At 64.1% G+C, this 112,803-nt stretch carries 111 protein-coding genes and 3 tRNA genes (2 of these 114 cut by a window edge); 71 read left to right on the top strand and 43 right to left on the bottom strand.

The annotated features are described in order from the left end of the window. From OZN62_RS03570 to OZN62_RS03560, 3 genes are all read left to right on the top strand, one after another. Positions 1-22, top strand: the 3' portion of a protein-coding gene (locus OZN62_RS03570; RefSeq protein ID WP_269101377.1) for an energy transducer TonB. The gene continues 899 nt to the left of window position 1, outside the view; 22 of the gene's 921 nt are visible here — the last part of the coding sequence; its start codon lies off the left edge, out of view; its stop codon occupies positions 20-22. 249 nt (positions 23-271) lie between these two features. Next, a complete protein-coding gene (lon, locus tag OZN62_RS03565; RefSeq protein ID WP_269101376.1) occupies positions 272-2,668 on the top strand; it encodes an endopeptidase La in 2,397 nt (798 codons plus the stop codon). A 228-nt stretch (positions 2,669-2,896) separates the two neighbouring features. Continuing rightward, positions 2,897-3,169 carry an HU family DNA-binding protein gene (locus OZN62_RS03560; protein WP_120075658.1) on the top strand — a complete coding sequence of 91 codons (273 nt, stop codon included), beginning with the start codon at positions 2,897-2,899 and terminating at the stop codon, positions 3,167-3,169. A gap of 77 nt (positions 3,170-3,246) precedes the next feature. On the opposite strand, the gene OZN62_RS03555 is transcribed toward OZN62_RS03560, so the two are convergent. Both OZN62_RS03555 and rlmB read right to left on the bottom strand, forming a co-directional pair. Further along, positions 3,247-4,068: a hypothetical protein gene (locus OZN62_RS03555; RefSeq protein ID WP_269101375.1), complete on the bottom strand. Its 822-nt coding sequence runs from the start codon at positions 4,066-4,068 to the stop codon at positions 3,247-3,249. Between the two features lie 5 nt (positions 4,069-4,073). Continuing rightward, positions 4,074-4,874: a 23S rRNA (guanosine(2251)-2'-O)-methyltransferase RlmB gene (rlmB, locus tag OZN62_RS03550; RefSeq protein ID WP_269101374.1), complete on the bottom strand. Its 801-nt coding sequence runs from the start codon at positions 4,872-4,874 to the stop codon at positions 4,074-4,076. A 151-nt stretch (positions 4,875-5,025) separates the two neighbouring features. On the opposite strand from rlmB, the gene OZN62_RS03545 reads away from it, so the two are divergent. Next, positions 5,026-5,111 (top strand) — tRNA-Tyr (locus tag OZN62_RS03545). Between the two features lie 191 nt (positions 5,112-5,302). Here OZN62_RS03545 and OZN62_RS03540 read toward each other — a convergent pair. The 3 genes from OZN62_RS03540 to OZN62_RS03530 are packed head-to-tail and all read right to left on the bottom strand — an operon-like array spanning position 5,303 to position 9,252. After that, positions 5,303-7,471, bottom strand: coding sequence for a malate synthase G (locus tag OZN62_RS03540; RefSeq protein ID WP_269101373.1), 2,169 nt, complete (start codon positions 7,469-7,471; stop codon positions 5,303-5,305). Then, positions 7,468-7,623 (bottom strand): hypothetical protein, encoded by a 156-nt coding sequence (locus OZN62_RS03535; RefSeq protein ID WP_269101372.1) that lies wholly within the window; start codon positions 7,621-7,623, stop codon positions 7,468-7,470. Before OZN62_RS03535 ends, OZN62_RS03540 begins: the two co-directional genes overlap by 4 nt. A gap of 33 nt (positions 7,624-7,656) precedes the next feature. Beyond that, positions 7,657-9,252 (bottom strand): isocitrate lyase, encoded by a 1,596-nt coding sequence (locus OZN62_RS03530; protein WP_269101371.1) that lies wholly within the window; start codon positions 9,250-9,252, stop codon positions 7,657-7,659. A 145-nt stretch (positions 9,253-9,397) separates the two neighbouring features. On the opposite strand from OZN62_RS03530, the gene OZN62_RS03525 reads away from it, so the two are divergent. Further along, positions 9,398-10,795, top strand: a complete 1,398-nt coding sequence (locus OZN62_RS03525; RefSeq protein WP_269101370.1) for a helix-turn-helix domain-containing protein — start codon at positions 9,398-9,400, stop codon at positions 10,793-10,795. On the opposite strand, the gene OZN62_RS03520 is transcribed toward OZN62_RS03525, so the two are convergent. Further along, positions 10,792-11,643, bottom strand: a complete 852-nt coding sequence (locus OZN62_RS03520) for a TauD/TfdA dioxygenase family protein (RefSeq protein WP_269101369.1) — start codon at positions 11,641-11,643, stop codon at positions 10,792-10,794. The genes OZN62_RS03525 and OZN62_RS03520 overlap by 4 nt on opposite strands. 99 nt (positions 11,644-11,742) lie before the next feature. On the opposite strand from OZN62_RS03520, the gene OZN62_RS03515 reads away from it, so the two are divergent. After that, positions 11,743-12,495 (top strand): phosphatidylserine decarboxylase, encoded by a 753-nt coding sequence (locus OZN62_RS03515; RefSeq protein ID WP_269101368.1) that lies wholly within the window; start codon positions 11,743-11,745, stop codon positions 12,493-12,495. Beyond that, on the top strand, positions 12,492-13,349 hold the full coding sequence (pssA, locus tag OZN62_RS03510) for a CDP-diacylglycerol--serine O-phosphatidyltransferase (protein WP_442864388.1): 858 nt from the start codon (positions 12,492-12,494) through the stop codon (positions 13,347-13,349). The genes OZN62_RS03515 and pssA overlap by 4 nt, the downstream gene beginning before the upstream one ends. A 1-nt stretch (position 13,350) precedes the next feature. Here pssA and OZN62_RS03505 read toward each other — a convergent pair whose 3' ends face one another. After that, positions 13,351-13,551 carry a hypothetical protein gene (locus tag OZN62_RS03505; RefSeq protein ID WP_269101367.1) on the bottom strand — a complete coding sequence of 67 codons (201 nt, stop codon included), beginning with the start codon at positions 13,549-13,551 and terminating at the stop codon, positions 13,351-13,353. Between the two features lie 338 nt (positions 13,552-13,889). Between OZN62_RS03505 and rpsB the strand changes: the two genes are divergently transcribed. From rpsB to rpmE, 12 genes are all read left to right on the top strand, one after another. After that, positions 13,890-14,675 (top strand): 30S ribosomal protein S2, encoded by a 786-nt coding sequence (gene rpsB, locus OZN62_RS03500; RefSeq protein WP_269101366.1) that lies wholly within the window; start codon positions 13,890-13,892, stop codon positions 14,673-14,675. A 121-nt stretch (positions 14,676-14,796) separates the two neighbouring features. Then, positions 14,797-15,723, top strand: a complete 927-nt coding sequence (gene tsf, locus OZN62_RS03495) for a translation elongation factor Ts (RefSeq protein WP_269101365.1) — start codon at positions 14,797-14,799, stop codon at positions 15,721-15,723. Between the two features lie 157 nt (positions 15,724-15,880). Then, positions 15,881-16,600, top strand: a complete 720-nt coding sequence (gene pyrH, locus OZN62_RS03490; protein ID WP_269101364.1) for a UMP kinase — start codon at positions 15,881-15,883, stop codon at positions 16,598-16,600. A gap of 4 nt (positions 16,601-16,604) precedes the next feature. Beyond that, positions 16,605-17,162 carry a ribosome recycling factor gene (gene frr / locus OZN62_RS03485; RefSeq protein ID WP_269101363.1) on the top strand — a complete coding sequence of 186 codons (558 nt, stop codon included), beginning with the start codon at positions 16,605-16,607 and terminating at the stop codon, positions 17,160-17,162. A gap of 22 nt (positions 17,163-17,184) precedes the next feature. Then, positions 17,185-17,865, top strand: coding sequence for a polyprenyl diphosphate synthase (gene uppS, locus OZN62_RS03480; RefSeq protein ID WP_269101362.1), 681 nt, complete (start codon positions 17,185-17,187; stop codon positions 17,863-17,865). Positions 17,866-17,926: 61 nt separating this feature from the next. After that, entirely contained in the window at positions 17,927-18,586 is a 660-nt protein-coding gene (locus OZN62_RS03475) for a phosphatidate cytidylyltransferase (protein ID WP_269101361.1), read from the top strand. Next, positions 18,583-19,737, top strand: a complete 1,155-nt coding sequence (gene dxr, locus OZN62_RS03470; protein ID WP_269101360.1) for a 1-deoxy-D-xylulose-5-phosphate reductoisomerase — start codon at positions 18,583-18,585, stop codon at positions 19,735-19,737. Before OZN62_RS03475 ends, dxr begins: the two co-directional genes overlap by 4 nt. A gap of 1 nt (position 19,738) precedes the next feature. After that, on the top strand, positions 19,739-20,842 hold the full coding sequence (rseP, locus tag OZN62_RS03465; protein ID WP_330848758.1) for an RIP metalloprotease RseP: 1,104 nt from the start codon (positions 19,739-19,741) through the stop codon (positions 20,840-20,842). Between the two features lie 189 nt (positions 20,843-21,031). After that, on the top strand, positions 21,032-23,731 hold the full coding sequence (gene bamA / locus OZN62_RS03460) for an outer membrane protein assembly factor BamA (protein WP_269101359.1): 2,700 nt from the start codon (positions 21,032-21,034) through the stop codon (positions 23,729-23,731). Beyond that, positions 23,731-24,420 carry an OmpH family outer membrane protein gene (locus OZN62_RS03455; protein ID WP_269101358.1) on the top strand — a complete coding sequence of 230 codons (690 nt, stop codon included), beginning with the start codon at positions 23,731-23,733 and terminating at the stop codon, positions 24,418-24,420. The genes bamA and OZN62_RS03455 overlap by 1 nt, the downstream gene beginning before the upstream one ends. A 23-nt stretch (positions 24,421-24,443) precedes the next feature. Next, a complete protein-coding gene (gene fabZ, locus OZN62_RS03450) occupies positions 24,444-24,893 on the top strand; it encodes a 3-hydroxyacyl-ACP dehydratase FabZ (RefSeq protein WP_269101357.1) in 450 nt (149 codons plus the stop codon). Positions 24,894-24,994: 101 nt separating this feature from the next. Next, the gene (gene rpmE / locus OZN62_RS03445) at positions 24,995-25,222 is read left to right on the top strand and encodes a 50S ribosomal protein L31 (RefSeq protein ID WP_269101356.1); all 228 of its coding nucleotides are present in this window, start codon (positions 24,995-24,997) and stop codon (positions 25,220-25,222) included. Between the two features lie 71 nt (positions 25,223-25,293). Here rpmE and OZN62_RS03440 read toward each other — a convergent pair whose 3' ends face one another. The 3 genes from OZN62_RS03440 to OZN62_RS03430 all read right to left on the bottom strand — a co-directional run bounded on the left by OZN62_RS03440 (position 25,294) and on the right by OZN62_RS03430 (position 26,923). Next, entirely contained in the window at positions 25,294-25,773 is a 480-nt protein-coding gene (locus tag OZN62_RS03440; protein ID WP_269101355.1) for a DUF2165 family protein, read from the bottom strand. A gap of 74 nt (positions 25,774-25,847) precedes the next feature. Further along, complete coding sequence (locus OZN62_RS03435) at positions 25,848-26,288, bottom strand: GFA family protein (RefSeq protein ID WP_269101354.1); 441 nt, start codon at positions 26,286-26,288, stop codon at positions 25,848-25,850. Positions 26,289-26,290: 2 nt separating this feature from the next. Further along, on the bottom strand, positions 26,291-26,923 hold the full coding sequence (locus tag OZN62_RS03430) for a prolyl hydroxylase family protein (protein WP_269101353.1): 633 nt from the start codon (positions 26,921-26,923) through the stop codon (positions 26,291-26,293). Between the two features lie 193 nt (positions 26,924-27,116). On the opposite strand from OZN62_RS03430, the gene OZN62_RS03425 reads away from it, so the two are divergent. The 11 genes from OZN62_RS03425 to OZN62_RS03375 all read left to right on the top strand — a co-directional run bounded on the left by OZN62_RS03425 (position 27,117) and on the right by OZN62_RS03375 (position 35,604). Next, positions 27,117-27,193 (top strand) — tRNA-His (locus OZN62_RS03425). Between the two features lie 47 nt (positions 27,194-27,240). Further along, positions 27,241-28,308, top strand: coding sequence for a Glu/Leu/Phe/Val family dehydrogenase (locus OZN62_RS03420; protein WP_269102217.1), 1,068 nt, complete (start codon positions 27,241-27,243; stop codon positions 28,306-28,308). A 98-nt stretch (positions 28,309-28,406) separates the two neighbouring features. Further along, positions 28,407-29,153 (top strand): heme ABC transporter permease CcmC, encoded by a 747-nt coding sequence (gene ccmC, locus OZN62_RS03415; protein WP_269101352.1) that lies wholly within the window; start codon positions 28,407-28,409, stop codon positions 29,151-29,153. After that, on the top strand, positions 29,150-29,290 hold the full coding sequence (locus OZN62_RS03410; RefSeq protein WP_269101351.1) for a hypothetical protein: 141 nt from the start codon (positions 29,150-29,152) through the stop codon (positions 29,288-29,290). The genes ccmC and OZN62_RS03410 overlap by 4 nt, the downstream gene beginning before the upstream one ends. Continuing rightward, positions 29,287-29,748: a cytochrome c maturation protein CcmE gene (gene ccmE, locus OZN62_RS03405; RefSeq protein WP_269101350.1), complete on the top strand. Its 462-nt coding sequence runs from the start codon at positions 29,287-29,289 to the stop codon at positions 29,746-29,748. Before OZN62_RS03410 ends, ccmE begins: the two co-directional genes overlap by 4 nt. Continuing rightward, positions 29,745-31,700: a heme lyase CcmF/NrfE family subunit gene (locus tag OZN62_RS03400; RefSeq protein WP_269101349.1), complete on the top strand. Its 1,956-nt coding sequence runs from the start codon at positions 29,745-29,747 to the stop codon at positions 31,698-31,700. The genes ccmE and OZN62_RS03400 overlap by 4 nt, the downstream gene beginning before the upstream one ends. Next, complete coding sequence (locus OZN62_RS03395) at positions 31,697-32,233, top strand: redoxin family protein (RefSeq protein WP_269101348.1); 537 nt, start codon at positions 31,697-31,699, stop codon at positions 32,231-32,233. Before OZN62_RS03400 ends, OZN62_RS03395 begins: the two co-directional genes overlap by 4 nt. Next, positions 32,230-32,652: a cytochrome c-type biogenesis protein gene (locus tag OZN62_RS03390; protein ID WP_269101347.1), complete on the top strand. Its 423-nt coding sequence runs from the start codon at positions 32,230-32,232 to the stop codon at positions 32,650-32,652. The genes OZN62_RS03395 and OZN62_RS03390 overlap by 4 nt, the downstream gene beginning before the upstream one ends. Next, a complete protein-coding gene (locus OZN62_RS03385; protein ID WP_269101346.1) occupies positions 32,649-33,323 on the top strand; it encodes a tetratricopeptide repeat protein in 675 nt (224 codons plus the stop codon). Before OZN62_RS03390 ends, OZN62_RS03385 begins: the two co-directional genes overlap by 4 nt. A 92-nt stretch (positions 33,324-33,415) precedes the next feature. After that, a complete protein-coding gene (locus tag OZN62_RS03380) occupies positions 33,416-35,308 on the top strand; it encodes a potassium transporter Kup (protein ID WP_269101345.1) in 1,893 nt (630 codons plus the stop codon). Positions 35,309-35,319: 11 nt separating this feature from the next. Next, entirely contained in the window at positions 35,320-35,604 is a 285-nt protein-coding gene (locus OZN62_RS03375) for a hypothetical protein (protein ID WP_269101344.1), read from the top strand. 4 nt (positions 35,605-35,608) lie between these two features. Here the strand turns inward: OZN62_RS03375 and OZN62_RS03370 are convergent, their stop codons facing one another. From OZN62_RS03370 to OZN62_RS03345, 6 genes are read right to left on the bottom strand one after another with little or no spacing between them, the layout of a single operon-like run. Further along, on the bottom strand, positions 35,609-36,010 hold the full coding sequence (locus tag OZN62_RS03370; RefSeq protein ID WP_269101343.1) for a hypothetical protein: 402 nt from the start codon (positions 36,008-36,010) through the stop codon (positions 35,609-35,611). 4 nt (positions 36,011-36,014) lie between these two features. Beyond that, complete coding sequence (locus tag OZN62_RS03365; protein WP_269101342.1) at positions 36,015-36,680, bottom strand: inner membrane-spanning protein YciB; 666 nt, start codon at positions 36,678-36,680, stop codon at positions 36,015-36,017. Continuing rightward, complete coding sequence (gene ftsY, locus OZN62_RS03360) at positions 36,680-37,768, bottom strand: signal recognition particle-docking protein FtsY (protein ID WP_442864387.1); 1,089 nt, start codon at positions 37,766-37,768, stop codon at positions 36,680-36,682. The genes OZN62_RS03365 and ftsY overlap by 1 nt, the downstream gene beginning before the upstream one ends. After that, complete coding sequence (locus OZN62_RS03355) at positions 37,765-38,958, bottom strand: MiaB/RimO family radical SAM methylthiotransferase (RefSeq protein ID WP_269101341.1); 1,194 nt, start codon at positions 38,956-38,958, stop codon at positions 37,765-37,767. Before OZN62_RS03355 ends, ftsY begins: the two co-directional genes overlap by 4 nt. Next, positions 38,940-39,749 carry a diaminopimelate epimerase gene (gene dapF / locus OZN62_RS03350; protein ID WP_269101340.1) on the bottom strand — a complete coding sequence of 270 codons (810 nt, stop codon included), beginning with the start codon at positions 39,747-39,749 and terminating at the stop codon, positions 38,940-38,942. The genes OZN62_RS03355 and dapF overlap by 19 nt, the downstream gene beginning before the upstream one ends. A gap of 52 nt (positions 39,750-39,801) precedes the next feature. Beyond that, entirely contained in the window at positions 39,802-41,451 is a 1,650-nt protein-coding gene (locus OZN62_RS03345; protein WP_269101339.1) for a putative bifunctional diguanylate cyclase/phosphodiesterase, read from the bottom strand. Positions 41,452-41,576: 125 nt separating this feature from the next. On the opposite strand from OZN62_RS03345, the gene OZN62_RS03340 reads away from it, so the two are divergent. Then, positions 41,577-41,987: an EVE domain-containing protein gene (locus OZN62_RS03340; protein WP_269101338.1), complete on the top strand. Its 411-nt coding sequence runs from the start codon at positions 41,577-41,579 to the stop codon at positions 41,985-41,987. Positions 41,988-41,990: 3 nt separating this feature from the next. Here the strand turns inward: OZN62_RS03340 and OZN62_RS03335 are convergent, their stop codons facing one another. Then, entirely contained in the window at positions 41,991-43,646 is a 1,656-nt protein-coding gene (locus OZN62_RS03335) for a thiamine pyrophosphate-binding protein (RefSeq protein WP_269101337.1), read from the bottom strand. Between the two features lie 124 nt (positions 43,647-43,770). Between OZN62_RS03335 and OZN62_RS03330 the strand changes: the two genes are divergently transcribed. Next, positions 43,771-43,980, top strand: coding sequence for a hypothetical protein (locus OZN62_RS03330; RefSeq protein ID WP_269101336.1), 210 nt, complete (start codon positions 43,771-43,773; stop codon positions 43,978-43,980). 2 nt (positions 43,981-43,982) lie between these two features. On the opposite strand, the gene OZN62_RS03325 is transcribed toward OZN62_RS03330, so the two are convergent. Next, positions 43,983-45,311: an MFS transporter gene (locus OZN62_RS03325; RefSeq protein WP_269101335.1), complete on the bottom strand. Its 1,329-nt coding sequence runs from the start codon at positions 45,309-45,311 to the stop codon at positions 43,983-43,985. A 119-nt stretch (positions 45,312-45,430) separates the two neighbouring features. Here OZN62_RS03325 and pgsA point away from each other — a divergent pair, with 119 nt between their 5' ends. Next, complete coding sequence (gene pgsA, locus OZN62_RS03320; protein WP_269101334.1) at positions 45,431-46,024, top strand: CDP-diacylglycerol--glycerol-3-phosphate 3-phosphatidyltransferase; 594 nt, start codon at positions 45,431-45,433, stop codon at positions 46,022-46,024. 9 nt (positions 46,025-46,033) lie between these two features. On the opposite strand, the gene OZN62_RS03315 is transcribed toward pgsA, so the two are convergent. Next, positions 46,034-46,930: a hydrogen peroxide-inducible genes activator gene (locus tag OZN62_RS03315; protein WP_269101333.1), complete on the bottom strand. Its 897-nt coding sequence runs from the start codon at positions 46,928-46,930 to the stop codon at positions 46,034-46,036. Beyond that, positions 46,927-48,159, bottom strand: a complete 1,233-nt coding sequence (gene rnd, locus OZN62_RS03310; RefSeq protein ID WP_269101332.1) for a ribonuclease D — start codon at positions 48,157-48,159, stop codon at positions 46,927-46,929. Before rnd ends, OZN62_RS03315 begins: the two co-directional genes overlap by 4 nt. Positions 48,160-48,334: 175 nt before the next feature. Here rnd and aspS point away from each other — a divergent pair, with 175 nt between their 5' ends. The 8 genes from aspS (at position 48,335) to OZN62_RS03270 (ending at position 55,680) form a co-directional block, all read left to right on the top strand. Next, complete coding sequence (gene aspS / locus OZN62_RS03305) at positions 48,335-50,134, top strand: aspartate--tRNA ligase (RefSeq protein ID WP_269101331.1); 1,800 nt, start codon at positions 48,335-48,337, stop codon at positions 50,132-50,134. A gap of 100 nt (positions 50,135-50,234) precedes the next feature. Next, complete coding sequence (locus OZN62_RS03300) at positions 50,235-50,471, top strand: acyl carrier protein (RefSeq protein ID WP_269101330.1); 237 nt, start codon at positions 50,235-50,237, stop codon at positions 50,469-50,471. Positions 50,472-50,570: 99 nt separating this feature from the next. After that, on the top strand, positions 50,571-51,830 hold the full coding sequence (gene fabF, locus OZN62_RS03295) for a beta-ketoacyl-ACP synthase II (protein ID WP_269101329.1): 1,260 nt from the start codon (positions 50,571-50,573) through the stop codon (positions 51,828-51,830). A 15-nt stretch (positions 51,831-51,845) separates the two neighbouring features. Continuing rightward, a complete protein-coding gene (mltG, locus tag OZN62_RS03290) occupies positions 51,846-52,817 on the top strand; it encodes an endolytic transglycosylase MltG (protein WP_269101328.1) in 972 nt (323 codons plus the stop codon). Continuing rightward, positions 52,814-53,344 (top strand): 2'-5' RNA ligase family protein, encoded by a 531-nt coding sequence (locus tag OZN62_RS03285; protein ID WP_269101327.1) that lies wholly within the window; start codon positions 52,814-52,816, stop codon positions 53,342-53,344. The genes mltG and OZN62_RS03285 overlap by 4 nt, the downstream gene beginning before the upstream one ends. 30 nt (positions 53,345-53,374) lie before the next feature. Beyond that, complete coding sequence (locus OZN62_RS03280; RefSeq protein ID WP_269101326.1) at positions 53,375-54,049, top strand: Crp/Fnr family transcriptional regulator; 675 nt, start codon at positions 53,375-53,377, stop codon at positions 54,047-54,049. Positions 54,050-54,154: 105 nt separating this feature from the next. Next, a tRNA-Met gene (locus OZN62_RS03275) sits at positions 54,155-54,231 on the top strand. A gap of 138 nt (positions 54,232-54,369) precedes the next feature. Then, positions 54,370-55,680 (top strand): hypothetical protein, encoded by a 1,311-nt coding sequence (locus OZN62_RS03270; protein WP_269101325.1) that lies wholly within the window; start codon positions 54,370-54,372, stop codon positions 55,678-55,680. 138 nt (positions 55,681-55,818) lie between these two features. Here OZN62_RS03270 and OZN62_RS03265 read toward each other — a convergent pair whose 3' ends face one another. From OZN62_RS03265 to OZN62_RS03240, 6 genes are read right to left on the bottom strand one after another with little or no spacing between them, the layout of a single operon-like run. Continuing rightward, entirely contained in the window at positions 55,819-56,790 is a 972-nt protein-coding gene (locus OZN62_RS03265; RefSeq protein ID WP_269101324.1) for a fumarylacetoacetate hydrolase family protein, read from the bottom strand. Beyond that, complete coding sequence (locus OZN62_RS03260) at positions 56,787-57,353, bottom strand: cupin domain-containing protein (RefSeq protein ID WP_269101323.1); 567 nt, start codon at positions 57,351-57,353, stop codon at positions 56,787-56,789. The genes OZN62_RS03265 and OZN62_RS03260 overlap by 4 nt, the downstream gene beginning before the upstream one ends. Further along, a complete protein-coding gene (locus OZN62_RS03255; RefSeq protein WP_269101322.1) occupies positions 57,350-58,039 on the bottom strand; it encodes a glutathione S-transferase family protein in 690 nt (229 codons plus the stop codon). Before OZN62_RS03255 ends, OZN62_RS03260 begins: the two co-directional genes overlap by 4 nt. After that, entirely contained in the window at positions 58,033-59,190 is a 1,158-nt protein-coding gene (locus OZN62_RS03250) for an alpha/beta hydrolase family protein (RefSeq protein ID WP_269101321.1), read from the bottom strand. The genes OZN62_RS03255 and OZN62_RS03250 overlap by 7 nt, the downstream gene beginning before the upstream one ends. A gap of 6 nt (positions 59,191-59,196) precedes the next feature. Beyond that, positions 59,197-60,099: a VOC family protein gene (locus tag OZN62_RS03245; RefSeq protein ID WP_269101320.1), complete on the bottom strand. Its 903-nt coding sequence runs from the start codon at positions 60,097-60,099 to the stop codon at positions 59,197-59,199. A 10-nt stretch (positions 60,100-60,109) separates the two neighbouring features. Further along, the gene (locus OZN62_RS03240; RefSeq protein WP_269101319.1) at positions 60,110-61,225 is read right to left on the bottom strand and encodes an FAD-dependent oxidoreductase; all 1,116 of its coding nucleotides are present in this window, start codon (positions 61,223-61,225) and stop codon (positions 60,110-60,112) included. Between the two features lie 81 nt (positions 61,226-61,306). Here OZN62_RS03240 and OZN62_RS03235 point away from each other — a divergent pair, with 81 nt between their 5' ends. The 5 genes from OZN62_RS03235 (at position 61,307) to OZN62_RS03215 (ending at position 69,473) form a co-directional block, all read left to right on the top strand. Further along, positions 61,307-62,209 (top strand): LysR family transcriptional regulator, encoded by a 903-nt coding sequence (locus OZN62_RS03235; protein ID WP_269101318.1) that lies wholly within the window; start codon positions 61,307-61,309, stop codon positions 62,207-62,209. Between the two features lie 211 nt (positions 62,210-62,420). After that, positions 62,421-63,131, top strand: a complete 711-nt coding sequence (locus tag OZN62_RS03230) for an ABC transporter ATP-binding protein (protein ID WP_269101317.1) — start codon at positions 62,421-62,423, stop codon at positions 63,129-63,131. After that, positions 63,128-65,491 carry an ABC transporter permease gene (locus OZN62_RS03225; RefSeq protein WP_269101316.1) on the top strand — a complete coding sequence of 788 codons (2,364 nt, stop codon included), beginning with the start codon at positions 63,128-63,130 and terminating at the stop codon, positions 65,489-65,491. The genes OZN62_RS03230 and OZN62_RS03225 overlap by 4 nt, the downstream gene beginning before the upstream one ends. Continuing rightward, entirely contained in the window at positions 65,488-66,648 is a 1,161-nt protein-coding gene (locus tag OZN62_RS03220) for an efflux RND transporter periplasmic adaptor subunit (RefSeq protein ID WP_269101315.1), read from the top strand. The genes OZN62_RS03225 and OZN62_RS03220 overlap by 4 nt, the downstream gene beginning before the upstream one ends. Positions 66,649-67,040: 392 nt before the next feature. Further along, a complete protein-coding gene (locus tag OZN62_RS03215) occupies positions 67,041-69,473 on the top strand; it encodes a TonB-dependent receptor (RefSeq protein ID WP_269101314.1) in 2,433 nt (810 codons plus the stop codon). Positions 69,474-69,538: 65 nt separating this feature from the next. Here the strand turns inward: OZN62_RS03215 and OZN62_RS03210 are convergent, their stop codons facing one another. After that, positions 69,539-70,426 (bottom strand): helix-turn-helix domain-containing protein, encoded by an 888-nt coding sequence (locus OZN62_RS03210; RefSeq protein ID WP_269101313.1) that lies wholly within the window; start codon positions 70,424-70,426, stop codon positions 69,539-69,541. 113 nt (positions 70,427-70,539) lie between these two features. Between OZN62_RS03210 and pobA the strand changes: the two genes are divergently transcribed. Genes pobA through OZN62_RS03190 form a run of 4 tightly spaced genes read left to right on the top strand, consistent with a single transcriptional unit; the run spans position 70,540 to position 75,693 of the window. After that, entirely contained in the window at positions 70,540-71,709 is a 1,170-nt protein-coding gene (gene pobA, locus OZN62_RS03205) for a 4-hydroxybenzoate 3-monooxygenase (RefSeq protein ID WP_269101311.1), read from the top strand. 43 nt (positions 71,710-71,752) lie between these two features. Beyond that, positions 71,753-72,487: a trehalose-phosphatase gene (gene otsB / locus OZN62_RS03200; RefSeq protein ID WP_269101310.1), complete on the top strand. Its 735-nt coding sequence runs from the start codon at positions 71,753-71,755 to the stop codon at positions 72,485-72,487. Then, positions 72,484-74,283: a glycoside hydrolase family 15 protein gene (locus OZN62_RS03195; RefSeq protein WP_269101309.1), complete on the top strand. Its 1,800-nt coding sequence runs from the start codon at positions 72,484-72,486 to the stop codon at positions 74,281-74,283. Before otsB ends, OZN62_RS03195 begins: the two co-directional genes overlap by 4 nt. Before the next feature lie 9 nt (positions 74,284-74,292). Further along, positions 74,293-75,693: an alpha,alpha-trehalose-phosphate synthase (UDP-forming) gene (locus OZN62_RS03190; RefSeq protein WP_269101308.1), complete on the top strand. Its 1,401-nt coding sequence runs from the start codon at positions 74,293-74,295 to the stop codon at positions 75,691-75,693. Positions 75,694-75,700: 7 nt separating this feature from the next. Here OZN62_RS03190 and OZN62_RS03185 read toward each other — a convergent pair whose 3' ends face one another. The 4 genes from OZN62_RS03185 to OZN62_RS03170 all read right to left on the bottom strand — a co-directional run bounded on the left by OZN62_RS03185 (position 75,701) and on the right by OZN62_RS03170 (position 78,153). Then, the gene (locus tag OZN62_RS03185) at positions 75,701-76,165 is read right to left on the bottom strand and encodes a response regulator transcription factor (RefSeq protein ID WP_269101307.1); all 465 of its coding nucleotides are present in this window, start codon (positions 76,163-76,165) and stop codon (positions 75,701-75,703) included. 92 nt (positions 76,166-76,257) lie between these two features. Continuing rightward, positions 76,258-76,677, bottom strand: a complete 420-nt coding sequence (locus OZN62_RS03180; protein ID WP_269101306.1) for an MAPEG family protein — start codon at positions 76,675-76,677, stop codon at positions 76,258-76,260. Positions 76,678-76,689: 12 nt separating this feature from the next. Next, positions 76,690-77,112, bottom strand: a complete 423-nt coding sequence (locus OZN62_RS03175) for an MAPEG family protein (RefSeq protein ID WP_269101305.1) — start codon at positions 77,110-77,112, stop codon at positions 76,690-76,692. A gap of 66 nt (positions 77,113-77,178) precedes the next feature. Beyond that, on the bottom strand, positions 77,179-78,153 hold the full coding sequence (locus OZN62_RS03170; RefSeq protein WP_269101304.1) for a threonine ammonia-lyase: 975 nt from the start codon (positions 78,151-78,153) through the stop codon (positions 77,179-77,181). Between the two features lie 123 nt (positions 78,154-78,276). Here OZN62_RS03170 and OZN62_RS03165 point away from each other — a divergent pair, with 123 nt between their 5' ends. Next, on the top strand, positions 78,277-79,332 hold the full coding sequence (locus OZN62_RS03165; RefSeq protein ID WP_269101303.1) for a 1,9-bis(guanidino)-5-aza-nonane synthase: 1,056 nt from the start codon (positions 78,277-78,279) through the stop codon (positions 79,330-79,332). A gap of 3 nt (positions 79,333-79,335) precedes the next feature. Here the strand turns inward: OZN62_RS03165 and OZN62_RS03160 are convergent, their stop codons facing one another. Continuing rightward, positions 79,336-80,274, bottom strand: a complete 939-nt coding sequence (locus OZN62_RS03160) for a DUF3137 domain-containing protein (RefSeq protein WP_269101302.1) — start codon at positions 80,272-80,274, stop codon at positions 79,336-79,338. A gap of 80 nt (positions 80,275-80,354) precedes the next feature. Here OZN62_RS03160 and OZN62_RS03155 point away from each other — a divergent pair, with 80 nt between their 5' ends. The 3 genes from OZN62_RS03155 to OZN62_RS03145 all read left to right on the top strand — a co-directional run bounded on the left by OZN62_RS03155 (position 80,355) and on the right by OZN62_RS03145 (position 83,167). Continuing rightward, complete coding sequence (locus OZN62_RS03155; RefSeq protein WP_269101301.1) at positions 80,355-80,906, top strand: LemA family protein; 552 nt, start codon at positions 80,355-80,357, stop codon at positions 80,904-80,906. Between the two features lie 132 nt (positions 80,907-81,038). Then, positions 81,039-82,244, top strand: coding sequence for a type III PLP-dependent enzyme (locus OZN62_RS03150; RefSeq protein WP_269101300.1), 1,206 nt, complete (start codon positions 81,039-81,041; stop codon positions 82,242-82,244). A gap of 89 nt (positions 82,245-82,333) precedes the next feature. Continuing rightward, positions 82,334-83,167, top strand: a complete 834-nt coding sequence (locus OZN62_RS03145; RefSeq protein WP_269101299.1) for a DUF5694 domain-containing protein — start codon at positions 82,334-82,336, stop codon at positions 83,165-83,167. A gap of 30 nt (positions 83,168-83,197) precedes the next feature. Here OZN62_RS03145 and OZN62_RS03140 read toward each other — a convergent pair whose 3' ends face one another. From OZN62_RS03140 to murI, 4 genes are all read right to left on the bottom strand, one after another. Next, positions 83,198-83,740 carry a hypothetical protein gene (locus OZN62_RS03140; RefSeq protein ID WP_269101298.1) on the bottom strand — a complete coding sequence of 181 codons (543 nt, stop codon included), beginning with the start codon at positions 83,738-83,740 and terminating at the stop codon, positions 83,198-83,200. A gap of 87 nt (positions 83,741-83,827) precedes the next feature. Then, on the bottom strand, positions 83,828-85,927 hold the full coding sequence (locus OZN62_RS03135; RefSeq protein WP_269101297.1) for a putative bifunctional diguanylate cyclase/phosphodiesterase: 2,100 nt from the start codon (positions 85,925-85,927) through the stop codon (positions 83,828-83,830). A 165-nt stretch (positions 85,928-86,092) separates the two neighbouring features. Further along, complete coding sequence (gene hemA, locus OZN62_RS03130; RefSeq protein ID WP_269102214.1) at positions 86,093-87,313, bottom strand: 5-aminolevulinate synthase; 1,221 nt, start codon at positions 87,311-87,313, stop codon at positions 86,093-86,095. A gap of 108 nt (positions 87,314-87,421) precedes the next feature. Next, positions 87,422-88,216 (bottom strand): glutamate racemase, encoded by a 795-nt coding sequence (gene murI / locus OZN62_RS03125; protein ID WP_269101296.1) that lies wholly within the window; start codon positions 88,214-88,216, stop codon positions 87,422-87,424. A gap of 83 nt (positions 88,217-88,299) precedes the next feature. On the opposite strand from murI, the gene plsY reads away from it, so the two are divergent. The 9 genes from plsY to OZN62_RS13930 all read left to right on the top strand — a co-directional run bounded on the left by plsY (position 88,300) and on the right by OZN62_RS13930 (position 96,021). Continuing rightward, positions 88,300-88,911, top strand: a complete 612-nt coding sequence (gene plsY / locus OZN62_RS03120) for a glycerol-3-phosphate 1-O-acyltransferase PlsY (protein ID WP_442864386.1) — start codon at positions 88,300-88,302, stop codon at positions 88,909-88,911. Continuing rightward, positions 88,908-90,005, top strand: coding sequence for a DNA-processing protein DprA (dprA, locus tag OZN62_RS03115; protein ID WP_269101294.1), 1,098 nt, complete (start codon positions 88,908-88,910; stop codon positions 90,003-90,005). Before plsY ends, dprA begins: the two co-directional genes overlap by 4 nt. A gap of 19 nt (positions 90,006-90,024) precedes the next feature. Continuing rightward, positions 90,025-90,693 carry a hypothetical protein gene (locus OZN62_RS03110; RefSeq protein WP_269101293.1) on the top strand — a complete coding sequence of 223 codons (669 nt, stop codon included), beginning with the start codon at positions 90,025-90,027 and terminating at the stop codon, positions 90,691-90,693. Beyond that, positions 90,690-91,064: a hypothetical protein gene (locus OZN62_RS03105; protein WP_269101292.1), complete on the top strand. Its 375-nt coding sequence runs from the start codon at positions 90,690-90,692 to the stop codon at positions 91,062-91,064. The genes OZN62_RS03110 and OZN62_RS03105 overlap by 4 nt, the downstream gene beginning before the upstream one ends. Positions 91,065-91,109: 45 nt before the next feature. After that, positions 91,110-91,787, top strand: coding sequence for a glycerophosphoryl diester phosphodiesterase membrane domain-containing protein (locus OZN62_RS03100; RefSeq protein ID WP_269101291.1), 678 nt, complete (start codon positions 91,110-91,112; stop codon positions 91,785-91,787). A gap of 80 nt (positions 91,788-91,867) precedes the next feature. Then, entirely contained in the window at positions 91,868-94,399 is a 2,532-nt protein-coding gene (topA, locus tag OZN62_RS03095) for a type I DNA topoisomerase (protein WP_269101290.1), read from the top strand. 12 nt (positions 94,400-94,411) lie between these two features. Continuing rightward, complete coding sequence (locus tag OZN62_RS03090) at positions 94,412-95,002, top strand: hypothetical protein (protein ID WP_269101289.1); 591 nt, start codon at positions 94,412-94,414, stop codon at positions 95,000-95,002. A gap of 94 nt (positions 95,003-95,096) precedes the next feature. Continuing rightward, positions 95,097-95,336, top strand: coding sequence for a hypothetical protein (locus tag OZN62_RS03085; protein ID WP_269101288.1), 240 nt, complete (start codon positions 95,097-95,099; stop codon positions 95,334-95,336). Positions 95,337-95,358: 22 nt separating this feature from the next. Continuing rightward, entirely contained in the window at positions 95,359-96,021 is a 663-nt protein-coding gene (locus OZN62_RS13930; protein ID WP_330848757.1) for a response regulator, read from the top strand. 12 nt (positions 96,022-96,033) lie between these two features. Here the strand turns inward: OZN62_RS13930 and era are convergent, their stop codons facing one another. The 3 genes from era to lepB are packed head-to-tail and all read right to left on the bottom strand — an operon-like array spanning position 96,034 to position 98,440. Next, positions 96,034-96,939 carry a GTPase Era gene (gene era, locus OZN62_RS03075; RefSeq protein WP_269101287.1) on the bottom strand — a complete coding sequence of 302 codons (906 nt, stop codon included), beginning with the start codon at positions 96,937-96,939 and terminating at the stop codon, positions 96,034-96,036. After that, entirely contained in the window at positions 96,936-97,607 is a 672-nt protein-coding gene (rnc, locus tag OZN62_RS03070; protein ID WP_269101286.1) for a ribonuclease III, read from the bottom strand. Before rnc ends, era begins: the two co-directional genes overlap by 4 nt. Further along, positions 97,604-98,440, bottom strand: a complete 837-nt coding sequence (gene lepB / locus OZN62_RS03065; protein ID WP_269101285.1) for a signal peptidase I — start codon at positions 98,438-98,440, stop codon at positions 97,604-97,606. Before lepB ends, rnc begins: the two co-directional genes overlap by 4 nt. Positions 98,441-98,670: 230 nt before the next feature. Here lepB and pgi point away from each other — a divergent pair, with 230 nt between their 5' ends. Then, positions 98,671-100,185, top strand: a complete 1,515-nt coding sequence (pgi, locus tag OZN62_RS03060; protein ID WP_269101284.1) for a glucose-6-phosphate isomerase — start codon at positions 98,671-98,673, stop codon at positions 100,183-100,185. After that, complete coding sequence (locus OZN62_RS03055) at positions 100,182-101,312, top strand: oxidoreductase (RefSeq protein ID WP_269101283.1); 1,131 nt, start codon at positions 100,182-100,184, stop codon at positions 101,310-101,312. Before pgi ends, OZN62_RS03055 begins: the two co-directional genes overlap by 4 nt. Here the strand turns inward: OZN62_RS03055 and OZN62_RS03050 are convergent. Both OZN62_RS03050 and OZN62_RS03045 read right to left on the bottom strand, forming a co-directional pair. Next, positions 101,309-102,529, bottom strand: a complete 1,221-nt coding sequence (locus OZN62_RS03050; RefSeq protein ID WP_269101282.1) for an MFS transporter — start codon at positions 102,527-102,529, stop codon at positions 101,309-101,311. The two genes, OZN62_RS03055 and OZN62_RS03050, sit on opposite strands and share 4 nt — an antisense overlap. Positions 102,530-102,540: 11 nt before the next feature. Then, positions 102,541-103,764: a hypothetical protein gene (locus tag OZN62_RS03045; protein ID WP_269101281.1), complete on the bottom strand. Its 1,224-nt coding sequence runs from the start codon at positions 103,762-103,764 to the stop codon at positions 102,541-102,543. A gap of 307 nt (positions 103,765-104,071) precedes the next feature. On the opposite strand from OZN62_RS03045, the gene OZN62_RS03040 reads away from it, so the two are divergent. From OZN62_RS03040 to OZN62_RS03015, 6 genes are all read left to right on the top strand, one after another. Further along, positions 104,072-105,460 carry a DEAD/DEAH box helicase gene (locus OZN62_RS03040; RefSeq protein ID WP_269101280.1) on the top strand — a complete coding sequence of 463 codons (1,389 nt, stop codon included), beginning with the start codon at positions 104,072-104,074 and terminating at the stop codon, positions 105,458-105,460. A 93-nt stretch (positions 105,461-105,553) separates the two neighbouring features. After that, positions 105,554-106,570 (top strand): hypothetical protein, encoded by a 1,017-nt coding sequence (locus tag OZN62_RS03035; RefSeq protein ID WP_269101279.1) that lies wholly within the window; start codon positions 105,554-105,556, stop codon positions 106,568-106,570. A gap of 95 nt (positions 106,571-106,665) precedes the next feature. Continuing rightward, positions 106,666-108,015 (top strand): glutathione-disulfide reductase, encoded by a 1,350-nt coding sequence (gene gorA, locus OZN62_RS03030; RefSeq protein WP_269101278.1) that lies wholly within the window; start codon positions 106,666-106,668, stop codon positions 108,013-108,015. Between the two features lie 78 nt (positions 108,016-108,093). Then, positions 108,094-109,626, top strand: a complete 1,533-nt coding sequence (locus tag OZN62_RS03025; protein ID WP_269101277.1) for an acyl-CoA carboxylase subunit beta — start codon at positions 108,094-108,096, stop codon at positions 109,624-109,626. 8 nt (positions 109,627-109,634) lie between these two features. Then, positions 109,635-109,940, top strand: a complete 306-nt coding sequence (locus OZN62_RS03020) for a hypothetical protein (protein WP_269101276.1) — start codon at positions 109,635-109,637, stop codon at positions 109,938-109,940. After that, the gene (locus tag OZN62_RS03015) at positions 109,930-110,730 is read left to right on the top strand and encodes an enoyl-CoA hydratase-related protein (protein WP_269101275.1); all 801 of its coding nucleotides are present in this window, start codon (positions 109,930-109,932) and stop codon (positions 110,728-110,730) included. Before OZN62_RS03020 ends, OZN62_RS03015 begins: the two co-directional genes overlap by 11 nt. 3 nt (positions 110,731-110,733) lie before the next feature. Here OZN62_RS03015 and OZN62_RS03010 read toward each other — a convergent pair whose 3' ends face one another. After that, positions 110,734-112,134 carry a peptide MFS transporter gene (locus OZN62_RS03010; protein WP_269101274.1) on the bottom strand — a complete coding sequence of 467 codons (1,401 nt, stop codon included), beginning with the start codon at positions 112,132-112,134 and terminating at the stop codon, positions 110,734-110,736. 75 nt (positions 112,135-112,209) lie between these two features. Continuing rightward, on the bottom strand, positions 112,210-112,803 hold the 3' portion of the coding sequence (gene aroB / locus OZN62_RS03005) for a 3-dehydroquinate synthase (protein WP_269101273.1). It continues 513 nt past the right edge of the window; the window shows 594 of its 1,107 coding nt (coding positions 514-1,107); the start codon falls outside the window, past its right edge — the gene reads right to left on this strand; its stop codon occupies positions 112,210-112,212.

The raw sequence follows: 112,803 nt of genomic DNA, 5'->3' as shown, positions 1-112,803 counted from the left end.
CGTCATCTATTCGATCGGCTGAGGCCACAACCGGGTAGCCGACCCTCTGTCCTACTGCGGGAATCCGTTGTCATTCAGGCGCGATGGTTGCTGCATCACTCACCCATCCGCGCCGGTTTGCCACCCCGGCAATAGTCCCGGAAAACTTCCTCTCCAGGACAGTGTTCCATGTGTTCCACATTAGCTTTCCACCCCTTAGCCCTAAGCCGACGTTGCAGGCGGGCGGGGTCGTGCCCATATTCGGCCTCAAGCTAGAGACACGGATTTACACATGACTGCATTCCCCCTCCTTCCCCTGCGCGACATCGTCGTCTTTCCCGGCATGGTCGTCCCGCTGTTCGTAGGCCGCGACAAGTCCGTGGCGGCGCTGGAAGCGGCCATGGAGAACGGCAACAAGGACATCTTCCTCGTCGCCCAGCTCGATCCCGCCTGCGACGATCCGGAGGCGGACGACCTCTACGATCTGGGCGTGGTGGCGCAGGTGCTGCAGATGCTGAAGCTGCCCGACGGCACGGTGCGCGTGCTGGTGGAAGGCCAGGTGCGCGCCAAGATGACCGAGATGCGCGTCGCCGATGGCTATGTCATGGCGCAGACCGAGGAAGTTCCGCAGACCACTGCCAGCGGCAGCGAAGTGACGGCCATGATGCGCAGCGCGCTCGGCCAGTTCATGGAATATGCCAAGTCCAACAAGAAGGACTCCGACGAACTGGAGGGTGAACTCTCGCAGATCGACGATGCCGGCGCGCTGGCCGATGCCATCGCCGCCAACCTTGCCGCCAAGGTGGAAACCAAGCAGCAGCTGCTCGCCGAGAGCGATGCGCTGAAGCGGCTGGAAATGGTCTATTCGGTGATGGAGGGCGAGCTTTCCGTCCTGCAGGTCGAAAAGAAGATCCGCGGCCGCGTGAAGCGGCAGATGGAGAAGACCCAGCGCGAATACTACCTCAACGAACAGCTCAAGGCGATCCAGACCGAGCTGGGCGGCGGTGACGGTGAAGACGGCGACGAGATCGCCGAACTGACCAAGAAGATCGAGGAAACCAAGCTCTCCAAGGAAGCCAAGGCCAAGGCCGAAAGCGAGCTGAAGAAGCTGAAGGGCATGCAGCCGATGAGCGCCGAGGCGACCGTCGTGCGCAACTACCTCGACGTGCTGCTGGGCCTGCCGTGGGGCAAGAAGAGCAAGCTGAAGAAGGACATCGCCAAGGCGCAGCAGATCCTCGATGCGGATCACTACGCGCTGGAAAAGGTGAAGGACCGGATCATCGAGTACCTCGCCGTGCAGGCGCGCACCAACAAGTTGAAGGGGCCGATCCTGTGCCTCGTTGGCCCGCCGGGCGTCGGCAAGACTTCGCTGGGCAAGTCCATCGCCAAGGCGACCGGGCGCGAGTTCATTCGCCAGTCGCTGGGCGGCGTGCGTGACGAGGCCGAGATTCGCGGCCACCGCCGCACCTATATCGGCTCCCTGCCGGGCAAGATCGTGTCGAACCTGAAGAAGGCCGGCACCAGCAACCCGCTGTTCCTGCTCGACGAGATCGACAAGCTTGGCCAGGACTTCCGCGGCGATCCGGCATCGGCGCTGCTCGAGGTGCTCGACCCCGAACAGAACGACAAGTTCCAGGACCACTACCTGGAGCTGGATATCGACCTGTCGGACATCATGTTCGTCACCACGGCCAACAGCCTCGACCTGCCGCAGCCGCTACTCGACCGCATGGAGATCATCCGGCTGGAGGGCTACACCGAGGACGAGAAGGTGGAGATCGCCAAGCGTCACCTGATCGACAAGCAGGTGCGCGACCACGGCCTTAAGGAAGGCGAGTTCGAGCTGACCGAAGAGGGCCTGCGCGACCTGATCCGCTACTACACCCGCGAGGCGGGCGTGCGTACGCTGGAACGCGAGATCGCCAACCTCGCGCGCAAGAGCCTGCGCAAGATCCTGGAGAAGGAAGTCGAGAGCGTGAAAATCACGCCCGAGAACCTTTCCGACTTCGCCGGCGTGCGCAAGTTCAAGCACGGCGTGTCCGAGGAAGAGCCGCAGGTGGGCGCCGTGACCGGCCTCGCCTGGACTTCGGTGGGCGGCGAACTGCTGACCATCGAAAGCGTCACCACGCCGGGCAAGGGCGAGATCAAGACGACCGGCAAGCTGGGCGAGGTGATGAACGAATCTGTCGCCGCCGCCTTCAGCTTCGTGAAGGCGCGGGCACCTGCCTATGGCATCAAGCCGAGCATCTTCCAGCGCAAGAACGTCCACATCCACCTGCCCGAAGGCGCGGTGCCGAAGGACGGTCCGAGCGCGGGCATCGGCATGGTCACCTCGATCGTCTCGACGCTGACCGGCGTGACCGTGCGTCCCGACGTGGCGATGACCGGGGAGGTCACCCTGCGCGGACGCGTGCTGGCGATCGGCGGTCTGAAGGAGAAGCTGCTTGCGGCGCTGCGCGGCGGCATCAAGACCGTGCTGATCCCGGAAGAGAACGAGAAGGACCTCGCCGAGATTCCGGCGAACGTGAAGGAAGGCCTGGAGATCGTGCCGGTCAGTCATGTCGACCAGGTGCTGGAGCTGGCGCTGACCAGCCTGCCGGCGCCGATCGAGTGGACCGAGGCCGACGACCTTGCCAGCCAGCCGCAGGGTCATCCGGGCTCCGAACCGCCGACCACCACCGCGCATTGAGTCGCGGACGTCGCGGTCGGAGCTACCGGCAGGATCGGGGCCGCCCTGGCCGGCGCGGCGAAACATTCGTGTGCTGTCACGCGATAAAGCTTCGTCCTGTCTCAAAAAACCCGCCAGTTGAGCGGCTTTGCCTTTGACACCGTCAGCAAAACTCGCTCAATTCGCGCAATCGCTGAGCGATTCATAAAAGAAGTCTCAGAAAATCTGAATGAGGGGGTTCTCCTAGAAATGAACAAGAATGAACTGATCGGCGCGGTCGCGGACTCGAGTGGCCTTTCCCGCAACGACGCGACCAAGGCGGTTGAGGCCGTGTTCGACACGATCACCGGCACGCTGTCGAAGGGCGACGAAGTGCGCCTCGTCGGTTTCGGTACTTTCTCGGTGGCCAAGCGCAAGGCGTCCACCGGTCGCAACCCGCGCACCGGCGAACCGATGACGATCAAGGCATCGACGCAGCCGAAGTTCAAGGCCGGCAAGGGCCTGAAGGACGCGGTCAACTAAGCCGACGCGTTACCCCCGATGGATGGAGGGGGAGGGAGAAAAAAGGGTCGTCCCGCGGGGCGGCCCTTTTCCTTTGCCTAGCGGGCGAATTCGATCAGGGCCGCCGGCGCCGCGACGGTCGAGGGGCCGATCTCCCAGGTCAGCACCTGACCTGCCGTCGTGGCGCTGGGGCCTTCGTCGGTGTTGTTGGTCAGGATGCGGCCATCGGTGACAATGCGGAAGGTGCCTTCGGGCGGGCGAATGTCGGGCAGGGCGTTTTCGCCACCCTCTTCGCCCATCTCGGACATAGCTCCGAACATGCCCATCATCATGGCGCCCAGCGGATTGCCTGCCGAGGGCGCGAAGCCGGGCGCTTCGATCCGTGCGCGATTGCCGTCGCGCAGGCGCACCTGCACGAAGGAATTGGACATCGGCATGTTTTCGAAGGTCGGGAAGTCGAAGTCGTGGCCCAGTGTGCTGGTGATCGAGAAGTCGACCACGAAGGTGCCGTCGCCGACGAATTCCACGCTGTTCCAGCCAGCCTGCCGCTCCAGCATCTCGGTCATTTCCGCCATCGCTTCGGGATCGGACATGTCGACACCGCCGACCATGCTCTCCATCATCGCGCGGCCCATCTCGTCATCGCGGGCGCGTTCGGCCAGTTCCTCTTCGGTGCAGGGCCGTTCCTTGCTGCCTTCCTCGTTGTAGCAAGGTTCCTCACCCTCGGCCTCGGCTGCCATCTCGGCCAGCTGGGTGAGGCCCGCCATCACGATTTCGCCCTGGTATTCGAAGGCGAATTGCCGGTCTGACTGGATGTGCAGCGTGGCATCGAAAGTGCCCGGCTGGAACAGGCAGCCGGACAGGATTGCGGTCGATGCCAGCAGGGCGGCGGCGCGCAGCTTGCGCAGCGGAACGGTCATGACGGTTACTCTCCCGTGTCGCGTGTCGCCACCGCATATAGCGCAATGGCTCCGGCATTGGACACGTTGAGGCTTTCCATCGCGTTACTGATGGGCAGCCGGGCCAAGGCATCGCAATGCTGCGCAACGTTGTGGCGCATGCCTTCGCCTTCAGCGCCCAGCACCAGCGCGACCGGCCCGGCGGGCAGGGCTTCGGCCAGCGTGGCTTCGGCTTCGCCGGTCAGGCCGATGCGCCAGTATCCGGCCTCGGCCATGTCCTCCAGCGCGCGCGAAAGGTTTACCACGCGCACCCAGGGCACCACTTCCAGCGCGCCGGATGCGGACTTGCCGATCACGCCGCCCTCAGGCGGGGCATGGCGATCCTGCGTCACGATGGCAGCGGCGTTGAAGGCGGCGGCAGAGCGCAGCAGGGCGCCGACATTGTGCGGGTCGGTCACCTGGTCGAGCACGATGATCGGGCTGGTCGGGTCGCCGGACAGCACCTCGTCGAGGTGCAGGTCTTCCAGTGGTTCGCATTCCAGCACCAGTCCCTGGTGCGGTGCATCCTTGGCCACCAGCCGGGCGAGGTCGGAGACGTCCGCATATTCGACCGGGAAATCGGGTGGCAGTTCACCGTCGAGCGATTCGATGCCTTCGCGCGTCGCCCACAGCTTGCGATGCTGGCGGCGCGGGTTCTTCAAAGCGGCTTCCACCGCATGGCGGCCCCAGAGGCGCGTATGCCCCTTGGTGGCGCGGCCGGAGCCGCGTCCACCCTGCATCCTTCCGGCGCGTCCGCGCAGGTTCTTGCCGCCTTTTCCCTTGGCCATAATGCCTCGCCTTTCCGAAACTTTGGCGCCTCCTGCCAGCAGGCCCATTGACAGGCAAGCGGTGCTTCGCCATTGGGGCGCCTCTCGGCTGGAAAGTGCCCCTTGTGGGCGCTCACCAATGCGGGTCAGAACCCGCCTCCGGCAACGGTGTGGACAGGTGGCCGAGTGGTTAAAGGCAGCAGACTGTAAATCTGCCCGCGCAAGCGTACGCTGGTTCGAATCCAGCCCTGTCCACCACCGCCGCAGCCTACATGGATACCCTCGCAAGAACGGAGCCGGCCTGGTCGACCAGGGCGGTGGCGGACCAGACCGGCTCGGCGGCGCCATGCCCCCTGGTAAAGACGCCGCATCCGAACAGCGCCAATCGTGCGGGGCGCCGCGTCGGATGGCCAACATGGCACTTTGTCACGCCAGGTCATTGATATCCATCAAGGCTCCCGAGACCAGGTCATTAGCGCTTTCGCCCGGGCACGTGCCTTGTGCAGTACCGGCTCGGTATAGCCCGAGGGCTGGCACGTGCCGGTGATGATCAGCTCGCGCGCGGCATTGAGGGCGATCGACTGGCGTTCGTTACCGGCCATCGGCCGATAGTCCGGTTCGCCCGCGTTCTGCGCATCGACCTTGGCCGCCATGCGGTGCAGCGCCTCGTCGATCATCAGCCGATCGACCACGCCATGCAGCAGCCAGTTGGCGATGTGCTGGCTGGAGATGCGCAAGGTCGCGCGGTCTTCCATCAGGCCGACATCGTGGATGTCGGGCACCTTGGAGCAGCCAATCCCGGCATCGATCCAGCGTACCATGTAGCCAAGGATGCCCTGCACGTTGTTGTCGAGCTCCACCGCGATTTCCCCGGCCGACCAGCTGGCGTTTTCCGCCAGTGGCACGGTCAGCAGTTTCTCGACCGGCACGACAGGTTCGGCCAGGCGGTCTTGCTGGCGCTGCTCGACATTACAGCGGTGATAATGCGTGGCGTGCAGCGTGGCGGCAGTCGGCGAGGGCACCCAGGCGGTGCTGGCTCCGCTCATCGGGTGGCCGATCTTCTGGGCCAGCATGTCATGCATGGCATCGGGAGCGGCCCACATGCCCTTGCCGATCTGCGCCCGGCCGGCAAAGCCGCAGGCAAGACCTATCCGGACATTGCGATCCTCGTAGGCGGCAATCCATTCCGCCTGCTTGATGTCGCCCTTGCGCTGCATCGGTCCGGCCAGCATCGAGGTGTGAATCTCGTCGCCGGTACGATCGAGGAAGCCGGTGTTGATGAAGAACACCCGGTCGCGCACGGCGTGGATGCAGGCGGCGAGGTTGGCGCTGGTACGCCGTTCCTCGTCCATCACGCCGACCTTGATCGTGTTGCGCGGCAGACCGAGCATGTCCTCGACGGCTGCAAACAGGTCATCGGCAAAGGCGCATTCATCGGGGCCGTGCATCTTGGGTTTGACCACGTAGATCGACCCCTTGCGGCTGTTCTGCAGGCGACCAAGGCGCTTGAGGTCGTGCAGGCCGATCAGCGCTGTTACGGCGGCGTCCAACAGCCCTTCGAATATCTCGCTGCCATCGGACAGGCGCAGCGCAGGGGTCGTCATCAGGTGGCCGACATTGCGCACCAACAGCAGGCTGCGTGTGCGCAGCGCGTGTTGCTGGCCATGGGCATCGGTGTAGGTACGATCCGGGTTGGCGGTGCGAACGACCTTGCTGTCACCCTTGGTGAAGCTGGCGACCATGTCCCCGCGCAGGGCGCCGAGCCAGTTGCGATAGGCGGCGACCTTGTCCTCGCCATCCACCGCCGCCACCGAGTCTTCGAGGTCGACGATGGTTGAGAGCGCGGATTCGAGGCGAATGTCCGCAATCTGCGCGGGGTCATTGCTGCCGATGGGGTGGTCGGCGTCGATGACGACCTCGATCTTCAGGCCGTGGTTCTCCAGCAGCAGGTTGCCGCCGATGGTGCCGAGGAACTGGGCCGGATCGGCCAGCACGGGCGTGCCACCTGACCAGTTCGACCAGCTTCCCTCGGCCAAGGGGACGGCTTCGTCGAGGAAGGCCTTGGCCCAGTCGATCACGGCGGTGCCGCGCATTTCGGAATATGCGCCATGCGGTACTGGCGTGCCGTCGAGCGCATCGGTGCCGTAGAGCGCATCGTAGAGGCTGCCCCAGCGCGCATTGACGGCGTTGAGCATGAAGCGCGCGTTCAGGGCAGGAACCACCAGTTGCGGCCCGGCGACCTGCGCGATCTCCGCGTCGACATTGGTGGTTCCGATGGTGAAGGGTTCGGGCTCTGGCACCAGATAGCCCATGTCGCGCAGCACGCGCGGGGGAACGCCGCAAACGGCTTTCGGATGCTGGCGGTGCCAGTCGTCGATGGCGTCCTGCAATTCCTGCCGCCGGTCCAGCAACGCGCGGTTTTGCGGGGTGAAGTCTGCGGCAATGGCAGCAAGGCCCCGCCAGAAGCGGTCCGCGCCGATGCCGGTGCCGGGCAGCGCTTCGGCCTCGACGAAAGCGGCCAGCCGGGGATCGACGGCCAACCCCGCGCGAAGGACATATCCGTCGCGCGGGGCCTGATTCTCGCCCGTCGGCTGGCGGGTGAGGGCGGTACTGGTCATCGGCCGAAGCGCCCCAGTCGGTGGTGCAGGTTCACCAGCTTGCGGGTCTCCGCATCGTCCCCACCATTGCGGATGGCGACGGCCAGCGCGTTGCGGATGAGGCCGAAATCCTCGGTCGAGAAGACCGGGCGAGCCATTGTCGGATGGGCCATTTTACTTCTCCTTCTCTCTGCTAGCGCGGCAAGTCAGGCCGCAAACTGGTTCATGGTGTTGTGTTCGCCGCCGGCCTTGAGCGCGGCTTCTCCGGCGAAGGCTTCCTTGTGGTCGTCCCCGATGTCGGAGCCGGCCATGTTCTGGTGCTTGACGCAGGCGATGCCCTGGCGGATTTCCTCGCGCTGCACCTGCTTGACGTAGCCAAGCATGGCTTCCTCGCCGAAGTAGCGCTTGGCGAGATTGTCGGTGCTGAGCGCGGCCGTGTGGTAGGTCGGCAGGGTGATCAGGTGGTGGAAGATGCCCGCCCGCTGCGCCGCATCGCGCTGGAAGGTGCGGATCTTCTCGTCGGCTTCGATCGCCAGCTCGCTGTCGTCGTAGTGCTGGCTCATCAGCCGTTCGCGGTCGTACATCGACAGGTCGCGGCCCTCGGCCTGCCAGGCGTCGTATACCTGCTGGCGGAAGTTCAGCGTCCAGTTGAAGCTGGGCGAGTTGTTGTAGACCAGCTTGGCGTTCGGCACGACTTCGCGGATGCGATCCACCATGCCGGCGATCTGCTCGACGTGCGGCTTTTCGGTCTCGATCCACAGCAGGTCGGCTCCGTTCTGCAGGCTCGTGATGCAGTCCAGCACCACGCGGTCCTCGCCCGTGCCGGGACGGAACTGGTAGAGGTTGGAGGGCAGGCGCTTGGGCTTGAGGAGCCTGCCCTCCCGGCTGATCAGCACCTCTCCGTTGCCGACAGCCTCGAGGTTCACTTCCTCGCAGTCGAGGAAGGAATTGTACTGGTCGCCGAGGTCACCCGCCTCGCGGCTGAAGGCGATCTGCTTGGTCAGGCCGGCGCCCAGCGAGTCCGTGCGCGCGACAATGATTCCCTCGGGCACGCCCAGTTCGAGGAAGGCGTAACGGATGGCACGGATCTTCTGCAGGAAGTCCTCGTGCGGCACCGTCACCTTGCCGTCCTGGTGGCCGCACTGCTTCTCGTCGGACACCTGGTTCTCGATCTGCAGTGCGCAGGCACCGGCTTCGATCATCTTCTTGGCCAGCAGGTAGGTCGCCTCGGCATTGCCGAAGCCGGCATCGATATCGGCGAAGATCGGCACGACATGGGTCTGGTGGTTGTCGATGGCCTGTTGCGCCTCGGCGGCGGCTTTCTCGTCGCCCGCCGCGCGTGCCTTGTCGAGGTCGCGGAACAGGCCGCCCAGCTCGCGGGCATCGGCCTGCCTCAGGAACGTGTAGAGTTCCTCGATCAGCGCGGGGACGCTGGTCTTCTCGTGCATCGACTGGTCGGGCAGGGGGCCGAACTCGCTGCGCAGCGCGGCGACCATCCAGCCCGAGAGGTAGAGGTAGCGGCCCTTGGCGCTGCCGAAATGCTTCTTGATGGAGATCATCTTCTGCTGGCCGATGAAGCCGTGCCAGCAGCCCAGCGACTGCGTGTAGGCGGCCGGGTCCCTGTCATAGGCCTCCATGTCCTCGCGCATGGTCTTCGCCGTGTACCGGGCGATGTGGAGACCGGTCTGGAACCTGTTCTGTGCGCGGAGGCGCGCGGCGAATTCCGGGTCGATACCCTGCCAGTGGCGGCCATGCTGCTGCTTGAGGCCGGTCTGGCGGTGGATTTCGGCGAAATGGGTCATGCGGGAAAGTCCTTTGAAGGGGTGATTTCGTGACCCCTTGCTCTCACCCGCAGCGACGATTGTCGCGCCTTGCAGTGTAATGTTGTCGAACTTTACAAAATTCAGATGTAATGTTGTAAGGAGACGACTTCGCACGGAGGATCGCATGGCCGGAAAGACGCTCTACCTGGGACCGCGCCTGAAGAAATTGCGGCGGGAGATGGGGCTGACACAAGCCAACATGGCCGCCGACCTGGAGATCTCGGCCAGCTACATCGCGCTGATGGAGCGCAACCAGCGCCCGGTGACGGCGGAAATGCTGCTCAAGCTGGCCAAGACCTACCGCGTCGACGTGGCCGAGCTGGCCGACGAGGATGCCGACGAAACCTCCGCCCGCCTGCAGGCTGCGCTGCGCGATCCGCTGTTCTCGGACATTGCCATCGAGCCGCTCGACGTGGACGATATCGCCAATTCCTATCCCGGCATGGCCGAGGCGCTGTTGCGGCTGCACACCGCCTATGGCGAGGAACAACTGGCGCTGGCTGCTCGCCGGGAGGGCGCTGCGAGCGGAGCCGAGAGCGCGGCAGATCCGATGGGCGAGGCGCGCGCCTTCCTGGCCGCGCGGCGCAATTGCTTTCCCACGCTGGACGACAGCGCCAGCGAGCTTGCGGCGTCGCTATCGACCTTCGAGGCGATGCAGGAACACATCGCCGAACATCACGGTCTCGAAGTCCGTCTCGCCGACAATGTGCTGCTACGCGGCGGCACGCGCTGGCACGATTACCACCGCCGTCGCATTCATATCGCCGAACGGCTCGATCCTTCCGGGCGGCGTTTCCAGGCCGCCCTGCAGATCGCCATCCTCGAACAGGGCGCGGCGATCGAGGCGCTGATCGCGGAGGGCCGCTTGTCCAGCGACGACAGCCGCGCGCTGGTCCGGCGAGCACTCCAGTCCTACTGGGCGGCGGCGGTGCTGATGCCTTACCGGGCCTTCCGCAAGTCGGCAGAGGAGCTCCGCTACGATGTCGAGGCGCTCGCGGGGCGCTTTGCCGTCAGCTTCGAACAGGCGGCTCACCGCCTGACCACGCTTCAGCGGCCGGGCGAGGAGGGCGTGCCCTTCTTTTTCCTGCGCGTGGACCGCGCGGGCAATGTCTCGAAGCGGCTCGACGGCGCGGGCTTCCCGCTCGCTCGTCATGGTGGTGCCTGCCCCTTGTGGAACATCCACGAGGTCTTCGCGACGCCCGGCAAGGTCCATGCCCAGCAGATCGAATTGCCCGATGGCGAACGCTACGTGTCCATCGCCCGCACGGTGCGTGCCGGGGGAGGTGGCTTTGGCCAGCCAAGCGTGCTGCGCGCCGTGGCGTTGGCCTGTGCTGCCGAACACCTGCCGCGCCTCGCCTATGCGGAAGCCCTGCAGGGAGAGGAGCCGACGCCTATCGGCGTTGCCTGCCGCCTCTGCCATCGTCCCCGCTGCATCGCCCGCTCGGCGCCGCCAATCGGGCGCGAGCTGATACCCGCGCGCTTCCGCGAAAGTGGTGTACCGTTCGATTTCTCTGCGGACTAGAAAACGGGGCGCTCGCCGTTGATCGTCACCCGGTGCATCAGGCGGAACTTCCCATCGTAATCGTTGAGCGCATAGTGCAGCGTGGCGCGATTATCCCAGAAGGCGACGTCGCCCTTCTTCCAGCGCCAGCGGCAGGTGAAGGGTTCGAAGGTGCATCGGCTCATCAGGTAATCGAGCAGCGGCCCGGTTTCCTCCTCGGTCGTGTCCTTCAGGCGCGGCGTGTAGAGGCCGGAAACATAGAGCAGCTTGCGCCCGCTTTCCGGGTGGGTACGCACCAGCGGGTGCTCGGTCTCGTATTCCGCTTCCTTGCGCGGTGCGGACTTCACCGAGCTGTCCTTGCTCCAGTCCTGCGAATAGAGGCCGAACACCTTTGACGGCGTGTGGATCACGGTCTTGCCGTCGATCAGGTCCTTCATGCCGTCCGACAGCGTCTCGTAGGCAAGATAGAGGTTGGACCAGAGCGTATCGCCGCCGGCTTCCGGGACTTCAAGCGCATAGAGAATCGATCCCAGTGGCGGTTCGGGCAGGTAGGTGACGTCGCCATGCCAGGCCCCGCCGAAGTTGCGCGTGTCGCCCGGTTCCTTCCGCACCTCGATGATGTCCGGATACTCTTCCATGCCCTGGACCTGGTCATGCTGGTTCAGCGTTCCGAACCGCTTGGCGAAGGCAAGGTGCTGTTCGGGCGTGAGTTCCTGGTCGCGAAAGAAGATCACCAGATGATCGATCAGCGCCTGCCTGATGTCGGCGATCTGCTGGTCAGACAGGTCCTGCGACAGGTCTACCCCGGTGATGATGGCGCCCAGTGCTCCGGTTATGGGGACGGCGGAAATCGTCGAATATTCGGTCATGCATGTCCTCTCCGTCTGTTGCTATGCCGCAGCGGACGAAGGCGGACAAGCGTTCGGCAGGTGCTTGTGGCGCGGCCCTGCAATGCGTAGATGGAAGGCATGTCAGGTGATTTGAGAGACAATCGAGGCCGCGGCGATGCCGAGTGGTCCTTCCCCCCGGTCCATGTGGAAGGGCGCAGGTACGGCATAATCGCCGCTGCGATCGCCCTGACGGTGATGTTCATCTTCGATTGGGAGATTATCGGCACGCTACTGCTGGCGCTGACCGGCGGCGTGTTCGCCTTCTTCCGCGACCCCGAGCGCGTGGTGCCGCAGAGTGACCGGGCCATCGTCTCGCCGGCCGACGGACTGGTATCGCTGATCTCGCAGGTCCCGCCGCCGCCCGAGCTGCAGCATGCCGCCGAAGATGGCGGGGCGGGGCTGGGCAGCGAGCCGGTGACCCGCATCTCCATCTTCATGTCGGTGTTCGACGTGCACATCAATCGCTCGCCGATCGCGGGCACGATCAAGCGCATCGTTTATATCCCCGGTCGCTTCATGAATGCCGACCTCGACAAGGCGAGCGAGGAAAACGAGCGCCAGCATATCCTGGTCGAGCGCGCGGACGGCACCGTGCTGGGCTTTACCCAGATCGCCGGCCTGGTGGCACGGCGTATCGTGCCTTTTGTGAAGCCGGGTGACATCGTTGCCGCCGGCCAGCGTGTCGGCCTGATCCGGTTCGGTAGCCGGGTGGACGTCTACCTGCCCGCCGGCACCGATCCCAAGGTGCTGCTCGGGCAGCGGGTGATTGCCGGTGAAACGATCCTCGCGGAACTCGGAACCGTGGGCCTGCTCGAAGGCGTCAGCCAGTGAGCGACGACCCGGATTTCGAGGAAGACGAGAACGCAACACCGGGCCCGGCATGGCTCGGCCCCAAGGCCAGCGAACATGAAGTGGTAACCCGCTCGCGCGCCGGACGCGGGCTGACGCTGCGGGCCATGCTGCCCAATGCGATCACGGCCGCGGCGCTGGCATCGGGCCTGACGGGCATCAGCCTTGCCATCAAGGGCGACTGGCGGATGGCGCTGTTCGCCATCATCCTGGCCGGCATCCTCGATGCCATGGATGGCCGCATCGCCCGCCTCCTGAAGGCACAGTCGCGCTTCGGGGCGGAACTGGACAGCCTGGCCGATTCGATCAGCTTCGGTGTCGCGCCCGCGCTGGTGCTGTTCCTGTGGTCGCTGGGAGAACTGCCGCGGCTCGGCTGGCTGGCTGCCTTGGCCTTCGCCATCTGCTGTGCCCTGCGCCTGGCGCGCTTCAATGCGCAGATCGATGTCGAGGACCAGCCGCACAAGTCGGCCGGGTTTCTCACCGGCGTGCCCGCACCGATGGGGGCTGGGCTGGCGTTCCTGCCGATGTACCTGTGGCTGGCGACGGGCGATGCCGTGTACCGCGAACCCCTCTACGTCGCCCCGTGGACGATCCTGATTGCGATCCTGATGGTATCGAACATGGCGACACCCAGCTGGAAGTCGCTGCGTCCCTCGAACGAGTTTCGTATTGCCGCGATTGCCGTCGCTGCGCTGACGGTCGCCGCGCTACTGACAGAGACATGGTGGACGCTGGTGTTGATCAGCGGCGTCTATCTCGCGCTGATCCTGTGGGCCTTCCTGCGCTACCAGAAGGTGAAGCAGGCGCGCCGAGCCGAAAAGGCCAAGGCAGACTGACCTACGCGGCCAGCAGGGCGAAGGCTTCCTGCGGACGACGAAGGCGGATGACCTTCGCTTCCGGAGCGCGATCGAGCTCAGCCAGTTCGGCGCGGACTTCGCGGAAACGCAGGACACCGTAACGCAGCGATCCGAAGCAGGACACCAGCGCCAGCGCGGCCACCAGGCCGAAAAACAGCGAAATCGCGATTGCCAGTGCCATGTTCTCTATCCTTCGTTCGGAGCCCGTCCGGCTCGCTGGTCAACAAGGGAAGGAGTAGGTAGTTCCCCTATTCGTTCCCGTTGCGTTCTATGTTCCACTTTCGTTCCACGCAGTCAAGACCTTTTGTTCCCGCTGCGTTCTCATCGCGGAAATAGAGGGTGGATTTCCCCCGTAACCTCGGCTAGGGGCGCCTCCGCCGGAAGGACTGGTGCGATTCCCGTGCCCGCTCATCTCGGCAAATCCACATGGAAGGCACTGACATACCGGTGCCGCCTCCTGCGTGAAGCAAGAGGCCGGTTCCCCGTCTTCCAGAGGCTTAACCGGAAAGGAATTTACTTATGGCGGCTCCTACCGTCACGATGCAGGAATTGATCGAGGCCGGCGCACACTTCGGCCACCAGACCCACCGCTGGAACCCGCGGATGAAGCCGTACATCTTCGGCAGCCGCAACGGTGTTCACATCATCGACCTGTCGCAGACCGTGCCGCTGTTCGCGCGCGCTCTGGACTTCGTTTCCTCGACCGTCCGTGCCGGCGGCAAGGTGCTGTTCGTCGGCACCAAGCGCCAGGCGCAGGAGCCGATCGCGCAGGCAGCCCGTTCGTGCGGCCAGCACTTCGTCAACCACCGCTGGCTGGGCGGCATGCTCACCAACTGGAAGACGATCTCGCAGTCGATCAAGGAACTGAAGTCGCTCGAGGAAAAGCTGTCGGGTGACACCCGTGGCCTGACCAAGAAGGAAATCCTCCAGCTGACCCGCAAGAAGGACAAGCTGGAACTGTCGCTCGGCGGTATCCGCGACATGGGCGGCATCCCCGACGTGATGTTCGTGATCGACGCCAACAAGGAGGACCTTGCGATCAAGGAAGCCGGCGTGCTCGGTATCCCCGTGATTGCGGTTCTTGATACCAACGTCGATCCGACGGGCATCGCCTTCCCGGTCCCCGGCAACGACGACGCCAGCCGCGCCGTGCGCCTGTATTGCGAAGCTGTCGCCAAGGCAGCCAGCACCGGCCGCGACGAAGGCGTGGTGGATTCGGGTGCCGACATCGGCGCCATGGACGCTCCTCCGGCAGAAGCTGCCGCCGAGGAAGCCCCGGCCGAAGAGACCAAGGCGGAAGCCTGATCTTCCTGACTGCGCGGCCTACCGGCCCTTGGGCTTAAGCCGCGTGTCACAAAGCCAAGACAATGCGCCGGTTCATCAGCTGCTGATGAACCGGCAACGCACCAATTGAAGGAACAAGAACATGGCTGCATTTTCCGTCGCCGACGTGAAGGCCCTGCGCGAAAAGACCGGCGCGGGCATGATGGATGCCAAAAAGGCTCTCGAAGAGGCCAATGGCGACATCGAGGCTGCCGTTGACGCACTGCGCGCCAAGGGCCTCGCCACCGCCCAGAAGAAGTCGAGCCGCACCGCGGCCGAAGGTCTCGTCGGCGTTGCCGTCGCAGGCACCAAGGGCGTAGCCGTCGAGGTCAACTCGGAAACCGACTTCGTCGCCAAGAACGACAAGTTCCAGGATTTCGTCCGCAAGACCACCGAAGTCGCGCTGGGCGTAGACAGTGATGACGTCGAAGCCCTGAAGGGCGCTGCCTATCCGGACGGCGGCACCGTGGCCGACAAGCTGACCGACAACGTCGCCACCATCGGCGAGAACCAGCAGATCCGTCGCATGAAGACCGTTGCGGTCTCCAACGGCGTTATCGTGCCCTACATGCACAACGCCGCTGCGCCGAACCTCGGCAAGATCGGCGTGCTGGTCGCGCTCGAGTCCGACGCTTCGGCCGACGTGCTGGAGCCGCTGGGCAAGCAGCTGGCCATGCACATCGCCGCCGCTTTTCCGCAGGCCCTGACTGCCGAGGAACTCGACGCCGACGTGATCGAGCGCGAGCGCAAGATCGCTGCCGAGAAGGCTGCCGAGAGCGGCAAGCCGGAAAACGTCCAGGAAAAGATGGTCGAAGGTGCGATCAAGAAGTTCGCCAAGGAAAACGCCCTGCTGAGCCAGGTCTTCGTGATGGACAACAAGACGCCCATCGCCGACGTCGTGGCCGCTGCCGGCAAGGAAGCCGGCACCACCATCACGCTGAAGGACTATGTCCGCTTCCAGCTGGGTGAAGGCATCGAGAAGGAAGAAAGCGATTTCGCGGCGGAAGTCGCGGCTGCCGTCGGCGGCTGATCGCTCTCTTGCCAAAGACACAAGGGGCCGCCGGACTCACGGGTTCGGCGGCCCTTTTTGTGTCTGCCATCGGCAAAACGCCCTTGGAACACTTGGCACATTGCCCCGCTACCTTTAACAGACCCGCCAACCTGATTTCGCGAGGAACCAACCACCCATGCTGCTGCCCGACACCAAGCGTATCCTGCTGAAGCTCTCGGGCGAGGTGTTGATGGGCGAGCAGGACTTCGGGATCGACCCGGCCTACGTCATGCGCCTGGCCGAGGAAGTGAAGGCCGCGAAGGAGACCGGGCTGGAGATCTGCCTCGTCATCGGCGGCGGCAATATCTTCCGCGGCATGGCCGGCGCGGCGCAGGGGATGGACCGCGCCCAGGCCGACTACATGGGCATGTTGGCAACGGTGATGAACGCGCTGGCGATGCAGAGCGCGCTGGAGCAGCTCGGCGTCGATACCCGCGTGCAGAGTGCCATCCAGATGGACCAGGTGTGCGAGCCGGTGATCCGTCGCCGGGCGGAACGCCACCTTGCCAAGGGCCGCATCGTCATCTTCGCCGCCGGCGTGGGCGCACCCTATTTCACCACCGATTCCGGCGCCGCGCTGCGTGCTGCCGAACTGCGCTGCGATGCCTTGCTGAAGGGCACCAGCGTCGACGGTGTCTATGATTCCGATCCGAAGCGTAATCCCGATGCAAAGCGTTTCGATACAGTCACCTACGACAAGGTGCTGGCAGACAACTTGAAAGTGATGGACGCTTCCGCCGTCGCCTTGTGCCGCGACAACGCCATCCCGATCGTGGTCTTCTCGATCCGCGAGCGGGGCAATGTCGCGCGGGTGCTGGCGGGTGATGGCGTACAGACGATAGTACAGAAGGACTGAGACGATGCCGAAGTATGACAAGGCCGATATCGAACGCCGTATGCAGGGCGCGGTGGAAAGCCTGAAGGGCGATCTTTCCGGCCTGCGCACCGGGCGCGCCAACACCGCGCTGCTCGATCCGGTGGTGGTCGAGGTCTACGGTTCGATGATGCCGATCACCCAGGTGGCCACCATCTCCGCCCCGGAACCGCGCATGCTGAGCGTGCAGGTGTGGGACAAGGCCAATGTCAACGCGGTGGAAAAGGGCATTACCAAGGCCAACCTCGGCCTCAACCCGATGAGCGATGGCCAGACCATCCGCCTGCCGCTGCCCGACCTCAACGAGGAACGCCGCAAGGAACTGGCCAAACTGGCCGGCGACTATGGCGAAAAGGCCAAGATCGCCATCCGCAACGTCCGTCGTGACGGCAACGAGGCGCTGAAGGAAGACGAGAAGAAGAAGGAAATCTCGGAAGACGACCAGAAGCGGCTCGCGGACGAGGTGCAGAAGCTGACCGACAAGTATGTTGGCGATGTCGATGCCGCCGTCGAGAAGAAGGTGCAGGAAATCCTGACGCAGTAAGCGCAGCAGGGCTTCCCACCCCATGTCCGATCCGTCGTTCCCCCGCCACGTCGCCATCATCATGGATGGCAATGGTCGCTGGGCGAAGAAGCGCGCGCTGCCGAGGGCCATGGGGCACAAGGCGGGCGGCGACGCCGTGAAGCGCACGGTGCAGGCGGCGGAAAAGCTGGGGCTGGAATGCCTGACGCTCTACGCCTTCAGCAGCGAGAACTGGAAGCGCGAAGAGGAAGAGATTTCCGACTTGATGAACCTGATGCGCAGGTTCATCGAGGCCAACCTGGCTGACATGATCGAGCGCAAGGTGCGCCTGAAGATCATCGGTGATTACAAGGCCTTCGCGCCCGACATTGTCGAGAAGCTGGAAGACGCGCTGGAGCGCACCAGCGGCGGCACGCGCACGCTGGCGGTGGCGCTGAATTACGGCGCGCAGCAGGAAATCGCCCGCGCCGCGCGGCTGGCGGCGGAGGAGGGCACAATCGACCCTGAAGGGATCGAGAAGCACCTCTACACCGCCGACCTGCCGCCGCTCGACCTGCTGATCCGCACCAGCGGCGAAGTGCGCCTGTCCAACTTCCTGTTGTGGCAGGCGGCCTATGCCGAAATGCTGTTCCTTGACGTGCTCTGGCCCGATTTCGGCGAGGATCACCTGCGCGATGCCTGCGAGACCTTTGCGAAGCGGGAGCGTCGTTTTGGTGGACGTTGAAGCGCAAGCAACCCCGGTGAAAAGGTCGGACCTTGGCGTGCGTGCGATTTCCGCCATTGCAATGCTGGTTGTAGCAGGCACGGCCATCTACCTTGGCGGATGGTGGTGGAATGCGCTGGTGGCGGCTGTGGCGCTTGTCGTCCTGTTCGAGTGGTCTTCGCTTGCCGTGCGCATGGCCGAAAGCCTGACGGGCAGGGCGGTCTGGCTGCTTGCCGGCCTCGCCTATGTCGGCTTCGGGTCACTTACGCTGGCCACCCTGCGGCACGAGCAGGCACCGGCAAATGCGGATAGCGGGCTGTCGCTTGTCCTGATCGTTGTCACGCTGGTGATTGCGGTGGACGTTGGGGCCTACTTCGCAGGCCGGACTATCGGCGGTCCCAAGATCGCACCGTCGATCAGCCCGTCAAAGACCTGGGCGGGGCTGTTCGGGGGAATGGCCGCAGCCTCTATTGTCGCTTTCGCGGCACTCTACTGGTCAGCCTGGGGGGCGCTCTTCGGCGCGGGCATGACTATCGGCGCCGGCGTGGTCATTGGCGCAGCAACGGCGGTCATCGCGCAGACGGGGGACTTCTTCGAAAGCTGGATGAAGCGCCGCGCTGGCGTGAAGGATTCGGGCAAGCTCATCCCCGGGCACGGCGGCCTGTTCGATCGCACCGACGGGCTGCTGGCGGTTTGTGTGGTGCTGGGCATCTTCACAATGATACAGACCGGATCGCAATGACCCGCACCATTTCCATCTTCGGGGCCACCGGCTCCATCGGCGATTCCACGCTCGACCTGATCCGCTCGGATCGTGCGAACTGGAATGTGGTCGCGCTGAGCGCCAATTGCTCGGCGGAGAAGCTGGCCAGGCTGGCAATCGAATTCGGTGCACAGATCGCGGTCGTGGGTGACGAAAGCTGCCTGCCCGAACTGCGCGAACACCTCTCCGGCACGTCCATCGAGGCTGCAGGCGGGGCGCAGGCGCTGTGCGATGTCGCGGCGCGTCCGGTGGACATCACCGTTGCCGCCATCGTCGGCTGTGCGGGCCTTGCGCCCACCATGGCCGCCATCGAGCAGGGCAATACCGTCGCGCTGGCCAATAAGGAATCTCTCGTCTCTGCCGGTCACGTGATGATGCAGCTGGTCGAAAAACACGGCACGACGCTGCTGCCGGTCGATTCCGAGCACAATGCCATCTTCCAGTGCCTGGAGGGCAACAACCTGGATGACGTGCGCTGGATCACGCTGACGGCCAGTGGCGGCCCGCTGCGCACCAAGACGCTCGCCGAGCTGGAGGCGACCACGCCCGCGCAGGCCATCGCGCATCCCAACTGGGACATGGGCGCCAAGATCAGCGTCGATTCCGCCACCATGTTCAACAAGGGACTCGAGTTCATCGAGGCCTTCCACCTGTTCCCGGTTGGGCTGGATCGGCTGCGGATCATCGTCCATCCGCAAAGCGTGATTCATTCGATGGTCGAATATCGCGACGGCTCCACACTGGCGCAGCTTGGCCCTTCGGACATGCGCGTGCCCATCGCCTCCACGCTCGCGTATCCCGCGCGGATGGATACCAGCTGCAAGCCGCTGGACCTTGCAACCATCGGGGAACTCACCTTTTTCGCGCCGGACGAGGAGCGCTTTCCGGCCACCAGGCTGGCGCGCGAGGCAGCCCATGCCGGGGGCGCGGCACCCGCCGTGCTCAACGCCGCGAACGAGGTTGCCGTGGCGGCATTCCTCGCCGGTCAGGTAAAATTCACGCATATTTCGGCAATAGTGGCTAGAACCCTCGACAATTACGCGCCGCCTGCGCCCGAAACGCTCGACGCCGTGCTGGCTGTCGATGCCGAGGCAAGGGCGCGCGCGGGAGAAATGCTGGAGCTCGCCTGAGTTGAATTTCGAAGCACTGCCATTCTGGATCTACATCGTCGGCTTCCTGCTGATGCTGGGGCCGCTCGTCGTCCTGCATGAGCTGGGCCACTACCTCGTCGGCCGCTGGTTCGGCGTGGGGGCGGAGGCCTTCTCTGTCGGTTTCGGCAGGGAGCTGGTCGGCTTCAACGACAAGCGCGGTACCCGCTGGAAGCTCTCGGCGCTGCCCTTCGGCGGCTATGTGCAGTTCAAGGGCGACATGAACCCTGCCAGCGTGCCGGATCCGGATAGTCCCCCGGCTCCCGATACCTTCCAGAGCAAGACGCTGTGGCAGCGCTCGCTGATCGTCGCGGCAGGTCCGGTAGCCAACTTGCTCATCGCGCTGGCGATTTTCTTCGCCTTCATCATGGCCTTCGGCAAGCCGGTGACGCCGCCGGTGATCCAGACCTTTGCCGAGGATTCCCCGGCAATGGTTGCGGGGCTTGAGGAAGGCGACCGCATCGTCTCCATCGACGGCGACCCGATCGAGGACTTCAACGAGGTCCGCAATCACGTCATCGCCTATCCGGGCCAGACGATCCGCATCCGGATCGACCGCGAGGGCGAGCGCATGACCGTGCCGGTGACCATTGCCGCCGTCGACATGGTCGACCGCTTCGGCAATCAATCGACCCTCGGCATGATCGGCGTCTATTCCGTCCCCGGCGAACGGGTGTCGGTCGGCCCCATCGAGGCGATGGGCGCATCGGTGCAGGCCTGTGTGGATATTGCCGACATGATGGTGACCGGGATTGCCCAGATCATCACCGGCCAACGTTCGGTGAAGGAACTGGGCGGCCCGATCACGATTGCCAAGTTTTCGGGCGAACAGTTGAGCCTAGGCTGGATCGACTTCATCAATTTCGCCGCGCTGATCTCACTTAATTTGGCATTCATCAACCTGCTGCCAATCCCCGCTCTCGACGGTGGGCACCTGGCTTTTTACGCAGTGGAAGCAATCCGCCGCAAACCAGCCAGTCCTCGCAGTCAGGAACTTGCGTTCCGCACCGGTATAGCCATCGTGCTTGCGCTGATGCTGTTCGTGACAGTCATCGATATTGCCAAGTTGCCGATATTCGGCAGCTAGGCCCAAGTGGGTTAAGTGGGGAAAGGACAGGATTTCGGCACGATTTGCGGCAACTTCGCTTGATTGCCAGTCTGGCATCGGGCAAGGGCGCTGTTCGCGCTGGAAACCGGATTTGATCACCCGCTGGGGGGCGGGATATCAATTGACTGGTTTCTTCTTGGCGTGGGTGTCGACAAGAGTGGACGGATAATGGGTTCCAAGGCCAGCACGATCATCTCCCAGCATTACACAGCAGCCCTGTTGGGCTGCACCATGCTTGCAGGACTGCCTGCCGCTGCATTGGCGCAGGACGGCGACCAGTTGACCCTGCCACCGGCGGAGGAAGCTGCTCCGCAGGATGCGACGCCGGCCCCGGCCGCGCAGGAGCAGGAAAACATCATCCGCACGATCGCGGTTGCCGGTGCCCAGCGCCTGGAGCCGGAGACGATCGTCTCCTACATCCAGCTGCGCCCCGGCATGGCCTACAGCGCCGAGGGCGCCGACCAGGCGCTGCTCGACCTGGCGAATACCGAATTGTTCGCCGACTTCGAAATCGCCTTCAACGAGGCGACTGGCGCGGTGGTGATCACGGTCGAGGAAAACCCGATCATCAACCGCATCATCCTGGAAGGTAACCGCCGGCTCGATTCCGACGAGATCATCCCGGAAATCAACCTCGCGCCGCGCCAGATCTTCACCCGCAGCCGCGTGCGTGCCGACGTCGCCCGCATCATCGAGCTGTACAAGCGCCAGGGCCGCTTCGCCGCGACCGTGGAACCGCAGATGGTCATGCTCGACCAGAACCGCGTCGACGTGATTTTCGAGATTTCGGAAGGCCCGAAGTCGAAGGTCCGCCAGATCAACATCATCGGCAACGAGGTGTTCTCGGACGGCGAGCTGCGCGACCAGATGGTGACGCGCGAAGCCAGCCTGTTCGCCATTTTCAGCTCGAACACCAGCTACGATCCCGATCGCCTGGCATTCGACCAGCAGAAGCTGCGCCAGTTCTACCTGACCGAAGGCTATGCCGACTTCCGCGTCGTCTCCGCCGTGGCCGAGCTGACGCCCGACAAGCGCGACTTCATCATCACCTACGTGGTGGAAGAGGGCGAGCGTTACACCTTCGGCGATGTCGAAGTCGTCAGCCAGCTGCGTGACTTCAGCTCCGAGCAGCTTTCCGCCGGTCTCGCGATGGAAACCGGTGACTGGTACAACGCCGAACAGGTCGATGACACGGTCGAGGGCCTGACCGAGACCGCCGGCGCCTTCGGCTATGCCTTCGCCGACGTGCGTCCGCGCATCTCGCGCAACGCCGAAGACCGCACGATGGACGTGACCTTCACCGTGGCCGACGCGCCGCGCGTCTACGTCGAGGCGATCGAGATCAACGGCAACACGCTGACGCAGGACAAGGTGATCCGCCGCGAGTTCCGTATCGCGGAAGGCGACGCTTTCAGCAGCCTGCAGGTCGCCCGTTCGACCGCGCGCATCAACTCGCTGGGCTATTTCCAGGAAAACTTCGAGGTCGAGCAGGTCGAGGGCAGCAGCCCCGATCGCATCATCCTGCAGGCCAACGTGCAGGAAGAGCCGACCGGCGAGCTTTCGCTCTCGGCAGGTTTCTCCTCGCTCGAAAGCTTCATCTTCAACGGCTCGGTGCGGCAGAACAACTTCCGCGGCCGTGGCCAGACCATCGGCCTGGGTGTCAACTACTCGCGCTATTCGCAGTCGGCGAATGTCAGCTTTACCGAACCCAAGGTGTTCGACCGCGACATCGCGCTGGGCTTCGACATCTACCGGCAGGACTACAACAACGGTTACTACGACCGCGACAGCGCGACCTATGAGCAGTCGACCACCGGTATCTCGCTGCGCGTCGGCGTGCCCTTGACCGAGTACATGAGCGTGCTCGGCAGCTATACGCTGAACTACCAGGAAGTGACGGTCGACGAGGCCCAGTTCTTCGCTGACTTCGACGGCGACGGGGTTGCGCAGTGCGAGCCGCTGATCGCTGGTCGCTACCTGTGCGATGCGCTGGGCAACCGCCTGCAGTCGATCCTCGGCCTGTCGCTGACCTACAGCACGCTCGACAGCCGCATCCGCCCGACGCGCGGTTCGCGCGCCGTGGCGACGGTGCAGTTCGCCGGCCTGGGTGGCGATACCAAGTACGTCCGCGTGCGCGGCGAGGCTGCCCGCTACTTCCCGCTGGGATCCGGCTTCATCGGTTCGCTCCGCCTTGAGGGCGGCTACATCTACGGCCTCGATGGCGAAGTGCTGCTGACGGACCGCTTCTTCCTTGGTGAAGGGCAGATCCGCGGCTTCGACATCCGCGGCGTGGGTCCGCGCGTTGTGCGCAGCTTCTACGAGATCGACGAAGACGGTAACCAGGTGCTGATCCCGCTTGGCGACGAACGCAACCAGGATGACGCACTGGGCGGCACGGCCTACTACCTGGCGCGCGCCGAACTGGAAATTCCGCTGGGTTCGGGCGCCCGTGAACTGGGCCTGCGTCCTTCGCTGTTCGTCGATGTCGGCTCCGTCTTCGGCATCGATACTCCGCAGCTCACGCAAAGCCCGCTGCCCGATGGCCTGTTCATCGCCCAGCGCGATGGCGAGGGTAACGCACTCTACGCGCAGACCAATCTGGGCGATAACGGCCAGCCCGTTAGCAGCGAGATCACCATTAGTCCGCTGGCTCCCGATGGTCGTCTGAATACGCCCATCGGCACCCAGTTGCCGCCGTTCGTCGAGGAATTCGTCGGCGATACACCTTCGCCGCGTGTGACGGCCGGTGTCGGCGTCAATTGGAACTCACCCTTCGGTCCGTTCAGGATCGATGTAGCTTACGATCTTATATCGGAGCGTGGTGACGAAACCAAAACCTTCTCCTTCAATGTAGGAACGCAATTCTAATGAAGATTTTCACCAAGACCGCCATGAGTGCCTCGCTGGCCGTAGCCGGGGTTGCTCTTGCCACTCCCGCCGCCGCGCAGGTCAATGGTATCGCAACTGCCGACATCAACAGCGCAGTGATTGGTTCGCAGGCTTTCCAGACCGGCTACACCCAGATCAACACGCAGTACCAGGCACAGCGCACCACCATCGACCAGCGTCAGCAGCAGCGCCAGCAGCTGATCCAGACCTTCGACACCAACGGTGACGGCCAGCTGGATGCTACCGAGCAGCAGGCGACGCAGGATCCCAACAACGCCACCGTGCAGCAGATCCAGGCGATCGACCAGGAACTGGCCACGCTCCAGCAGCCGATCAACCGTGCCCGCGTCTACGTGGTGCAGCAGGTCGCACAGCAGTATTCCGCTGCGCTCCAGCAGGTGATCAGCGACAAGAACATCCAGTTCGTCATTTCGCCTGACGTGCTCGTCTACGAAGCCCAGGGTGCCGACGTGACGGCCGACGTGGTCACCGCGCTCAACACCCGCGTGCCGAGCGTGCAGATCACGCCGCCGGCCGACTGGCAGCCGAGCGAGGCAGCCGTGAACCTGTTCCAGCAGATCCAGCAGCTGCTGATGTTGGCCGCCATGCAGCAGCAGCAGGCTGCCGCCGCACAGCAGACGCAGCAGCCGGCAACCACCGGTCGCTAAGACACTGAAGACGGGGCAGGGCCATGAGTGAAACGCCAGACTACGACGTCCGCCGCATTCTCGAGGCCCTGCCGCATCGCTATCCGCTGCTGCTGGTCGACCGGGTGACGCACCTCGCCAAGGGCGAGAGCATCACTGCGATCAAGGGCGTGACCATGAACGAACAGTTCTTCCAGGGTCACTTCCCCGGTCGGCCGATCATGCCCGGCGTGTTGCAGATCGAGGCGCTGGCCCAGGCCAGCGGCATCCTCGGCATCGAGACGCTGGAACTCGCCGGAACCGGCAAGCTGGTCTATTTCATGGCCATCGAGAACGCCAAGTTCCGCGCTCCGGTGGAGCCGGGCTGCCTGCTGACGCTGGAGAGCAAGTTCACCCAGCAGCGCAGCAAGGTGTGCAAGTTCGACTGCAAGGCCAGCGTTGATGGCAAGGTGACCTGCGAGGTCAGCATCACCGCCATGATCGCCGATGGTTGATTGACCTTGCAATTGGGCGTGGCTGCCGTTAGGGGCGCGCCTTCTCGAAATTCCCATCTGCAGGCCGGTCGGAACCGGCCGAACGCAAAGGACAGTACGCCATGAAGGCCGATATTCATCCCGAGTACCACATGATCACGGTCAAGATGACCGATGGCACCGAATTCCAGACGCGCTCCACCTGGGGTAGCGAGGGCGATACGATGAACCTCGAAATCGACCCGACCAGCCACCCGGCATGGACCGGTGGTCCGCAGCGCATCCAGGACGGCGGCCGCGTGGCCCAGTTCAACAAGCGTTTCGGCGGCCTGTCGCTCAAGAAGAAGTAAGCGCGCAACCGCGCTACTCACGCGAATTCAGGAGAGGGCGGCCCGATCGGGCCGCCCTTTCTCGTTGCGGCTCAGTTGTCCGGCGTGTGGTAGACGAACAGCACCGTCACCACCGATGCCATGGCGAACATGAAGGCGCCCTTCAGCGATCCGTCGCCCACCTGCGTCTGCCACATCTGGAAGAAGGCGGAGCCGATGGTCATGAACAGGCCGAACCAGGTCAGCAGGGCGAAGCCGGCGGCGATGGCGGCGGTTCGTTTTGCCGCATGGAAATCGTCGGTGTCGCCCTTGCGCGCGGCGAACAGTTCCCAGCCACCTTTCAGGCCGAAGAAGGCCGTGGCAAATTCGCCTGCCAGCACGATGGCAAGCGCAACCCAGGCCAGTGCGGGATTGTCGCTCGTGAAGAACAGCGTGTCGGGATAGGCAGTGTTGTCCGCGCCGGACATCACGTAGACCAGTGACCCATGTGCCGCCTCGATATTGGCGACGTTCTGCAAGGCGTAGATCAGTGCGTGGAAGCCGATGATGGCAACCAGCGCGGCTTTTATCATTCGAAGCATAGTTCCCCTCCCATGCCGCGACCCGCACAAAGGCTAGCGCGGCCGGAGGTTCTCCGCAATCCGCCTCAAATTACCCCGTCGGGCCAGACCTTTCCGGGAGTCGCTTCGAATCGCAGGATGCCCGCCTGGCGCCGCACCCCGTCGTTATCGTCGGAGTGGCGCTGGCCATCGAAAACCGGCATTTCGGGGAAATCCTCGTAAGGGCGCACGCCTTCGAGCGTGCTGGAATTGATGGCGAACTTGTCCGGGTCGCTGCGCGCCTGGTGGAAAACGTGGATGCCGCAGTTCGAGCAGAAATGGTGCTTCGCGGCCATGGTGTTGAAGCGGTAGCAGGACAGCGCGTCCTCCCCCTTGGTCACAGTGACGGCCCCGACCGGCAAATAGACCATGGCCGCACCCTTCATCGCGCAGATCGAGCAATTGCAGCGCGAGGGCACCAGGCGTTCGTCGGCGAACTCGGCCTCGAACCTTACCGCGCCGCAATGGCAGCTTCCCTTGCGTTTCATCGTCATCCCCAGGGCTTTTCGCGATACCACTTGGTGATCACGTATTTCACGCCTTTGCGCACCTTCATCCCGTGATGCAGCGTCGCGGCGTTGAGCGAGCCGTCAGGGCGGCGGTTGTCCCAGCACAGCAGCTTGCCGGTTTCGGGCTGCACGGTCTTGTTGATCACCTTGAACCGCGTACCGCCGCCGGCTTCCACCGCGTTAAGGTAGATCATGAAGGTCCACGTGCGGTTGCCCGCCACGCCGCAGTATTTCTCGAAGTCGGCACCCTGCGGCTCGAAATAGTCGGTGTGGCCCTTGAATTCCTGCCCCACGTCGTAACGTTGGCCTTGCACCGGTTCACCGTGCGCGCGGTCGATGCCGTTGAGCGCGAAGAGGCGATCTTCCAGGTCCTGCACCGCCGGTTCGTCCGCCGAGAGATCGCACGTCTCGCTGGTGCGGAAGTAATCGTCGCCGTTGGCATCGGCGATGGTGGACGGGCGGCGATCCTTGTCGATCAGCGCGATCAGGTCGTCACACAGTTCCCGCGGCAGGAAGTTGCGGCAGTCGAGCAGCGTCAGCCTTTCGGTCGGTGCGCGGCGCACGCCGGGGTGGCGCAGCAGGTGTTCGACGGAGGTCGCTCCCGGAGTCGTCATGCGAGTCCTGATAGGGGAGCCTCTGCCGCGCGCAAAGCGGGTAATAAAATTGCGTTCAGGCCGGAATGAAGCACTTTTCCCTTTGCTTGGCGTCCGACTTGTGCAACAGGCCAGCCCCCGCACCGGATACGGCTTGACCGACCGGCGCAGACCCCTAACAGGCCGCTTCTTGGCAAGTGTGACCTGGCTTGTGGCGATCGTAGCTCAGTTGGTTAGAGCGCCGGTTTGTGGTACCGGAGGTCGCGGGTTCAAATCCCGTCGATCGCCCCATTTCTCCCAGCATTCCTGCCGCACGCAAAGCGATGAGGGCTAAGGCTATGCCGGCATTCTGGAACGAACCCGACTGGGACGAACACGAACGGGTCGAGGTCGTGCACGATCGCACTTCCGGCCTCACCGCGATCATTGCGCTGCATTCCACACATCTCGGCCCCGGCGCGGGCGGCACGCGGTTCTGGCACTATGCCGATCCGGCGGGCGCCATGCGCGATGCGCTGCGCCTGTCGCGCGGGATGAGCTACAAGAACGCCATGGCCGGCCTGCCGATGGGCGGGGGCAAGGCCGTGGTGCTGCTGGACAAGGATGGCAAGAAGACCAAGGCCATGCTGCACGCCTTCGGCGATGCGGTGGAAGCCATGGGCGGCCGCTATGTCACGGCAGAGGACGTCGGCGCGACCGTGGCCGACATGGTCGCCATCGCCGAGCGGACCAGCCACGTCTGCGGCCTGCCGGTGGGCGAAGGCGATGCCGGCGGCGATCCCGGCCCGTTCACCGCCATGGGTATCTATCACGGCATCAAGGCCGCGGTGGCGCACAAGCTGGAAAAGGATTCGATGGAAGGCGTACGCGTCGCCATCCAGGGCTGCGGCTCTGTCGGCGGCGGTGTGGCGAAGCTGCTGGCCAAGGATGGCGCGGTGCTGACCCTTTCGGACATCAACGACGACCGCGCCAGGGCATTGGCTGCGGAGCTGGGTGCGGAGGCAGTGGCTGCCGACCAGGTCATGGGCGTCGAGTGCGACGTCTTCAGCCCCAACGCGCTGGGCGCGATTCTCGACGATGCCGGTATTGCCGGACTCGATTGCGCGATCGTTGCTGGCGGCGCGAACAACCAGCTGGCCCGGCCCGAACACGGTGCGCAGCTGCACGAACGCGGCATTCTCTACGCACCCGACTATGTCATCAACGCGGGCGGCATCATCAACGTCAGCCTCGAATATCTCTGCCGCCAGCAGGGCGAGCCTTGCGATATCGACGAGGTTCGCAAGCGCATCGCGCAGATTCCCGGCCGCCTGAAGGCGATCTGGAACGAGAGCGATGCCTGTGGACGCCCCTCGAACGAGGTGGCGGACGCCATGGCGCAGACGCTGATTGGTCGCGGCGCCTAGGCAGTGCGCGTAAAACTGGGTGCGATTGCCCCGGTTTTGCTTGTTTGGCGAGGCTGCTGCTGCAATAGGTTGCGGCCGTAGATAGACTTTGTCCGACGATGCACGGCTTCGCAAATCCCGCCCGGTTCCTGAGAATCGCCAAGTGGCTCACGCCGCTCCTGCTGGTCAGCGGGCTGCTGCTGACGGGCGGTGCTCTGCTGTGGGGCTATACCCAGGTCCCGCCCGACCGGCTGATGGGCGAGACGGTGCGAATCCTGTTTGTCCATGTGCCCGCCGCCTGGCTGGGCATGGGTGGCTGGACCGCGATTGCCTTGGCCAGCCTCGTCGAACTGGTGTGGCGCCACCCGCTGGCCGCCATCGCCGCACGCGCCGCCGCGGTGCCGGGGGCCACCTTCACCGCGATCTGCCTTGCCACCGGCTCCATCTGGGGACGTCCCACCTGGGGCACCTGGTGGGTGTGGGACGGTCGGCTGACCTCCATGCTGGTGCTGCTGTTCCTCTATTTCGGTTATATCGCGCTGTCCGGTTCGCTGGCGCGCGAAGGCCAATCGAGCCGCATCGCCGCGATCTTCGGCCTCGTCGGCGCAATCAACATCCCGATCATCAACCGCTCTGTCGTGTGGTGGAACTCGCTGCACCAGCCGCCCAGCATCACCATGGGCCAGAGTGCAATCGACCCCGTCTTCCTGTGGCCGCTGCTGGCTGCCACCCTCGGCTTCTCGTTGCTGTTCGGCAGCGTCGTGCTGGCCCGGATGCGCACCATTCTGGCGGACATCCAGGCGGAGGCGCGCCTGCGACGCAAGGCGCAGAAGGCCGAATTGCAGGCAGGGGAGGTGCCCGCATGAGGGAAGCCCTTGACCAGATGTTGTTCGTGAATGCGGCATTCGGCCTTACCGTGGTCGGCACGGCGCTGCTGGTAGGACTCAGCTTTGCCGCCATGCGCCGGGCAGAGGAACGCCGCGACAAGGCAAAGAAGAAATGACGACAGGTCTCAAACCCAAACACCAGCGGCTGGTCCTGCTGGTCATCGCCCTCATCGCCATCGTCGGCGCCGGCCTGCTGGCCGCCTATGCGCTGCGCAACCAGGCAAACTACTTCTATGTACCTGCCGATATCGCCGCCTCTCCGCCCGAGCCGGGGCAAGCCATCCGTCTTGGCGGCATGGTGGAGAACGGCTCGATCCAGACCGCGGCGGACGGCATCACGGTGGAATTCGTGGTACAGGATGGCGAGGCGAGGGTGCCCGTCACCTACACCGGCATCGTGCCCGACCTGTTCGTCGAAGGCTCCGGCGTGGTGGCGGAGGGCGCCATGCGGGCCGACGGTGTCTTCGTGGCCAGCAACCTGCTGGCCAAGCATGACGAGAACTACATGCCGCGCGAGCTGGAGGGGATGACCACCGCAGAAATGCGCGAGGAGCTGGAAGCGACCGTCGAATGATTGCCGAAATCGGTCTTGCTGCCCTGTGGCTGGCCGCCGCGCTGGCCGTGTTGCAATTGCTGGGCGGCTTCATTGGCGCGCGCGATGCGGAGAACGAAGTCACCGCGCTGGTGCGGCCTGCCGCCATGCTGCAGGCATTGCTTTGCGCGATCGCCTTCGCCGCGCTGTTGTGGGTGTTCGCCGTCACCGACCTGTCGGTGAAGCTGGTCACCAGCAATTCGCACTCGATGAAGCCGTTGATCTTCAAACTCTCGGGCGCGTGGGGCAACCACGAAGGTTCGATGCTGCTGTGGATCACCGTCATGGCAATAGCCGGCGGTGCCATTGCGCTGATCGAACGGCGCCTCCCTGAAAAGACGATGATGGCGACGCTTGGCGCGCAGGCTTTCGTTGGTCTCGGCTTCTATGCCTTCCTGCTGCTTTCCTCCAACCCGTTCGAGCGCATCTCGCCCGCTCCGGCGGAGGGTAACGGCCTCAATCCGCTGCTGCAGGATATCGGCCTCGCCTTCCACCCGCCCACGCTCTACATCGGCTACGTCGGCCTGTCGGTGGCATTCAGCTTTGCCGTTGGCGCGCTGCTGACGCGCAATGTCACCCCCGATTTCGCTCGCGTCATGCGCCCTTGGGTGCTGGCAGCGTGGATCTTCCTCACTATTGGCATCACCGCCGGTTCCTACTGGGCTTACTACGAACTGGGTTGGGGCGGCTGGTGGTTCTGGGACCCGGTGGAGAATGCTTCGCTGATGCCGTGGCTGGCCGCGACGGCGTTGCTGCATTCGGCCAGCGTGCTCGCTGCGCGCGACGCCTTGCGCACTTGGACGATCATGCTGGGCGTGGTCGCCTTCTCCATGAGCATGGTCGGCACCTTCCTCGTCCGCTCGGGCGTCCTCACCTCGGTGCATGCCTTTGCCGTCGATCCGGAGCGCGGCAGCTTCATCCTTGCGCTGCTGGTGCTGTATATCGGTGGCGCTCTGGTGGTTTTCGCCCTGCGCGCCAATACCGTGGCGGAAGGGGAGCGTTTCTCCATCCTCAGCCGCGAAGGCGCGCTGGTGTTCAACAACGTCGCGCTGTCGGCGATCCTCGGCATCGTATTGCTGGGCACGCTTTACCCGCTGCTGACCGAGGCTTTCGACGTGCGCGTCTCCGTCGGTCCGCCGTACTTCAACCCGGTGGGGGCGATCTTCTTCCTGCCCATGCTGGTGGTGCTGGCGGTCGGCCCGCTACTGCGCTGGCGCAAGGACGAGTTCGCGCGAATCAAGCTGCCGGTGGCGATCACCGGTGCGGTGGCCGTCGGCGTGCTGGTACTGGTCATCGCGCTGGGCGACATCGATATCCTGCCGCTGCTGGGGCTGGTGCTGGCGATTGCCGTGGGCGTGGCCAGCTTCATGCCGCTGCGTGGTCGCAGCCTGCGCCGCACTCCGCTGGCGATCTGGGGCATGTGCGTGGCGCATTTCGGCGTTGCTGTCGCGCTGTTCGGCATGGCCGCCGACACTGCCTTCCAGCAGGAACGGCTGGTGGCGGCCAATCCGGGTGACACGGTGGACGTGGGCCCGTGGGAAGCCACGCTTGCCTCGGTCAGCCCCGTGGCCGGCCCGAACTGGACAGCCATGCAGGGCGACCTCTTCGTATCCTACGAGGGCGGGCGCGCGATCGAGACCTTCCCGCAGTCACGCAGTTTCTGGGCTCCCCCGCAGGAGACCAGCGAAGTCGCGCTCGTCACTCGCTGGAACGGGCAGCTCTATGTCGCCATCGGCAACATGGCAGAGGATGGTCGCTGGCAGCTGCGCCTGTGGTGGAAGCCGTTCGTCACCTTCATCTGGTATGGCGGCCTGCTGATCGCGCTGGGTGGCGCACTGGCGCTGGTCGGGCGTGTCGTGGGTGACCTGCGTCGCCGCGCCGCGGCCAAGGCCGGCGAGAACCTGCCTGACGAGGAAGAGGTGGCCGTCGCATGAAACGCCTGCGTTACTCGCTCTGGATCATCGTCGGCTTCGCTGCCGCGCTGTTTGGCCTGTTCGCCTACCAGCTGACGCAGCCGAAGGATGAATTCGTCGAAAGCGCCATGGTGGGCGAGCAGATCCCTGCGTTCGACCTGCCGGCCATCGTCGAAAGCCGTCCGGGCCTTTCCAGCGTGGACCTGGCGGACGGGGAGCCACGGTTGCTCAATGTGTTTGCCAGCTGGTGCATCCCCTGTGCGGCCGAGGCGCCGCAGCTGGAGGAGCTGGAGCGCGCCGGTGCCAATATCGTCGCCGTCGCCATTCGCGACCGGCCCGAAGACGTCGAGCGCTTCCTGGCGATCTACGGCAATCCCTTCACGCGCATCGGACGCGACGACATTTCCGAAGTGCAGCTGTCCATCGGTTCCTCCGGCGTGCCGGAGACCTTCGTGATCGATGGGGAAGGGCGCATCACCTACCAGCACATCGGCGACATCCGCGAAGATGACGTAGCGGTGCTGCTGGAAGAACTGCGGAAGGCTGGCGCATGATCCGCTGGTTCGCCACCTTGCTGGCGCTCGCCATCTCCGTGCCGGTTGCGGCGCAGGACCGCATGCCGCCCGCGCCCTATGCCTACACCCAGCTGGAAGACCCGGCGCAGGAACAACAGGCGCGTGAGCTGATGGAGACGCTGCGCTGTCTCAAGTGTCAGAGCCAGTCCATCGCCGACAGCGATGCACCCATGGCGGGCGACATGCGCCACCAGGTCCGTTCGCGGATCGAGGCCGGCGAGAGCCCCGACGAAATCCGCGCCTGGCTGGTGTCGCGCTATGGCGACTATGTTAGCTACGAGCCGCAGATCAGCGAGACGACCTGGCCGCTGTTCGCGATCCCCATCGTGCTGCTGCTGCTGGCGGGCACCGTGTTGTTGCGCCGTGTCGGACGCGGCGGAAAGCAGGAAGACGCATGACCTGGCTCGCTGTCATCGCCCTGGCGCTGGTCGCCTTCGCGCTCGCTGCCTTCGGCTTCGGCCTTGCGCGTAACCTGTGGACCAGCCTGCTGGCCGCGCTCGGCTTCGGCCTGGCGGGATATGCGCTGCAGGCCAGCCCCGATTTGCCCGCCGCGCCCAAGTCCGCCGACGAGGCGCAGCAGGAGCAGGCATTCGATGTCGTTGCCGCCCGCCGCGAATTCGTGCCGCAGCGCGACTGGTCACCGTCGCAGTTCATGGTGACGTCCGACGCCATGGCCCGGCGCGGTCGCTATGAAGAGGCGGCGCGGATGCTGGCTGGCGTCACGCGAGAGAACCCGCAGGATTTCGAGGCCTGGCTGGCACAGGGCATCGCGCTTACCGAACATGCCGACGGCTACCTGACGCAGGCTGCGCTCTATGCCTACCAGCGTGCCGCCACGGTCAAGCCCGACAGCCTCGCTCCCGGCTATTTCCTTGGGGTGTCGCTGGTTCAGCAGGGCCGGCTGATGGAAGCACGGCAGGTATGGCGCGAGACGCTGGAATCCGGGCCTGAGGATGCCGAGGGCCGGGCAGGTCTGGAAGAGCGCCTGTCGCGACTCGACGGAATGCTGGGGGCGATGAACGCTGCCGCGCAGGCTGAAGCTGTCCCGCCGGAGGACGGCGCAGAGTAATGCTGCGCTGCAATATGTTGCGAGGCGTGCGCGCTGCTGCTAACGCCGCCGCTTCGCTGCCCGAGAAAGGGCCAGATGGGCTTTAAATCCATATGAGCGCAGCCGGACAAGACCGGGAATCAGCCAAGTTGAAGCTCGCCGCCGGTGCCATTGGCATCGTTTTCGGCGATATCGGTACGAGTCCGCTCTACGCATTCCGCGAGACTTTCCGTGGGGCACACAGCCTGCCGATCGACGACCTGCACGTGCTGGGCGTTGTCAGCCTGATCTTCTGGTCGATGACGCTGGTCGTGGCGATCCAGTACGTCACCATTCTGATGCGCGCGGACAATAACGGGCAGGGTGGCAGTCTTGCTCTCGTCGCGCTGCTTTCGCGTAGCTTGGGCAAGACCAATTACGGCTGGCTGATCGTTCTGCTGGGCGTCTTCGCGACCGCGTTGTTCTACGGCGACAGCATGATTACGCCCGCAATTTCAGTGCTTTCTGCGGTGGAAGGCCTGACGGTGGTGGACCACCGGCTGGACCCCTTCGTCATCCCGATTGCGCTGGTGTTGCTGATCTTCCTGTTCATCCTGCAGAAGCGCGGCACGGCCAAGGTCGGTGCGCTGTTTGCACCGGTGATGATGATCTACTTCACGGTCATCGCTTTTCTCGGGATCGTGCAGATCTTCGGTACGCCGGAAATCCTCTGGGCGCTGAACCCGTGGTACGCGATCCAGTTCTTCATCACCGACAAGGTCTTTGCCTTCCTCGCCCTGGGCTCCGTGGTGCTGGCCGTGACCGGTGCAGAAGCGCTCTATTCCGACATGGGCCACTTCGGCCGCGGCCCGATGAAGCTGTCCTGGTTCGGGTTCGTCATGCCCTGCCTGTTGCTCAACTACTTCGGCCAGGGTGCGATGATTCTCGGCCTGCCCGATGCAGCAGCGGAAGAGGCCATCATGAGCCCGTTCTTCTTCCTTGCCGACGAGGCCTATCGCCTGCCGCTGGTGATCCTCGCTACCTGCGCGACCTTCATCGCCAGCCAGGCAGTGATTTCGGGCGCGTTCTCGATCACGCACCAGGCCATTCAGCTGGGCTTCGTGCCGCGCCTGTCGATCCGCCACACCAGCGACGAACATTCGGGCCAGATCTACATCCCGATCATCAACTGGGCGCTGATGTGCGCCGTGATCCTGCTGGTGCTGACTTTCCAGAACTCCTCCAACCTCGCCAGCGCATATGGCATCGCGGTAACGGGGGCGGTGACAATCGATACCCTGCTGATGGCGGTGCTGTTCATCGGCGTGTGGAAATGGCCCAAGTGGATAGCCATTCCCGTCGTGCTGGTGTTCCTCATCGTCGATGGTGCCTACTTCGCCGCCAACCTGACGAAGGTGCCCGATGGCGGCTGGTTCCCGCTGATGGTGGGTGCGATCGCCTTCACTATCCTCACCACCTGGTCGAAGGGCAGGAAGCTGATGCGCGCCCGCATGACCGAGGCTGGCCTGCCACTCGACATTTTCGCCAAGTCGGCCCGGTCCAGCACGGCGCGCGTGCCGGGTACGGCGATCTTCATGAATTCCGCCTCCGCCGGCACGCCTTCGGCGCTGCTGCACAATATCAAGCACAACAAGGTGCTGCATGAACGCGTGGTGGTGCTGACCGTGGCCATCCAGGACGTGCCCTACATCGACGAAGCGGATCGCTGCTCGATCGAGGAACTGGGCGACGGCTTCTTCCGCGTGGTGCTGCGCTATGGCTTCATGCAGGAGACCGACGTCCCCGCCGCCCTGCAACGGCGCGAGATGTGCGGCGGCCCGTTCGACATGATGCAGACCAGCTTCTTCCTCAGCCGGCAGACGCTGCTGGCGGCGGACAAGCCCGGCATGGCCGTATGGCGCGAGAAGCTGTTCGCGTGGATGATGCGCAATTCGGCAACGCCGATGGAATTCTTCCGCCTGCCGACCAATCGCGTGGTAGAATTGGGAAGTCAGGTCGAAATCTAGGGAGGTGTGCGATGGACGCAGCGGCTGCAAGATCAGGTTTCCATTGGCGACTTGCCGGTTGGGGACTCGCGGCAGCGCTGCTGTTGCTGCCTGCCATCGCCATGCAGTTTACCGACGAGGTGGCCTGGGGCCCGGGCGATTTCGTGGTGATGGGCGGCCTGCTGCTGGGCCTTGGTGCCGCGATCGAGCTGTTCTTTCGCCTGCCCTTGAGCGGCACGCTCCGTCTGGCTGCCGTGGCAGCCGCCTTCGGCGTTTTCCTGCTGGTCTGGGCCGAACTGGCCGTGGGCATCTTCTGACCGCCTAGTCGCGGACAGGCTCGGCCACCTCGGCCTCTCGTTCGAGCATTTCCTCGCGCGTCAGCTCGCGCCGCATCACGAAAGTCCCGTCGAGGTCCAGCAGGCTCCAGACACCCTTGATGACCTGCCCGTCCTCACTGACGCTGCCGACATAATCGACAGGATGGGAGTAGTGGCGCGATGCGCCCGGGGTGTAGGTCTTGGTGAAGTCCACCCCCGTGCCATGGCGCAAACCCACCAGATCGGCTTCCAGCGTGCCGCTTTCGACCGTGTTCGGTTCGATGATGGTGCCTGTCAGGCGCCCGCCATGGTCCTCGATAATGGCAAGGAACGGCGTGACCGGACCGGTATCGCGCGGATAGGCGTATTCGCCGCTCCACTGGCCGGAAAGGTCATCGGCGCTCACGCGGTTACTCGTGGGGCGGGTTCTGGACGACTTCCTCGGTGTCCTCCAGCGAGAGGCCGTGCCGCATCAGCATGGGCACCTGGGTGAAGGTGAAGAGGAAGGTGAGCGGCAGGAACAGCCACAGCTTTGCCGCCAGCCACGTTTCAAAGCTGACAGTGAACAGCAGGGCGGTGTTGACCACGGCCAGCACGATGAAGAACAGGCCCCAGTTGCGCGACAGCTTCAGCCAGCCCTCGTCGCTCAGGCCTTCGAACGCGGCTTCCAGCAGCACCTTCAACAGCGATTTGCCCCGCGCATAGCCACCCAGCAGGAAGGCGGCGAAGAGCACGTAAATGATGGTCGGCTTCCACTGGATGAAACGTTCGTCCTGGAAGTAGATCGTCAGCGCGCCGAAACCGACAATCAGCGTGGTCGAAACCCACAGCATTGGGCTGACCTTGCCCAGCCGCAGCTTGCTGACGGCCAGCGCGATCAGCGAGGCGACGATGAAGGCGCCGGTGCCGTTGATGACGGCAAGGATCTCGCCCGCCGTGTCCTCCCCGGCATTGTCGGGGGAGTAGTACTTGTAGACCAGGAAGAACACGAGCAGCGGCCCGTAGTCGACCGCGACGTTGAGCCAGCCGGACTTGGGCTTCTGCTTGGGTTCGGTCTGGGCGGGTTCGTCAGCCATCAGGCCACTCCTGCAATCACGCGCGCCACCAGATTGGGATCGAAGGGGCGCAGATCTTCCAGCGTCTCGCCCACGCCGATGGCATGGATGGGCAAGCCGTACTGCTCTGCCGCAGCCACGAGCACGCCGCCGCGGGCCGTGCCGTCCAGCTTGGTCATGATCAGGCCGGTGACACCGGCGACTTCCTTGAAGATCTCGATCTGGCCGAGGACATTCTGGCCGTTGGTGGCGTCAAGCACCAGGATCACGTCATGCGGTGCCTCTGGATTCAGGCGGCCCAGCACTTTCCTGATCTTGGCCAGTTCGTCCATCAGCTCGCGCTTGTTCTGCAGGCGACCTGCAGTATCAACGATCAGCGCGTCGGTGCCGATTTCGGTCGCCTTCTTCACTGCGTCGAACACGATGGAGGCGGGGTCGCCGCCTTCGGGCCCGGTGATGATCGGTGCGCCGATGCGGTCCGCCCACACCTTCAGCTGACCGATGGCGGCGGCGCGGAAGGTGTCACCGGCTGCCAGCATCACGCTGTAATCGTCTTCCTTCAGCCAGTGGCCGAGCTTGGCGATGGTGGTGGTCTTGCCGCTGCCGTTGACGCCGATGACGAGGATCACTTGCGGGCGCGGGAAGGCGGTGATTTCCAGCGGTACGGCGACGGGACGCAGGATGGCGGCGATTTCCTCCGCCACGGCTTCCTTCAGTTCACGCTCGGTGATCGAGAGACCGAAACGCTTCTCCGCCAGCTTGTCGCGAATGCGGGCAGCGGCGCTGGGGCCGAGGTCCGAGACGATCAGTGCATCCTCGATCTCGTCGAGCGTCGCATCATCGAGCTTGGCCGTGCGCATGGTGGTGGCGACCTTGGCGACGATGGAGGCAGGCTCCGGCGAAGGCGTGGTAGCGGGGGCCGGAGTAGGAGCCGGAGTCGGTTCCGCTTCTGCAACCGGTTCGGGAGCTGGTTCTGGCGCCTGCTCTTCCGCCTGCTCTTCCTCGACGATCGGCTCTGCCGATTCGACTACCGCGGACAGGTTCTCGGACAGGCGGTCCGAAGTCTTGCGGAAGCCTCCGAACAGCCTTTCGGTCCAGCTCTTGCTCACAGCAGCAAACCTTCCTCGACGCGCGTGGGCGTCACAGTAACAATGGTTCCGGGAGCCGCGCCTTCCGGCACCGCGACCCGTGCGAAGTTCTCCGCATAGCCCGTGCCGTCCGTCTCGGTAAGGACCGTAAGGCGGGTGCCCACAAGGCTTTCCAGCCACGCGGCGCGGGCCTTGGTGACGGCAGCGCGCAGATCTGAGGCGCGGGCCTTGATCAGCGCGCGGTCCAGCTGCGGCATGCGCGCGGCAGGCGTGTTGGGCCGCGGCGAATAGGGGAAGATGTGACCGTGCACGACCGGCAGCTCGGCGATGATCGAGCTGTTGTCAGCATGGTGTTCCTCGGTTTCGGTCGGGAAGCCGGCGATCAGGTCCGCGCCGATGGCCAGATCGGGACGACGATCCTTCAGGCGCTGCACCAGGTCGATGGCGTCATGGCGTAGGTGCCGCCGCTTCATCCGCTTCAGGATCAGGTCGGCACCATGCTGCAGGGACAGGTGCAGGTGCGGCATCAGGCGCGGTTCGGAGGCGAACATTTCGAACAGCAGTGGATCGATTTCGACTCCGTCGAGCGACGACATGCGCAGCCGCTGGAGCTGGGGGAAGGTGTCCAGCACGGCGCGCACCAGTTCGCCCAGCGGCGGTGCGCCGGGCAGGTCGTGGCCCCAGCTGGTGACGTCGACGCCGGTCAGCACGACTTCGGGTGCGCCCTGGTCAAGGTGCCGCTCGACCTCTTTCAGTACCTCTTCAATCGTCATCGACTGGCTGCCGCCGCGCCCCTGCGGGATGACGCAAAAAGTGCAGGAATGATCGCAGCCGTTCTGCACGGCGATGAAGGCGCGGGTGTGCTTGGGCGGCACCGGCTGGGTGCGTTCCGGCACGTTCCACGCGCGGGCATCAAGCTTCTGCGTATTCGGCACCAGCCCGTCGACTTCGGGCATCGCCGCCAGCTGCTCGCGCTCGATATCGGCGGCGCAGCCGGTCACCAGCAGGCGCGCGTCGGGACGGGCACGCCGTGCCTTGCGGATGGCCTGACGCGTCTGGCGCACGGCCTCCATCGTCACCGCGCAGGAGTTGACCACAACCACGTCCCGCTCGTCAGCGAGGAGGGTGCGGATGCGCTCGCTCTCGGCGATATTGAGACGGCAGCCGAGGGAAATCACTTCGGGAGGCTGGCTCACGCGTAATCGTCCCATTCGAAGCTGCCGCGAAAGGCCTCGGTCGCAGCGCCGGTCATGGTGATGCGGTTGTCCTCGCCCCAGCCGATCATCAGCGGGCCACCGGGCAAGTGGACGGTGACTTCGCGGCCCGTCAGGCCCCGGCGCATTGCCGCGACGGCAGTGGCGCAGGCGCCGGTACCGCAGGCGCGGGTCAGCCCGGCGCCGCGTTCCCACACGCGCAGGTGAATGGTCTGGCGGTCCGCCACCGTCGCCACGTTGACGTTGATCCGGTCAGGGAACAGCGCGTCGGTCTCGATTGCCGGACCGAGGCGGGCAAGGTCGACCGTGGCCTGGTCTTCGACGAAGAAAATGACGTGCGGGTTGCCGACGTTGACGGCGGCGGGCTGCTCCAGCTCTTCCCAGCCGACCGGCATGGACAACGTGTCCATCGCATAGGCGAGGGGGATGGCATCCCAGTCAAAGCGCGGTTCGCCCATGTCGACGGCGATGCCGTTTGCATCGGGCCGGGTCGCGACAAGTCCGCCCTTGGTCATGATCGTCGCTGGCTGGCCCAGCAGCAGGCCGATGGCGCGGGTGGCATTGCCGCAGGCTTCCACCTCGCCGCCGTCGGCATTGAAGATGCGCATGCGCACCGTTGCGTCGGCATCGGGTTCGAGCAGGATCAGCTGGTCGCAGCCGATGCCCTGCCTCCGGTCGGCGATAGCGCGCGCAATTTGGCCATGGATTGCAGGCAGGGCAGCCTGGCGTGCGTCCAGCACGACAAAGTCGTTCCCCAGTCCATGCATCTTGATGAATTCGACGCGCATCAGCGCCACCTAGGGGCGTGAGGCCGCTATCGCAATGGCGAGAAGTGCCTGGTTAGCCGGCTTTGCGCTGCTCTGCGAGCTCGCCGACGGGCTCTGCCGGTTCGTTGCGCTGGCGCGATTTCAGCATGTTCAGCTCCGCAAGACGACTGTGTGTGGCCTCGCTATCCTCGGGCTGGCCGTAGAGATAACCCTGTCCCTTCAGCTTCCCCATGCCCTTGAGGTGACCAAGCACGTCGTTGTCTTCCACACCCTCTGCGGTCACCGGAAGCGACAACCCCTTACCGAGCGAAACGATTGCCTCCACCAGTTCCTTGCCATTGGCATCTCCGGCCAGTTCGGAGATGAAACTGCGGTCGATCTTGAGTCGATCGAACGGCAAGGAGCGCAACTGCGACAAGCTGGAATAGCCGGTGCCAAAGTCGTCGAGACTGATGGTGATGCCCTGGTTCTTGAGACTGGAAACGATGGAGCGCACGGCCCCGATGTTTTCGTGCAGACAGCTCTCGGTAATCTCGATTTCCAGCCGTGCCGGGGGGAAACCGCTCTCCACCAGCATGTGCAGCAGCTTCTGCGCGAACCATGGATCGCGAAGCTGGATCGGGGAGATGTTGACCGACAGCGTCAGGCTGTTGTCCCAGTCCTTGGCATCTTCCAGTGCCTGCTTGATGAGGTTTTCGGAAAGCTTGCCGATGAGGTCGATTTCCTCGGCGATGGGAATGAAGATTTCAGGGCTGACGATGCCGTAAACCGGACTCTTCCACCGGGCGAGCATCTCAAAACCCGCGAGTTCGCCGGTTTCCAGGTCGATCTGCTGTTCGTAATAGGGGACAAATTCGCCAGCCGCGATGCCACGACGAATTCCCGCTTCCAGCTCGTTGCGGAAGCGCAGCTCGTCCTCCATCTGCGGTTCGAACCAGTAGAACCGGTTTCGGCCGCGATTCTTGGCCTGGTACATGGCGATATCGGCGCGGTGGAGCAGGGCTTCGGCATCGGGTTCGGAATCCGGCAGATACATTGCGCCCGATTGGGCGAGGCCAATCGAAACCGTGGCTTCGACCGACATCTGGTTGGCGGCAATCGGCGCGGAAACGTGGGAAATGATGCGTGCAACAGCTTCTTCAACCTGGTCGCGGGCGTCGTAGTCGAACGGGAAGGCGCAGGCGAACTCATCGCCACCGATGCGCGCGAGAACGGCTTTCTCCGGCAGTAACTCCTGGATGCGCTCGGCCACGGTGGATAGCACCGTGTCACCCATGAGATGGCCGTTCAGGTCATTGATCTGCTTGAAGTTATCGAGATCTATCATCAGCACCGCGAGCTCGCGGTGGGTGCCCTTCAGTTCTTCGCGCAGCGCTTCCATGGCGGGCGGCCCGCTGCGGCGGTTGAGGCAACCGGTCAGCGGATCGCGCTCGGCCAGTTCGCGGGCGCGCTCTTCGGCCTGTCGGCGAACCTCCACCTCGTGATGCAGGTCCTTGTACCGGCGCCAGCCAAAGATCAGCAGGGCGATATTGAGCAGTACGGCATTGGTCAGCAACAGATCCGGTGCTTCGCCGAGCCCCATCCATGCCCGCATGATCTGCGGCATGACGGAACCGCCGGTGCCGACGAACAGGATGACGGCAGCAATGGCGATGCCGAGCGTGACAATATCCCGCTCCGCATTCTCTATCTTGCCCTTGTCAGGGCCGTCCTTGCTGTCCATCGCTTTTGCCAAAGGCGAGAATCCCCGTTTCCAGCGGGGGTTTATCGCGCAGCAAGTTCAACATAGGGTTAACCTGCCGACTAGGGTCGAATGCCCGATTTCCCGGTACTGTGAAGGAGAGAAAATTGCTCAATTACTGGCTGATAAAGTCCGAGCCGTTCAAGTATTCGTGGGACCAGCTGGTCGAGGATGGAGAGACCATCTGGGACGGTGTGCGCAACCATCGGGCAGCCAATAACCTGAAGGCGATGAAGAAGGGCGACCAGTGCTTCTTCTACCATTCCAACAAGGGGCTGGAGATCGTCGGTATCGCCGAGGTGAGCGAGGCGGGACTGATCGATCCCACCGATCCGGAGGGGAAGTGGCCCACGGTGAAGGTGAAGCCGGTCAAGCCGCTCGACAATTTCGTGACGCTGAAGGCCATCAAGGCCAATCCCGAGCTTGAGGGGATCGAACTGGTCCGCCTGTCGCGACTCTCCGTCGCCGAGATCACGCCCGGCGAATGGAAGAAGATCCTCGGAATGGCGAAGGGCTAGGGACTAGCCGCCACGCATTCCGCTGACGGTAGCCCCGGCGGCGGACAATTGCTCGATATCGGTGATGCAGTGGATGAGGCGGATGCCCTTGCGGCTCATCGCCTCTGCCATTGCCGTGTCGAACTGCGCGTTGTTCTCCACCCGCACGCCCCAGCCGCCGTAGCTTTCCGCCATCCTCGCGAAATCGGGATTGGCGAGGTGGGTGGACGCCTCCTGCCCCGGATACTCGCGTTCCTGGTGCATGCGGATCGTGCCGTAGGTGGAATTGTCGAACAGGATTACCAGCATGTCGCAGTCATATTGCGCCGCGGTGGCCAGTTCCTGCGCGTTCATCAGGAAATCGCCGTCACCGGCTGCCGCCACGACGCAGCGATCCGGGAAGCGTAGTGCTGCCGCGACGGCTGCCGGAACGCCGTAGCCCATGGCACCTGCGGTCGGGGCCAGTTGCGAGGGGTATCCCGCATAGCGCCAGTAACGGTGCCACCAGCCGGCGAAGTTCCCGGCGCCGTTGCAGATGATGGCATCCTCCGGCAGCAGGCGGCGGCAGGTTCCCATCGCTACTGCAAGGTCGAGATCGAACTTGGCCTCTTCGCGCGGAGTGTTCCATTCCAGCCACTCGGCATGAGCCTGCGCTCCGCAATCGAAATCGATCGCGTCGCCATCGTCCCACAGCGCGGCGCTCTCGGCGAATTCGGCCATGTCGGCGCAGACGGGCAAGTCCGTGCGATAGACGCGGCCCAGTTCTTCCGGATCGGGATGGACGTGGATCAGCCGCTGGTCCTGATGGTCCGGCGTGATGAGGGCGTAACCGTCGGTCGTCGCCTCGCCCAGGCGCGCACCGACAACCAGCAGCAGGTCCGCCGCCTTGACCCGCTCGACCAGCTTGGGGCTGGGACCGTAGCCGAGGTTGCCGGCATAGACCTTCGATGCGGGCGGTAGCGCGTCCTGCCGTCGGAATGCGGTGGCAACGGGTATGCCGATGCGCTCCGCGAATTCGGTGAAGTAATGCCGCGTACGCTCATTCCAGCCTGCGCCGCCGACGATGGCTAGCGGAGCCGCCGCGTCGCCGATCATCTGCATGATGGTGGCCATCACGTCGGGGCAGGGGGCCTGTGCGGGCCTGGTGACAGCCGGGCGCACGGGTGAGGTGATGCCATCCTCGTGCAGCATGTCCTCCGGCAGGGCGAGCACGACGGGTCCCGGTCGGCCGGAAATGGCCGTGGACCACGCGCGGGCGACATATTCGGGAATGCGCGAGGCATCGTCGATCCGCGCTGACCACTTGGCAATCGGCGCGAAGAAGGCGGGGAAATCGACTTCCTGGAAGCCCTCCCGGTCGCGCATGGAGCGGTCGACATCGCCGATGAACAGGATCATCGGCTGGCTGTCCTGCATGGCCACGTGCACCCCGATGCTGGCGTTGGTGGCACCGGGTCCGCGCGTGACGAAGGCCACGCCCGGCTGGCCGGTCATGCTGCCGTCGGCGCAGGCCATGAAGGTGACACCGCCTTCCTGCCGGCAGGTAATCGTCTCGATCTCGTCGCAGGTCGCGAGGGCGTCCAGAACCGGAAGGAAGCTTTCGCCGGGGACGGTGAAAGCGCGCGTGGCGCCCTGTTCGACAAGGCAATCGACGAGGAGTCGGGCAGCGGTCTTGCTCATGCAAACGCGGTAGCCCCGGCGCGCGGGAGCGGCAACCGGTTGCGCGAGTTACCAACCGTCCCGACGGTGGACATATGTATTAACGCGGGAGCCGAGTGGTTACCAAATCGTTAAGACGGGCGTCATGAGAAGATCACTTGTCCTCACCACCGAGTCGTCCCGCCACTGGTTCCGGGCCTCGCTTCCGCCCCACGTCCTGCGCCGGGCGAACGAAGTCGAGCCGATGGCTCCGTGGCGAAAGCGGATCGCCCTTGGGGTGACGCGGAGGGACCTGGAAACCGTCGCGGCAACCTATGCCGCTGGTTTCCTTGCGACACTCACCTTCATCGCCTGACGTCAGCCTGCCGTAACCGCGGCGGTATTCGCCAGCTTTTCCGCCTTGAACAGCTTGCCGCCCAGCCAGGCGGAGATCAGGCACATGACCGCGCTCAGCAGCAGCTGCTCGACCAGCGGAATACCGATCGCACTCAGCCCCCCGGCGACCGCCGAGCCACCGACCATGGCCCCCGCATTGACGATGTTGTTCGCCGCCACCGCGCGGCTGGCTGCCGATTTGTGCACCTTGGTGGTCAGGAAGGCGTAGAGCGGCACGACGAACATGCCGCCGAAAATCGCAATCGACAGCAGCGTGGCGAGCACCAGCCAGGCGAGCGGGTAGGACAGGAAGGTCGTCGCATCCATCAGCGCCATGTCGGTGACGCCCTGCTGCCAGGCCCGGCACACGAAATAGAGTACCGCGACCATCAGGCCCATGGCGACGACCGAGGTTGCCGAATAGCGCGCGGATACCTTGCCCCGCAGCAGCATGTTGATGGCGACGGAACCGATGGCGACGCCGATGGAAAAGACCACCAGCATGAGGCTGGCGACTTCCTTGCTGGCGAACAGTACGTTCTTGGCCAGCGGCGGGAACTGGATGAACAGCACAGCACCGATGGTCCAGAAGAAGCTGATGGCGAGGATGGCGTAGAACACCTCGCGGTTGTGCATGGTGTCGCGCACCAGTCTGATGGAGCCGGTGATGGGGTTGTAGTCGATCGGCTCGATCTCGCCCATCGCGGGGGCGGAGGGGATTTTCTGGCTGGTGAAGAAGCCGAGCACCGCCAACAGGATAACGCCGATGGCGGCCAGTTCCACCGAGATGAACCCGGCCAGGATCGTGCCGCCCATGATGGCGACATAGGTTCCCGCTTCCACCAGCCCCGTACCCGCCAGCACCTCGTCTTTCTTCAGGTGCTGGGGAAGGATCGAATACTTGATCGGGCCGAGGAAGGTCGAATGGGTGCCCATGGCAAACAGCGCCAGCATCAGCAGCGGTAGGGCCAGCGTATTCACCATCACGCCTTTCAGCGCCAGCATCAGCCCCGCTGCGCCGACGACCATGATGCCGATTTCCGCTGCCTTCACGATGCGGATGATCTTCGCCTTGTCGCGCATGTCGGCAAGCTGCCCGGCCAGCGCGGAGAGGAGGAAGAACGGCAGGATGAACACTGCCGAGGCGACGGCGCTGAAGCCGGTCTCGTCCTCGGCCGAGTTGTAGATGCTGTAGACGACGAACAGCACCATGGCATTCTTGTAGAGGTTGTCGTTGAACGCATTCAGCAGCTGGGTGCAGAATAGCGGCAGGAACCGCCGCTGCTTGAGCAGGTAAGTGGAAGTGAACATAGTGCCTACATGCTGCGCCCCAGGGCCTTCTTTGGCAGGGGTCTAACGGCTTTTCTCCCAAATGGCAGCAGCAAGCGTGCTTTTTCCTGCGCCGATTAGCGGCTAGGGCTGTCGCCGACATGCTGACCTTGCCCAATATCCTGACGCTCAGCCGTATCATGGCGCTTCCGCTGTTGGCCTTCCTGATGTGGTGGCCCGGCTGGGAACTCGGCTTCCTGCTCGCTTTCGCGCTCTATTCGCTGATGGGAATCACCGACTATTTCGACGGGATGCTGGCGCGATCCAGCGGCGCGGTGAGCAAGCTGGGCATCTTCCTCGATCCCATTGCCGACAAGATCATGGTGGCGACCGTCATCCTGGTGCTGGCCGCGCAAGGCATCCTGCGGGGCCCCTACGTGGGCGACATGCACGTGATCGCCGGGCTGATCATCCTGATTCGCGAGATTGCCGTGTCGGGCCTGCGCGAATTCCTCGGCGGTCTGCAGGTCAGTGTGCCCGTGTCGCGCCTCGCAAAGTGGAAGACCACCTTCCAGCTGATCGCGCTCGGTTCCCTCATCCTCGGCCAGGGCCTGCCCGGCTGGACGGTGCAACTGGGAGAACTCGACGCCAACGTGCCGCACACGGTCGGCCTGATCACCCTGTGGGGCGCGGCGATCCTCACGTTGATTACCGGCTGGGACTACCTGCGCGTCGGCCTGAAGCACATGGATTGACGCGACGCGCTATCCGGCCCGCAATTCCTCCGCCAGCAGCCTGAACTCGTCCGAGCGCGGCGAGTTCGTGCGCCACACCAGGGCGATTTCGCGGCTGGTCTGGCTGCCCTTCAGCGGGCGGGCGACCACGTCGGTCTCGTGCAAGATGCCTGCCTCGATGGCCATTTCGGGCAGCATCGTCAGGCCCAGGCCGTTGTCGACCATCTGCACCAGTGTGTGCAGGCTGGTGCCGATCATCGTCGCGCTGGCGCGCATTTCCGGCCGGTTGCAGGCAGCCAGCGCATGTTCCTTCAGGCAGTGGCCGTCTTCCAGCAGCAGCAGCCGCCCCTCGTCGATCATCGCAGGGGAGATTTCCGGCGGCGGATCGCGCGGGTCGTCCTTCGGGAAGGCGACGTAGAGCGCATCGTCGCAGATCTTTTCCTTCTCCACCTCGCCGGTGGCGAAGGGCAGGGCCAGCAGCACGCAGTCGGCGCGGCCGTGATGCAGCGATTCGATGGCGTGTTCGCTGGTTTCCTCGCGCAGGAACAGCTTCAGTTGCGGGCGTTCCTTGCGCAGCCGCGGCAGGATGCGCGGTAGCAGGAAGGGTGCGATGGTGGGGATCACGCTCATGCGCAATTCGCCGGAAAGCGGCTTGCCCGCGGCCTGCACCAGCTCGGCCAGCTCCTCCGTCTCGCGCAGCACGCGGTGGGCCTTTTCGACCACCGAATTGCCCAGCGGGGTGAAGCGGACCACGCGGCGGCTGCGCTCGACCAGTGTAACCCCCAGCAGCGATTCGAGCTCGCGAATGCCTGCCGAAAGGGTGGATTGGGAAACGAAACTCGCCTCCGCCGCACGACCGAAGTGCTGGTGCTCGTGCAGTGCCACCAGATACTGCAGCTGCTTGATCGTGGGGAGGTAGGTGCTCACTGCTCTGCCGCTTCGGCCTCCGCCATGGCCTTGGCCGAGTGCACGGTGGCATCGCCGTTCGCGACATCGTCGATGTGGGTCATCTTCAGGCGCCCTTTCTCGACCGCGAAGGCCAGCTTGCCCTCGACCAGGTCGAGCGCATCCTTGCCGAAGACCTCGAAACGCCAGCCCTCGAGGATTTGCAGCTTGCGCACGCCGGCGGCCAGCGCTTCCAGCTCGTCCGACTTGGTGAGCAGGCGCGAGGCGACGTCGATCTCGCGGGCGCGGATCTTGAGCAGCAGCTTCAGCAGGTCGGCCACCAGTGCGCCTTCCTTGCCCAGCGGCGCGCCGCGCTTGGGCTTCTCGGGCATTTCCTCGGCCGCCAGCGGCTCTGCGGTGTTCAGCACGCGCATCAGGCGCTTGCCGATGTCGTTATCTTTCCAAGCGTTGGAAAGGCCGCGCACCTTGGCGAGGTCCACCTGCTTCTTTGGCGGGTGGCTGGCGAGGTCGGCCAGGGTCTCGTCGCGGATGATGCGGCCGCGCGGGATGTTCTTGTCCTGCGCCTCGGTCTCGCGCCAGGCGGCGAGCGCTTTCAGTCGCCCCAGCACCGCCGGGTTGCGACCGGGCGCGCGGATACGGCGCCATGCGAGTTCGAGGTCGTTGGCGTAATTGGCCGGGTCCGCCAGCTTCTCCATCTCGGCATTCAGCCAGTGGCCGCGATCGGTCTTGATCAGCTTGTTCAGGATCTTCGGGAAGATCTTGGCCAGATAGGTGACGTCGCCGATGGCATATTCGATCTGCCGGTCGGTCAGCGGGCGGCGGCTCCAGTCGGTGAAGCGCGCGCCCTTGTCGATGGTCTTGTTCAGCCAGGACTCGACGAGGTTGGCATAGCCGATTTGTTCCGACTGGCTGATCGCCATCATTGCGATCTGCGTGTCGAAAATGGGGAATGGAGTCTTGCCGGTGAGGTTGTAGACGATTTCCACGTCCTGCCCGCCGGCATGGAAAACCTTCAGCACGTCCTCGTTCTCGGTCAGGAGCTCCAGCAGCGGAGAGAGGTCGATATTGTCCGCCAGCGGATCGATGGCGGCGGCTTCGTCCTCATTGCCGACCTGCACCAGGCACAGCAGCGGGTAGTAGGTGTTTTCGCGCATGAACTCCGTGTCCACGCAGACGAATTCGCCTTGGGCCAGCCGGTCGCACAGCGCCTTGAGGTCCTTGGTCTTGGTAATCAGGGGATGGATTTGCATTTACGATCTTTTCTGTCTTGGCCGGTTCACCGTCCTGCGGCTAGGCCCGCGCAAGTCTTGTCATCCTTGACAAAACGGCGTGCTTCGCCTGTTAGCGCGCGCGTGAAACTGGCGTATCGCCGCGCATCGCCCGCGCGCCCTTAGCGTCATACCCTGCGAATTGAAAAGAGTCCTCATGCACGCTTACCGTACCCACAACTGTGCCGCCCTGAACAAGGACGCCGTCGGCGAGACCGTTCGCCTCTCGGGTTGGATCCACCGCAAGCGCGACCACGGCGGCGTGCTGTTCGTCGATCTGCGCGACCATTACGGCATCACCCAGGTGGTGGCGGACGAGGATTCGCCCGCGCTGGAGATTCTCGATTCGCTGAAGCTGGAAAGCGTCATCACCATCGATGGCGAGGTGAAGGCGCGCGACGCCGAGGCGGTAAACCCGAACCTGCCGACCGGCGAGATCGAGGTCTTCGCCCGTTCCGTCACCGTGCAGAGCAAGGCGGAAGAACTGCCGCTGCCGGTCGCCGGTGAGCAGGAATATCCGGAAGACATCCGCCTGAAGTATCGCTTCGTCGACCTGCGCCGCGAAACCATGCACCGCAACATCATGCTGCGGAACCAGGTCATCACCAGCCTGCGTCGCCGCATGACCGACCAGGGTTTCAGCGAGTTCCAGACGCCGATCCTGGGCGCGTCCTCGCCCGAAGGTGCGCGCGACTACCTGGTGCCGAGCCGCCTGCACCCGGGCCGCTTCTACGCGCTGCCGCAGGCGCCGCAGATGTTCAAGCAGCTGCTGATGGTGGCGGGCTTCGACCGTTACTTCCAGATTGCCCCGTGCTTCCGCGACGAAGACCTGCGCGCCGACCGCTCGCCGGAATTCTACCAGCTCGACTTCGAGATGAGCTTCGTCACGCAGGAAGACGTGTTCCAGGCCATCGAACCGGTGCTGGCCGGCGTGTTCGAGGAATTCTCGGGCGGCAAGAGCGTGACTCCGGCGGGCGAGTTCCCGCGCATTCCTTATGCCGAAGCCATGCTGAAGTACGGCACCGACAAACCGGACCTGCGCAACCCGATCCTGATCTCCGACGTTTCCAGCCACTTCGAGAAGAGCGGCTTCGGCATCTTCGAGAAGATCGTCGGCAGCGGCGGCGTGGTGCGCGCCATCCCGGCGCCGAACACCAACGAGAAGAGTCGCAAGTTCTTCGACGAGATGAACGACTGGGCACGTCGCGAGGGCTATTCCGGCCTTGGCTACGTCACCCGCAAGCAGGGCGAGTTCGGCGGCCCGATTGCCAAGAACCACGGCCCCGAGAACATGCAGAAGATCTACGACGAGCTTGGTCTCGGCGAGAATGACGGGCTGTTCTTTGCCGCGGGCAAGGAAAAGGAAGCCGCCAAGCTGGCCGGCGCCGCGCGGACCCGCGTGGGCGAGCAGCTGGAGCTGATCGAGCCGGATTGCTTCAAGTTCTGCTGGATCGTCGACTTCCCGATGTTCGAGTACGATGAAGACCTCAAGAAGGTCGATTTCAGCCACAACCCGTTCTCCATGCCGCAGGGCGAGATGGAAGCGCTGGAAAGCAAGGATCCGCTCGAAATCCTCGCCTGGCAGTATGACATCGTCTGCAACGGCTACGAGCTGTCCTCGGGCGCGATCCGGAACCACCGTCCGGACATCATGTACAAGGCCTTTGAAATCGCGGGCTATTCGAAGGAAGAGGTCGACGCGAACTTCTCCGGCATGATCGAGGCGTTCAAGCTGGGCGCACCGCCGCATGGTGGCTCCGCTCCCGGCATCGACCGCATCGTCATGCTGCTGGCCGACGAGCCCAACATCCGCGAAGTCATCGCCTTCCCGCTCAACCAGCGGGCGCAGGACCTGATGATGGGCGCGCCGTCCATGGTCAGCGCGCGCCAGCTGCGCGACGTGCACATCCGCACGGTGGAGCCGCCCAAGACGGCCCCCGATGGCGAGAAGGCGTGAACCGGTCATCTTGGTGAATGACGGGCGGGCACTTGCTTTGCCTGTCGCCGTTCATTAGGGCGAAAACAGAATTCGAAACCCCAAGTTTGAGAGGGAATACATGAGCGATATCGCTGACCGCGTGAAGAAGATCGTTGTCGAGCATCTCGGCGTTGAAGAAGACAAGGTGACTCCGGACGCCAGCTTCATCGACGATCTGGGCGCCGACAGCCTCGACATCGTCGAGCTGGTGATGGCTTTCGAGGAAGAGTTCGGCGTGGAAATTCCCGACGACGCTGCCGAGAAGATCAACACGGTCGGCGACGCCAACAAGTACATCGAAGAGAACGCCGGCTAACACCGGCTTGCCCTGTTCGCGAAACGGCCCGCCGAACGCGGACGGGGATGGGAGGCTCAGCCATTGTGGCTGGGCCTTTCTTGATTGCGGAGAGAAGATATGCGGCGCGTAGTCGTTACCGGCCTCGGCCTTGTCACGCCCCTGGGCGGAGATGTTGAAACCACGTGGAAGAACCTGATCGCCGGCGAAAGCGGCATCGGGCCGATCACCAAGTTCGAACCGGTGGGGCAGAAATGCACCATCGCAGGCGAGGTGAAACCTGCCGACCATCCGTGGGGCTTCGACGCCGACAAGCGTGTCGATTCCAAGATTCAGCGACAGGTCGATCCCTTCATCGTCTATGGCATCGACGCTGCGGGACAGGCGCTGGAAGACGCCGGCCTGACCGAGATGGACGAGGCGACCAAGCTGCGCGCGGGTTGCTCCATCGGCTCGGGCATCGGCGGCCTGCCGGGCATCGAGCTGGAATCGGTCAACCTGCACGAACGCGGGCCCGGCCGCGTGTCGCCGCACTTCGTTCACGGTCGCCTGATCAACCTGATCAGCGGCCAGGTCTCGATCAAGTACGGCCTGATGGGCCCGAACCATGCCGTCGTGACCGCCTGTTCCACCGGCGCGCACTCGATCGGCGATGCTGCGCGGATGATCCGTGACGACGATGCCGACATCATGCTCGCGGGCGGCGCGGAAGCGACCATCTGCCCCATCGGCATTGCCGGCTTTGCCCAGGCGCGCGCGCTCAACACCGCCTTCAACGACCGTCCGACCGAGGCTAGCCGCCCCTATGACAAGGACCGCGAAGGCTTCGTCATGGGCGAAGGCGCAGGTGTCGTGGTGCTGGAGGAATACGAGCACGCCAAGGCACGCGGGGCGACCATTTATGCCGAAGTCGTCGGCTATGGCCTGTCGGGCGACGCCTATCACGTCACCGCCCCGCATCCGGAAGGCAAGGGCGCGGAAAACGCCATGCGCATGGCCCTGCGCAAGGCCGGGCTGGAGCCGTCGGATATCGACTACGTCAATGCCCACGGCACCTCGACCATGGCCGACACGATCGAGCTGGCCGCGGTGAAGCGCGTGCTGGGCGATGATCTTGGCGGTGCCTCGATGAGCAGCACCAAGAGCGCCATCGGCCACCTCCTGGGCGGTGCGGGTGCCGTTGAGAGCATCTTCTGCATACTCGCCATGCGCGACCAGGTGGTGCCGCCGACGCTCAACCTGCACAACCCGGACGAGGGCACCGAGGGTGTCGACCTTGTTCCGCTGACCGCCAAGAAGCGCGAAGTGGGCGCGGTGCTCAACAACAGCTTCGGCTTTGGCGGGACCAATGCCTCGCTGGTGATGAAGCGGGTCGACTAAGAAGGGCGTAGCGCCATGAAGAAGCTGTTGGCGGGCATTGTCGCGCTGGCCCTGCTGGCGGGGCTGGTCGTCGGCGGCTGGTTCGCGCTCGGCTGGTACGGCGGGGCCGAGGTGGAGGAGGAGGTCTCCTTCATCGTCCCCTCCGGCTCCTCGCTGACGGCAGTGGCGCAGAAGCTGGAGGAGGAGGGACACATTGCCTCCGCCGATGCCTTCCTGTTGCGCGCCAAGATCCTTGGCAGCTCCGATCCGATCAAGGCGGGTGAGTTCCTGCTGCCTGCCGGGATCAGCAATTCCGGCATTCTCGATACCTTCCAGCATGGCGACGTGATCCGCCGCTTCATCACCATCCCCGAAGGCACCCCCTCGGTGATCGTGCACGATATCCTGATGGCAGAGCCGCTGCTGGTCGGGGAAATCCCGGTGCCGGAAGAAGGCTCCGTCCTGCCCGAGAGCTATGATTTCGAACGCGGGGAAGAGCGCGTGGCCGTGCTCGCCCGCATGCAGCGTGCGATGGACGAGACCATTGCCGAACTGTGGCCGAACCGCAGCGACCGCACGGTAGCGAACACGCCCGAAGAGGCGGTGATTCTCGCCTCCATCGTGGAGAAGGAAACCGGCGTGCCAGAGGAACGCCGCATGGTTGCCGGACTCTATTCCAACCGCATCCGGCAGGGCATCTTCCTTCAGGCCGACCCGACGATCATCTATCCGATCACCCGCGGTCGCCCGCTCGGTCGGCGTATCCGCCAATCGGAGATTGCCGACATCAACGATTACAACACCTACCAGATGGCGGGCCTGCCGGCTGGTCCGATCACCAATCCGGGCCGCGCCAGCATCGAGGCGGTGCTCAACCCGGCCGAAACCGACGCGGTGTTCATGGTCGCCGACGGCACTGGCGGGCACGAGTTCAATGCCACGCTGGAAGAGCATAACGCGGCGGTCGAGCGCTGGTTCGCCATCCGCCGCGAGCGAGGTGAAATGTGAGCGGGAGCGGCAACGTCCCGCTGATCGTCACCGCCGAGCTGCCCGAAGACCTGTACAGCTGGGCCAACCAGCTGCGCACCGAGCATTTCCCGCCCGAGCGCAATTTCCTGAAGGCGCACGTCACGCTGTTTCACGCCTTGCCACCCAGCGCGGAGGGTGAAGTGCGCGATTGCCTGGCGGCCATGGCGCGCCATTACGCTCCCGTGCCGGCGCGCCTGGTGGGGATCATGAAGTTGGGGAAGGGCACCGCGCTCAAGCTGGAGAGCGAGGGCATGATCGCCCTCTGGCGCGAACTGGCAGACCGCTTCCACGGCATGCTCACCCCGCAGGACGAGCACCAGCCGCGTCTGCACATCACCATCCAGAACAAGGTGACAATCGAGGAAGCCAAGGCGCTGCAGGCAGAGCTCACCCCGCGCATCCAGCCGCGCGACTTCGCCTTCGCCGGGCTGGGCCTGCACGCCTATCTTGGCGGGCCGTGGGAACGCCTTGGAAAATTTCCTTTCCGCGGGCACAATAGGCGCTGAATTTCCGGGGTCGCGCATGGGGAGCGGATCATGGATGGTGACCTGAACCTGGCGACGATTGCGGCGATTACCGCCGGTGTCCTGTTGGTGGCTGCCGTCGCCATGGCCTCGCTTCGCTGGGTGCGCATACTGGCGCTGGCTGCCGGTGTGGCGGCGCTGGTCTACGTCATTCTCGTCGGGCTTGGGACCATCGGCGACGTGCTGGTGGCTGCATTCGTCATCGTCAACGCGGTTCAATTGCTGCTGCTGCTGCTGCGGTCGCGGCGGCACCACCTGAGTGACGAGGAACGCGAGCTGCTGGAAGGCGTGCTGCAGGTGCAGGACCCCGAACAGCAACGCCACCTGCTCGACCTAGTGAAATGGCGCGATGCGCCGACCGACAAGGTGCTGATGGAGCAGGGCCAATCCAAGCCGCCGCTGATCTATGTCGCCTCCGGCGCTGCCGCGATTGAGCATGACGGCAAGATCGTCGGTGTCTGCGGGCCGGGCGATTTCCTGGGAGAGATGAGCCTGATTACCGGAGAGAAGGCATCGGCCACGGTACGCGTCACCAACCCCATGCGCATCGCCCAGTTCGATCGCGACGGGCTGGGCGCCATGGCCGGCTCAATTCCCGAGTTGAACCGCGCTTTCGATGCCGCCCTGAATCGCGGTCTCGCGGCAAAGATCCTGCGCATGAACAAGGCCGCTGCGACCGCATCCTGAGGCGGAATCCGGCGCCGCCCACGCGCGCTGCAAAAGCAGGTTGACCGGGCGGCAAACCACCCCTAAATGCGCCGCCTCGCCCCCGTTCGAGGGGCCTGCCCATGGGGCGGAGTAGCTCAGGTGGTTAGAGCAGCGGAATCATAATCCGCGTGTCGGGGGTTCGAGTCCCTCCTCCGCTACCAGGATTCTTCCACTCACGACTGGTTTTGAGCCTTCCGACAGCTCTGCCTGCGAGGCGCACGCGTTGTGGGCAGGTGGTTCTGATAGCATTGTCCGGCGTTCTTTCGGTGACTACCGTGGCTCCCGAGTAAGGGGCTGGAATGCAAAAAATCAGGAAGCTGGCAAAGTGGGTGGGGATAAGCCTGCTCGTGGTGATCGCAATCGGCCTTGTATGGCCGTGGACTACGGTGCTGAAGGAGCGGTTCTCGGCAAGCGAATACGTCGCCTATCTGGAAGATCACACCAGGCCTCTCGACTTGACCAGTGCTGATGGCGGCCTGCAGTTCCCAGCCTCGTTCTATGACAACAAGCTCTTCCTGCTTGGCGAAATTCATGGGGCGCAGACTGCTCAGCAGGTCGACCTGGCGATGATGATCCACCTGAATCGGAGGCTTGGCCTGACGTGGCTGATGGCAGAACTCAGCCCGGTGCAGGCCGAAAGATTCAATGCCTATCTCGATACGGGCGACGAGAGTTTCATCGCGCCGGTGTTTGAGCGGTGGCTGTCGGAGTCGGCACAGTGGGGAAATCAGCAGCACTATGACAAGCTGATTGCCTTGCGGGACTACAACCAGAGCCAGCCTGAAGACCGCCAAATCCGCTATTTCGGGGTGGATCTGATCAGGGAGAACCAACAACAGGATGCCGCGCAGTGGTTGGCCCGGCTGCTTGCCGACGTTCCGGACGAAGCTCCAGCTGAAATCGCTGATCTGAAGCGCGCAGTTTCAGGCTCCTTCGATGCAGAGCGCTTGCGCCCCGCGCTTGAAGCTGCATTGCCGATTCTTGCGGAGAGCTCAGCAATTGAGCCCGAAGTCAGCCAGCGCGTCCGATACATTGCACGAAATCTGCTGGCGTCGCTTGACGGTGCTGGCCGCTACGATGTCATCCCGGACAACATTAGAACGATGGTCGAGGAATTCGGCATCGGGGATGATGAACCGATCTACGGCTTTTGGGGATTGTTTCACGTGATGAAGACCCGCGTGAATGAAACGGGCGAGCCAATGGCCCTGCGACTGCAGAACAGCGATTTGCCATTCGCAGACGGGATCGCCTCCGTGCTGATGGTCTATGCGGACAGCTCGCAAAACATGCCTTCGCGCGCCTTGCCCGGCTTCCTGCAGGACGATGGCCCCTACACAGATTTCACGATGAGTCAGGACAATCCCTACCTCTCCTATCTGTACGGGATTGGCGATCTCAAGCGGATGACTGACGCTCCCGCCACGCTGTATTCTCCATTTGAGCCTCGCTCACCTTACATTGGAAGTGATCGTCTGCGGCAGCAGTCGGGACTCCTGACGTATGTGTTCAGGTTCGAGTTGGAAGACAGCACCGAGCCTGAAGTGGATCACGTCATCCTCATCAATGGCTCCGATGCGCTGACACCTTGGCAAGGGGAAGGCCAGTGACATGCGTCCAGGGACAGTGAGAACACGACAACCCGCAGATTTCACACTGGAATGTTAATCCGCATGTCGGGGGTAGAATTCCACCTTCGCCACCGACTTTTCAGAAGTCTTTCCGATAGCGTCCTGCGTGCTCGCTGATCATCCTTGCGGACCGATCACCCGTTGCTCGATCACGCCAAACGGGCAGTATCCGCCCGCGTCGGTTGCCGCCATGCGGACCTCTTCCCCAAAGCGCATATAGTTTGTTCGTGGTTGGCCTTCGGCGATAATCTCGATGGCCCGGCGCTCGGAGATGCAGCTGGATCCGACCCGGCCATAATCTGCATTCGCCACCGTGCCGGATCCGATTACCGTGCCGGCAGCAAGGTCGCGGGTGGCAGCAGCGTGGGCAATAAGCTCATGGAAACCGAACGCCATTTCGCGGCCGTTGGCATTGCCGAAGCGAACGCCGTTCCAGTCAATCGCCAGGTCCAGGCATACGCGACCATCGCGCCAGCCATCGCCAAGCACATCCGGCGTGACGGCAAAGGGGGCCATGGAACAGGCGGGCTTGGCCTGCACCCAGCCGAACCCGGTTTTCATTTCCGGCACGGCAAGGTTCCGCAATGACCAATCATTCACTTGCACAATCAGCCGGATCAGCTCGATTGCCTCGCTGGCGGCGGTGCCCATCGGCACCTCGTCGACGATGACCGCGAATTCTCCTTCGAAATCGATGCCATGTTCCTCGGACGGGAAGGGCACATCGTCACACGGTCCAAGAAACCGGTCGGACATTCCCTGATACATCAGCGGCTTTTCATGAACGATTGGCTCATGACCAAGAGCGATTTGCATCAGGTCGGCGTGGGTCTGGAATACCGAGCCGTCGAGCCATTGCCAGGCTCGCGGCAGCGGCGCCATCAATGCCGAGGGATCGAGCGTGTCGCCTTCGCCATTCTCGATCCGCTCGGATAGCGCCCGAAGGCCGGGTTCAGAAGCAGACCAATCCTCCAGTGCCTCACGCAGGTTGGTGATCCTGCTCGCTGCCGGAAGACAGCGCTCACCGTCTGCTGACACGACCAGCAGCTGCCCATCCTTGCTGCCATCCTTGTGCGTGGCGAGCCTCATTCCAGCCCGCCTGCGTATTGGCCGTCGATCAGGATGAAAGCGATCCGGCAGTTTGCGTCGCTACGGTTCGCCCAGCCGTGGTTGGTGCCGCGTTGCACGATGATGTCTCCCGCCCGGCAAGTGGTTTCACCTTCGTCGAGGATCAGCGTGAGTTCCCCTTCCAGCACGATTCCGTAATCGACCGTCTCGGTGCGGTGCATATGGGCGTGACGGCTGCCTTTCCCGCTGTGAGAAGAAGCCTCGACCGCGCCGACTTCGGCGAAATGCGCGCGGGCTTCCTCGGGTGTTACATCATCCAGACGGTCACCATCAGGCGGGATGTCGAGCACGCGAATGCGGGTGCCGCCCTTCGGCGGGGCGAGCTGGATGCCGTCTTCGTCAGGCTCGCCACTGGCTGGTTCGATCCGCGCGGGTGTCTCGCGCGTGTTCCAGACCTCGAAGAACAGTGGGCCATGCTCGCCGCCGATACGCTGCACGCGGGGTACGGGCCCATCCTCCAGGAAGATCGCGCGCCCCTGATCGTCATGTCCGGTGACGATCCGCCTGACGTGGTGGTCGCTCATCGCTCTGCTCCCTTGGCGAATGGTGGACGGAAAAGCAGCCCTCGCTTTTCCAATGCTGCTTCCGCTGCGCTTTCGCGAGCGAGTGCCGCCTTGGCGCTGGCGCGATTCATGGCACTTTGGTGATGCCTCAGCAGGGAAGGGAACGCTCTATCATCGAAACCCGATCCGGTAATGCGGAACCAAATCCATGCGACGTAGGCATCCAGTACCGACCAGCTGTCACCCAACAGCCAGTCGGCCGCATCCAGACGGTCTGCGAGAGGGGCGAGCTGGAAGCGCAGCATCTCCTCTGCCTTCGCCCGAATGCGTGGCGCGTCTTCCGGGTCGCTTGAAATCATCTGCGGCATGACAAAGCGCGTGACGAGGGGGTGCAGGTCGCTCGAGCAGCGGAATATCTCGGCCTGCTGCTGGGCCTTTTCGAAGGGGTCATCAGTTGCCGGGAGCAAGCCCGCGTCCGGATAGGTTTCTGCCAGCCAAGACAGGATTGCGCCGTTCTGCACCAGCACGCCTTGCGGAGTTTCCAGCGCGGGCACCTTGCCCGAAGGATTGACGGCGAGGAATTCCGGCTTGCGGTGCTCACCTGCCATGAAGGCGATCAATCCCGTCTCGTATTCCAGGCCGATATCTTCCAGCGCGGTCATCGTCACGCGAGCACAGGTGTTCGGCGCGAACCACAGTTTCAGCATTGCGTGCGTCCTCCCAGTGTCTCGGCGAACCAGTCGGCTATGTAATCGCGCGCATAAGACATGTTGTCTGCCCCGACATGCTCCACGCCGCCTTCGCGCGGGGTGAAGATCTTCAGCTCGCGGCGTGGCGAATTGACCAGTTGGTCATAGGCCTGATGTGCATAGTTCACGCTGATCTGACGGTCTGCCTCCCCATGGGTGACGAGGAAGGGGACCGTGATGCGGTCCATATGGCCGTTGAGGTTCATGCCTTCGGATTTTTGCAGGAAATCCTCCATATCGCTGGCGCCGAAGGTCCAGAAGACATGCGCCCAGTAGTGTGGCACCGGATTTTCGCCTTCGCGCTTGATGCGGGCGTCCTGCACCTCTCGCCAGTTGTGGTTCGCACCCCACACCGCGCCGCTGGCGAAGCGCGGTTCATAGGCGACGGCGCGCGGGGCGAAATGGCCGCCAAGCGAGATGCCGGTCATGCCGATGCGAGCCGGATCGACATCGTCTCGCGCTTCCAGCCAGTCGACCGCTCTGCTGGCCCAGCTTTCGGAATGCGGATCGACCGGCAGCCCTTGCAGGCGCAAAGCCTCTCCCGTTCCGGGCTGGTCCACGCAAAGGGTCGAGATGCCGCGCCTTGCCAATGCCTCTGGCAGGCGCGACCAGTAGAGCAGCTCCTTGCTGCTATCGAGGCCGTTGCAATAGACCACCGCTGGGCGCGGCCCGTCGCCTTCGCCGCGGGTGTAGAGCGCCGGCATCGTGCCACTGGCGAGCGGCACTTCCACGCGTTCTCGGTTGATCGAGCCAAGCCGGGTCGAGCGATCGAAAGCCTCCCGTGCCTTGCGGTAGGTTTCCTCCCGCCCGGCAGAGCCTTGCTGCTGCATCCGTTCCGCTACCAGCAGGTAGAGAGAGGCGCGTTCGAGCTTGTTCGAAGCCGAGAAGCCGCGTCCGCGCCGCTCATCCTCGGCGGCCAGCTCCAGCAGCTCGTCCGCCCTGGCGACCCATTGCCGCATGAAGTCGGGCGTTCCCGCATCGCCGCTTTCCGCCGCCTCGCGGATCGGCTCGCACATGTCGATGATCTCGCCGATCTTGCCGCCACTCTCCAGCGCCATGGCGACGGATAGGTTCCAGATGTAGTTCGGAAAATACTCGAACAGCGCCATCTCGCCTCAAACCTCCGCCGACTGGAACAGCTTCGGGTCGGGCGCGGCATGCGGCATGGTTTGCGGCCCACCGGTGCCGATACCCCATTGGTCCATGATACGCGGCCCTGGCTCGTGCACCTTGGCCTCGTGCGTGTCGAAATCGACCTCTTCCAGTTCGGCGGTATATTCGACCGCGAAGCCCGCAGGCGTGACGAAATAGCTGAAGGTGTTGTCGCCGGCCGTGTGCCTGCCGGGGCCCCAGCGAATATCGATGTCTCCTTGTTTCAGGCGCGAGACGCCGCGCAGCATGCCATCGACATTGGTCATGTCGTAGGCGACGTGGTTGAGGCAGGGCGGCCCTGGCAGGATGGCAAGCCGGTGATGGGCGGAATTGCAGCGCAGGAAGCACATGAAGTCGCCCAGCCAGTCGCTGACCTTGAAGCCCAACACGTCACAGAAGAACTTCACCGCTGCCTGGTGGTCCGGCGAATGCAGCACGATGTGGCTGATGCGCAGCGGGATGCCTTCCCAGCGGTCCACCTCGCGCGCTTCGCCGTGTGCGACATCGCTGGAAATCTCGAACGGCAGGCCGTCAGGTGAGAAGAAACGGAAGCCATAGCCGCCACCGGGCGATGCAAGGTCGCGCGGCGCGTGGATGACCTTGCAGCCAGCTTCTGCGACCCTGGTGTGCAATGCATCGACATCACCCCGGCTGCTTGCCGCCAGTGCAATTACATCGACATGGTTTGCATCCGAGGGACGCAGGCGGACGACGTGATGTTCCGGCGATCCCACCGCGCGGAACCAGGTCATGCCGTCTTCGGCAGGCAGCTCCTCCAACCCCCAGTGATCGGCATAGAATGCGCGTTCGGCATCGAGGTCTTCGACCCCGTAACCAACATAGCGGATTTCGGTGACGCGGCTCATTGCCTGCTCCTCATATCGGTTGGGATACCACGCGGAACATTTCCGCAGTGGCCTTGGCATTATCGACGGGCGGCCCTTTGCCGAGCTGGCCCATGCAGATTTCGAGCGAGCGTTCGACGATATAGGCACAGCGTTCGAGACGGCGCTTGCGATAGGCGGCGAAAGCCTGTTGCGGGGTTTCGGCGCTGTCGATTTCTTCGGCCAGCACGATCGAATCCTCTATCGCCATCCCGGCGCCTTGCCCCAGGTGAGGCGTGGTCGCGTGCACCGCATCGCCCAGCAGAACGGTGCGCCCCTTGTGCCAGTCACCGCTCAGCATGAAGGCTTCCAGCGGACGATAGACGACAGCGGCATCATCGGTGATGTGGTCGGCAAGTTCCCGCAGATCAGGTGCCAGTGTCTCCATCCGCGCGCGCATCACGGCGGCAAGGCCTGCTTCCGGATAGCGCGGGTTTCCCGGCTCGGGCGTGGTAAGGTAGATATACATCAGCTCTTCGCTGATCGGGACGAGGCCGGCGCCCGTCGGTCCGTTGTAGACATGGAGTGAATCCAGTTCCGGGGGGCGCGGCAGATTGTAACGCCAGACGGACTGACCCGTGAACTGCGGCCCGGCTTCTTCGGGGAAGAGCATCGCGCGGGTCTGTGAATGAACGCCGTCGGCACCGATGACGAAGTCGAACCGCGCTGAGGAGCCATCGGAGAAGGTGACATGCGCACCAGCCGCATCCTCTTCGATCGCATCGACCGTCAGGCCGAGCCGTATCTCGGTGCCCGCCTTGGTCGCACGATCGGCCAGCACTTTCTGCAAGGCCGGCCGGCCGATGCCGACATTGGCGGGGCAGCCTTCCACCAGTCGAGGCGAGGGTACTTTCGCCACCAGCGTTCCGTCGGGCGCGTGGACTGCGACGGCATCGAAGCCGACGGAAGCGGAGAGATAGTCCCCCAGCAGGCCGAGGTGCTTCATCGCGCGCAAGACATTGCTTTGCTGGATGATGCCGACCCCATAGACCGTCCAATCGGGATCGCGCTCTATCACGGTGACCCTGTGCCCTGAACGTCGGAGGGCGATGGCCGAGGTGAGGCCGCTGATGCCGCCGCCGACAATCAATATGTTTTGCTGATCCATGCCTCGAATATGGCGAGCACCATTTGATAAGAAAAATCGATTGTTCTAATGCCAACCCATTCGTCATTTGGATAAACCTGCATGCGCTTCAAAGGGCTCGACCTGAACCTGCTTCAGGCTCTCGATATGCTGGTGGAAGAGCGCAGCGTCACGCGCGCCGCCTCCCGCCTCAATCTCTCGCAGCCGGCGATGAGCGCCGCCCTTGCAAGGCTTCGCGCCTATTTCGACGATCCGCTGCTGGTTCCACGAGGCCGGCAGATGATCCCGACCGCGGAAGCTCTCGCTTTGCGGGAGGAGATCGCTCCGATCCTTGCCAGCATCGATGGGCTCATCATCCGCTCGACCCGGTTCGATCCAGCCACTTCGCGTCGCAGCTTTCGCATCTGTGCGTCGGACTATCTCGTGGCGGTCCTGTTTCCTCGGATCGTCTCGGCCCTGCAGGCGAGGGCCCCCTATCTGTCGTTCGATCTCCTACCGCCTTCCGAACAGGCACAGGTCGGATTGGAGCGGGGCGAGGTCGACATCTTGCTTACGCCAGAGGACCATTGTGTAGCCGGTCATCCGACCAGGCTCTTGTTCGAGGAGGACCATGTGGTCGTCGGCTGGACAGGAAACCCGCTGATGCGTGGTGCAATTTCGACCGCCGACTTTGTCGAGGCAGGTCACATTGCGGTGCGGATCGGCCAGGTCAATCGCGCGTCCTTTGCAGAAAGCCAGCTTGAGCAAGCCGGGATCGATCGGCGCATTGAGATGACTGTCGCCTCCTTCACCAGTGTGCCCGACCTGTTGGTGGGCACCAACCGGCTCGCAATCATGCATCGGCGGTTAGCCGAATTGATGGCCGCCCGACTGCCGTTGGAATGGCAGGAACTGCCGTTTCGGTTTCCGAAGATGCGCCAGATGATCCAGATCAACAGTGCAAGGCAGGAGGATGCAGGAATCGCGTGGCTTGTTGAGCAGATCGTTTCGGCAGCGGAAGAGTAAACGCGTCCGACCAGAACTTCGGTTAGCGTCTTGATTGATCGAACGGCCAAATAGAGCCGGATCTGCTGCCGACGCCATCTGGCGGCTGACCAACGTCAAACAGCACAAGTCGCCCGGTGCCGCCCTGCGGTTTCGAAACCGCTTTGTTCGACGTCAAGGCCCGTGCAATCATGATGTTGCATTGTCCTTGCCGGATGCACAAGGAGGGAATTTGACGACGGAGCTTGCCTTTCGAGGCGTCGGCCTCAGCAAGGTCTATCAGACCGGTGAGACCGAGGTTCATGCCCTGCGGGGTGCCGATCTCGAGATTCCGGCGGGGGAACTGCTGGTTTTGCTAGGGCCGTCGGGCAGCGGCAAGTCGACCCTGCTCAACATCATCGGCGGGCTGGACCGGCCGACTTCCGGCGAGCTGTTCTATCACGATACCGACCTGGTGGCGCTGGATGATCGCCAGCTGACGCGCTTCCGGCGGGCGAACATCGGTTTCATCTTCCAGTTCTACAACCTCATCCCCAGCCTCACCGCGAAGGAGAATGTCCAGCTCGTCACGGATATTGCGGCGAACCCGATGGACGCGATGGAGGCGCTCGAACTGGTCGGGTTGACCGACCGGGCAGACCATTATCCGGCGCAGCTTTCCGGCGGTGAACAGCAACGCGTCGCCGTGGCGCGCGCCGTCGCCAAGCAACCGGGCGTCTTGCTGTGCGACGAGCCGACCGGGGCGCTCGACAGCAAGACCGGCGTGCGCGTGCTGGAAACGCTGGCGCTGGCCAACCGCGAGCTGGGCACGACAGTCGTGGTCATCACCCACAACGTCGGCATCGCGGCCATGGCGGACCGGGTGCTGAACTTCCTCGACGGGCGCATCGCGCGCGTTGAAACGAACGACAGCCCGATTCATCCGAGCGAGATCAGCTGGTGAGGGCGCTCGACCTCAAGCTGCTGCGCGACCTGTGGCGTATGCGAGGACAGGCGCTCGCCATTGCGCTGGTGCTGGCGGCGGCGACCTCCACCTTCGTGCTTTCGATGGGCGTCAGCCGCTCGCTGGCAGAGACGCGCGACGCCTATTACGCGCGCAACCACTACGCCGACGTCTTCGTGGAGATGACCCGCGCCCCGCGCAGCGTGGTCGACCGCATCGCCGCCATCGAGGGCGTCCAGCAGGTGGAAGGGCGCATCCAGCAATATGCCTCGCTCGACATGCCGGGTCGGGTCATCCCGGTGCGCGCGCTGATCAATTCCATCGACGAGCACGGCTACAACCGCCTCAATCTCATCACCCTGCGTGAAGGCCGCCTGCCGCGGGCAGGGGCGCCGCAGGAAGTGGTGGTGGACGAAGCCTTTGCCCAGGCCAGTTCGCTCGCCGTCGGGGACGAGGTTTCGGCGCTGATCTACGGTAGCCGGCAACCGTTGCGGATCGTCGGCGTGGGACTGGCGCCCGACTTCATCTACTCGCTGGCACCGGGCGACCTGGTGCCCGACAACACCCGCTTCGGCATCTTCTGGATGGGCGAGGAGGCGCTGGAAGCGGCGACCGACCGCAAGGAAGCGATCAACTCGATCTCGCTCACCCTGCAACGCGGCGTCTCCGAGGCCGAGGTGATCCGCAAGGTCGACGATATTGTCGCCCCTTATGGTGGGGCGGGGGCCTATGGCCGTGAAGACCACATCTCCAACGCCTTCGTCGATAACGAGCTGATGCAGCTCGATGCGATGACGCAGGTGATCCCGCCGGTCTTCCTGGTGGTGGCGACCTTTCTGGTCTACATCGTGCTGGGCCGGCTGATCCGTACCGAACGGACCCAGATCGGGCTGATCAAGGCCTTCGGCTATTCCGACTGGGCGATCGCGGCGCATTACCTGAAATTCTCCCTGGTGGTCGCCGGACTTGCGACACTGGGCGGATCGCTGGCAGGGATCTGGATGGGTCGGGCGATGACCGAGCTGTACCTCGAGTTCTTCCGCTTCCCGTTCCTCGAATACCGCGTCTCGGGCAACGTTTTCCTCGGTGCGGCGCTGCTGTCTTTCGGGGCGGCAGGGCTGGGCGCCCTTGGCGGGATGCGCACGGCGGCAAGGCTGAACCCGGCCGTGGCCATGTCGCCTCCGCCGCCGCCGGTCTACCGTTCGGGCATGCTGGAGAAATTCGGCACCTGGGGGGGATTCTCGGCAATCGGACACATGATCGCCCGTCATATCGCGCGTTGGCCGTGGCGCTCGGCCATCACGGTGCTGGGCGTCTCGCTGTCGCTGGCGCTGCTGTTCGCCACGCTGCAATTCATGGACTCGAGCCGCACCATGCTCGATTCCTACTTCTTCCGCGCCCAGCGGCAGGACATGACGGTGACCTTCACCGAGCCGCGCAACGAGGACGTGCTCTACGAGCTCGAACAGCTTCCCGGGGTCTTGCGTGCGGAACCGGTGCGCGGCGTGCCGGTCAAACTCAGCTTCACCAACCGGATGGAACGGACAGCCATCGAGAGCACCAGCGAGGATGCCGTCCTGTCCGCTCGCATCGATGCCGATGGCAACGAGCTTGGCCTGCCGCCGGCCGGCCTGATGCTCAGTCGCCGCATGGCGGACAAGCTGGGCGTGGATGCCGGGGACAGCATCCACGTCGAGCTGCTTGGTGGCAGGCAAACGGAGCTGGATCTGAACGTCGCGGGGATCGTCGACGAATTCATCGGGGAGCGGGCCTATGCGACGCAGGGCGTGCTGGAACGGCTGACGCGCGATGCCGCACCCGTGGGAGCGGCGCAGCTTCGGATCGATCCGGCAGAGCGCGACCGGATTCTGACCGAACTCAAAGACATGCCGCTGGTGCTTGGGGTAACCGAGCGAGACGCTGCGATGGAACGGTTCGAAGAATTGATCGACGAGAACATCAACACCATGCTCGTTTTCTACATCGCCTTCGCCTCCGCGATTGCCGTTGGGGTGGTGTACAACAGTGCCCGCATCCTGTTCTCCGAGCGCGCCCATGAACTCGCGACCCTGCGCGTACTTGGCTATTTCCGCAGCGAGGTGGGCATCGTCATGCTGGGCGAGCTGGCGCTGCTGGTGGTGGCCGCGGTTCCCGTGGGATGCATCCTCGGGTATTGGTTGGCGCAATTCATGACCGCGATGTTCAGCTCCGACCTCTTCCGCCTCCCGTTCGCGCCTTCGCGCTCGACCTATGGCTTCGCCAGCCTGGTGGTCATGGCCTCGGCATCGCTCACGGCAGTGGTCGTCGCCATGCGGGTATTCAAACTGGACATGGTACGGGTGCTGAAGGCTCAGGAATGATCGTTTCACTCATCAAACGCTGGCGTTGGGCCTTGCTGATCGCGCTGCTGCTGGCGGCCGGGCTGCTGTTCGCCTTCTGGCCGGAAAGGGTGCCGGTCGACACTGGCGAAGTCTCGCGTGGCCCGATGACCGTGGGCATAACCGACGACGGCGTGACGCGGGCGGAGGAATACTATGTCGTTTCCGCGCCGGTCACCGGATACTTGGCGCGCATCGAGCTTGAGGCAGGTGACGAGGTCAGCCGCGGCGCGCTGATCACCCGCATGACCGGGGTGCCGTCGACCCCGCTGGACCAGCGCAGCGAGCGGGAATTGCGTGCGGCGCTGACCTCCGCGCGCGCCAGCGAAGGCGGCGCGCGGGCGTCGCTGGAACAGGCCGAGCGGGACCTGGTCCGGGCAGAGGAACTGGCAGAACGCGGGTTCCTGCCGCGGGCGCAACTGGAAGCAGCGCGAACTCGCGTTGCCAATGGTCGTGCCGTGCTCGACCAGACGCGCGGAGAAGTGCGCCGGATCGAGGCGCTGCTGACGCAACCGGGCGGTGCCGGCTCCGGAACCCCGGTTCCGGTCCGCGCGCCTGCCAGCGGTTCGGTGATGTCAGTCATCACCGAAAGCGAAGGCGTGATTGCCCAGGGTACGCAGCTGATGACAATCGGCGACCCGCAGCAGATCGAGGCCGTCGTGGACCTGATCTCGCGCGAGGCTGCTCGCGTGAGCGTCGGCGACCTGGTGATGATTACCCAGTGGGGCGGGGAGGGCACCATCACCGGACGGGTGACCCAGGTGGAGCCGTTCGGCCGCCTCAAGATTTCCGCGCTCGGGATAGAGGAGCAGCGGGTGAACGTGATCGTCGGCTTCGATGCGGAGCAGGCCGAGGCGCTCGCACGGCTGGGGCACGGCTATCAGATCGACGCGACATTCGTACTGTGGAGCGCCGAGGATGCCCTGAGGGTTCCGATTGGCGCCCTGTTCCGCGGGTCGGAAGGCGACTGGCGCGTGTTCGCCATCGATGGCGGCCGGGCGGTCGAACGGGCGGTCGTGCTGGGCCATCTCAACGACGAACACGCCGAGGTGCTGGAGGGTCTGGACGAGGGTGAGACCGTCATCCTCAATCCCGGAGGGGCGCTGGAAGACGGCGTGCGGGTTGAACCGCGAGAATAGCATCTGCCGGGCGGTGGGCTTGGCAGCGGCCTAGGCGAAAATACGGATATTGCTCGGAATGCCCGCGACGGCGAGGTGGCGATTTGTCCAACTGATATGTTGGCAATTCCATGTTGCCCGCACGCCATTGCGGTCATAGCGCGGCCACATGGTGATCGGTGGCCCAAGAGATTCGGCCACTTCGAGACCCATTAGGGAGAGAACTCATCAGGTTTGACCGGCAGCCGTGCTGGCTGAGGCCTTCGCCTGTCCGCGAAAAGTCCAACTCCCTATGGGTGTCGCGTCGCCATTCGGTCGCGATCCAGACCTCGATGGTTGGCCAGACCAAGGGCTGTGTTCCCTTGTCGCCAGACGTCGGGCAACGGGGCGCCCTCAAAGGGAGAAGTTTCAGAATGAGCAAATCGCACAGCGCAACCGCGCTCCGCCTGCTGGCGAGCGCATCCGTCATCGCCACGCTCGCGTCGGTGCCTTCGGTCGCATTCGCACAGGACGCCGTGGAAGAGGTTGCCGACGATAACCGTATCGTCGTGACCGCCACCAAGCGTGAGCAGGACCTGCAGGACGTGTCGCTGGCTATCAGCGCCTTCGAAGGCGAGACCCTGGCGGACAACCAGATCAACACGCTGGAAGACCTGCAGGTCGCCGTCCCGTCGCTGACGGTCGGTAACGACTTCGCCTTTGCCAAGCTCTACATCCGCGGCATCGGCCTCAACTCCTCGCTGCCGGGTCTCGATCCGTCGGTGGCGCTGCACGTCGATGGCGCGGTTGTCGCCCAGCCGACCCAGCAGTTCGCTTCGCTGTACGACCTTGAGCGGGTTGAAGTCCTGCGCGGTCCGCAGGGCACGCTCTATGGCCGCAACGCCACGGGCGGTTCGATCAACCTCGTCACGGCCGCGCCGACCGACTACTTCGAAGGCTACACCCGCCTTACGGTGAGCGGCGACGATTTCGGCATCCTGGCCGAAGGCGCGGTCTCCGGTCCGCTGACTGACGGTATCCAGGCGCGTATCGCCTTCCGTCACCAGAACCGCGACGGCTTCGGCACGCACACGCTGACCGGAGAAGACGTCGACGATGCCAACAAGATCGGCATCCGTGGCCAGCTCAACTTCGATATTTCGCCGGCAGTCACGAACCGCGTGATCGTGGAATACTTCCGCGAGAACGAGCGTTCGCGCGCGGTGAAGTTCCTCGGCGCCAGCTTCCCGCAGACCGTGATCGACGGCCTGCCGGCGCAGATCGCCACGCTCAGTTCCAACCAGCCGGGTGTCAGCGACACCGACTATCGCAATGGACTGCTGGCGCAGATCCCCAACCTCGTCACGCTGGCGGGCCCCGATGCCCTGCTGAACTCGCGCGACGTCGGTGGCGACCTGCCGCCGATCGGCCGGCTCGAGACGACCAGCGTCACCAACCTGTTCGAAGCCGAACTGGGTGCCGACTTCGTCTTCCGCTCGATCACCAACTTCCGCGAAGGCGAGAGCTTCCTGCTGCAGGACTTCGACATCTCGAACGTCCGTAACGGCATCGACAATGCCCTGCCGTCCACCGTGCAGGTGCAGCAGGTGGAGAACGAGCAGTTCTCGCAGGAACTGCAGTTCGTGGTCGACACCAGTCGCCTGCGCGGCCTGATCGGTGCGTTCTACTTCACCGACGACGTCAGCGCGATCGTGCCGATCGGCACCAATCCGCAGTCGGCCTACAACCGTCGTGACATCCTCGATCCGTTCATTGCCCAGACCAACCCCGGTCCGGCTCCGGCCGCCCGTCCGGACATTGCGCAGCTGTTCCCCGATGCCCGTGTGATGATCCCGGGTGCCATGGACGTCGAGGCCTGGGCGCTGTTCGCCAACTTCACCTTCGACGTGACCGACACCTTCCGCATCAAGGCAGGCGCCCGATACTCGGACGAAAGCCGCGACATCCAGGTCGATACCTTCCTGCCCGGTGCCGGCCCCGGCCTGCAGCTGGCGACCGGTGCGGACAGCCGCAGCTTCTCCGACTTCACGCCAGAAATCGGGCTTGAGCTCGATGTCGGAGAGACGCTGCTCTACGCGACCTACTCGGAAGGCTTCAAATCGGGCTCGGCTGCTCTGGTGGACGGTTCGCCGTTCATCACCAACCCGGAAACCATCGAGAACTGGGAAGCCGGCCTGAAGGGCACCTACCTCGACGGTGCGCTCGACCTGTCGATCGCCGCCTTCTACTACGAAGTGGACGGTGCGCAGTTCGACCGTACCCGCCTGATCTCGAGCGGCCCGCGCTTCGTCACCAGCGTTGAGAACGCTGCCACGACCGAAGGCATGGGTATCGAAATCGAAGGTACGGCCTACCTGACCGACGAGTTCTCGCTCGCGTTCAACGGCAGCCTCTACGACATCGAGTTCCAGGACTTCATCACCGACAACCCGCTGGATCCGCTCGGCGCGCTGGAGGGTCTTGCCGGTTTCACGCCGCGCACGATCAACCTTTCGGGCAATCGTCCGCGTAACACGCCGGAAGCTTCCTTCGGCCTGCGGGCGACCTACGACAAGGACCTGTCGAACGGTGGCAACATCACCGCCTCGGCTTCCTACAGCTACACCGGTGACCAGTTCTACACCGAGTTCAACGACCCGCGCATGGCGGCCGACGACTACAGCATCGTCGACGCCAACCTGAAGTACACCTTCCCGAACCGGGACCTGAGCGTGAACCTCTGGGTGCGTAACCTGACCGATGAATTCGTGGTGTCGGGCGCCTTCGCCGTGTCGACCAGCCGCACGATCACCGGCACCTACCTGCCGCCTCGTCAGTACGGCATCACGGTCGGCTACGAATTCTGATCGATTGCGTCAGAACAAGATCGGGGGCGTCCTTCGGGGCGCCCCTTTTCTTTGGCGGCAGGGAATCAGGCTTCGAGCTGCTTCTTCGCCTGTACGTCACGGCGCCATTGCGCCGGTGACAGGCCGCACTTGCGGCTGAAGAAGCGCGAGAAATAGGCGGGGTCGGGAAGGCCGATGAACTCGCCGATCTCCCCCACGCTCATGTTGGAGAAAGCCAGCAGGCGTTGCGCCTCCAGGATGGCGCGCTGGTCGCGCATCTCGGTCGGCGACTGGCCATAGGCGGCGCAGGCTTCGCGCAGTGATGTTTCGCTCACCGCCAATTCCCGGGCATAGGTGATGACCGGCTCACGCAAGCGATAGCGTTGTTCCAGCAACTGCCGGAAGCGGGCCATCAATTGCGCTTGCCTGGTGGTGCCCGCGGCTCCGTTCTTGCTGTGCTCCGCCCGTCGCGCAGCATAGACCATGACCAGCATCAGCGCGGCATTCATGGCTGCGGATTGTCCAAGTGCGATCCAGGAATTCTCCCGCCGCGCGATCTCCATCGCATGTTCGATGGCGGTGCATTCCTCGGCATCGAGATCGAGGCAACGCGATTCTGCGAAGAGCGTCTCGAACTCCGGATGCAGGCTGCAAATCTGCCGCAACTGGATGTCGGCGAGCGTCAGCACCAGGCCGGCGGATTCGGCATGCCATTCGAACCCGTGCACGGCACGGGCCGGAACGATCAGCAGTTTGGGCGCTATAAATTCAATGAAATCAGATTCATATTGGATTACGCCACCACCCTCGTTGATCAGGATCATGTGATTGAGATCAAGGTGTTTATGCGGTGCGATGGACCATCCGCTCGGCCGGGAACGGGTGGCCAGATCCTCGATATGGATGAAGTCGGGGTCGGCTTCCTGGCTCGCCTCTCCATAGAGGAAATAGTGGGGTAGCGGGTCCTCCTTCATTCCCGGTTCTTTGCCCCGTTCCGATGATAAAGCCAAGTTGTTCGTTGGGATTGCCATTCGGCCGGGCGAGCGGCAGCCCTAGGAGCGAATGCAGAAACGAACAGGGGATTGGAATGAAGACCGACGTCTGCATCATCGGTGCGGGGCCGGCCGGGCTGCTGCTTGGCCACCTGCTCAAGGCAGAGGGCGTGGACTGCGTGGTGATCGAGCGCCGCTCGCCCGACTATGTGCTCAGCCGCATCCGGGCCGGCGTGCTGGAAAACATCACGGTCGACCTGATGGAGCGTATCGGGCTGGACCGACGCCTCAAGGCCGAAGGGCTGGTGCACGACGGTTTCAATCTTGCCGATGGCGAGCGGCTGATCCGCATCGATATTGCCGGCCTCACCGGGCAGCAGGTCTACGTCTACGGTCAGACCGAAGTCACGCGTGACCTGATGGATGCCTGCGAAGAGCGCGGTCTCGAAACGATCTACGAAGTCGAGGACACGGCGCTGCACGATATCGAGAGCGATGCGCCCTACGTCACGTTCGACAAGGGCGGTCAGCAGCAGCGGATCGATTGCCGGATCATCGTGGGTTGCGACGGTTTCCATGGACCCAGCCGCCGCGCCATCCCGGCCAGCGTGGGCAAGGAGTACATGCTCGAATATCCGTTTGGCTGGCTCGGCATCCTGGCTGACGTGCCGCCATGCAATCACGAACTGATCTACGCCAACCACGAGCGCGGCTTCGCCCTGGCGAGCATGCGCAGCGAAACGCGCAGCCGCTACTACGTCGATGTGCCGTTGACCGATAAGGCGGATGACTGGAGCGACGAGCGAATCTGGGACGAACTGGCGATCCGGCTCGGGCCGGATGCAGCTGCCAACATCACCCGCGGGCCAAGCATCGAAAAGAGCATCGCCCCGCTGCGCTCGTTCGTCTTTGCGCCGATGCGCCATGGCTCGCTGATGCTGTGCGGCGACAGCGCCCATATCGTGCCCCCGACCGGGGCGAAGGGCCTGAACCTCGCCGCCAGCGACGTGCACTACGCGGCCGAGGCGCTGACGCGTTTCTTCAAGGCTTCGGATAACGACGCGATCAGCGGCTATTCGGACAAGGCGCTGTCCCGCGTGTGGAAGTCCGAGCGGTTCAGCTGGTCGCTGACCAACCTCATGCACCGCTTCCCCGGCGGCGGAGATTTCGAGCGTGCCATGCAGGTGGCGGAACTGGATTACATCGCCAACAGCCGCGCCGCGCAGACGAGCATTGCCGAGAATTACGTCGGCTTGCCCGTCTAGGCTGATGTTGACCTCGGACCTGTGCCCGTTAGAGCGGGCGGAGATGTCCGCGAAGCCCAATCCGCCCGCGCTCGATGCGCTCTCCGGGGATGGACCGATAGCGCTGTTCCTCGATTTCGACGGGACGCTGGTCGACATTGCCCCGACGCCTGACGGTATTGCCGTACCAGACAACCTGTCGCAGCGACTGACCGAGCTTAGCGATCGGCTGGGCGGGCGCCTGGCGCTGATCAGTGGGCGCGCGCTTGTCGATCTCCAGAGGCACCTCGGCGGGTTCCGGCTGGTTGCGGCAGGATCGCACGGGGTCGATTGCCGGGCTGCCGACGGGTCCAGCATCGGTGAGGAGCCCGCGGGCATGTCGGCGCCGCTGCTGGAAGAGGTGCAGGTCTTCGTCGCGGAAAAAGGGCTGACGCAGGAAGACAAGCCGCACGGCGCTGCCTTGCATTACCGGAGCGATCCCTCGCTGGAAGACGAAGTGCTGGAATTCGCCCGGCGCAAGGCGGACGAGCACGGGCTGGACCTGAAGCGCGGCAAGTGCGTGGTCGAACTGGTGGCGCCCGGCGCCAACAAGGGAGCGGCCGTCCACCGGATCATGGCCGAGGAACCTTTTACCGGTGCGCGGCCTGTTTTCATAGGCGACGACGTTACGGATGAAGACGGCATGGTAGCGGCGCAGGAATACGGCGGTTTTGGCATCTCTGTAGGGGAGCGAGAGAGCGCCGAGGCAAAATACGCCCTTGCCAGTCCTGCTGCAGTGCACCATTGGTTGGGATTGTGACAGGGCACACCAGCGATCTAGAGCTCTGGCCGATTGGCAACTGCCAGGTTTCCGGCCTTATCGACACCCGCGGCGGCATCGTCTGGGGGTGCGTTCCCCGGGTCGACGGCGACCCGACCTTTTGCGCACTGCTGAACGGCGATGCGCAGGATGTCGGCGTCTGGCGCTTCGAGCTGGAAGGGCAGGTCAGCGCGCATCAGGAATACATCCGCAACACGCCGATCCTGCTGACCCGACTGGAGGCCGGCGACGGCAGCGCGGTGGAGGTGCTGGACTTCTGCCCGCGCTTCGAACGCTCCGGCCGTATGTATCGCCCCGTGGCCTATGCGCGCATCGTGCGACCCATCGCCGGCAATCCGCGCATCAAGGTCGTGCTCAAGCCGATGAAGAACCACGGTGCCGAGGTTGCCGAGACGACTAACGGCACCAACCACGTCCGCTACCTAACCACCGGGCAGGCGCTGCGCCTCTCCACCGATGCGCCGGTCGGCTACATCCTCGAGCAGCGCACCTTCCGCATTGAGGAGGACACGCACTTCTTCCTCGGCCCGGACGAACCCTTCGTCGGCAACCTGCGCGAACAGGTGCGGCGGATGGAACAGTCGACGCGCAAGTACTGGCAACTCTGGGCGCGCAGCCTGGCGACGCCGTTCGAATGGCAGCAGGAGGTGATCCGCGCGGCGATCACGCTGAAACTGTGCCAGCACGAGGAAACCGGGGCCATCGTCGCCGCGCTGACGACTTCCATCCCCGAAGCCCCGCATTCGGAGCGCAACTGGGACTATCGCTACTGCTGGATCCGCGATTCCTACTACACCGTGCAGGCGCTCAACCGGCTGGGCGCGCTGGACGTGCTGGAGAAGTATCTCGGCTACCTGCGCAACATCGTCGATGACGCCAAGGGCGGACAGATCCAGCCGCTCTATTCGGTCATGGGCGTTGCCGAGCTGAACGAGACGACGGCCAGCTGGCTGGAAGGCTATCGCGGCATGGGGCCGGTGCGCGTGGGCAATGCCGCCTACAAACAGGTGCAGCACGACGCCTATGGCCAGATCGTGTTGCCGACCGTGCAGGGCTTCCTCGACAAGCGGCTGCTGCGCATGGCCGACGATCGCGACTTCGAAAGCCTGGAACAGGTTGGCGAGATGGCGTGGAAGATGCACGATCAGCCCGATGCCGGCCTGTGGGAATTCCGCACGCGGCAGGAGGTGCACACCTATTCCGCCGTGATGAGCTGGGCGGCCTGCGACCGGCTGGCCAACGCCGCTGCCTATCTCGGCAAGGACGATCGCGCGACTTTCTGGCGCGAGCGGGCCGACGCCATTGCCAGGACCATCGACGAGAAGGCCTGGAAAGGGGAGGGCAAGGAAGGCCACTTCGGCGCCAGCTTCGAAAGCGATTACCTCGACGCCAGCCTGCTGCAGCTGCTGGAACTGCGTTTCATCGAGCCGGACGACCAGCGTTTCCTGCAGACCTTCGACATGATCGAACGCGACCTGCGTCGTGGCGAACACATGCTGCGCTATGCGGCTGAGGACGACTTCGGTGCCCCTGAGACGGCTTTCAACATCTGCACCTTCTGGCTGATCGAGGCGCTGGCGCTGATGGGCCGCAAGGAGGAGGCGCGGCAGCTTTTCTGCACCATGCTGGACCATCGCACCGGCTCCGGCCTACTGTCCGAAGACATGGATTTCGAGACCGGAGAACTGTGGGGGAATTTCCCCCAAACCTACTCGCTGGTCGGTATAATCAATTGCGCCGGACTACTCTCGAAGAGCTGGAACACCGTACGTTAGGAGGCTGAATTGGCCCGACTTGTTGTCATCTCGAACCGCGTTGCCGTTCCCAAGGCACGCGGGGTCGCCGGTGCACAAGGGGGACTGGCGGGAGCGCTCAACTCCGCCTTGAAGGCCAACGGCGGTATCTGGTTCGGCTGGAGCGGGCAGGAGACCGACGAGTTTACCGGCTCGATTAATTACGTGCGCTCCGCCGACGGTGTTACCACGGCGACGATCGACCTCGAACACCAGGATATCGAAGAGTATTACAACGGCTACGCCAATTCCACGCTGTGGCCGCTGTTTCACTACCGCATCGACCTGACGAAGTACGAGCGCGAGTTCGGCAAGGGCTACGAGCGGGTGAACGAGCGCTTCGCCCAGAGCGTCCTGCCGCTGATCGACAAGGACGATCATGTCTGGGTGCATGACTATCATTTCATGCCCTTGGGCGAGCGGTTGCGCAGCATGGGGGTGAAGAACAAGCTCGGCTTCTTCCTGCACATCCCCTGGCCGCCGACCAATCTGTTCGTCTCGTTGCCCTACCACGAGCGGCTGGTGCAGGCGCTGCTGCATTACGACCTGATCGGCTTCCAGAACGACACCTGGCTGGAGAGCTTCCTGCACTATTGCGAAAAGGAACTCGGCGCCGAGGTGGATCGCGACAGCGGCACCGTGGAACTGGACGGCCGCAAGACGGTGGCGCGCGCCTATCCCATCGGCATCGACTACGACTTTTTCACCGGCAAGGGGGACACCGGCGAGGCGCGCCAGGCGCAGCAGCGGCTGATGTCTTCCACTCGTCATCGTACCGCGATGATCGGGGTCGACCGGCTGGACTATTCGAAGGGCCTGCCCGAACGGCTCGACGGGATCGCGCGTTTCTTCGACCGCTATCCCGATCGGGTGCGCGACCTCGTCTTCATCCAGATCGCGCCGCCCAGTCGCGAGGATATCGGCAGCTACCAGCAGATCCGCGCCACGCTCGAACAGAAGGCGGGCCAGATCAACGGCGCACGTTCGGAAGTCGACCTCGTGCCGATCCGGTACGTCAACAGGGGCTACAGCCAGGAGGAGCTGTTCGGCTTCTACCGCGCCGCCAAGATCGGCCTCGTCACCCCGCTGCGCGACGGGATGAATCTGGTGGCCAAGGAATATGTCGCGGCGCAGGACCCGGACGATCCCGGCGTCTTGATCCTGTCGCGCTTTGCCGGTGCCGCACAGCAGCTGGATTGTGATGGGGAGGGCGCGCTGATGATCAATCCGCACAGCGCGGACGATCTCGCGCATCACATCCGCCTGGCGCTCGACATGCCGCTGGAAGAGCGAAGGCGGCGCTACGAGAACATGATCGTCACAGTGCGCGAGGAAAACGTGCAGCGCTGGACCGTGAATTTCATCTCCGACCTCGGCGAAGTCGGCAGTTGAGCCGGGGCTAGACCAGCCTCAGGCCGAAGCGACGCGGTGACGACTTCGCCTGGGCAGTGCGGCGGCGCTCCAGGTCCTCCAGCGGCTGGTGGCGCGGACGGCCTTCCTGCGTTTTCAGAACTTGGTTCACCCGAAACACCAGCATCTTCTCGCTGAACGGCTTGCGGATGTAGTCCTGCGCGCCGTTGTAATAGGCTACCTGTTCCTCCTTCAGCCCGGTAACGCCGGTCAGCATGGCAATCGGAAGATCATAGTAACGCGGTGAATTGCGCAAGCGGCGTAGAAGAGTGGAGCCGTTCTCGCCCGGCATGTTCTGATCCAGCAGGACAAGGTCCGGCCGGCTTTTAGTAATGGTGGCCACGGCTTCCTTGGCGTCGCACACCCAGCCACAGACGTGCCCGGCGCCGATCAGGATGCGGGCGGCGTTCGCTGCAAGAATGTCATCGTCATCGACAACCAGGATGTGGGCCATGCTGCGTTCCCGTGGTTAATCTGCGTCACCCCCTCGCTAGGGGACAGGCTCATCAACTCAAGTGAAGCGCAGGCTGCGCAAAAGCCCCTAGGTCAGAACACGGCCATGGCGGCGAGCACGATCAGCGCGATCAGCACCAGCGAGGACGCGGCGAAGATCAGGAACCGCAGAGGCACCTTGTTGATGATCGCCTGCACCAGCGAATGGACTACCCGCAGGGCGACGTAGACCCAGGCCAGCGTGGTAGCGAGGCCATTGCCGGCCTCGACCACCGCCAGCACCAGGCAGACGGCGTAGAATACCGTCGGAGCCTCGTGCAGGTGGTTGTAGTTCTTCGCCTTCCACTGCACCTGCACCGGCAGCATCTGGTCCAGCGAGGCGCCGGGCGTGTTGGCCAGGCTGTCGGGATCGACCTTGGCGGTGGCCATGGCAGGCAGGCGCGTTGCATACATCCACAGCCACATCACCATGGTCCACGCGGCCAGCGCCACGACGGGTTGCAGGATCGTCATGTCGCTAGCCCGTCAAATCGTAGCGAGCAGCGCGCGAACGGCGAGCGCCGCCAGGACGATGCTGGAGATCGTGAACAGCGTCAGGCGAATGGGGATGGTATTGACCACCGACTGCCACAGCGAGTGCACCACGCGGATGCCGACATAGGCCCAGGCGAGGTAGAGATCGGTCTGCGTCCCGCCGGCAAGGAACAGGATGATCACCACCGCATAGAAGACGGTCGGCTGTTCCATCAGGTGGTTGTAGTTGTGCGCTTTCCACTGGATCGGACCGGGCAGCACGCCATCGAGGTCCGAACCGCGCCCGCCGCGGGACTTCTCCGCCGGCATCTCCAGCTTGGCGAGGGCCGGCAGGCGCAGTGCCGCCATCCAGATGAGCATGATCATCGACCACACGGCCAGTGCCGCTGCGGGTGCGAGCAGTTCGAAATTCATGATTGTCTCCCCTCCGAGTCCGGCGGGAGACTGCGCCGCGGCAATTAGATTGTCAATTGAAACGGATTACGCCTGCCATACCGTCTGGCAGAACTGCCGTGGGTCGACATTGCCGCCGGACAGCATGATCACGGTCGTGCCGTCCAGCTTGGCCTTGCCGGTCAGGGCCGCAGCCAGCGCGACCGCGCCGCCCGGCTCCAGCACCAACCTCAGGTTGGCGAAGGCGAACCGCTGTGCCTCACGCACTTCGGCCTCGGTCACGCGCAGGCCGTAGGGGCAACGTTCCTTGAGGATGGCGAAGTTCAGCGGGCTGGTGGCGAAGGTCTGCAAGGCATCGCAGGCGGTTGGGGGAGGGTTCTCGCCCACCGACTGGATTTCGCCCGTCTCGATGGAGCGGCAGATGTCGTCCCAGCCTTCGGGTTCCACCGGGACCACCTCCGCTTCCGGGCAGGCGAGGGCGAGGCCGCCGGTCAGCCCGCCGCCGCCGCAACAGGCAAGGATGCGCGTCGGGGCAGGCGCGCCCTGTTCTTCCAGTTGCGCCAGGATTTCGATACCCGCGCTGCCCTGGCCTTCGATCACCCATGGGTCGCCGAAAGCATGAACGTAGACCGCGCCCTTTTCCTGTGCGAGCCCCTGCGCGATTGCCTCGCGGTTCTCGGTCATGCGGTCGTAAGTGACGACCTCCGCGCCAAGCTCTCTCGTGCGGTCGAGCTTAATCGGCGGTGCGTCCTGCGGCATGACAATGGTCGCGGGGATGCCGAGCCGTTTCGCAGCCCATGCCACGCCTTGGGCATGATTCCCGCTGGAAACCGCGACCACGCCCTTGGTCTTTTCTGCATCGCTCAGGTCGCTCAGCCGGTGCCAGCCACCGCGAATCTTGAAGGCGCCGATGGGCTGCAGGCACTCCGCCTTGGCCCAGACCTTCTGTCCGTCGATTTCGAATGGAATCAATGGTGTAGGCGGCAAAATCTCCGCCATCTTGCGCGCTGCTTCCAGCACGCCATCTCGTGTCGGCGTTCTCAAGTTTGGCGAATCCCCCATGCGCGCGTCTAATACCGCTTTACGAAGGGATGACTAGCACCTAATGGCGCGCGCCCCTATGCAGGGGAACGTCCAGTGACAGGACCCGTTTGCAAGGCATAGGGACCAGGAGAATTTGAAAGAATGAGCGACAGCAAGATCAATGACACGCGCAAGGCAGAACTGCTGAGCACCCAGGTCGAACATATCGACATTACCAGTTTCGACGCGCGCCCGATCATTGATTCCATGCGCAAGATGAGCTTCACGAGCCGCGATCTTGCGAACGCAACCGGCATCTACAACCAGATGCTGGCCGACAAGGACTGCACGATCTTCCTCGTCATCGCCGGTTCGACCAGCGCGGGCGGCTGCATGGACCTCTATGCGGAACTCGTCCAAAACAACATGGTCGACTGCGTCGTGGCTACCGGTGCCACCATCGTCGACATGGATTTCTTTGAGGGGCTTGGCCACAAGCACTACCAGGCGCTGGAAGTGCCGGACGACGATACGCTGCGCTCGCTCTACATCGACCGCATCTACGACACCTACATCGACGAAGAGCAGCTGCAGGATTGCGACTTCACGATCAACAAGATCGCCAACTCGCTGCCGCCAGGGCCGTACTCCAGCCGCGCCTTCATCCGCGAGATGGGCAAATATCTCGTCGAACACGGCAAGAAGGAAAACAGCCTCGTCAAGCTCGCCTACGAGCATGACGTGCCGATTTTCTGCCCGGCCTTCGTCGACAGCTCGGCCGGTTTCGGCCTGGTGAAGCACCAGGTCGACCAGATGGCCAAGGGCGAGCCCTACCTGATGATCGACGCCGTGGCGGACTTCCGCGAACTGACCGACATCAAGATGAAGGCCGGCGAAAGCGGCCTGCTGATGGTCGGCGGCGGCGTGCCGAAGAACTTCATCCAGGATACCGTCGTCTGCGCCGAGATCCTCGGCCACGAAGACGTCGCCGTGCACAAATACGCCGTGCAGATCACCGTTGCCGACGTGCGCGACGGTGCCTGTTCGTCCTCGACGCTGCAGGAAGCGGCCAGCTGGGGCAAGGTCTCGACCGCCATCGAACAGATGGTGTTCGCGGAAGCCGGCTCGGTCATGCCGCTGCTGGCGTCTGACGCCTACCACCGCGAACACTGGAAGACCCGCGAGAAGCGTCGCTGGGCCAAGATCTTCGACAAGTAGGACCTATCGTTCCGGCTCGTTCAGGGCGGCGCACAGTTCGGCCATGGCCATGAACTGGGCGACGCTCATTTCCACCATCTCGCGGTCGCGCTGGTGGTTGAGCGAGCCGGATTCGAACATGTTCTCGGTCGTCAGGACGATCGTCAGTTCGCGGTCCTTGAACAGCGTCTTGATGCCCTGGCCCTGAAAGGCCTGCTCCAGCGCGATCAGCCGTTCGATATAGACCGGGTGGACGAGGTAGCGCGCCTCGGTCTGGTCCGATGTGAAGACGGTAAAGGTGTCCTCGAAATCGGGGTGCACCATGTCCGCCTTGTCCAGCACCACGCCATCCAGCGTGATCTGGTCGGCTTCTCCGAAGAACAGGAACTTGCGGTGCCTGCCTGACCGTTCCAGCAGCGTTGTCGCGTGGAAGGTGCGCTTGAAGCCGATGGTGATCACGGGACCGCGAAACACGGTGACCCAGCGCCGGTTCTTCCCGCTGCCGCGCCGCTCCTGCAGGTGGGCTTCGTGCAGGGTGAAGGGCAGGCCGGTGATTTCGCCAGACCACAGGTCCTCGAAATTCGAGCGCTGGTGATTGGGAAACATCTTGTGGGACTTCGCCCGTTCGAAGCCATGGCTCCCGTCGCAATCATGCGCGTATTCCAGGCCCAGTGCCTCGGCGATGGCGGCATTGATGCCGGACTTGGTTTCCTTCTTTGCCCGCATCGCCGGGATGCGGCTCCACCACAGTGCGCCCATGCCGGCGGCCACGGTCAGGAACAGGCGGAAATCGCCGAGCGGTGTGAACCATAGGAACGACAGCAGCGGCAACAGCACCAGCGCGGAGACGAAGTAGCGCTTGTTAGTCTTGGCCTTGGCAGCTTCGCGCACCTGCACCTGGCCTTGCAGGAACCGGCCAAGTTCGCCTGCCATCAGTGCATCGACATTCGGCCGCTCGATCATCCTGTTCCCCGTCACCCCTTTTCGGACAGAAGCTTTAATGGCACACAATTACTTAACAGGGGTAGGGTAAGGTCACAGTCATGGAACTGCTTGTTGTTATTGTCGTCATCGTGGTGCTGCTGCTGTTCGTGGTGGGCATCTACAACCGGCTCGTCGCGCTGCGGCAGAACGTCAACCAGGGCGTGGCCGACATCGATGCGCAACTGCGCCAGCGGCATGACCTGATCCCGAACCTGGTGAACACCGTGAAAGGCTATGCGGGGCACGAGCAGGATACGCTGGAGCAGGTCATCCAGGCGCGCAACACCGCCTCGCAGGGGGCGATCAATTCGCAGGACGAGGCAAAGCTGCGCGTGGCGCTCGATCGGTTGCTGGCGCTGGGAGAAGCCTATCCCGACCTGAAGGCGAGCGCCAACTTCCAGGAGTTGCAGCGCGAACTGGCCGACGTGGAAGACAAGCTGGCTGCGGCTCGCCGTGCGCTGAACGCAGCCGTTTCGCGCTACAATACGGGCCGGGAGACCTTTCCCGCGGTGCTTTTTGCCGGCGCGCTCGGCTTTCAGCCCGCCGATTTCCACCGCCTGGACGACAGTGAGAAGGGCCTTGTCGACCAGGTGCCCGACGTGCAGTTCTGACAACGGAACGGTCCGTCCGTTTTCGCTTGCGATTCAGCGAATCCGGCTTATATGCGCGCTTCCGCTGCCCCAAGGGGACTTCCTAACCGCAAGGCAGCTTTGTCTTGAATTACCGTTCGGAGGTCCCTTGAGTTGCACCAGTTCCCTGACGCCAAGGCTGTAGTCCGCGCCCTGACGCCGGACGATCCGGTTATTCTCACGCGTCCCCACGCCGCATCGCGTGCCGCCCGCTTCTTTGTCGAGAAGTTTCCGGGCAAGGCGATGTATGCGGTGAAGGCAAATCCCTCGCCGGACCTGATCCAGATCCTGTGGGATGCGGGCGTTACCCATTACGATGTCGCCTCGATCGCGGAAGTGCGCCTGGTGCGCACTCTGCTGCCCGATGCGACACTGTGCTTCATGCACCCGGTGAAGACCGCGCGCGCCGTGCGCGAGGCCTATTTCGAGCATGGCGTGCGGACTTTCAGCCTCGATACGCTGGAAGAGCTGCAGAAGATCGTCGAGGCGACGACCGCTGAAGACGGTACTCCCGCCGGTGACCTGAGCCTGCTGGTGCGCATGCGCGTGTCCTCGGAACATTCGCAGCTGTCGCTGGCGGCCAAGTTCGGCGTCGACCTGGCCGATGCCGCGCCGCTGCTGCAGGCGACCCGCCAGCATTGCGACGCGCTGGGTATCTGTTTCCATGTCGGCAGCCAGGCGATGACCCCGTTTGCCTATGTGCAGGCGCTGGAGCGCGTCCGCGCGGCGATTGCCGAGGCAGCGGTGACCGTCGATATCGTCGATGTGGGCGGCGGCTTCCCGAGCCAGTATCCGGGCCTGGAGCCGCCGGCGCTGGAGGATTACTTCGCGCAGATCCACCGGCATTTCGAAGCGCTGCCGATTTCCTATTCGGCCGAATTGTGGGCCGAGCCGGGCCGCGCGCTGTGTGCCGAGTATTCGTCGATCATCGTCAAGGTGGAAAAGCGCCGCGGCGAAGAGCTGTACATCAACGACGGCGCCTATGGCGCGCTGTTCGATGCAGCCCATGTCGACTGGCGCTTCCCGGTCCGTGCCCTGGAAGACGACCTGCGCGAACCGCTGGCCGAATTCTCGTTCTACGGCCCGACCTGCGACGATGCGGATTACATGAAGGGCCCCTTCATGCTGCCCGCCGACATCCAGGCCGGCGACTACTTCGAGATCGGCATGCTGGGTGCCTATGGCGCGGCGATGAAGACCGCGTTCAACGGCTTCGGTGCCACCGAAGGTGCGGTCGTCACCGACGAGCCGATGGCCAGCCTCTATCGTGGCGACCGTCCGGATCCGCGCGCCAGCGACAACGTCGTCAACCTGCGCTGAGATTACTTGCAATCCTCCTCCCGTGTATTAGTTAGATAATACACGGGAGGAGGATGAGCATGAGGTTTCCTGCGCTTGCCGCGTTGTGCGTGGCATTTACGCCGGCCGCGGCGTTGGCCGACCATCACGAGACTGCGGGCGAGGATGCGCCTGTCGAGGTGATGGTGCTTGGCGTCTACCATTTCGCCAATCCCGGCCTCGACGTGATCAATATCGAAGTGGACGATGTGCTGGTTCCGCAGCGCCAGCAGGAGCTGCAGGCAATATCCGACGCGCTTGCCGAATGGCGGCCAACCCGCATCCTGTTGGAAGCGCAACCCGATACCGAAGACCTGCACATTCCCAGTTTCCGCGAAAATCCTGCGCAACGCGTGGCAGAGGATCGCAACGAGCATTACCAGCTCGGCTATCGCCTGGCGCTGCAACTTGGCCATGCGGACGTTTACGGCTTCGATGAGCGGGGGGATGAAGGCGAGCCGGACTATTTTCCCATGGGTGAAGTGCAGGCCTATGCCGAACAGCACGGGATGATGGATCGCCTGACCGCCCTGTTCGGTTGGGCGGAAGCCACGATCGGTGGCATGAGCGCTGACGATGCGGAATGCTCGATCGCGGCCAACTTGCTGGACCACAACGATCCCCAATGGCTGGAGGAGGGGCATTCGCGATTGTACTACGGCATGCTTCCCTTCGGGGATGCGGAAGACCAGCCCGGTGCGGAACTCAACGCCTATTGGTTCATGCGCAATGCCAAGATGTTCGCCAAGGTCGGCCTGATCGCCGAGCCCGGAGACAGGGTGCTGATCATCGTCGGGTCAGGGCACAAGTACTGGCTTGACCACCTGGTACGGAACACGCCGGGTTATGCCAGCATAGACCCGCGACCCTACCTTGAAGCCGCTGACGACGGGCGCTGTTCCTGACGCCCGTCGCCTGTGCCGCCAAGTGGCAGCCTATTCAAAAATACTGATGCCGCGCGATTCCCGCTCGGTGGAACGGTGCAGGATGCCTTCGGACGGGATCTCCGGCTTGAAGGCTTCATGACAGGCGAGGCAGTTCTGGACCAGGCGATCGCCGATCGCGCGCCAGGCTTCCTCGTCGGTCGACTGGGCCTCTGCCAGCGGCAGGGCGTCCTGGCCGATCTCGGTCAACTGGTCTGACATTTCCTGCCAGTTCGCTTCGGCGGTCCATTGCTGGTCGAACTCGCCGGTGCCGGGAACCTTCATCACCTGGCCGCCCAGGATCATGTCGTAGGTGGCGCTGCGAACAAGGTCCCAATCCTTCTCGTCCTGCGGCATGTCACCATTGCCGATTGCCCAGAGGTAATCGGCGGAATTGTCGACGAGACCAACCATGACTGCATTGGTGCTGACCGGCAGTGCGGTCAATGATGCGCCACTTGCGGCATCGGCCGGCTCTACCGGAGCTTCCGCCTGGTTGCATGACGCAAGCCCCAAGCACATGGCGCTCATCACCAGGATGGTCTGTGTTCGCATAGTCCGTCTCCCCTTCTACCTACCCGTTTGAGTATTACGGCATAAAGCAAAGGAGCGCGCAATCCGCTTTGACCAAGGTCAATCGGCCTAGGGATTGCGCTGGACGGTCACCTGCATGAATTGCGGCTGGCTCTTGGGACCATCGCCCATCATCGCCGACGGGTAATTGCCGGGCGGCAAGGAGGCGAGGGGCATGCCCGCTGCAGCCAGCGCGTATGGCGAGACGCGGTGACGCGTGCACAGGCCGCCGGCGCCGTCGCTGATCAGCGGCGTTTCGAATTCGACACCGATGGTGGCGTCTTCGGAGCGCTTCACTTGGCAGACCACCAGTTGTCCGCCGCCCAGGTCAAGCACCAGCCCGGTACCTTCAGGCACGCCGACCAGTCCCTCGATCCGCGAACCGGTCTTCGACAGGTCGCGCATCACGGCGTCGTAGCGGTGATCTTCGTGGATGATGCCGATCCGGCGGAACACGCTGCGGCGTTCGGGGCGATAGGTATCCGGGCCGTTCGGCTGGATCTTGTAGCCGCCGCTGGCGATCTCCTCGAGGATCTCACCCTGCGGACGGGCCTTGGAGTAGATCCAGCCCTGGATGTACTTGGCGCCCTTCTCGCACACGAGGTTGAACTGGTCGAAGGCTTCCACGCCCTCCACCGTCACGTCCATTCCCAGCGCGTTGGAGAGACCGATGATCGCCGAGATGATCTTGGCGCTGTTCTGGTCCTTCTGCGTGCAGCTGTCGACGAAGCTCTTGTCCACCTTCAGCTTGTCGAAGGGAGCGGAACGCAGGTAGCTGAGCGAGGAATAGCCGGTGCCGAAATCGTCCAGCGCCAGCCGCACGCCCAGCTTCTTCAGCGCGCTGAAGGTGGCATCGGTCGCTTCGCTGTCGCCCATGAAGACCGTTTCGGTCAGCTCCAGCTCCAGCCTGTCGGGATCGATCTGCGTATCCGCCAGCACATTGGTGACGATGGCGGCGAAGCCCTTGTTGGCGAACTGCTTGGCCGAAACGTTGACTGCGACGCGGACATTGTCCGGCCATTGCAGCGCGTCCTCGCAAGCCCGCCGGATGGCCCATTCGCCCAGCATATTGATGAGGTCGCTATCCTCGGCAACCGGGATGAAGTGCATCGGCGGGATATTGCCCTTGTCGGGATGCTCCCATCGCATTAGCGCCTCGAAGCCCACCACCATGTGATCGCTGGTGCGGACCACGGGCTGATAGTGCAGCTGCAGCTGGTCGCCCTGCAAGGCCTCGCGCAGGTCATCCAGCATGATCTGGCGTTCCTGCTCCACGTCCTTCAACTCGGCCGAATAGAAGCGGTACATGCCGCGTCCGCCGTTCTTGGCTGCGTAGAGCGCAAGGTCGGCGCTGCGCACCAGTTCGTCGCGCTCCAGGCCGTCGTAAGGCGCAATGGAGATGCCGACCGACGCGCCGATGATCGCACGCTTGCCTTCCACCTGGTAAGGCGAGGACAGCATCTGGATGATCTTGTCGGCGAGGTCGCCCAGCGCCCCGCGGTCGTCGAGGTCGGGCAGGATGATCTGGAATTCGTCGCCGCCGAGGCGACCGATCTCGCCCTTGTCGCCAATGACCGCCCGCAGGCGCTCCGCAACCTGTTTCAGCAGGTCGTCGCCGGCGGGGTGGCCCATGGTGTCGTTGACGTATTTGAACTTGTCGAGGTCGAGCAGCATCAGCGCGCAGGCGCGCTTGGCGCTCTTGTAGGCGGCGAGGGTGCCGTCGAGCTTGCGGTTCATCCGGTGACGGTTGGCGAGGCCCGTCAGGGAATCGAATTCGGCCAGCCGCGAATCCTCCAGCTTGCGCTGGAATTCCACGGTCACGTTCTTCACGCTGCCGCGATAGCCGATGTTGTTGCCTTGTTCGTCGACCTTGGGATGCCCGGTCAGCGACCACCACACCGACTCGCCCTTCGCATTGGCAAGTTTCACCACGAGGTCGTTGAGCTTGGTGCGGGAGGAGAGCAGAAAGTTCAGCGGACGATCGGACTTTTCGTCCGGGTTGTCGCGGTCAATATCGAACAACTCGACCAGCGGACGACCGATCAGGCGTTCCGCATCCGCGCCAAGGCTTTCGATCGCCTTTTCCGAGAGGTAGGAGAGGCGACCTTCGCTGTCGCTGGCCCAGATCCAGCCGATGCCGGCTTTCTCGAAATCGTCGAGCACTTCCATCCGCAGCCGACTGTCATCACCTGCTGCGCCACTGGAAATCTTAAAGAGGCCTCTAACCGCCATTCGCTCCAACCATGCGTCCGGTGCCGGACATTTCCGGCCACTGGCGCTGGCTATCGCTCATAATGGTTTATTTGCAGCTAACGAAGCTGCCGAAAGGGCAGTTCAGGCGGCTTTCTGCAGATCCAGTTCCAGTCGGTCCCAGATTTCCACCAGTGCCTCTGCCAGCTCGTCCATCATCACTTCGGTATGGGCGGGGCCGGGGGTGAACCGCAGGCGTTCCGTCCCGCGCGGCACGGTGGGGAAATTGATCGGCTGCACGTAAACGCCGTATTCGGCGAGCAGGATGTCGCTGATCTTCTTGGCGCGAACCGGATCGCCCACCATCAGCGGGACGATGTGTGTGGTGGAATCCATCACCGGCAGGCCTCGGTCCCGCAGCTTCTGCTTCAGCATGGCGGCATTGGCCTGCTGCGCGTCGCGTTCCACGCTGCTTTCCTTCAAGTGCTTCACCGATGCCAGCACGCCCGCCACCAGCACGGGGCTGAGCGAGGTGGTGAAGATGAAGCCAGGGGCATAGCTGCGGATGCAGTCGATCACCTTCTTGCTGGAGGCGACATAGCCGCCCATCACGCCGAAAGCCTTGCCCAGAGTGCCTTCGATCAGGTCGATACGGTGTGCGGCCTCGTCGCGTTCGGAAATGCCGCCGCCATGATCGCCGTACATGCCCACGGCGTGGACCTCGTCGATGTAGGTGAGGGCGTTGTACTTCTCCGCCAGGTCGCAGATCGCGTGGATCGGGGCGACGTCGCCATCCATCGAATAGACGCTTTCGAAGGCGATGACCTTTGGCGTGTCGGCGTCTTCGGCAGCCAGCAGTTCCTCAAGGTGCTCGAGGTCGTTGTGGCGGAAGACGCGCTTCTCGCAGCCCGAGTTGCGAATGCCGGCGATCATGCTGGCGTGGTTCAGCTCGTCCGAGAAGATGATGCAGCCCGGCAGCAACTTGGCCAGCGTGGACAGCGTCGCGTCGTTGGAGACATATCCGCTGGTGAACAGCAGCGCGGCTTCCTTGCCGTGCAGTTCTGCCAGTTCCTGCTCCAGTTCGATGTGGTAGTGCGTGTTGCCGCCGATGTTGCGCGTGCCGCCCGAACCGGCGCCGACATCGTGCAGCGCCTCTTCCATGGCCTCGATCACCTTGGGATGCTGGCCCATGGCGAGGTAGTCGTTCGAGCACCACACGGTGATCGGCTTCGGCCCGTTGTGCCCGGCAAAGCAACGCGCATTGGGGAATGCGCCCTTGTTGCGCAGGATATCGATGAAGACGCGATAGCGCCCTTCCGAGTGCAACCGGTCGATGGCCTGGTCGAAGATCTGGTCGTAATTCACGCGCTCGTCCAAACTACGCCGCATTGACCCCCGTCGCGGCTCGATTCCACGGGGACTTAGTCAATCGGGACGGGGTATTGAAGCACGAAGTTTGCGAGGGATTCGCAACTAAAGCTTCTCCATGCGCAACAAACCGTAAGGTTCGAGGGCGGGGAGCAGGTTCGGTTCGACCGGTCCGGTGAGCAAGGCGAGGTCGGGCTTGTCGCGCCGGAATTCCTGCCCTTGCGTCAGGTGCTCGATCCGGCGGGCAATGCCCTCGGCGCCGTGGATGAACCGGATGTCCTCGCCCAATGCTGCGCGCAATTCGTCTTCCAGCAGGGGGAAGTGCGTGCAGGCGAGCACCACCGTGTCGATGGTGTCGCCGCCGGCCTGCAGCACCATGCCGCGCACCGCATCGGCCACGCGATCGACGCTGACGGGCTTGCCGCGCAGCTTGTCCTCCGCCGCGGCGACAAGGTCCGGAGCGGCATGGCGCAGCAGGCGCTTCTTCTTCGCGAATTCGGCCTCCAGCTTGTCGACATAGGCCTGGCGAATGGTGGCGGCGGTGCCGAGCAGGCCGATGGTGCCGGTCTGCGTCAGCGCGGCGGCGGGCTTGATCGCCGGCACGGTGCCGACAATCGGAATTTCCAGCACGTCGCGCACCATGCCCAGCGCAATCGTGCTGGCGGTGTTGCAGGCGATGCAGATCAGGCGCGGGTGATAGCGTTCGGCAAGGCGGCCGAGCAGGCCGGCGACCCGCGCGGCAATCTCCGCCTCGGTCTTCTCGCCATAGGGCAGGCCGGCGGTGTCGGCGACGTAGATGACGGGCGCATCGGGCAGGCGTTCGCGCAGGGCCGAAAGCACGGTTAATCCGCCAAACCCGGAATCGAACAGCAGGATGGGAGAGGTGGCTTCGGCTTGCATCTGGGGCAGCGGGTACTGCGTTCGGCGGGTTTCGACAAGTTTGGGCTTCGACAAGCATCGGGCGAGCGGTTAAGACTTTGCCCATGGACCAGTTTCTCGGATTCCTTATGGGTTATCTCTCCGGCTCGATCCCGTTCGGGCTGTTGCTGGCGATGGCCGCAGGCAAGGGCGATATTCGCACCATCGGCAGCGGCAATATCGGCGCGACCAACGTGCTGCGGACCGGCAGTAAGTGGCTGGCAGCGGGGACGCTGCTGCTGGACCTCGCCAAGGGGCTGGCGCCGGTGCTGCTGGCCAAGACGATCTTCGCGCAGGAGGCGGCCATGCCCGAAGCCGCCTATGGTCCGGTGCCGCTCGCGGCATTGGGCGCGGTGCTGGGGCACTGTTTCCCGATCTGGCTGAAGTTCAAGGGCGGCAAGGGCGTGGCGACCAACGCCGGGGTCTCGTTCGGCCTCGCGTGGCCCGTAGGCCTGGCCTACGCGCTGGTGTGGCTTGCCATGCTGGGCCTCACCCGCATCAGCTCGGTCGCCGGAATGAGCGCGGTTGTCGCCGCTGCCATCGCGGCGATTGCGCTGGGCTATTCGGCATTCGTTCCGGTGCTGGTGGTGATTGCCGTGCTGATCATCTGGCTCCACCGCGCCAATATCGGCAGGCTACTGCGCGGCGAGGAGCCGAGGGTCGGCGGCAAGAAGTGACAGCGGTCGCGCTGACCCAGGACGAGGCTTTCGCCCGCATCCGGTTGCTGCGTTCCGCCAATATCGGCCCCGTCAGTTATGCCCAGCTGCTGCACCGTTTCGGTTCCGCGGTGGAGGCGGTGGCAGCCCTGCCTGACCTTGCCGCCCGCGGTGCCAAGCGCAACTACAAGCCCGCTCCGCGCGAGAAGATCGAACGCGAGGTCGAGGCAACCCGCAAGGCCCGCGCGCGCTACCTGTTCCACGACCAGCCTGACTATCCGGCACTGCTTGCCGCCATGGAAGGCGCGCCGCCGATCGTCACCATGCGTGGCGACATTGCGCTGGCCGCCAAGCCTTGTGTGGCCATGGTTGGCGCGCGCAACGCTTCTGCGGCTGCGGTCAAGCTGGCGCGCGACTTTGCCCGCGAACTGTCGGAGGAGGGCTTCGTGGTGGTCTCCGGGCTCGCCAAGGGCATCGACGGGGCCTGTCACGAGGGGGCCATGCCCGCGACCATCGGGGTGATCGCCAGCGGCATCGACATCGCCTACCCACCGCAGCACGCCAAGCTGCAGGAGCAGATCGCCAGCGAGGCGCTGCTGATTGCCGAGGAAGCGCCTGGCACCGAGCCGCGCGGCCAGCAGTTCCCCAAACGCAACCGCATCATCGCCGGCCTGGCGATGGGCACGGTGGTGGTGGAGGCCGCGCCCAAGTCCGGCTCGCTGATCACCGCCAGGCTGGCAGGCGAGGCTGGGCGCGAAGTGATGGCGGTGCCTGGGCATCCGGCGGACTCGCGCTCGCAAGGGTGCAACCAGCTGATCCGAGAAGGCGCGGTGCTGGTGCAATCGGCAGCGGACATCGTCGAACTGCTATCCGGCTTCGACGGCCAGCCCCGATCCAGCGTGCAGGAGCAAGGGCCGGGCTGGCTTTATAATGAGTCGGAGCCTGAAGTGTCGGCAGATAGCGTCGTCGACCTGCTCTCCACCGCGCCGGTGGCAGTTGATGAACTGGTCCGCCAGACCGGCGGCACGCATGGCGCGGTGCAGATGGCGTTGCTGGAGCTGGAAATTGCCGGGAGGTTGCAACGGCATGCGGGCGGACGCGTGTCGCTCGGCTGAGCATGGGGGAGGGGGCGAAATGAAGGCGACGTTCGAATTCGATGAACTGCTGGCGAAGATGATCGAGCTGGCACAGCGCAGCCTGGTCAGCCTGGCGCCGCTGTTCGTAGTGCTCACGGCCGTTGGCCTTGGGGTCGACTACTACCTGTCCGATTCCACCTTCGCCGGCCTGTTCCTCACCATCTTCCAGTTCGTGCTGTCGTATTTCTTCGTGAAGAAGCTGGCTGAGGTCGTCGGCTTCATCGAGGAGGGCGAAATCGGGCCGGGCTTCGGCGCCTATTTCGGGCTGTCCTTTGTCATGGGGCTGGGCACCGGCATCGGCTTCCTGCTGCTGGTGCTGCCCGGCATGTACCTCACGATCCGCTGGATCCTGGCCTATCCCATGCTGTTCGCGCCGCGCGAAAGCGGGGGCAATCCGGCGGAACCGCTGCGGGCGAGTTGGCAGGCGACGGGGCCGGTCTTCTGGAAACTGGCCGTGGCCTACCTGTTCTCGCTCGTGGCCCTCGCGCTGACGTTCTACATCTACTGGGATCCCGGATTTGACGAGTTGCTGCGACCGCAGTTGATCCCGCTAGCTATTGCCAACGTGCTGAGCTCGGCCGTGCTGATCTACAACATCATCCTGGGCTTCGCGGCCTTCCTGCTGGTGTCGGGAGATATCCATGAAACCGTGGAAGTCTTCCAGTGACACCCGCCGCCACCTTCGCTCGCCGCGCTTACCTGGTGGCTGCGATTTACGGCTTCCTTGCCGTGCCACAGCTCTATTTCGTCGAGGCGCCGGACCCGCATCGGCTGCTCTACTTCGCCTTCGCCGGGATCGCGCTGGTGTTCCAGGGTGTGTTCGTGGTGATCGCCCGCGATCCGGTGAAATATACGGCGTTCATTCCGCTCACGGTGTTCGAAAAGGTCAGTTTCGGCGTCCCCGCATTGGCGTTCTGGTCTCAGGGGCAGGCGAGCGACAGCATGGCCCTGGGCGGAGCCGTGGATCTGCTATTTGCCTTGCTTTTCATAGTCGTATGGCGCCGCTTTGCGAATGCGACTACCTTGACAGGGGCCTGAAATCAGCGACTGTGTGCCGGGGACGGCAATTTCGGGGGAAAGATCATGGAGTTCCAGGCAGCCAGAGAGCTCAAGATCGGCTCGATCATCAATGCGACGCTGGATGTCATCGAGCGTAACATGGTGCCTGCTCTGATCTTCGTCATGGTCGTTACGGCGGTCAACGCCGCCATCGCCTATCTCGGGTTGAGCTACACCTCGTTCACGCGCGAGCTGGCGAAAGGCGCCATTGCCTTCGTCTTTGCCGTGGCTGCCGCCTACGTCCTGTTCGAAGTGATGCTGCGCAAGGGCAACCTGGTGGAGCGCAAGTCCGACGAGGAGCTGCTGGGCTATGCGCTGCTGTCCATCCTCTATTCGCTGGGGGTCGGCATCGGCTTCATCCTGATCATCTTCCCGGGCCTCTATTTCATGGCGCGCTGGAGCGTGGCGCAGCCCTTGGTGATCGCCCGGGGCAATGGCGCGATCGAGGCGATGAAGGAAAGCTGGGAACGCACCAAGGGCAGCGAGTTCTCCATCCTGATCGCCATCGTGATCCTGATCATCGTCCCGGCGGCGATCTCCTTCCTCGTCACGACCGGCTTCGAGCCGGACGATCTGCTGGGCATCACCATCTCGCAGCTCATCTCGAGCGCATCGAGCATGATCGGCATAGCGATGGGCGGTGCGCTGTACCGGCTGATCATCGCGGGACCGGACGGAGCCATGGCGAAGACGTTCGAGTAGCACTTGGCCACTTGACGAATCTCGGCAACCCGATTCACCCTCGCGCGTACGTACACGTGTAAGGACCACCCGAACTCATCATGCAGCTTGTCATCGTTGAATCGCCGGCCAAGGCGAAGACCATCGAGAAGTATCTCGGCGCGGACTACAAGGTTCTCGCCTCTTACGGCCATGTCCGCGACCTGCCACCCAAGGACGGCAGCGTGCGGCCGGAGGAAGACTTCGCGATGGACTGGGAGGTCTATTCCGACCAGCGCAACCGCAGCCAGGTAAAGGCCATCGCCGATGCGGCGAAGAAGGCGGACCGCCTGATCCTCGCGACCGACCCCGATCGCGAAGGGGAGGCGATCAGCTGGCACGTGATGGACTTGCTGAAGAAGCGCAAGGCGCTGCCGGAGCAGGTGGAGCGCGTCACCTTCAACGCCATCACCAAGGCCGCCGTGACCGAGGCGATGAAGAGCCCGCGCGAGCTCGACCAGGACCTGATCGACGCCTACCTCGGCCGCCGCGCACTGGATTACCTGTTCGGCTTCACCCTTTCGCCCGTGCTGTGGCGCAAGCTGCCCGGCGCCAAGTCGGCTGGCCGCGTACAGTCGGTTGCCCTGCGCCTGATTTGCGAGCGCGAGCACGAGATCGAGATCTTCAAGCCCGACGAATACTGGTCCGTCACCGCCAAGATGGCGCAGGACGGCACCGATTTCGACGCCCGACTGGTGCGTTTCGACGGGCAGAAGCTGGAGCGACTCACGCTCGGCGACGAGGGCACGGCCATGGCGGCCAAGGCCGCGGTCGAGCAGGGCAACTTCACCGTCGAGGAAGTCGAGACCAAGCCGCTCAAGCGCAATCCCGCGCCGCCGTTCACCACCTCCACGCTGCAGCAGGAAGCCGCGCGCAAGCTGGGCTTCTCCGCCAGCCACACCATGCGGCTGGCGCAGTCGCTCTACGAGGCTGGCGCGATTACCTACATGCGTACCGACGGCGTGCAGATGGACATGAGCGCCATCATGGCCGCGCGCGATGCCATCGTGGAGCGGTTTGCCGAGGAATACCGTCCGGAAAAGCCGCGCTTCTATTCCACCAAGGCCAAGAACGCGCAGGAAGCGCACGAGGCCATCCGTCCGACCAATTTCGGTCGCGACCGTGCCGGATCGGGCGACGAGGCCAAGCTGTACGACCTGATCTTCAAGCGCGCGATGGCCAGCCAGATGGCGACCGCGCAGCTGGAACGCACCACAGTCACCATGCGCGATCCCACCGGCAAGCACGAATTGCGCGCCACCGGCCAGGTGGTGAAGTTCCCCGGTTTCCTGGCGGTCTATTCCGAAGGCCGCGACGAGAAGTCGGACGAGGATGACGACAACCTGCTGCCGGTGATGCGCAAGGGCGATGCCCCGGCGAAGAAGGCCGTCGAGGCGACGCAACACTTCACACAGCCACCGCCGCGCTTCTCCGAAGCCAGCCTGGTGAAACGGCTGGAGGAACTGGGAATCGGGCGTCCGTCCACCTATGCCTCAACCATCCAGACCCTGCGCGATCGCGATTACGTGCGGATGGAGAAGAATCGTTTCTTCGCAGAGGATTCGGGCCGCCTCCTAACAGCATTTCTGGAGCGTTTCTTCCCCCGGTATGTGGCCTACGACTTTACCGCGGGCATGGAAGACGAGCTGGACGAAGTCTCCGGCGGCCGGGCCGAGTACAAGGAACTGCTCGGCAGGTTCTGGCGCGACTTCAAGCCCAAGAGCGACGAGGTGATGGAACGCCAGCCATCGGAAGTGACCGAGGTGCTGGACGAGTTCCTCTCCGACTACCTCTTTCCCGAGCGCGAGGACGGCAATCCGCCGCGCTGGTGCCCATTGTGCGCGGAACAGGGCCGCGAAGGCGGCGAACTGCACCTGCGCGGTGGGCGCTATGGCGCCTTCATCGGCTGCGTGAACTACCCGGAATGCAATTTCCGGCGCAAATTCGGCCAGCCGGGCGGTGACGACGGCTCCGACGACGGGGTGATGGGCGAAGATCCCGAAACCGGCCTGCCGGTGGAGCGCAAGACGGGGCGCTTCGGCCCCTATGTGCAGATGGGCGAGGGCAAGGAGGCCAAACGCGCCTCCATCCCCAAGGACATCGACGATTTCGACCTTGAATGGGCGCTCAAGCTGCTGGGCCTGCCGCGCATCATCGGTCCCCACCCGGAAACCGGCCTCGATATCGAGGCGGCGATCGGTCGCTACGGGCCCTACCTGCGGCACGATGGCAAGTATGCGAAGCTTTCGGGCACGCGCGATGTGTTCGATGTCGGCATGAACCGCGCAGTCGACCTGCTGGCGCAGGCGGCGAACCGCAAGGGCGGGCGTGGTAGCCGCGAACCGCTCAAGGTGCTCGGCAAGACCGAAGCCGGCGACGAGGTGAAGCTGATGGACGGCCGCTATGGCCCCTATGTCACCGACGGCAACGTCAACGCCACCATCCCGCGCGACAAGGACAAGGATGCCCTGACGCTGGACGAGGCGCTGGCCCTGATCGCCGCGAAAGCGGCCAAGGGGCCGGCCAAGAAGAAGCGCAAGGCCCCCGCGAAAAAGAAGAAGGCTCCCGCCAAGAAGAAGGCGGCGGCGAAGTAGCGGGAAATCGGCATGTTAGTCCTCGCCTTGGCCGCTGTGAGTGCGATGTCCTCGGCATCGCTGAGCGAGGGCCAGCAGGCGCAGCTCATGCAACGCTTCATCGGCCGTGTCCGGAACGATGTTATCGTCCGGATCGAAGTCGATGTCTCGCCAGAGGGTGACCCACTGGCTTGCCGCATGCTCGAATTTCACGGTGACGAGCGGGGACCGGAGCAGATCTGCCCGGCCATAGAACGCAGGCGCTTCCGGTCTGGCACCGGTCCGGACGGGACGCCGCAACATGTGCGGCTAGAGATGGAAATTGCGGTTGGCCGCTACCAGGGCACCAGTTTCCAGCGTCCGTTCATCGCTCTTCAGACTCCATCTCTTCCCGACGGGGACGAGCGGACCGACATCTTTGTTAATGCCTTTTTCGACGCGTCGGGCAGTCTGCTTGCCTGCGAAGGCAGGGACGCCAATGCTCCGCAGAACTTCGTCGAGGCTGCTTGCGGAGAACTAGGCAGGCACGAGGTTCGCACCTTTTCCGGTGAAGATGGCAATTCTGTCCCATACCTGCAGACCGTGCGTGTCGCCTTCGTGGCGGGGCCGTCGCAAGGGGTGTAGCCCATTGCATGCTAAGGATCGGCATCCTTCACGGCGTTGGTAAATAATCAACTTTCCCACGCTAGGCAGGTCTTCCAAATTAGAGGTCTGCCACGTGATTGAAGTCGAAATCCAGAACGAGACGACCCAGACGCAGCACAAGCTGCGCTTTGCCACTGTCCCGCGTATCGGCGAAGGCGTTCGCCTGCGGGATTCGAATGGCCTGTGGGAAAGCTACGATGTTCTCGACGTGTGGTACCAGAAGGCCGAATTCGGCGATGTCTGGGTGCCCTATGTCCATGTTCGCGTAACCGAAGCGCCGATGGCGGCTGCTTCGCTTACCGGCGGCTACTAGGTCCACGGGGAGAGCGCGAAACATGCAACACCTGATCAAGCGTACCACCGGACCCCGCGCCCAGGCCGAGGCGAAACCGTCCGATGGCACCACGCTCGCCGAGCGCCTTGCCGCCAGCCGCAGCGCCGCGCGCAAGGAAGCGCCGGTGGAGTCGCCCGAAGACGAGATCATCGAGCAGGCCAAGGCTGCTGCCGCTGCGCCGCAGCCAGCACCCGTCGAACCGGAGGCTGACTCTGTCGACGACGCCGAACTCGACACCGATGCCATCGTGCGCGCTGCCAAGGCGGAACGCGACGGCGTTGCCCATCCGTCCGGCAACGGCAAGAGCTGCCTGGTCGTCGACGACAGCCGCGTGATCCGCAAGGTAGCGGCGAAGATGATGCTCGACCTCGGCTACCAGGTGAGCGAGGCGGAGAACGGCGAAGAGGCGCTGGCCCGTTGCCAGCACGAAATGCCGCATCTCGTGCTGACCGACTGGAACATGCCGGTGATGAGCGGGCTGGAATTCGTGACCGCCCTGCGCGCCATGCCGACCGACCGCGCGCCGACGGTCATCTTCTGCACGTCGAAGGGTGATGCGAAGGACATTCACGCCGGCATCAAGGCGGGCGCGGATGACTACATCGTCAAGCCGTTCGAGGAAGACCAGGTCCGCAAGAAGCTGGCCAAGCTGGGCGTTGCCTGAGCCGCGCAGCGGCTATTTCACCCAGTCGAGGCCGATCTCTTCGTAGATCTCGCGGTTTTCGGCCCATTTCTCGTCCACCTTCACATGCAGGAAGAGATGGACCTTCTGCCCAAGCAGCTCTGCCAGCTCCTTGCGCGCGGCCTCGCCGATTTCCTTGATCCGCTGTCCGCGCTTGCCGAGCACGATGGGCTTCTGGCTGTCGCGCGCGATCACGATCTGCTGGCGGATTTCCACGCTGCCGTCGGGGCGCTGGGTGTAGCTCTCGGGGCGTACTGCGGCATCGTAGGGCAATTCGTCGTGCAACTGCGCGTAGAGCTGCTCGCGCGTCACCTCGGCGGCGAGCAGGCGTTCGGACGCGTCGGATACCTGGTCTTCCGGGTAATGCCACGGCCCTTCGGGCATCAACCGGGCAAGGTTGGCCTTCAGTTCCGGAACGCCGTCACCCGTCAGGGCGGAGACGAAGTAGACCTCCGCGAAGTCGACCTCGGCAGTCAATTCCTGCGCCAGTTCGAGCAGCGGCTCCTTCTTCGACACGTCGACCTTGTTGAGCACGAGGATCTTGCGCTCCTTGCGGTCCTTCAGCTGCTCCAGCAGCGGCATCAGTTCGTGCCGGCGCTGCTTGACCGGGTCGACCACCAGCAACACCGCGTCGGCGGCGACGGCGCCTTCCCAGGCCGCGCTCACCATGGCGCGGTCCAGCCGGCGCTTGGGAGCGAAGATGCCCGGCGTATCGACCAGGATCATCTGCGCCTTGTCATGCAGGGCGATGCCCAAGAGCCGTGCGCGCGTGGTCTGCGCCTTGGGGCTGGTTATGGCGACCTTCTGGCCGACCAGCTGGTTCACCAGCGTCGACTTGCCGGCATTGGGCGCCCCGATCACGGCGACGACGCCGCACCTCTCCTTGTCGGTCTCGCTCATCCGAACTTCTCCATGAACAGTCGTGCTGCCTCGGTCTCGGCATCCTGCTTGCCACCGGCCTCGGCCTCCACCGCGCCAACATTGTGCACGCTCACTTCGACGGTGAAGCGGCGGGCGTGATCCGGGCCGGAGGTGGCGATGACCTTGTACACCGGCGGGCGGCGCTGGTTGCCGGCAGCCCATTCCTGCAGCGCGCTCTTGGGATGCTTGCGGTGGCCGGTCTGGCCTTCGAAGACCTCCCGCCAGATCTCGCGGATCAGCGCGCGCGTGGCATCGAAGCCGGCCTCCTGGAAATTGGCGCCCAGAAGGGCTTCCATGATGTCGCCAAGGACATTGTCGCTGTCCTGCGCGCCGTCCTCGCGCGCCTGCTTGCCGAGGCGGACGTGCTCCGCCGCACCCAGCGCGCGAGCACGCATGGCGCAGGTATGCTTGCTGACCAGCGCATTCAGCCGTTGCGCCAGCTTGCCCTCGGCCGCGTCGGAATGTTCGTAGAGCCAGTCGGCAATGGTCAGCCCCAGCACCCGGTCGCCGAGGAATTCCAACCGCTGGTAGTCGTAGGTCTCGCCGGTGCTGCCGTGAGTGAGGGCGGCGCACCACAGGTCCTCGTCATTGACGGTGAAACCGCGCTCGCGCAGCCATTCCACGGTGGCGGGTTCGAGCAGGCTCATATGCCGCGGAACATCCGGCTCCACCGCGCGGCGGTGAACCAGGTCCATGGCTTCACCCATTCGGCATTGCCGTCGGTGGACCAGTACATGAAGGTGGCTTCGGCAACGAGGTTCTCGGTCGGCACCAGGCCCACCCAGCCACCGGCGACGGAGGCGCGGCGGCTGTCCTGCGAATTGTCGCGGTTGTCACCCATCATGAAGACATGGCCTTCGGGGATGATGACCGGCGCGGTGTTGTCGACGCCGACAATGCCGAGGTCCAGCACGTTGTAGCTGACGCCATTGGGCAGCGTTTCGCGGAACTGCGGATAGCGGCATGCGGGCGTGCCGTCGTCCAGCTGCATGGCGAAGCGTCCGTCATAGCAACGGCCACCGGGGCGCACGGGCAGCACGAAGTCCTCGATCCGTTCCTTCGGCACGGCATTGCCGTTCAGGTGCAGCACGCCGTCCACCATCTGCACGCTGTCGCCGGGCAGGCCGATCACGCGCTTGATGTAGTCGGTCTTGTCGATCGGGTGTTTGAAGATGGCGATGTCGCCATGTTCGGGCAGGGTATCGAAAATCCGTCCGTTGCCCATGTCCACGTTGAACGGCAGCGAATAGCGCGAATAGCCGTAGGACCACTTCTGCGCGAACATGTAGTCGCCCACCAGCAGGCGCGGCATCATGCTTTCCGACGGGATGTTGAAGCTGGTGAAGAAGAAGGTGCGGAAGATCAGCACCACGATCACCAGCTTGACCAGGAACCAGCCGAAGCTCTTCCAGTCTTCCTGTTCCTCGGTCTTCTGCTCGGCAGGGTCGACCACTTCGCGGGTTGGGGCGTTTTCACTCATCGCGAGGGTCAATGTTGCCAGTCTTGCCGTAGGTCAAGCATGCGCGTGGAAACCGGCGGGAATTTGCCCGGTCGGCGGCCTAATGTGGAACACCTGGAACACAGTCTTGGGGCAAAAACCGCCAGGGAGGAAAAACAGGCTCCATCCGGCGGAATTGCGTGCTTTTTCCGGTTCCCATTCATGGCCTGAGGGCCTAGCCAATAGGCGACTGTGTAGGAAAGGAACCGGCCTTGACCAAGACTCGCGACGAAGCCTGGGAGGCACTTGCCCTCCATCCCGATCCCACGCTGGCAGAGCTGTTCGATGCCGACGAGGACCGGGTCGACAAGCTTTCCGCGCGTCTGGAACTGGCCGAGGGCGGGATCCTGTTCGACTGGTCGAAAACGCACCTGACTGACGGCCTGCTGGCCGATTTCGAGGCGCTGGCGGAAGCCGCCGGCTTTGCCGAGATGCGCGCGAAGCTGTTTGCGGGCGAAGTGGTGAACCCCACCGAAGGCCGCGCGGCCGAGCATTCCGCGCTGCGCGGCGTCGGCAAGGATTCGAGCGTCGAGGAAGCCGAGGCGCTGCGACACCGGATGAAGCTGCTGGTGGAAGCCATTCACGCCGGCGCGCTGGGCGAGGTGAAGCACCTGATCCACGTCGGCATCGGCGGCAGTGCGCTGGGCCCGGCACTGGCGGTGGACGCGCTCAGCCGCGACTTGGCGCTGGTCGACGTGCACGTCGTCTCCAACATCGACGGTGTCGCGCTGGAAGAGGCATTTGCCGCCTGCGACCCGGCCACCACGCTGGTTGCCGTAGCCTCCAAGACCTTCACCACCATCGAGACGATGACCAACGCCCACAGCGCGTTGAAGTGGCTGGCTGACAATGGCGTGTCCGACCCGACCGGCCGCGTCATCGCGCTCACCGCCGCGCCGGAGAAAGCCGTGGAATGGGGCGTGGACGAAACCCGCATCCTGCCGTTCGCGGAGAGCGTGGGCGGCCGCTACTCGATGTGGTCCTCCATCGGTTTCCCCATCGCCATCGCGGTAGGCTGGGAAGATTTCGAGCACATGCTCGACGGCGCGGCGCGCGTGGACGCGCACTTCCGCGATACCGACGGGCGTGACAACCTGCCGCTGCGCGCGGCCTTTGCCGACATTTTCTACACCCGCCTGCGCGGTGCGCAGACCCGCGCGGTCTTCGCCTACGATGAACGCCTGCGCCTGTTGCCTGACTACCTCCAGCAGTTGGAGATGGAATCGAACGGCAAGCGCGTGACTGTCGCGGGCGAACCGTCCGGCCCCACCGCGCCGATCACCTGGGGCGGGGTTGGCACCGATGCGCAGCACGCGGTGTTCCAGCTGCTGCACCAGGGCACGCACCTCGTTCCCATCGACTTCATCGCCAGTATCGCGCCCGGTGACGAACTGGACCCGGCACACCACCACATCCTGCTGATGAACTGCTTTGCGCAGGGTGCCGCGCTGATGAGCGGTCGCCAGTCGGACGATCCGCACCGCAGCTATCCGGGCAACCGCCCTTCGGCGACGATCCTGGTCGACGACCTCGACGCGGCAACCTTCGGCGCGCTGATCGCCTTTGCCGAACACCGCACCTTCGCCAATGCCGTGCTGATGGACATCAACCCCTTCGACCAGTTCGGCGTCGAACTGGGCAAGGAAATCGCCAAGAAGATCGAGGCTGGCGGCGAGAAGTTCGATGCGAGCACCGAGGCGCTGCTGAAGGCGGCAGGACTGAGTTGAGCACTTCCCCACTCTTTACGCCGTTCCGGCTGAAAGGGCTGGAGCTGGCCAACCGCTTTGTCATGCCCGCCATGCAGCGCGGAATGTGTGGGGATGGGCGGCCAACCGCGGCGCTGGCGGAATACTACGCGCGGCGGGCGGAGGGTGGCACTTTGCTGATCATCGGCGAGAGCGCGGCGGTGGACCATCCCTCGGCAACGGTGCAGCCGACCTCGGCGCATATCAACGCCGGCACCGCCGACGCATGGAAGGCTTGCGTCGATACGGTGGGCGAGGCTGGTGGGGCCATGTTCCTGCAACTGTGGCACGAGGGCGCCATGCGGACGGACGGGCAGGCGGTCAGCGCTTCGGGGCTGGCCTATCCCGGCAAGCAAAGCGGCCGCGCGGCGACGCTCGACGAGCTGGCGGAGATCCGCGATGCCTTCGTGCGTTCGGCGCGGATCGCGCAGCAGATCGGCGCGGCGGGGGTCGAGGTCCACGCCGCGCACGGCTATTTCCTCGACCAGTTCCTCTGGGCGGGCAGCAACCGCCGCGATGACGGCTATGGCGGCGACGACATCGCCCACCGCGCGCGCTTTCCCGCCGAGATCATTGCCGCCATCCGGGAAGCTTGCGGCGAGGACTTCGTCATCTCGATCCGCTTCTCGCAGTGGAAGGAGGCCGACTACTGTGCGCGCATAGCGCAGTCCCCGGCCGAACTTGAAACGATGACCCGGATGTTCGCCGATGCCGGTGCGGACGTGCTCCACGCTTCCAACCGCCGCTTCTGGGAGCCGGAGTGGGACGGCGACCCGCGCAACCTGGCGGGGTGGGTGCGCGAGGTCTCAGGATTGCCGTCGATCACGGTCGGCTCGGTCGGCCTCGATACCGACGTGATGGACACCTTCACGCAGGATGCCGAACCCGGCGCGCGGGTGGCGGAGGCGATTGTCGATCTCGAAAAGCGCCTATCGGCGGGCGAATTCGATCTCGTTGCCGTGGGGCGCGCGCTGATCGGGGACCCCGACTTCGTCCGCAAGATCGAAGCAGGCGACTACGATGCCGTCCGCACTTTCCAGCGCGCCGACCTCGGCCAGCTGGAATGGGACATGTCCATCGTCGAGGAAGCGCACGCGGCTGCGGACTAGCTCCGCGTCGGCACTTGGTGCGCGGGCATTGGTAGGACGAGGCCAAGCAGGGGCAGGACCACCATGGCTCCGCCAGAAGCCAGCAGGGCACCCGCCACGCCGAACTCCTCCGCGTAGTGCCCCCACAGCCAGGCACCTGCCGCCAGTCCGCCGAAGGTGACGGCGCTCGCCAACGCCACTGTCCGCCCGACGACCGCCTGCGGTGCCCAGAGCTGGGCGGCGACCGAGAAGCCGGATAGCGCCTGCACCCATCCCGCGCCGCCGATCACCAGCAGGGCCAGCGTCGGTACGAGTCCGGGCTTCAGCGAAACCGCGATGACCGCGAGGCCGTAGATCACGCCCGCCGCGCAGGTAATCGCCTCGGCACTGAAGCGCTGGCGAAACCACGTGGCGCTGGCCGCTCCGATCACCGCGCCAAGGCCGAGCGCGCCCAGCAGCAGGCCATAGATCGACGGCCCTTGCGCCATGATCCGGTCAGCCACCAGCGGCATCAGCGCCCAGGCCGCCGCACCGGCCATGGTGAAGGCCAAGGCGCGCAGCAGGATCGTGCGGATTTCCTTCGAGGCAAAGGCGTGGCGCAGCCCTTCGGCGACCATGGCCCCAAGAGGGCGGGCCTCGGGCACCGGCTCTTGCTTGGGTCGCCACCGGAGGAACAGCGCGATGGCGACCACATAGCATCCGGCGTTGACGAGGAAGGCCGCGCTTGCGCCACCGGCCGCGACGATGCCGCCGCCGATGGCCGGCCCCACGGCGCGCGCGGTGTTGAAGATCAGGATGTTCAGCGCCACCGCCGCCGCCAATTGGGTCGCGGGAACGGTGCTGCGAATGCTCGCCCCCGTCGCCGGGGTCATCGTGGCGATACCGCAGGCCAGCAGCGCGGTGAGGACGATGATCGCCCATGCCGGGGCATTGCCGCTCCATGCCAGCGCCGCCAGCAGCAGCGACATGACCAGCATCGTTGCCTGCGCCGTCAGGATGACACGCCGCCGGTCATGCATGTCGGCCCAGGCTCCGGCGGGCAGGGCGAGCAGCAGGATCGGCAGGTTCAGCGCAGTCTGCACCAGCGCCACGACGTCGGCCGGCTGCCCGTCGGCGGTGAGTTGCCAGGAAGCGCCCACCGACTGGATCGAATTGCCGAGGTTGGCCAGCAGCACGCCCGCCATCAGCAGCGCGAACATGCCGTGCGCCAGCGGCGCGAAGGTGGTGGACCGGACCATTCGCGGGACGACTAACCGAAGGTAAGGACGAAGAACATCGCTGCCAGGGCCGCCATCACCGTGATGGCCACCAAGGCCCAGATGCGTACGATGGAGGAGGGCCGCGCTTCGTCGGGCAGGTCGCAGCGGGTCACCACCAGGTAGTTGAGAAACGCCAGCAGCGGAGCGACGACGAAGGTGGCCGAGGTCACGAAATCGAGGAAGACGGTGAACTCGCTCATCAGCGTGAACAGCGCCAGGATGGCCAGCCCGACGAGGGCGAAACACGAAAGCATGTAGGCGCGGCGGGTGCCGATCTCGTCCCCGCGATGCTGCCAGGCGGCAATCGCGGCGGGCAGGGTGCGGCAATAGGCATCGACGGCGGCGATCACCGTGGTCGCCATCACCGACAGCGCGGCGATCGCGGCGAGCACGGCGGCGCCGTCGCCCAAGGCCTCGCGGTAGAGGTTGACCAGCTGACCGGCGAAGCCCGGCGCATCGCTGACGGGCGAGATGTCCTGCGCGTGCATTACCCCTGCACCCATGATGCAGAAGCACACGGCCATGAAGCTGGTCATGATGAAGGGCCAGCGGAAGCTCTGTCTTGCCTCGTCGATGTGCGGGTGGGCCTCGGACGGCAGGGTGCGATCGGCCTCGACCTTCCACAGCGACAGCGGCACGGCGACGTCCATCGGGTTGGGCATGAACCCGGCGAGCGCGACGATGAACAGCAGGGCAGCCGTCTCGCGCGTCCAGGTGAAGTCGGCGACGGTGCCCCATTCCACGCGGGGCAGCACCATGGCCGTCGTGATCAGCGTGGAAATCACGAGGAACGCCAGCATCACGGCATTGACCCGGTCGAGCACGCGGTAACCGCCAAGCAGCAGCAACAGCGATGCCGCGACCAGGATCAGCGCACCCAGGACCGGCACCGGCAGTATCGGGCCGAACACCGCCGACATGATTCCCGCCGTCGCCGCCGCCAGTGCGGCCCAGACGATCGGCACCAGCGGGATTACCGCGACAAGGAACAGCGCCAGCGCCCACAGTCCCAGCTCGCGATAACCGGTCAACAGCGATTGGCGTCGCGCGTGGGCGAAATCCACGCCGAAGCGGAAGGCCGGGTATTTCAGCAGGTTGGCGAGCACGATCACCACGATCAGCGCCGCGCCGAACATTGCCCCCGCGCGGGTCGACTGGACCAGGTGCGACGTGCCGATGGCCGCGCCCGTAAACAGCAGGCCCGGACCTGCCATGCGCCGAAATATTGCTGCTTTCACCGGCAATCCCCCAACTCCCGTTGGCGGAAGAGGTGCGCGCTGCCGGGCTTCGACGCAACCGAAATAATCGTGCTGGCAGGTGAAACGAATTGACTTTTCGCCCGGTCACGCCCACATGGCCGCCATCGAAGCGCATGGCAGCGTGAACAGGCGATCATCGCCCCGGCCGCGTTTCGGACGATATTCCACAAACTTCCCTTTTCACGCGGGCGGTTCCTGAACCCCGCGACCGCGCGCCCTGTCGGGCTGCGCGCAATCGCATATATTGCGAGTACCAAATCACATGACTCAGTTTTCCGATCTCGGGCTGTCGCAGCCCGTGCTCCAGGCCCTCGACATGAAGGGCTACGACACTCCCACGCCGATCCAGGAACAGGCCATCCCGGCCGTTCTCGACGGGCGCGACCTGCTTGGCATCGCCCAGACCGGCACCGGCAAGACCGCCGCCTTCATGCTGCCCAGCATCGATCGCCTGCGCGACGCCGACAACCGCATTCCCTTCAAGTCCTGCCGCATGCTGGTGCTGGCCCCCACGCGCGAGCTGGCGGGCCAGATCGCCCAGAGCGCCAAGGACTACGGCGCGCTTGCAGGCCTGAAGGTCCACTCCATCGTCGGCGGCACCTCGGTGAACAAGGATCGCAACAAGCTGCACCGCGGCTGCGACATCCTCGTCGCCACGCCGGGGCGCCTGCTCGACCTGATCGACCAGAAGGCATTCAACCTCTCGGGGCTCGAAATTCTCGTGCTCGACGAAGCCGACCAGATGCTGGACCTTGGCTTCATCCATGCGCTGCGCCGTATTCGCGAGCTGGCTCCGGCCGATCGTCAGACGCTGTTCTTCAGCGCCACCATGCCCAAGCAGATCAAGGAGCTGGTTTCCGGCTACTGCAACGATCCGGTGCAGGTGAGCGTCACCCCCGAAAGCACCACCGCGGAACGCATCGAGCAGTTCCTCTTCATGGTCCAGCAGGACGAAAAGCAGGCCCTGCTGGAGCTGATCCTCTCCGAAAAGCACCCGGTGCCGGGCGAGTTCGAGCGCGTGCTCATCTTCACCCGTACCAAGCACGGCGCGGATCGCGTGGTGAAGAAGCTGAGCCAGCGCGGCATCCCCGCCAATGCCATCCACGGCAACAAGAGCCAGCCGCAGCGCCAGCGTGCGCTCGACGAGTTCAAGCGGGCGAAGACCCCGATCCTCGTCGCCACCGACGTTGCCGCGCGCGGGATCGACATTCCGGGTGTCAGCCATGTCATCAATTACGAGCTGCCCAACGTGCCGGAGCAGTACGTCCACCGTATCGGCCGTACCGCGCGAGCAGGTGCCGACGGCGTGGCGATTGCATTCTGCGCCGAGGACGAACGCGCCTACCTGAAGGATATCCGCAAGCAGACCGACGCCGAGTTCGAGCGCCTGCCGCTGCCGGAAAACTTCCGCGCCGTGGTGGAGGGCGTCGGCCCGACCAAGCCCGAACCGCGCCAGCCGCGTCAGCGGGTGAAGCCCAAGCCGCGCAATGCCCCGTCCGGCACAGGTGCGCCGCGCGGTACGCGCAGCGAGCACAAGCGCGGTGGCCCCAAGCGGGGCGGCCCGAAGCGTGGCGGCAGCAAGCCCGGCGGACAGCGTCCGGGCAAGCCCAACCGTCGCAACAACCGCCGCAGCGGTTCGCCAAATGGCTAGCGGCCAAGGGTAGCGCTATCTTAACCAAGCACTGCCAGACCGGTGGGGTGGCCGCATGGCCTTTCCACCGGTTCGCAGGGGCTTGCAGAAGCAATGATCAGGACGAAAACCACCGTGGTGGTCGGCGCTGGCGCGGCAGTAGAAATCGACCTGCCGGACCCGCGAGAGCTTCTGAACAGGGTAGCCCAAGGTTTTGATTTTCAACGTCTCGGGACCGATCTCGAGACGGAGGAGATGCGCGACTTCGATGCCTTCTTCAAGAAGGTGAAGGGCAAGCGCGAGGCCTTGCACGAAGCCGCCATCCGTATCCGCGCCGGTTCGCGCCTCAGTTCCTCCATGCACGCGCTGTTGCAGCAGCACGGCGACGACCAGCACGTGCTGGCAGTCGGCAAGCTGGCCATGGCCTATTACACCCTGCGGGCCGAAGCCCATTCGCTGGTGGAGAGCGAGCCGCGCGATCCGGGCGACATGCCCCTGCGCGGCAGCGAGAACTGGCTGTTCCAGCTTGCCCGCATGGTGGTGGACGGCGTTCCGCGCGCCCGGGCGGAAAGCTGCTTCGACAACCTCCATATCGTCAACTTCAACACTGACCGGGCGATCCAGCATTACATGCCCTGGGCGCTCAGCAGCGCATTCGGCATGGATGTGACCGAGGCGCAGGAACTGTGTGCGGAGAAGCTCAAGGTGATCCAGCCCTTCGGCCGCGCCGGCCGGTTGGACTGGCAACCCGGAAGCGAGGAAGTGGCCGACTGGGGCGCACAGGACAGCGACAAGCTGTTTACTCTGGCCGAGTGTATCCGCACTGCCGGGGAATTCCTCGACGACCGCGCTGCCCGGGCCACTCTCTACAACGGCCTTGGCAAGGCGCGGCGCATCGTCTTCCTCGGCTTCGGCTTCAATGCGATGGAAACCGCGCTGCTGTTCGACGAACGGTTGACGCAGGCTCCCGAGGCACTTGCCGCCCTGCGCGAAAGCGAGACCGACCAGCACGACAATGTCCGCCGCGTGCTCAACGCGATTGGCGGTATCTCGACAGAGGCGATCATCGGCCTGCCGGTGACCCACAGCTGGAAGCTGCTGCGCGACTACAACGCCCTGCTGGAAAGCTGACCCTGGCATAGCGCCGGCTTGAAACCCTTGCCCCTCGGCTGGCGAATGGCCATGGACCCTTCCAACACGCCAGCAGCAGGAGCCAGCCAGCCGCCATGTCCGAATACGACTACGACCTCTTCACCATCGGTGCAGGCTCCGGCGGGGTCCGCGCCAGCCGCGTCGCCTCCGCCTACGGCGCGAAAGTGGCTGTGGCCGAGGAATACCGGGTGGGCGGCACCTGCGTGATCCGTGGCTGCGTGCCCAAGAAGATGCTCGTCTACGGCGCGCATTTCGCCGAGGACCTGGAGGATTGCCGCAACTTCGGTTGGGAGATCGAAGGCAAGAAGTTCGACTGGATCAAGCTGCGCGATGCCGTGCTCGCCGATGTCGACCGCCTCAATGGCGCCTACACCGACACGCTGGAGAACCACGGCGTCGAAATCATCAACGAACGCGCCGAGATCAGCGGCCCGCACGAGATTACCCTGGCCAGCGGCCGCAAGGTGACCGCGAAGTACATCCTGGTGGCTGTCGGTGCCCGCCCGTTCATGCCCCAATTCCCCGGTTCCGAACACGCGATCAGTTCCAACGAGGCCTTTCACCTCGACAAGGTGCCGGAATCGATCATCATCGCCGGGGGCGGCTACATCGCCAACGAATTTGCCGGCATCTTCAACGAGTTCGGCAGCAAGGTGACCATCGTCAACCGCAGCGACCAGCTGCTGCGCAGCTATGACGAGAGCCTGCGCGACCGGCTGCTGCAGATTTCGATCATGAAAGGCATCGATTTCAAGTTCAACACGCACTTCGAAAGCATCGAGAAGACCGAGGACGGCCAGTACAAGGTACGCTTCACCAGTGGTGAAGAGCGGGTCGTCGAGTGCGTGATGTTCGCCGTGGGCCGCGTGCCGAATATCGAGGGGCTGGGCCTCGAGAACGCCGGGGTCGAGCTGGGCGAGCGCGGCGAAATCAAGGTCGATCGTTTCAGCAAGACCAATGTCGATCACATCTATGCCGTCGGCGACGTGACCGACCGCGTGCAGCTGACCCCCGTCGCCATCCGCGAGGGCCAGGCCTTTGCCGACACCGTCTTTGGCGGGGGCGACCCGGTGGCCGTGGACCACAGCTGCATCCCCAGCGCCGTGTTCAGCCATCCGCCGATCGCTGCCGTGGGCCTTACCGAAGGCGAGGCGCGCAACCAGTGCGGCTCGGTGAAGATCTACCAGTCCGACTTCCGCCCGATGAAGAACGTCCTGGCCGGCCGCAACGAGCGCAGCCTATTCAAGATGGTCTGCGACGCAGCGGACGACCGCATCCTGGGCATCCACATGATCGCGCCCGAAGCGCCGGAGATGATGCAGGCCGCCGCCGTGGCGGTGAAGGCCGGTCTGACCAAGGCCGATTTCGACGCCACCACCGCGATCCATCCCAGCATGGCGGAAGAACTGGTGCTGCTGAAATAGCGGTCGGGCGGATTTCCGGGCGGTCGATTGACCGGGACTGTTTCTCGTGCAACGGCTTTCCCACCAAGAGGAGAGCCAATGTCCGCCAATATCGCTGAAATGGAACGTCGCCGTGCCGCTGCCAAGCTGGGTGGCGGGGAGAAGCGCATCGCCGCTCAGCACGCCAAGGGCAAGCTGACTGCGCGCGAGCGTCTCGACGTGCTGCTGGACGAGGGATCGTTCGAAGAGCTGGACACCTATGTCGAGCACGATTGCGTCGATTTCGGCATGCAGGAGCAGAAGATTCCCGGCGACGGCGTCGTTACCGGCAGCGGCACGATCAACGGGCGGCTGGTCTATGTCTTCAGCCAGGATTTTACCGTGTTCGGCGGATCGCTGTCGAAGCGCCACGCGGAGAAGATCTGCAAGGTCATGGAAATGGCCATGCGTGTTGGCGCGCCGGTCATCGGCCTCAACGACTCTGGCGGCGCGCGCATCCAGGAAGGCGTCGCCTCGCTGGGCGGCTATGCCGACGTGTTCCAGAAAAACGTGCTGGCATCGGGCGTGGTGCCGCAGCTCTCGCTGATCATGGGACCGTGCGCGGGCGGGGCGGTCTATTCCCCGGCGATGACCGACTTCATTTTCATGGTGAAGGACAGCTCGTACATGTTCGTCACCGGTCCGGAGGTGGTGAAGACCGTCACCAACGAGGAAGTGACGCAGGAAGAGCTGGGCGGGGCCGTGGTACACACCAGCAAAACCAGCGTCGCCGACCTGGCGCTGGAGAACGACATCGAGGCGCTGCTGGCCGCGCGTGAACTGATGGGCTTCCTGCCGTCGAACAACCGCGACGAACTGCCCGAGTTGCCGACCGAAGATCCGTGGGACCGCATCGAGGACAGTCTCGACACGCTGATCCCCGACAATGCCAACCAGCCCTATGACATCCGCGAAGTCATCACCAAGGTGGTGGACGAGGGCAACTTCTTCGAAGTGCAGCCTGCCTTCGGCGCCAACATCATCACCGGCTTCGGCCGGGTAGAGGGTCGCCCGGTAGGCTTCGTCGCCAACCAGCCGATGGTGCTGGCCGGCGTGCTGGACATCAACGCCAGCCGCAAGGCGGCGCGCTTCGTGCGCTTCTGCGATGCCTTCAACATTCCCATCGTCACGCTGGTGGACGTGCCCGGCTTCCTGCCCGGCACCGCGCAGGAGCATAACGGCATCATCAAGCACGGCGCGAAGCTGCTGTTCGCCTATGCCGAGGCGACCGTGCCCAAGATCACCATCATCACCCGCAAGGCCTATGGCGGCGCGTACGACGTGATGGCGTCAAAGCACCTGCGCGGGGACCTCAATTACGCCTGGCCGACCGCCGAAATCGCGGTGATGGGCGCGAAGGGCGCGGTGGAGATCATCTTCCGCAAGGACCGCGACGATCCGGACAAGATCGCCGAGAAAACGAAGGAATACGAAGACCGCTTCGCCAATCCCTTCGTGGCGGCGCAGCGCGGCTATATCGACGAGGTGATCTACCCGCATTCCACCCGCAAGCGTATCGCCTTGGGCCTGCGCAAGCTGCGGAACAAGCAGCTCCAGAACCCCTGGAAGAAGCACGACAACCTTCCCCTGTGAGGTGAACGATGGACCCGAGCATCTGGCTAACTCTCAATTCCTATGAAATCGGCCAGTGGATCGGGTCTGTCATCGGAATCTACCTGTTCAGCTGGCTGCTGGACCTCGCGATCGTCCGGCGGCTGGTGAAATCGAACCGGATTGCCGTGCTCGTCACCGTGCCGATCATGACCGTGGCCTTCGCCATGCGGCAGACCACTTCGGACAGTCCGTTGGCAGGCTTCGGCGTCTGGCTGATGATCGGCTTCGGCGTGATCGTGCTGGCGATCCGCTGGTTCCGCGCCGAAAAGGAATATGACGACAATGAGTACTGAGCCTTCCGCCGCCAAGGTCGCCTATGCGCTGGCTGACAATGTCGCGACACTGACGCTGAACCGGCCGGAGCGACTCAATGCCCTGACGCCGACGCTGTTCGGCGAATGGCAGACCGCGGTCGACCGGGCCGTGGAAGAGGGTGCGCGGGCCATCGTCGTCACCGGCGCGGGCAAGGCTTTTTGTGCAGGCGCGGATCTGCAGGGCGGGGATGGGCCGGAAGACGCCCTCTCGCGCGATCTCTCCGACCCGCTGGAAACGCATTACAACCCGATGATCCGCAAGCTGGCGGATTGCCCGGTACCGATCGTGTCGGCCATCAACGGGCCGGCCGTGGGCGCGGGCATGGGCTTTGCGCTGTCGGGCGACATCGCGGTAATGGCGCGCTCGGCCTACCTGATGCTCGCCTTCGTCAATATCGGCCTGGTGCCCGATGCCGGGTCCACCTGGCTGGTGGCCAGGGCCGTCGGCCGGGCCAAGGCACTGGAGCTGGCCCTCCTGGGCGGGGAAATCCCGGCGGACGAAGCGTTGCGCCTCGGCCTGGTGAACCGCGTGGTCGATGACGAGGCCGTGCTGGACGAGGCCTTGGCCATCGCCCGCAAGCTGGCCGACGGTCCTTCGCGGGCACTCGGACTGATCCGCAAACAGGTCGCCTTCGCGCTGGACCATGACTTCGACGCCGTGCTGGCAACCGAGGCGAAAAACCAGGCGATTGCCGGCGCCACGCAAGACTTCATGGAAGCCGTGATGGCCTTCCGCGAAAAGCGTCCCCCGCGCTTCCAGGGCAAGTAGGCGCTAGGCGGTTGCTTCGGCTTCCGGCTCCGCCTTGCCCATCAGCACGGGCGCGAGCACCAGCTTGAACAGCAGGAACACCACGCCGGCCGCGGCGGCAAAGCCCATGTGCATCAGCCAGAATTGCGTCACCGGCATGGTCTCGAACCAGCCGCCGACCCAGCCGACGATGGAATTGCCCATGAAGAAGGCCAGGAAATAGAGCCCGATCACCGTGCCGGATACCTGCTGCGGCGCCAATCGGGCGAACAGCGCCAGGCTGACCGGCAGGACGTGGGCAAAGCCGATGGAGTTCACGATGTGGAACATCACTGGCCAGAACAGCCCGATCTTCTCGCCTTCGGGCGTGGTTGCAGCCGCCATCCACAGGCAGGCCATGCCGCCCATCGAGAACAGCGAACCGATAATGATCTTGGTCAGCTCGTCCGGCTCCTGCCACTTTGTCTTCCACCAGCGATAGAAGGCCGCGACACCAGCGAGGAAGCTGACCGATACCACCGCGTCGAGCGTGATCAGCCAGGTGGTCGGCAGCTTTTCGTCACCCCAGTAGAGCGCGAACTGCTGGTCGCCCCAGACGAGGTAGGCGTTGAAGATCTGGTTGTTGGGCACGATGGCCAGCGCCAGCACCGGGATCAGGATCAGCAGGGCGATGGTGGCAAGCCAGTCGGTGCGGGTCATCGGCGGCTTGGGATCGGCCTTGGCCTTTTCCGCCGGCGGAGCGAAATGCTCGCGCGGCAGGTACTTTTGACCGGCGATGTAGATAATGCAGCCGATCACCATGCCGACGCCTGCCGCGCCGAAGCCCCAGTGCCAGCCCATGGTCTCACCCAGCGTGCCCACCACCAGCGGGCTGGCAATCACGCCGGCATTGATGCCGAGGTAGAAGATCTGGAACGCGTCGGCGCGGCGCAGGTCGTCCGGCTTGTAGAGGCTACCGACCTGGCTGGAGATGTTCCCCTTGAACATGCCGGAGCCGACGATCAGGCACAGCAATGCCAGCAGGAAGGTGACATTGAAGGCCATCAGGAAGTGGCCCACCGCCATGGTCAGCGCGCCCAGCAGCACCGTCCGCCGCTTGCCCAGCACCCGGTCAGCCAGCAGTCCCCCGAAGATCGGCGTCAGGTAGACGCTGGCGGCATAGGTGCCGAAGATGGCGCTGGCGAAGGCCTGGCCTTCCAGCCCGCCGTACAGCGCCCGCAGCTGCTCGATCCCGGCCACCTGCTCCACCTCTCCGGGCAGCAGCAGCGAATTGACCATGTACAGCACCAGCAGCGCCTGCATGCCGTAGAAACTGAATCGCTCCCACGCTTCGGTGAAGGCGAGGTAGCCCAGGCCCTTGGGATGGCCGAGGAACGAGGTGTCCTGCGGGTCGTGCAGTTCCGGGGTGGCTTCGGCAACGGTCATGGGCAGGCCCTTCGCGACTGGTTACGAGAGCAACTGCCTATCGCCTACCGCGGCGCCTGTCTCTCCCGGCGCGGATTATTTCCGCAGTTCTTCGTCGAGGAAGGCGGCGACGTCGCCCATGTCCACCTGCCGGTCCACGAAGGCGTCGCCGATGGACCGCAGCAGGATGAAGGGCAGGGTGCCGGCATCCATCTTCTTGTCGTGCATCATGTGCGAGGACAGGCCGTGGCCGGTGCACTTGAGGCCCAGCGAGGAGATTTCGGTCTGCAACCCGGCATTGCCGATGGCCTTGGCGACCCGTTCCGCGTCGCTGGCCGGGATATATCCCAGCCGCGCGGAATACCGAGCGGCAAGGACCATGCCGAGGGCGACGGCTTCGCCATGCAGCAGGTTGGCGGAAAAGCCCGTTTCGGCTTCCAGCGCATGGCCGAAGGTGTGGCCGAGGTTCAGCAAGGCGCGGCGGTCGGCGGTCTCGCGTTCGTCCTCGGCCACGATGCGGGCCTTGGCCTTCACGCTCTCGCTCACCGCATATTCCAGCGCCTCGGGTTCGCGGTCGATGACCTTGGGGCCGTTCTCTTCGCACCAGGCGAAGAAAGCGGCATCGCCCAGGATGCCGTACTTGATGATCTCGGCATAGCCGGCGCCCATCTCGCGCGCAGGGAGGGTGGA

The sequence above is a fragment of the Aurantiacibacter sp. MUD11 genome, from assembly GCF_026967575.1.
In the GTDB taxonomy this organism is placed as follows: Bacteria; Pseudomonadota; Alphaproteobacteria; order Sphingomonadales; family Sphingomonadaceae; genus Alteraurantiacibacter.
The sequence above is the reverse complement of the archived record's forward strand: the minus strand, read 5'-3'. Positions and strand labels throughout refer to the sequence as shown.

Excerpts from the sequence above, each read along its gene's own strand:
- lon (WP_269101376.1), top strand. The coding sequence starts at position 272 with ATGACTGCATTCCCCCTCCTTCCCCTGCGCGACATCGTCGTCTTTCCC.
- OZN62_RS03560 (WP_120075658.1), top strand. The coding sequence starts at position 2,897 with ATGAACAAGAATGAACTGATCGGCGCGGTCGCGGACTCGAGTGGCCTT.
- OZN62_RS03555 (WP_269101375.1), bottom strand. The coding sequence starts at position 4,068 with ATGACCGTTCCGCTGCGCAAGCTGCGCGCCGCCGCCCTGCTGGCATCG.
- rlmB (WP_269101374.1), bottom strand. The coding sequence starts at position 4,874 with ATGGCCAAGGGAAAAGGCGGCAAGAACCTGCGCGGACGCGCCGGAAGG.
- OZN62_RS03540 (WP_269101373.1), bottom strand. The coding sequence starts at position 7,471 with ATGACCAGTACCGCCCTCACCCGCCAGCCGACGGGCGAGAATCAGGCC.
- OZN62_RS03535 (WP_269101372.1), bottom strand. The coding sequence starts at position 7,623 with ATGGCCCATCCGACAATGGCTCGCCCGGTCTTCTCGACCGAGGATTTC.
- OZN62_RS03530 (WP_269101371.1), bottom strand. The coding sequence starts at position 9,252 with ATGACCCATTTCGCCGAAATCCACCGCCAGACCGGCCTCAAGCAGCAG.
- OZN62_RS03525 (WP_269101370.1), top strand. The coding sequence starts at position 9,398 with ATGGCCGGAAAGACGCTCTACCTGGGACCGCGCCTGAAGAAATTGCGG.
- OZN62_RS03520 (WP_269101369.1), bottom strand. The coding sequence starts at position 11,643 with ATGACCGAATATTCGACGATTTCCGCCGTCCCCATAACCGGAGCACTG.
- OZN62_RS03515 (WP_269101368.1), top strand. The coding sequence starts at position 11,743 with ATGTCAGGTGATTTGAGAGACAATCGAGGCCGCGGCGATGCCGAGTGG.
- OZN62_RS03505 (WP_269101367.1), bottom strand. The coding sequence starts at position 13,551 with ATGGCACTGGCAATCGCGATTTCGCTGTTTTTCGGCCTGGTGGCCGCG.
- rpsB (WP_269101366.1), top strand. The coding sequence starts at position 13,890 with ATGGCGGCTCCTACCGTCACGATGCAGGAATTGATCGAGGCCGGCGCA.
- tsf (WP_269101365.1), top strand. The coding sequence starts at position 14,797 with ATGGCTGCATTTTCCGTCGCCGACGTGAAGGCCCTGCGCGAAAAGACC.
- pyrH (WP_269101364.1), top strand. The coding sequence starts at position 15,881 with ATGCTGCTGCCCGACACCAAGCGTATCCTGCTGAAGCTCTCGGGCGAG.
- frr (WP_269101363.1), top strand. The coding sequence starts at position 16,605 with ATGCCGAAGTATGACAAGGCCGATATCGAACGCCGTATGCAGGGCGCG.
- uppS (WP_269101362.1), top strand. The coding sequence starts at position 17,185 with ATGTCCGATCCGTCGTTCCCCCGCCACGTCGCCATCATCATGGATGGC.
- OZN62_RS03475 (WP_269101361.1), top strand. The coding sequence starts at position 17,927 with ATGCTGGTTGTAGCAGGCACGGCCATCTACCTTGGCGGATGGTGGTGG.
- dxr (WP_269101360.1), top strand. The coding sequence starts at position 18,583 with ATGACCCGCACCATTTCCATCTTCGGGGCCACCGGCTCCATCGGCGAT.
- bamA (WP_269101359.1), top strand. The coding sequence starts at position 21,032 with ATGGGTTCCAAGGCCAGCACGATCATCTCCCAGCATTACACAGCAGCC.
- OZN62_RS03455 (WP_269101358.1), top strand. The coding sequence starts at position 23,731 with ATGAAGATTTTCACCAAGACCGCCATGAGTGCCTCGCTGGCCGTAGCC.
- fabZ (WP_269101357.1), top strand. The coding sequence starts at position 24,444 with ATGAGTGAAACGCCAGACTACGACGTCCGCCGCATTCTCGAGGCCCTG.
- rpmE (WP_269101356.1), top strand. The coding sequence starts at position 24,995 with ATGAAGGCCGATATTCATCCCGAGTACCACATGATCACGGTCAAGATG.
- OZN62_RS03440 (WP_269101355.1), bottom strand. The coding sequence starts at position 25,773 with ATGATAAAAGCCGCGCTGGTTGCCATCATCGGCTTCCACGCACTGATC.
- OZN62_RS03435 (WP_269101354.1), bottom strand. The coding sequence starts at position 26,288 with ATGAAACGCAAGGGAAGCTGCCATTGCGGCGCGGTAAGGTTCGAGGCC.
- OZN62_RS03430 (WP_269101353.1), bottom strand. The coding sequence starts at position 26,923 with ATGACGACTCCGGGAGCGACCTCCGTCGAACACCTGCTGCGCCACCCC.
- OZN62_RS03420 (WP_269102217.1), top strand. The coding sequence starts at position 27,241 with ATGCCGGCATTCTGGAACGAACCCGACTGGGACGAACACGAACGGGTC.
- ccmC (WP_269101352.1), top strand. The coding sequence starts at position 28,407 with ATGCACGGCTTCGCAAATCCCGCCCGGTTCCTGAGAATCGCCAAGTGG.
- OZN62_RS03410 (WP_269101351.1), top strand. The coding sequence starts at position 29,150 with ATGAGGGAAGCCCTTGACCAGATGTTGTTCGTGAATGCGGCATTCGGC.
- ccmE (WP_269101350.1), top strand. The coding sequence starts at position 29,287 with ATGACGACAGGTCTCAAACCCAAACACCAGCGGCTGGTCCTGCTGGTC.
- OZN62_RS03400 (WP_269101349.1), top strand. The coding sequence starts at position 29,745 with ATGATTGCCGAAATCGGTCTTGCTGCCCTGTGGCTGGCCGCCGCGCTG.
- OZN62_RS03395 (WP_269101348.1), top strand. The coding sequence starts at position 31,697 with ATGAAACGCCTGCGTTACTCGCTCTGGATCATCGTCGGCTTCGCTGCC.
- OZN62_RS03390 (WP_269101347.1), top strand. The coding sequence starts at position 32,230 with ATGATCCGCTGGTTCGCCACCTTGCTGGCGCTCGCCATCTCCGTGCCG.
- OZN62_RS03385 (WP_269101346.1), top strand. The coding sequence starts at position 32,649 with ATGACCTGGCTCGCTGTCATCGCCCTGGCGCTGGTCGCCTTCGCGCTC.
- OZN62_RS03380 (WP_269101345.1), top strand. The coding sequence starts at position 33,416 with ATGAGCGCAGCCGGACAAGACCGGGAATCAGCCAAGTTGAAGCTCGCC.
- OZN62_RS03375 (WP_269101344.1), top strand. The coding sequence starts at position 35,320 with ATGGACGCAGCGGCTGCAAGATCAGGTTTCCATTGGCGACTTGCCGGT.
- OZN62_RS03365 (WP_269101342.1), bottom strand. The coding sequence starts at position 36,680 with ATGGCTGACGAACCCGCCCAGACCGAACCCAAGCAGAAGCCCAAGTCC.
- OZN62_RS03355 (WP_269101341.1), bottom strand. The coding sequence starts at position 38,958 with ATGGGACGATTACGCGTGAGCCAGCCTCCCGAAGTGATTTCCCTCGGC.
- dapF (WP_269101340.1), bottom strand. The coding sequence starts at position 39,749 with ATGCGCGTCGAATTCATCAAGATGCATGGACTGGGGAACGACTTTGTC.
- OZN62_RS03345 (WP_269101339.1), bottom strand. The coding sequence starts at position 41,451 with ATGGACAGCAAGGACGGCCCTGACAAGGGCAAGATAGAGAATGCGGAG.
- OZN62_RS03335 (WP_269101337.1), bottom strand. The coding sequence starts at position 43,646 with ATGAGCAAGACCGCTGCCCGACTCCTCGTCGATTGCCTTGTCGAACAG.
- OZN62_RS03330 (WP_269101336.1), top strand. The coding sequence starts at position 43,771 with ATGAGAAGATCACTTGTCCTCACCACCGAGTCGTCCCGCCACTGGTTC.
- OZN62_RS03325 (WP_269101335.1), bottom strand. The coding sequence starts at position 45,311 with ATGTTCACTTCCACTTACCTGCTCAAGCAGCGGCGGTTCCTGCCGCTA.
- pgsA (WP_269101334.1), top strand. The coding sequence starts at position 45,431 with ATGCTGACCTTGCCCAATATCCTGACGCTCAGCCGTATCATGGCGCTT.
- rnd (WP_269101332.1), bottom strand. The coding sequence starts at position 48,159 with ATGCAAATCCATCCCCTGATTACCAAGACCAAGGACCTCAAGGCGCTG.
- aspS (WP_269101331.1), top strand. The coding sequence starts at position 48,335 with ATGCACGCTTACCGTACCCACAACTGTGCCGCCCTGAACAAGGACGCC.
- OZN62_RS03300 (WP_269101330.1), top strand. The coding sequence starts at position 50,235 with ATGAGCGATATCGCTGACCGCGTGAAGAAGATCGTTGTCGAGCATCTC.
- fabF (WP_269101329.1), top strand. The coding sequence starts at position 50,571 with ATGCGGCGCGTAGTCGTTACCGGCCTCGGCCTTGTCACGCCCCTGGGC.
- mltG (WP_269101328.1), top strand. The coding sequence starts at position 51,846 with ATGAAGAAGCTGTTGGCGGGCATTGTCGCGCTGGCCCTGCTGGCGGGG.
- OZN62_RS03280 (WP_269101326.1), top strand. The coding sequence starts at position 53,375 with ATGGATGGTGACCTGAACCTGGCGACGATTGCGGCGATTACCGCCGGT.
- OZN62_RS03270 (WP_269101325.1), top strand. The coding sequence starts at position 54,370 with ATGCAAAAAATCAGGAAGCTGGCAAAGTGGGTGGGGATAAGCCTGCTC.
- OZN62_RS03265 (WP_269101324.1), bottom strand. The coding sequence starts at position 56,790 with ATGAGGCTCGCCACGCACAAGGATGGCAGCAAGGATGGGCAGCTGCTG.
- OZN62_RS03260 (WP_269101323.1), bottom strand. The coding sequence starts at position 57,353 with ATGAGCGACCACCACGTCAGGCGGATCGTCACCGGACATGACGATCAG.
- OZN62_RS03255 (WP_269101322.1), bottom strand. The coding sequence starts at position 58,039 with ATGCTGAAACTGTGGTTCGCGCCGAACACCTGTGCTCGCGTGACGATG.
- OZN62_RS03250 (WP_269101321.1), bottom strand. The coding sequence starts at position 59,190 with ATGGCGCTGTTCGAGTATTTTCCGAACTACATCTGGAACCTATCCGTC.
- OZN62_RS03245 (WP_269101320.1), bottom strand. The coding sequence starts at position 60,099 with ATGAGCCGCGTCACCGAAATCCGCTATGTTGGTTACGGGGTCGAAGAC.
- OZN62_RS03240 (WP_269101319.1), bottom strand. The coding sequence starts at position 61,225 with ATGGATCAGCAAAACATATTGATTGTCGGCGGCGGCATCAGCGGCCTC.
- OZN62_RS03235 (WP_269101318.1), top strand. The coding sequence starts at position 61,307 with ATGCGCTTCAAAGGGCTCGACCTGAACCTGCTTCAGGCTCTCGATATG.
- OZN62_RS03220 (WP_269101315.1), top strand. The coding sequence starts at position 65,488 with ATGATCGTTTCACTCATCAAACGCTGGCGTTGGGCCTTGCTGATCGCG.
- OZN62_RS03215 (WP_269101314.1), top strand. The coding sequence starts at position 67,041 with ATGAGCAAATCGCACAGCGCAACCGCGCTCCGCCTGCTGGCGAGCGCA.
- OZN62_RS03210 (WP_269101313.1), bottom strand. The coding sequence starts at position 70,426 with ATGAAGGAGGACCCGCTACCCCACTATTTCCTCTATGGAGAGGCGAGC.
- pobA (WP_269101311.1), top strand. The coding sequence starts at position 70,540 with ATGAAGACCGACGTCTGCATCATCGGTGCGGGGCCGGCCGGGCTGCTG.
- otsB (WP_269101310.1), top strand. The coding sequence starts at position 71,753 with ATGTCCGCGAAGCCCAATCCGCCCGCGCTCGATGCGCTCTCCGGGGAT.
- OZN62_RS03185 (WP_269101307.1), bottom strand. The coding sequence starts at position 76,165 with ATGGCCCACATCCTGGTTGTCGATGACGATGACATTCTTGCAGCGAAC.
- OZN62_RS03180 (WP_269101306.1), bottom strand. The coding sequence starts at position 76,677 with ATGACGATCCTGCAACCCGTCGTGGCGCTGGCCGCGTGGACCATGGTG.
- OZN62_RS03175 (WP_269101305.1), bottom strand. The coding sequence starts at position 77,112 with ATGAATTTCGAACTGCTCGCACCCGCAGCGGCACTGGCCGTGTGGTCG.
- OZN62_RS03170 (WP_269101304.1), bottom strand. The coding sequence starts at position 78,153 with ATGGGGGATTCGCCAAACTTGAGAACGCCGACACGAGATGGCGTGCTG.
- OZN62_RS03165 (WP_269101303.1), top strand. The coding sequence starts at position 78,277 with ATGAGCGACAGCAAGATCAATGACACGCGCAAGGCAGAACTGCTGAGC.
- OZN62_RS03160 (WP_269101302.1), bottom strand. The coding sequence starts at position 80,274 with ATGATCGAGCGGCCGAATGTCGATGCACTGATGGCAGGCGAACTTGGC.
- OZN62_RS03155 (WP_269101301.1), top strand. The coding sequence starts at position 80,355 with ATGGAACTGCTTGTTGTTATTGTCGTCATCGTGGTGCTGCTGCTGTTC.
- OZN62_RS03140 (WP_269101298.1), bottom strand. The coding sequence starts at position 83,740 with ATGCGAACACAGACCATCCTGGTGATGAGCGCCATGTGCTTGGGGCTT.
- OZN62_RS03135 (WP_269101297.1), bottom strand. The coding sequence starts at position 85,927 with ATGGAAGTGCTCGACGATTTCGAGAAAGCCGGCATCGGCTGGATCTGG.
- murI (WP_269101296.1), bottom strand. The coding sequence starts at position 88,216 with ATGCAAGCCGAAGCCACCTCTCCCATCCTGCTGTTCGATTCCGGGTTT.
- plsY (WP_442864386.1), top strand. The coding sequence starts at position 88,300 with ATGGACCAGTTTCTCGGATTCCTTATGGGTTATCTCTCCGGCTCGATC.
- OZN62_RS03110 (WP_269101293.1), top strand. The coding sequence starts at position 90,025 with ATGAAGGCGACGTTCGAATTCGATGAACTGCTGGCGAAGATGATCGAG.
- OZN62_RS03100 (WP_269101291.1), top strand. The coding sequence starts at position 91,110 with ATGGAGTTCCAGGCAGCCAGAGAGCTCAAGATCGGCTCGATCATCAAT.
- topA (WP_269101290.1), top strand. The coding sequence starts at position 91,868 with ATGCAGCTTGTCATCGTTGAATCGCCGGCCAAGGCGAAGACCATCGAG.
- OZN62_RS03090 (WP_269101289.1), top strand. The coding sequence starts at position 94,412 with ATGTTAGTCCTCGCCTTGGCCGCTGTGAGTGCGATGTCCTCGGCATCG.
- OZN62_RS13930 (WP_330848757.1), top strand. The coding sequence starts at position 95,359 with ATGCAACACCTGATCAAGCGTACCACCGGACCCCGCGCCCAGGCCGAG.
- era (WP_269101287.1), bottom strand. The coding sequence starts at position 96,939 with ATGAGCGAGACCGACAAGGAGAGGTGCGGCGTCGTCGCCGTGATCGGG.
- rnc (WP_269101286.1), bottom strand. The coding sequence starts at position 97,607 with ATGAGCCTGCTCGAACCCGCCACCGTGGAATGGCTGCGCGAGCGCGGT.
- lepB (WP_269101285.1), bottom strand. The coding sequence starts at position 98,440 with ATGAGTGAAAACGCCCCAACCCGCGAAGTGGTCGACCCTGCCGAGCAG.
- OZN62_RS03050 (WP_269101282.1), bottom strand. The coding sequence starts at position 102,529 with ATGGTCCGGTCCACCACCTTCGCGCCGCTGGCGCACGGCATGTTCGCG.
- OZN62_RS03045 (WP_269101281.1), bottom strand. The coding sequence starts at position 103,764 with ATGGCAGGTCCGGGCCTGCTGTTTACGGGCGCGGCCATCGGCACGTCG.
- OZN62_RS03040 (WP_269101280.1), top strand. The coding sequence starts at position 104,072 with ATGACTCAGTTTTCCGATCTCGGGCTGTCGCAGCCCGTGCTCCAGGCC.
- OZN62_RS03035 (WP_269101279.1), top strand. The coding sequence starts at position 105,554 with ATGATCAGGACGAAAACCACCGTGGTGGTCGGCGCTGGCGCGGCAGTA.
- gorA (WP_269101278.1), top strand. The coding sequence starts at position 106,666 with ATGTCCGAATACGACTACGACCTCTTCACCATCGGTGCAGGCTCCGGC.
- OZN62_RS03025 (WP_269101277.1), top strand. The coding sequence starts at position 108,094 with ATGTCCGCCAATATCGCTGAAATGGAACGTCGCCGTGCCGCTGCCAAG.
- OZN62_RS03020 (WP_269101276.1), top strand. The coding sequence starts at position 109,635 with ATGGACCCGAGCATCTGGCTAACTCTCAATTCCTATGAAATCGGCCAG.
- OZN62_RS03015 (WP_269101275.1), top strand. The coding sequence starts at position 109,930 with ATGAGTACTGAGCCTTCCGCCGCCAAGGTCGCCTATGCGCTGGCTGAC.
- OZN62_RS03010 (WP_269101274.1), bottom strand. The coding sequence starts at position 112,134 with ATGACCGTTGCCGAAGCCACCCCGGAACTGCACGACCCGCAGGACACC.